Source organism: Microbacterium sp. zg-B185, from assembly GCF_030246885.1.
Classification (GTDB): domain Bacteria; phylum Actinomycetota; class Actinomycetes; order Actinomycetales; family Microbacteriaceae; genus Microbacterium.
This window is the reverse complement of the sequence record NZ_CP126739.1, coordinates 1,193,569-1,306,710: the sequence shown is the minus strand read 5'-3', so window position 1 is coordinate 1,306,710 and position 113,142 is coordinate 1,193,569. Positions and strand designations below refer to the sequence as shown.

111 protein-coding genes and 1 tRNA gene (2 of these 112 cut by a window edge) are annotated in these 113,142 nt (G+C 69.2%); 39 read left to right on the top strand and 73 right to left on the bottom strand.

The window, feature by feature from the left end:
* Positions 1-549: the 5' portion of a non-homologous end joining protein Ku gene (gene ku / locus QNO12_RS06180; RefSeq protein WP_257501882.1), read on the bottom strand. It extends 447 nt beyond the left edge of the window; 549 of the gene's 996 nt are visible here — the first part of the coding sequence; it begins with the start codon at positions 547-549; the stop codon falls past the left edge of the window.
* A gap of 351 nt (positions 550-900) precedes the next feature.
* On the opposite strand from ku, the gene QNO12_RS06175 reads away from it, so the two are divergent.
* Entirely contained in the window at positions 901-3,456 is a 2,556-nt protein-coding gene (locus QNO12_RS06175; RefSeq protein WP_257501881.1) for an ATP-dependent DNA ligase, read from the top strand.
* A 197-nt stretch (positions 3,457-3,653) separates the two neighbouring features.
* Here the strand turns inward: QNO12_RS06175 and QNO12_RS06170 are convergent, their stop codons facing one another.
* From QNO12_RS06170 to murI, 4 genes are all read right to left on the bottom strand, one after another.
* Positions 3,654-4,562, bottom strand: coding sequence for a cation diffusion facilitator family transporter (locus QNO12_RS06170; RefSeq protein ID WP_257501880.1), 909 nt, complete (start codon positions 4,560-4,562; stop codon positions 3,654-3,656).
* A 165-nt stretch (positions 4,563-4,727) separates the two neighbouring features.
* Complete coding sequence (rdgB, locus tag QNO12_RS06165) at positions 4,728-5,345, bottom strand: RdgB/HAM1 family non-canonical purine NTP pyrophosphatase (RefSeq protein ID WP_257501879.1); 618 nt, start codon at positions 5,343-5,345, stop codon at positions 4,728-4,730.
* A gap of 11 nt (positions 5,346-5,356) precedes the next feature.
* Complete coding sequence (gene rph / locus QNO12_RS06160; protein ID WP_257501878.1) at positions 5,357-6,100, bottom strand: ribonuclease PH; 744 nt, start codon at positions 6,098-6,100, stop codon at positions 5,357-5,359.
* A 91-nt stretch (positions 6,101-6,191) separates the two neighbouring features.
* Positions 6,192-7,016 carry a glutamate racemase gene (murI, locus tag QNO12_RS06155; RefSeq protein ID WP_257501877.1) on the bottom strand — a complete coding sequence of 275 codons (825 nt, stop codon included), beginning with the start codon at positions 7,014-7,016 and terminating at the stop codon, positions 6,192-6,194.
* 115 nt (positions 7,017-7,131) lie between these two features.
* Here murI and QNO12_RS06150 point away from each other — a divergent pair, with 115 nt between their 5' ends.
* Positions 7,132-8,472: a nicotinate phosphoribosyltransferase gene (locus QNO12_RS06150; RefSeq protein WP_257501876.1), complete on the top strand. Its 1,341-nt coding sequence runs from the start codon at positions 7,132-7,134 to the stop codon at positions 8,470-8,472.
* Positions 8,473-8,502: 30 nt separating this feature from the next.
* Here the strand turns inward: QNO12_RS06150 and QNO12_RS06145 are convergent, their stop codons facing one another.
* The 3 genes from QNO12_RS06145 to QNO12_RS17015 all read right to left on the bottom strand — a co-directional run bounded on the left by QNO12_RS06145 (position 8,503) and on the right by QNO12_RS17015 (position 12,045).
* A complete protein-coding gene (locus QNO12_RS06145; protein ID WP_257501875.1) occupies positions 8,503-8,769 on the bottom strand; it encodes a DUF3039 domain-containing protein in 267 nt (88 codons plus the stop codon).
* Positions 8,770-8,842: 73 nt separating this feature from the next.
* On the bottom strand, positions 8,843-10,414 hold the full coding sequence (locus QNO12_RS06140; RefSeq protein WP_257501874.1) for a hypothetical protein: 1,572 nt from the start codon (positions 10,412-10,414) through the stop codon (positions 8,843-8,845).
* Positions 10,390-12,045, bottom strand: coding sequence for an ABC transporter ATP-binding protein (locus tag QNO12_RS17015; RefSeq protein WP_308495356.1), 1,656 nt, complete (start codon positions 12,043-12,045; stop codon positions 10,390-10,392). The genes QNO12_RS06140 and QNO12_RS17015 overlap by 25 nt, the downstream gene beginning before the upstream one ends.
* 198 nt (positions 12,046-12,243) lie before the next feature.
* Between QNO12_RS17015 and QNO12_RS06130 the strand changes: the two genes are divergently transcribed.
* The 4 genes from QNO12_RS06130 (at position 12,244) to QNO12_RS06115 (ending at position 14,659) form a co-directional block, all read left to right on the top strand.
* A complete protein-coding gene (locus QNO12_RS06130) occupies positions 12,244-12,936 on the top strand; it encodes a phosphocholine cytidylyltransferase family protein (RefSeq protein ID WP_257501873.1) in 693 nt (230 codons plus the stop codon).
* Between the two features lie 59 nt (positions 12,937-12,995).
* Positions 12,996-13,967 carry a hypothetical protein gene (locus QNO12_RS06125; RefSeq protein WP_257501872.1) on the top strand — a complete coding sequence of 324 codons (972 nt, stop codon included), beginning with the start codon at positions 12,996-12,998 and terminating at the stop codon, positions 13,965-13,967.
* Positions 13,968-14,076: 109 nt separating this feature from the next.
* Positions 14,077-14,376: a hypothetical protein gene (locus QNO12_RS06120; protein WP_257501871.1), complete on the top strand. Its 300-nt coding sequence runs from the start codon at positions 14,077-14,079 to the stop codon at positions 14,374-14,376.
* Between the two features lie 40 nt (positions 14,377-14,416).
* Positions 14,417-14,659, top strand: a complete 243-nt coding sequence (locus QNO12_RS06115) for a hypothetical protein (RefSeq protein ID WP_257501870.1) — start codon at positions 14,417-14,419, stop codon at positions 14,657-14,659.
* Between the two features lie 15 nt (positions 14,660-14,674).
* Here the strand turns inward: QNO12_RS06115 and QNO12_RS06110 are convergent, their stop codons facing one another.
* On the bottom strand, positions 14,675-15,955 hold the full coding sequence (locus QNO12_RS06110) for a CDP-glycerol glycerophosphotransferase family protein (RefSeq protein ID WP_257501869.1): 1,281 nt from the start codon (positions 15,953-15,955) through the stop codon (positions 14,675-14,677).
* A 110-nt stretch (positions 15,956-16,065) separates the two neighbouring features.
* On the opposite strand from QNO12_RS06110, the gene QNO12_RS06105 reads away from it, so the two are divergent.
* Positions 16,066-17,088, top strand: coding sequence for a glycosyltransferase family 2 protein (locus QNO12_RS06105; protein ID WP_306820620.1), 1,023 nt, complete (start codon positions 16,066-16,068; stop codon positions 17,086-17,088).
* 89 nt (positions 17,089-17,177) lie between these two features.
* Positions 17,178-18,233, top strand: coding sequence for a zinc-dependent alcohol dehydrogenase family protein (locus QNO12_RS06100; protein ID WP_257501867.1), 1,056 nt, complete (start codon positions 17,178-17,180; stop codon positions 18,231-18,233).
* A gap of 1 nt (position 18,234) precedes the next feature.
* On the opposite strand, the gene QNO12_RS06095 is transcribed toward QNO12_RS06100, so the two are convergent.
* From QNO12_RS06095 to QNO12_RS06085, 3 genes are read right to left on the bottom strand one after another with little or no spacing between them, the layout of a single operon-like run.
* Entirely contained in the window at positions 18,235-19,692 is a 1,458-nt protein-coding gene (locus QNO12_RS06095) for a CDP-glycerol glycerophosphotransferase family protein (protein WP_257501866.1), read from the bottom strand.
* Entirely contained in the window at positions 19,693-20,970 is a 1,278-nt protein-coding gene (locus QNO12_RS06090; RefSeq protein ID WP_257501865.1) for a CDP-glycerol glycerophosphotransferase family protein, read from the bottom strand.
* 45 nt (positions 20,971-21,015) lie between these two features.
* On the bottom strand, positions 21,016-22,749 hold the full coding sequence (locus tag QNO12_RS06085; RefSeq protein WP_257501864.1) for a S1C family serine protease: 1,734 nt from the start codon (positions 22,747-22,749) through the stop codon (positions 21,016-21,018).
* 97 nt (positions 22,750-22,846) lie between these two features.
* Here QNO12_RS06085 and QNO12_RS06080 point away from each other — a divergent pair, with 97 nt between their 5' ends.
* Positions 22,847-24,049, top strand: coding sequence for an aminotransferase class I/II-fold pyridoxal phosphate-dependent enzyme (locus QNO12_RS06080; protein WP_257501863.1), 1,203 nt, complete (start codon positions 22,847-22,849; stop codon positions 24,047-24,049).
* A gap of 48 nt (positions 24,050-24,097) precedes the next feature.
* Here the strand turns inward: QNO12_RS06080 and QNO12_RS06075 are convergent, their stop codons facing one another.
* Entirely contained in the window at positions 24,098-24,916 is an 819-nt protein-coding gene (locus QNO12_RS06075) for a carbon-nitrogen hydrolase family protein (RefSeq protein WP_257501862.1), read from the bottom strand.
* A complete protein-coding gene (locus tag QNO12_RS06070; protein ID WP_257501861.1) occupies positions 24,913-25,425 on the bottom strand; it encodes a DUF6328 family protein in 513 nt (170 codons plus the stop codon). The genes QNO12_RS06075 and QNO12_RS06070 overlap by 4 nt, the downstream gene beginning before the upstream one ends.
* A gap of 90 nt (positions 25,426-25,515) precedes the next feature.
* Here QNO12_RS06070 and QNO12_RS06065 point away from each other — a divergent pair.
* Positions 25,516-25,589, top strand: a tRNA-Met gene (locus QNO12_RS06065).
* Between the two features lie 81 nt (positions 25,590-25,670).
* Here QNO12_RS06065 and QNO12_RS06060 read toward each other — a convergent pair.
* Positions 25,671-25,955: a hypothetical protein gene (locus tag QNO12_RS06060; RefSeq protein ID WP_257501860.1), complete on the bottom strand. Its 285-nt coding sequence runs from the start codon at positions 25,953-25,955 to the stop codon at positions 25,671-25,673.
* Positions 25,956-26,117: 162 nt separating this feature from the next.
* Between QNO12_RS06060 and QNO12_RS06055 the strand changes: the two genes are divergently transcribed.
* The 3 genes from QNO12_RS06055 to QNO12_RS06045 all read left to right on the top strand — a co-directional run bounded on the left by QNO12_RS06055 (position 26,118) and on the right by QNO12_RS06045 (position 27,740).
* A complete protein-coding gene (locus QNO12_RS06055; protein WP_257501859.1) occupies positions 26,118-26,246 on the top strand; it encodes a GNAT family protein in 129 nt (42 codons plus the stop codon).
* A 538-nt stretch (positions 26,247-26,784) separates the two neighbouring features.
* The gene (locus tag QNO12_RS06050) at positions 26,785-26,988 is read left to right on the top strand and encodes a cold-shock protein (protein WP_056118089.1); all 204 of its coding nucleotides are present in this window, start codon (positions 26,785-26,787) and stop codon (positions 26,986-26,988) included.
* A 203-nt stretch (positions 26,989-27,191) separates the two neighbouring features.
* Entirely contained in the window at positions 27,192-27,740 is a 549-nt protein-coding gene (locus tag QNO12_RS06045) for a hypothetical protein (RefSeq protein WP_257501858.1), read from the top strand.
* 38 nt (positions 27,741-27,778) lie between these two features.
* On the opposite strand, the gene QNO12_RS06040 is transcribed toward QNO12_RS06045, so the two are convergent.
* The 5 genes from QNO12_RS06040 to QNO12_RS06020 form a co-directional block, all read right to left on the bottom strand.
* Positions 27,779-29,473: an ABC1 kinase family protein gene (locus QNO12_RS06040; protein ID WP_257501857.1), complete on the bottom strand. Its 1,695-nt coding sequence runs from the start codon at positions 29,471-29,473 to the stop codon at positions 27,779-27,781.
* Between the two features lie 37 nt (positions 29,474-29,510).
* Positions 29,511-30,104: a PadR family transcriptional regulator gene (locus QNO12_RS06035; RefSeq protein ID WP_257501856.1), complete on the bottom strand. Its 594-nt coding sequence runs from the start codon at positions 30,102-30,104 to the stop codon at positions 29,511-29,513.
* A gap of 282 nt (positions 30,105-30,386) precedes the next feature.
* Positions 30,387-30,797: a DUF3054 domain-containing protein gene (locus QNO12_RS06030; protein ID WP_257501855.1), complete on the bottom strand. Its 411-nt coding sequence runs from the start codon at positions 30,795-30,797 to the stop codon at positions 30,387-30,389.
* A complete protein-coding gene (locus tag QNO12_RS06025; protein WP_257501854.1) occupies positions 30,794-31,534 on the bottom strand; it encodes a sulfurtransferase in 741 nt (246 codons plus the stop codon). The genes QNO12_RS06030 and QNO12_RS06025 overlap by 4 nt, the downstream gene beginning before the upstream one ends.
* Before the next feature lie 71 nt (positions 31,535-31,605).
* Entirely contained in the window at positions 31,606-32,766 is a 1,161-nt protein-coding gene (locus QNO12_RS06020) for an acyl-CoA dehydrogenase family protein (protein ID WP_257501853.1), read from the bottom strand.
* A 124-nt stretch (positions 32,767-32,890) separates the two neighbouring features.
* On the opposite strand from QNO12_RS06020, the gene QNO12_RS06015 reads away from it, so the two are divergent.
* The 3 genes from QNO12_RS06015 to QNO12_RS06005 all read left to right on the top strand — a co-directional run bounded on the left by QNO12_RS06015 (position 32,891) and on the right by QNO12_RS06005 (position 34,553).
* Positions 32,891-33,283: a DUF1801 domain-containing protein gene (locus QNO12_RS06015; RefSeq protein WP_257501852.1), complete on the top strand. Its 393-nt coding sequence runs from the start codon at positions 32,891-32,893 to the stop codon at positions 33,281-33,283.
* Positions 33,280-33,492, top strand: a complete 213-nt coding sequence (locus QNO12_RS06010) for a DUF1653 domain-containing protein (RefSeq protein ID WP_257501851.1) — start codon at positions 33,280-33,282, stop codon at positions 33,490-33,492. Before QNO12_RS06015 ends, QNO12_RS06010 begins: the two co-directional genes overlap by 4 nt.
* A 98-nt stretch (positions 33,493-33,590) precedes the next feature.
* Complete coding sequence (locus QNO12_RS06005; protein WP_257501850.1) at positions 33,591-34,553, top strand: alpha/beta hydrolase; 963 nt, start codon at positions 33,591-33,593, stop codon at positions 34,551-34,553.
* Positions 34,554-34,570: 17 nt separating this feature from the next.
* On the opposite strand, the gene QNO12_RS06000 is transcribed toward QNO12_RS06005, so the two are convergent.
* From QNO12_RS06000 to QNO12_RS05990, 3 genes are read right to left on the bottom strand one after another with little or no spacing between them, the layout of a single operon-like run.
* The gene (locus tag QNO12_RS06000; RefSeq protein WP_257501849.1) at positions 34,571-34,915 is read right to left on the bottom strand and encodes a TraR/DksA family transcriptional regulator; all 345 of its coding nucleotides are present in this window, start codon (positions 34,913-34,915) and stop codon (positions 34,571-34,573) included.
* Positions 34,912-35,553 (bottom strand): NAD(P)H-binding protein, encoded by a 642-nt coding sequence (locus QNO12_RS05995; protein WP_257501848.1) that lies wholly within the window; start codon positions 35,551-35,553, stop codon positions 34,912-34,914. Before QNO12_RS05995 ends, QNO12_RS06000 begins: the two co-directional genes overlap by 4 nt.
* Before the next feature lie 51 nt (positions 35,554-35,604).
* Entirely contained in the window at positions 35,605-37,776 is a 2,172-nt protein-coding gene (locus QNO12_RS05990) for a M66 family metalloprotease (RefSeq protein WP_257501847.1), read from the bottom strand.
* Positions 37,777-37,990: 214 nt separating this feature from the next.
* Here QNO12_RS05990 and QNO12_RS05985 point away from each other — a divergent pair, with 214 nt between their 5' ends.
* Both QNO12_RS05985 and QNO12_RS05980 read left to right on the top strand, forming a co-directional pair.
* Positions 37,991-39,031, top strand: a complete 1,041-nt coding sequence (locus QNO12_RS05985) for a hypothetical protein (RefSeq protein ID WP_257501846.1) — start codon at positions 37,991-37,993, stop codon at positions 39,029-39,031.
* Positions 39,032-39,113: 82 nt separating this feature from the next.
* Entirely contained in the window at positions 39,114-39,869 is a 756-nt protein-coding gene (locus QNO12_RS05980) for an LON peptidase substrate-binding domain-containing protein (RefSeq protein ID WP_306820595.1), read from the top strand.
* A 9-nt stretch (positions 39,870-39,878) separates the two neighbouring features.
* On the opposite strand, the gene QNO12_RS05975 is transcribed toward QNO12_RS05980, so the two are convergent.
* On the bottom strand, positions 39,879-40,376 hold the full coding sequence (locus QNO12_RS05975; RefSeq protein ID WP_257501845.1) for a DUF427 domain-containing protein: 498 nt from the start codon (positions 40,374-40,376) through the stop codon (positions 39,879-39,881).
* 34 nt (positions 40,377-40,410) lie between these two features.
* Positions 40,411-40,836, bottom strand: a complete 426-nt coding sequence (locus tag QNO12_RS05970) for a YchJ family protein (RefSeq protein WP_257501844.1) — start codon at positions 40,834-40,836, stop codon at positions 40,411-40,413.
* Between the two features lie 117 nt (positions 40,837-40,953).
* Here QNO12_RS05970 and QNO12_RS05965 point away from each other — a divergent pair, with 117 nt between their 5' ends.
* Together QNO12_RS05965 and QNO12_RS05960 are read left to right on the top strand one after the other, a co-directional pair.
* Positions 40,954-42,561 carry a sodium-dependent transporter gene (locus QNO12_RS05965; RefSeq protein ID WP_257501843.1) on the top strand — a complete coding sequence of 536 codons (1,608 nt, stop codon included), beginning with the start codon at positions 40,954-40,956 and terminating at the stop codon, positions 42,559-42,561.
* Positions 42,558-42,725, top strand: coding sequence for a methionine/alanine import family NSS transporter small subunit (locus QNO12_RS05960; RefSeq protein WP_257501842.1), 168 nt, complete (start codon positions 42,558-42,560; stop codon positions 42,723-42,725). Before QNO12_RS05965 ends, QNO12_RS05960 begins: the two co-directional genes overlap by 4 nt.
* A gap of 15 nt (positions 42,726-42,740) precedes the next feature.
* On the opposite strand, the gene QNO12_RS05955 is transcribed toward QNO12_RS05960, so the two are convergent.
* Together QNO12_RS05955 and QNO12_RS05950 are read right to left on the bottom strand one after the other, a co-directional pair.
* Positions 42,741-43,835, bottom strand: a complete 1,095-nt coding sequence (locus QNO12_RS05955) for an NAD(P)-binding domain-containing protein (protein WP_257501940.1) — start codon at positions 43,833-43,835, stop codon at positions 42,741-42,743.
* 64 nt (positions 43,836-43,899) lie between these two features.
* On the bottom strand, positions 43,900-44,676 hold the full coding sequence (locus QNO12_RS05950; protein WP_257501841.1) for an isocitrate lyase/PEP mutase family protein: 777 nt from the start codon (positions 44,674-44,676) through the stop codon (positions 43,900-43,902).
* Between the two features lie 74 nt (positions 44,677-44,750).
* On the opposite strand from QNO12_RS05950, the gene QNO12_RS05945 reads away from it, so the two are divergent.
* The gene (locus QNO12_RS05945) at positions 44,751-45,788 is read left to right on the top strand and encodes an FUSC family protein (protein ID WP_257501840.1); all 1,038 of its coding nucleotides are present in this window, start codon (positions 44,751-44,753) and stop codon (positions 45,786-45,788) included.
* Positions 45,789-45,796: 8 nt separating this feature from the next.
* On the opposite strand, the gene QNO12_RS05940 is transcribed toward QNO12_RS05945, so the two are convergent.
* Positions 45,797-46,162, bottom strand: a complete 366-nt coding sequence (locus QNO12_RS05940; protein ID WP_257501839.1) for a hypothetical protein — start codon at positions 46,160-46,162, stop codon at positions 45,797-45,799.
* Positions 46,163-46,295: 133 nt separating this feature from the next.
* Here QNO12_RS05940 and QNO12_RS05935 point away from each other — a divergent pair, with 133 nt between their 5' ends.
* The 6 genes from QNO12_RS05935 to QNO12_RS05910 all read left to right on the top strand — a co-directional run bounded on the left by QNO12_RS05935 (position 46,296) and on the right by QNO12_RS05910 (position 51,161).
* Positions 46,296-46,796, top strand: coding sequence for a hypothetical protein (locus QNO12_RS05935; protein WP_257501938.1), 501 nt, complete (start codon positions 46,296-46,298; stop codon positions 46,794-46,796).
* Between the two features lie 257 nt (positions 46,797-47,053).
* Complete coding sequence (locus tag QNO12_RS05930) at positions 47,054-47,551, top strand: hypothetical protein (RefSeq protein ID WP_257501838.1); 498 nt, start codon at positions 47,054-47,056, stop codon at positions 47,549-47,551.
* A gap of 170 nt (positions 47,552-47,721) precedes the next feature.
* The gene (locus QNO12_RS05925) at positions 47,722-48,666 is read left to right on the top strand and encodes a 5'-3' exonuclease (RefSeq protein WP_257501837.1); all 945 of its coding nucleotides are present in this window, start codon (positions 47,722-47,724) and stop codon (positions 48,664-48,666) included.
* A 177-nt stretch (positions 48,667-48,843) separates the two neighbouring features.
* A complete protein-coding gene (locus QNO12_RS05920) occupies positions 48,844-50,025 on the top strand; it encodes a sensor histidine kinase (protein WP_257501836.1) in 1,182 nt (393 codons plus the stop codon).
* The gene (locus QNO12_RS05915; protein WP_257501835.1) at positions 50,022-50,684 is read left to right on the top strand and encodes a response regulator transcription factor; all 663 of its coding nucleotides are present in this window, start codon (positions 50,022-50,024) and stop codon (positions 50,682-50,684) included. The genes QNO12_RS05920 and QNO12_RS05915 overlap by 4 nt, the downstream gene beginning before the upstream one ends.
* 147 nt (positions 50,685-50,831) lie before the next feature.
* Positions 50,832-51,161: an SHOCT domain-containing protein gene (locus QNO12_RS05910; RefSeq protein WP_257501834.1), complete on the top strand. Its 330-nt coding sequence runs from the start codon at positions 50,832-50,834 to the stop codon at positions 51,159-51,161.
* Positions 51,162-51,214: 53 nt separating this feature from the next.
* Here the strand turns inward: QNO12_RS05910 and QNO12_RS05905 are convergent, their stop codons facing one another.
* The 4 genes from QNO12_RS05905 to trpD form a co-directional block, all read right to left on the bottom strand.
* A complete protein-coding gene (locus QNO12_RS05905) occupies positions 51,215-52,507 on the bottom strand; it encodes an MFS transporter (RefSeq protein WP_257501833.1) in 1,293 nt (430 codons plus the stop codon).
* 64 nt (positions 52,508-52,571) lie between these two features.
* Entirely contained in the window at positions 52,572-53,567 is a 996-nt protein-coding gene (locus QNO12_RS05900; protein WP_257501832.1) for a PHP domain-containing protein, read from the bottom strand.
* A gap of 16 nt (positions 53,568-53,583) precedes the next feature.
* On the bottom strand, positions 53,584-54,090 hold the full coding sequence (locus tag QNO12_RS05895) for an aromatic ring-opening dioxygenase LigA (protein ID WP_257501831.1): 507 nt from the start codon (positions 54,088-54,090) through the stop codon (positions 53,584-53,586).
* 93 nt (positions 54,091-54,183) lie between these two features.
* Complete coding sequence (gene trpD / locus QNO12_RS05890; protein ID WP_257501830.1) at positions 54,184-55,245, bottom strand: anthranilate phosphoribosyltransferase; 1,062 nt, start codon at positions 55,243-55,245, stop codon at positions 54,184-54,186.
* 228 nt (positions 55,246-55,473) lie between these two features.
* On the opposite strand from trpD, the gene ctaE reads away from it, so the two are divergent.
* From ctaE to QNO12_RS05865, 5 genes are all read left to right on the top strand, one after another.
* The gene (gene ctaE / locus QNO12_RS05885; protein ID WP_257501937.1) at positions 55,474-56,073 is read left to right on the top strand and encodes an aa3-type cytochrome oxidase subunit III; all 600 of its coding nucleotides are present in this window, start codon (positions 55,474-55,476) and stop codon (positions 56,071-56,073) included.
* Positions 56,074-56,090: 17 nt separating this feature from the next.
* On the top strand, positions 56,091-56,891 hold the full coding sequence (qcrC, locus tag QNO12_RS05880; protein WP_257501829.1) for a cytochrome bc1 complex diheme cytochrome c subunit: 801 nt from the start codon (positions 56,091-56,093) through the stop codon (positions 56,889-56,891).
* 51 nt (positions 56,892-56,942) lie between these two features.
* A complete protein-coding gene (gene qcrA / locus QNO12_RS05875) occupies positions 56,943-58,001 on the top strand; it encodes a cytochrome bc1 complex Rieske iron-sulfur subunit (protein ID WP_257501828.1) in 1,059 nt (352 codons plus the stop codon).
* Positions 58,002-58,057: 56 nt separating this feature from the next.
* A complete protein-coding gene (gene qcrB, locus QNO12_RS05870; protein ID WP_374761018.1) occupies positions 58,058-59,866 on the top strand; it encodes a cytochrome bc1 complex cytochrome b subunit in 1,809 nt (602 codons plus the stop codon).
* A 269-nt stretch (positions 59,867-60,135) separates the two neighbouring features.
* Positions 60,136-60,555 carry a rhodanese-like domain-containing protein gene (locus tag QNO12_RS05865; protein WP_257501827.1) on the top strand — a complete coding sequence of 140 codons (420 nt, stop codon included), beginning with the start codon at positions 60,136-60,138 and terminating at the stop codon, positions 60,553-60,555.
* Positions 60,556-60,558: 3 nt separating this feature from the next.
* On the opposite strand, the gene QNO12_RS05860 is transcribed toward QNO12_RS05865, so the two are convergent.
* The 6 genes from QNO12_RS05860 to QNO12_RS05835 all read right to left on the bottom strand — a co-directional run bounded on the left by QNO12_RS05860 (position 60,559) and on the right by QNO12_RS05835 (position 66,479).
* Positions 60,559-61,356 carry a PP2C family protein-serine/threonine phosphatase gene (locus tag QNO12_RS05860; RefSeq protein WP_257501826.1) on the bottom strand — a complete coding sequence of 266 codons (798 nt, stop codon included), beginning with the start codon at positions 61,354-61,356 and terminating at the stop codon, positions 60,559-60,561.
* A 10-nt stretch (positions 61,357-61,366) separates the two neighbouring features.
* Positions 61,367-61,801 (bottom strand): cytochrome c oxidase subunit 4, encoded by a 435-nt coding sequence (locus QNO12_RS05855; RefSeq protein ID WP_257501825.1) that lies wholly within the window; start codon positions 61,799-61,801, stop codon positions 61,367-61,369.
* On the bottom strand, positions 61,802-63,565 hold the full coding sequence (gene ctaD / locus QNO12_RS05850) for an aa3-type cytochrome oxidase subunit I (RefSeq protein ID WP_257501824.1): 1,764 nt from the start codon (positions 63,563-63,565) through the stop codon (positions 61,802-61,804).
* A gap of 2 nt (positions 63,566-63,567) precedes the next feature.
* Positions 63,568-64,461: an aa3-type cytochrome oxidase subunit II gene (gene ctaC, locus QNO12_RS05845; protein ID WP_257501823.1), complete on the bottom strand. Its 894-nt coding sequence runs from the start codon at positions 64,459-64,461 to the stop codon at positions 63,568-63,570.
* Positions 64,462-64,614: 153 nt separating this feature from the next.
* On the bottom strand, positions 64,615-64,980 hold the full coding sequence (locus tag QNO12_RS05840) for a HesB/IscA family protein (protein ID WP_257501822.1): 366 nt from the start codon (positions 64,978-64,980) through the stop codon (positions 64,615-64,617).
* A gap of 98 nt (positions 64,981-65,078) precedes the next feature.
* Entirely contained in the window at positions 65,079-66,479 is a 1,401-nt protein-coding gene (locus tag QNO12_RS05835) for a dipeptidase (RefSeq protein WP_257501821.1), read from the bottom strand.
* A 46-nt stretch (positions 66,480-66,525) separates the two neighbouring features.
* On the opposite strand from QNO12_RS05835, the gene QNO12_RS05830 reads away from it, so the two are divergent.
* Positions 66,526-67,092, top strand: coding sequence for a DUF3043 domain-containing protein (locus QNO12_RS05830; protein WP_257501820.1), 567 nt, complete (start codon positions 66,526-66,528; stop codon positions 67,090-67,092).
* Here QNO12_RS05830 and QNO12_RS05825 read toward each other — a convergent pair.
* The 25 genes from QNO12_RS05825 to QNO12_RS05705 all read right to left on the bottom strand — a co-directional run bounded on the left by QNO12_RS05825 (position 67,089) and on the right by QNO12_RS05705 (position 94,040).
* Positions 67,089-68,117 (bottom strand): quinone-dependent dihydroorotate dehydrogenase, encoded by a 1,029-nt coding sequence (locus QNO12_RS05825; protein ID WP_257501819.1) that lies wholly within the window; start codon positions 68,115-68,117, stop codon positions 67,089-67,091. The two genes, QNO12_RS05830 and QNO12_RS05825, sit on opposite strands and share 4 nt — an antisense overlap.
* Before the next feature lie 32 nt (positions 68,118-68,149).
* Positions 68,150-68,629, bottom strand: coding sequence for a transcriptional regulator NrdR (gene nrdR, locus QNO12_RS05820; protein WP_257501818.1), 480 nt, complete (start codon positions 68,627-68,629; stop codon positions 68,150-68,152).
* Between the two features lie 25 nt (positions 68,630-68,654).
* On the bottom strand, positions 68,655-69,968 hold the full coding sequence (gene hisD, locus QNO12_RS05815) for a histidinol dehydrogenase (protein WP_257501817.1): 1,314 nt from the start codon (positions 69,966-69,968) through the stop codon (positions 68,655-68,657).
* 32 nt (positions 69,969-70,000) lie between these two features.
* Positions 70,001-71,062, bottom strand: coding sequence for a hypothetical protein (locus tag QNO12_RS05810; RefSeq protein WP_502883270.1), 1,062 nt, complete (start codon positions 71,060-71,062; stop codon positions 70,001-70,003).
* A 129-nt stretch (positions 71,063-71,191) separates the two neighbouring features.
* A complete protein-coding gene (gene dnaE, locus QNO12_RS05805; protein WP_374761017.1) occupies positions 71,192-74,662 on the bottom strand; it encodes a DNA polymerase III subunit alpha in 3,471 nt (1,156 codons plus the stop codon).
* A gap of 105 nt (positions 74,663-74,767) precedes the next feature.
* Complete coding sequence (locus QNO12_RS05800) at positions 74,768-75,337, bottom strand: GNAT family N-acetyltransferase (protein ID WP_257501814.1); 570 nt, start codon at positions 75,335-75,337, stop codon at positions 74,768-74,770.
* A gap of 79 nt (positions 75,338-75,416) precedes the next feature.
* The gene (locus QNO12_RS05795) at positions 75,417-76,337 is read right to left on the bottom strand and encodes an RluA family pseudouridine synthase (protein WP_257501934.1); all 921 of its coding nucleotides are present in this window, start codon (positions 76,335-76,337) and stop codon (positions 75,417-75,419) included.
* Position 76,338: 1 nt separating this feature from the next.
* Positions 76,339-77,019, bottom strand: a complete 681-nt coding sequence (gene lspA, locus QNO12_RS05790) for a signal peptidase II (protein ID WP_257501813.1) — start codon at positions 77,017-77,019, stop codon at positions 76,339-76,341.
* Positions 77,020-77,028: 9 nt separating this feature from the next.
* Complete coding sequence (locus QNO12_RS05785; RefSeq protein WP_257501812.1) at positions 77,029-77,616, bottom strand: DivIVA domain-containing protein; 588 nt, start codon at positions 77,614-77,616, stop codon at positions 77,029-77,031.
* A gap of 96 nt (positions 77,617-77,712) precedes the next feature.
* Positions 77,713-78,012: a YggT family protein gene (locus tag QNO12_RS05780; RefSeq protein ID WP_257501811.1), complete on the bottom strand. Its 300-nt coding sequence runs from the start codon at positions 78,010-78,012 to the stop codon at positions 77,713-77,715.
* A gap of 25 nt (positions 78,013-78,037) precedes the next feature.
* On the bottom strand, positions 78,038-78,499 hold the full coding sequence (locus QNO12_RS05775; RefSeq protein WP_257501810.1) for a cell division protein SepF: 462 nt from the start codon (positions 78,497-78,499) through the stop codon (positions 78,038-78,040).
* 33 nt (positions 78,500-78,532) lie between these two features.
* Positions 78,533-79,216 carry a YggS family pyridoxal phosphate-dependent enzyme gene (locus QNO12_RS05770; protein ID WP_257501809.1) on the bottom strand — a complete coding sequence of 228 codons (684 nt, stop codon included), beginning with the start codon at positions 79,214-79,216 and terminating at the stop codon, positions 78,533-78,535.
* Between the two features lie 45 nt (positions 79,217-79,261).
* Positions 79,262-80,410 (bottom strand): cell division protein FtsZ, encoded by a 1,149-nt coding sequence (gene ftsZ / locus QNO12_RS05765; protein WP_257501808.1) that lies wholly within the window; start codon positions 80,408-80,410, stop codon positions 79,262-79,264.
* A gap of 174 nt (positions 80,411-80,584) precedes the next feature.
* On the bottom strand, positions 80,585-81,643 hold the full coding sequence (locus tag QNO12_RS05760; protein WP_257501807.1) for a cell division protein FtsQ/DivIB: 1,059 nt from the start codon (positions 81,641-81,643) through the stop codon (positions 80,585-80,587).
* 5 nt (positions 81,644-81,648) lie between these two features.
* A complete protein-coding gene (murC, locus tag QNO12_RS05755; RefSeq protein ID WP_257501806.1) occupies positions 81,649-83,070 on the bottom strand; it encodes a UDP-N-acetylmuramate--L-alanine ligase in 1,422 nt (473 codons plus the stop codon).
* Between the two features lie 100 nt (positions 83,071-83,170).
* A complete protein-coding gene (locus QNO12_RS05750; protein ID WP_257501805.1) occupies positions 83,171-84,250 on the bottom strand; it encodes a UDP-N-acetylglucosamine--N-acetylmuramyl-(pentapeptide) pyrophosphoryl-undecaprenol N-acetylglucosamine transferase in 1,080 nt (359 codons plus the stop codon).
* 38 nt (positions 84,251-84,288) lie between these two features.
* Positions 84,289-85,566: a putative lipid II flippase FtsW gene (gene ftsW / locus QNO12_RS05745; RefSeq protein ID WP_257501804.1), complete on the bottom strand. Its 1,278-nt coding sequence runs from the start codon at positions 85,564-85,566 to the stop codon at positions 84,289-84,291.
* The gene (gene murD / locus QNO12_RS05740) at positions 85,517-87,067 is read right to left on the bottom strand and encodes a UDP-N-acetylmuramoyl-L-alanine--D-glutamate ligase (RefSeq protein WP_257501803.1); all 1,551 of its coding nucleotides are present in this window, start codon (positions 87,065-87,067) and stop codon (positions 85,517-85,519) included. Before murD ends, ftsW begins: the two co-directional genes overlap by 50 nt.
* Complete coding sequence (gene mraY / locus QNO12_RS05735) at positions 87,064-88,164, bottom strand: phospho-N-acetylmuramoyl-pentapeptide-transferase (RefSeq protein ID WP_257501802.1); 1,101 nt, start codon at positions 88,162-88,164, stop codon at positions 87,064-87,066. The genes murD and mraY overlap by 4 nt, the downstream gene beginning before the upstream one ends.
* A complete protein-coding gene (locus QNO12_RS05730) occupies positions 88,161-89,573 on the bottom strand; it encodes a UDP-N-acetylmuramoyl-tripeptide--D-alanyl-D-alanine ligase (protein ID WP_257501801.1) in 1,413 nt (470 codons plus the stop codon). The genes mraY and QNO12_RS05730 overlap by 4 nt, the downstream gene beginning before the upstream one ends.
* Positions 89,574-89,616: 43 nt before the next feature.
* Complete coding sequence (locus tag QNO12_RS05725; RefSeq protein ID WP_257501800.1) at positions 89,617-91,401, bottom strand: peptidoglycan D,D-transpeptidase FtsI family protein; 1,785 nt, start codon at positions 91,399-91,401, stop codon at positions 89,617-89,619.
* A 4-nt stretch (positions 91,402-91,405) separates the two neighbouring features.
* Entirely contained in the window at positions 91,406-91,990 is a 585-nt protein-coding gene (gene ftsL, locus QNO12_RS05720) for a cell division protein FtsL (RefSeq protein ID WP_257501799.1), read from the bottom strand.
* On the bottom strand, positions 91,987-92,940 hold the full coding sequence (gene rsmH, locus QNO12_RS05715) for a 16S rRNA (cytosine(1402)-N(4))-methyltransferase RsmH (protein WP_257501798.1): 954 nt from the start codon (positions 92,938-92,940) through the stop codon (positions 91,987-91,989). The genes ftsL and rsmH overlap by 4 nt, the downstream gene beginning before the upstream one ends.
* A gap of 103 nt (positions 92,941-93,043) precedes the next feature.
* A complete protein-coding gene (gene mraZ, locus QNO12_RS05710) occupies positions 93,044-93,475 on the bottom strand; it encodes a division/cell wall cluster transcriptional repressor MraZ (protein WP_257501797.1) in 432 nt (143 codons plus the stop codon).
* A 193-nt stretch (positions 93,476-93,668) separates the two neighbouring features.
* On the bottom strand, positions 93,669-94,040 hold the full coding sequence (locus tag QNO12_RS05705; protein ID WP_257501796.1) for an SCO2097 family morphological protein: 372 nt from the start codon (positions 94,038-94,040) through the stop codon (positions 93,669-93,671).
* Positions 94,041-94,105: 65 nt separating this feature from the next.
* Here QNO12_RS05705 and QNO12_RS05700 point away from each other — a divergent pair, with 65 nt between their 5' ends.
* A complete protein-coding gene (locus QNO12_RS05700; protein ID WP_257501795.1) occupies positions 94,106-95,200 on the top strand; it encodes a polyprenyl synthetase family protein in 1,095 nt (364 codons plus the stop codon).
* Positions 95,201-95,215: 15 nt separating this feature from the next.
* On the opposite strand, the gene QNO12_RS05695 is transcribed toward QNO12_RS05700, so the two are convergent.
* Entirely contained in the window at positions 95,216-95,566 is a 351-nt protein-coding gene (locus tag QNO12_RS05695; RefSeq protein ID WP_257501794.1) for an Rv2175c family DNA-binding protein, read from the bottom strand.
* Positions 95,567-95,785: 219 nt separating this feature from the next.
* Between QNO12_RS05695 and QNO12_RS05690 the strand changes: the two genes are divergently transcribed.
* A complete protein-coding gene (locus QNO12_RS05690; RefSeq protein WP_257501793.1) occupies positions 95,786-96,967 on the top strand; it encodes a muramidase family protein in 1,182 nt (393 codons plus the stop codon).
* A 93-nt stretch (positions 96,968-97,060) separates the two neighbouring features.
* On the top strand, positions 97,061-99,001 hold the full coding sequence (pknB, locus tag QNO12_RS05685; RefSeq protein ID WP_257501792.1) for a Stk1 family PASTA domain-containing Ser/Thr kinase: 1,941 nt from the start codon (positions 97,061-97,063) through the stop codon (positions 98,999-99,001).
* Positions 99,002-99,182: 181 nt separating this feature from the next.
* On the opposite strand, the gene QNO12_RS05680 is transcribed toward pknB, so the two are convergent.
* The 3 genes from QNO12_RS05680 to QNO12_RS05670 are packed head-to-tail and all read right to left on the bottom strand — an operon-like array spanning position 99,183 to position 102,217.
* Complete coding sequence (locus tag QNO12_RS05680; protein WP_257501791.1) at positions 99,183-100,520, bottom strand: class II 3-deoxy-7-phosphoheptulonate synthase; 1,338 nt, start codon at positions 100,518-100,520, stop codon at positions 99,183-99,185.
* A gap of 53 nt (positions 100,521-100,573) precedes the next feature.
* On the bottom strand, positions 100,574-101,266 hold the full coding sequence (locus QNO12_RS05675) for a lysophospholipid acyltransferase family protein (RefSeq protein WP_257501790.1): 693 nt from the start codon (positions 101,264-101,266) through the stop codon (positions 100,574-100,576).
* 3 nt (positions 101,267-101,269) lie between these two features.
* On the bottom strand, positions 101,270-102,217 hold the full coding sequence (locus QNO12_RS05670; protein ID WP_257501789.1) for an ROK family glucokinase: 948 nt from the start codon (positions 102,215-102,217) through the stop codon (positions 101,270-101,272).
* Positions 102,218-102,407: 190 nt separating this feature from the next.
* Between QNO12_RS05670 and QNO12_RS05665 the strand changes: the two genes are divergently transcribed.
* Complete coding sequence (locus tag QNO12_RS05665) at positions 102,408-104,234, top strand: AMP-dependent synthetase/ligase (protein WP_257501788.1); 1,827 nt, start codon at positions 102,408-102,410, stop codon at positions 104,232-104,234.
* Between the two features lie 122 nt (positions 104,235-104,356).
* On the opposite strand, the gene def is transcribed toward QNO12_RS05665, so the two are convergent.
* The 3 genes from def to QNO12_RS05650 form a co-directional block, all read right to left on the bottom strand.
* The gene (def, locus tag QNO12_RS05660) at positions 104,357-104,848 is read right to left on the bottom strand and encodes a peptide deformylase (RefSeq protein ID WP_257501787.1); all 492 of its coding nucleotides are present in this window, start codon (positions 104,846-104,848) and stop codon (positions 104,357-104,359) included.
* Between the two features lie 4 nt (positions 104,849-104,852).
* Entirely contained in the window at positions 104,853-106,394 is a 1,542-nt protein-coding gene (locus QNO12_RS05655; RefSeq protein WP_306820608.1) for a MinD/ParA family ATP-binding protein, read from the bottom strand.
* A 157-nt stretch (positions 106,395-106,551) separates the two neighbouring features.
* Positions 106,552-109,959 carry a pyruvate carboxylase gene (locus QNO12_RS05650; RefSeq protein WP_257501785.1) on the bottom strand — a complete coding sequence of 1,136 codons (3,408 nt, stop codon included), beginning with the start codon at positions 109,957-109,959 and terminating at the stop codon, positions 106,552-106,554.
* Between the two features lie 73 nt (positions 109,960-110,032).
* Between QNO12_RS05650 and QNO12_RS05645 the strand changes: the two genes are divergently transcribed.
* Entirely contained in the window at positions 110,033-110,839 is an 807-nt protein-coding gene (locus QNO12_RS05645; protein WP_257501784.1) for a ParA family protein, read from the top strand.
* Positions 110,840-110,971: 132 nt separating this feature from the next.
* Here QNO12_RS05645 and QNO12_RS05640 read toward each other — a convergent pair whose 3' ends face one another.
* From QNO12_RS05640 to QNO12_RS05630, 3 genes are all read right to left on the bottom strand, one after another.
* Entirely contained in the window at positions 110,972-111,514 is a 543-nt protein-coding gene (locus tag QNO12_RS05640; RefSeq protein WP_257501783.1) for a MerR family transcriptional regulator, read from the bottom strand.
* A gap of 115 nt (positions 111,515-111,629) precedes the next feature.
* Positions 111,630-112,319: a transcriptional regulator FtsR gene (gene ftsR, locus QNO12_RS05635; RefSeq protein WP_257501782.1), complete on the bottom strand. Its 690-nt coding sequence runs from the start codon at positions 112,317-112,319 to the stop codon at positions 111,630-111,632.
* Positions 112,319-112,828 carry an FHA domain-containing protein gene (locus tag QNO12_RS05630; protein ID WP_257501781.1) on the bottom strand — a complete coding sequence of 170 codons (510 nt, stop codon included), beginning with the start codon at positions 112,826-112,828 and terminating at the stop codon, positions 112,319-112,321. The genes ftsR and QNO12_RS05630 overlap by 1 nt, the downstream gene beginning before the upstream one ends.
* Before the next feature lie 168 nt (positions 112,829-112,996).
* Here QNO12_RS05630 and QNO12_RS05625 point away from each other — a divergent pair, with 168 nt between their 5' ends.
* Positions 112,997-113,142 carry the 5' portion of a hypothetical protein gene (locus tag QNO12_RS05625; RefSeq protein WP_257501780.1) on the top strand. The gene runs 229 nt beyond the window's last position, so the window shows 146 of its 375 coding nt (coding positions 1-146); the start codon lies at positions 112,997-112,999; its stop codon lies beyond the right edge, outside the window.

The following is a 113,142-nucleotide window of genomic DNA, read 5'->3' as shown; positions in this document are numbered from 1 at the left end:
CGAGATCCGCACCGGCTCGTCCAGCGCTGGGAACGCGGCCTCGCGCACCTCGTCCGCCCACAGCAGCGTCTGCAGCACGAGCACGTCCCCGCGGACGCGCAGCGCCGCCAGCCGCGTCTTCTGGCGCAGCGAGAACCGTACGATCGCCGTGCGATCGGTCTGCTCGAGGGTCTTGCGCAGGAGGACGTATGCCTTGGGCGAGGCGGAGTCCGGCTCGAGGTAGTACGCACGATCCAAGGTCAGCAGATCGACCTGCTCGGTCGGCACGAACTCGACCACGTCGATCTCTCGGCTGCGCTCGGCCGGCAGGGAGTCGAGGTCTTCTTTGGTCAGGACCACGGTGCGCTCGCCGTCGTCGTACGCCTTGTCGATGTCCGAGTACGGGACCACTTCGCCGTCGATCTCGCAGATCCGCTGATAGCGGATGCGGCCCCCGTCTTTGTTGTGCACCTGATGCAGCGCCACGTCATGGTCTTCGGTCGCGGAGTACACCTTGACCGGGACATTCACGAGTCCGAACGTCAATGCACCCTTCCAGATCGCTCTCATCGCACCAGTACACACCTGCCACACCCGTCCCGGCTAGTCGAGCTTGTGCGCTTGCGCTCGCCGGGGATCTGTGCGCGGGGCTCGCCACGGCCGGCCGCGCGGTCGTAAAGTCGGCTCGTATCGCCTCCCCCAGCACTGGCCAGGCGCCTCGGGACGGGCGATGCGGTCTTCATCGGTCGGAGCGGTGGTGACCGCGACGGTGGCTCTGGCGGATCTGCGCGGCACTGGTGGCGACCTTGCCGGTCGCGGCCGTGGCGACCGGCGCCGCCGCCGTGCTGGTCGGCGTGATCTATCGGGGCCCTCCGCGTGCGAATCCTGCGGACGCACCCGCGTTGGCGGCAGGATGAAGGCATGGGGGATGCCGCGGCGAAGCGCCGACCGCAGACGCGCGGTGCGAACGACCAGCTCGTGAGCATCGGCGGCCGCCGCCTGCGCATCACGAACCTCGACAAGGTGCTCTACCCCGAGACCGGGACGACCAAGGGCGAGGTGATCGACTACTACACCCGGATCGGCCCGACGATGATCCCGCACGTGATCGGCCGCCCGGTCACCCGCAAACGCTGGCCGGACGGCGTGGGCACCGAGGATCATCCCGGGCAGGCGTTCTTCGCCAAGGACCTGGAGCCGGGCGCGCCGGAGTGGGTGCGCCGTCTGCCGATCCCCCATTCCGGCGGGCCGAAGGACTATCCGCTGGTCAGCGACGTGCCCACCCTGGTCTACCTCGCCCAGGTGGCCAGCCTGGAGCTGCACGTCCCGCAGTGGCGCTTCACTCCGGACGGAGCCCGGGGGGATGCCGATCGCCTCGTCCTTGACCTCGACCCCGGCCCCGGTGTCGGGCTGGCGGAGTGCGCGGAGGTCGCGCGGTGGGCGCGGGAGATCCTCGGCCACATGGGGCTGGAGCCGCTGCCGGTGACCAGCGGCAGTAAAGGGATCCAGCTGTACTCGGCGCTGCCGCCCGGGCAGAGCAGCGAATCCGCGTCCGCGATCGCGCACGAGCTGGCACGCGCGATCGAGGCGGATCATCCGGATCTGGTCGTCAGCAGCATGAAGAAGGCGATCCGCGGCGGCCGGGTGCTGATCGATTGGAGCCAGAACAACGGCGCGAAGACCACGATCGCCCCGTATTCGCTGCGCGGCCGGGCGTGGCCGAACGTGGCCGCCCCGCGCACGTGGGACGAGCTGGACGATCCCGATCTCGCCCAGCTTTCGTTCGAGGAGGTGCTCGAGCGTGTGGAGCGGATCGGCGACCCGCTGTCCGAACTGGGCTATCACGCCGGCGGGCGCACCGTGGACGAGGGGCCGCTGAGCACGTACATCGCCAAGCGGACCGCGGGCAAGACCCCTGAGCCGGTGCCGTCCAGTCCCGCCGCGGAATCGAGCCCACCCGGTGACCTGCCGGTCTTCGTCATCCAGGAGCACCACGCGACGGCGCTGCACTGGGACTTCCGCTTGGAGCGGGACGGGGTGCTGGTCAGCTGGGCGGTCCCGCGCGGGGTGCCGCACTCGTACAAGCGCAACAACCTCGCCATCATGACCGAGGACCATCCCATGGACTACGCGTCCTTCGAGGGCACCATCCCCGCCGGTGAATACGGCGGCGGGAGTGTCACCATCTGGGACGACGGCAGGTACGAGCTGGAGAAGTGGCGCGACGACGAGATCATCGCGACTCTGCAGGGGCGCCCCGGGGGCCCCCTCGGGCGCGTCCGCCTCGCGCTGATCCGCACCGAGGGCGCAGGCGAGAAATCCAGCTGGCTCCTGCACCGGATGAAGACCGATGCCGACGGGCAGCTTCAGCCCGACGGCGTGCCCGTCGAGGCTTCGGCACAGGCGGACGAACCACGGATGCCGCGGCGCCCGGCCACGCGAAGCTCAGCGTCTGCGCAGCCGGACCAGGCCGGCGACGTGCCGCTGGCCTGGCCCCCGGACCCGGAGTCCCTGCGCCCCATGCTGTCGACCGGCGCGACCGCGGAGCGCGCGACCCTCGCGGCGCGTCGGTGGGGCGACCCGGCCTGGGCCGAGGCGAAGTGGGACGGCATCCGGGCCGTCGGAGTGTGGGACGGCAGCCGGCTGACGCTGTTCGCCCGCAGCGGCAACGACATCACGATGAAGTACCCCGAGGTCACCGGTGCGGACGTGGGTCTGGGCGCCGAGCCGGCGATCGTCGACGGTGAGATCGTGGCGATCGACGAACGGGGGCGACCGAGCTTTCCGCTGCTGCAGACGCGGATGAACCTGCAGCGCGCCGGCGACGTCGCGCGGGAGGCGAAGCGGACACCGGTGCAGTACTACCTCTTCGACGTGCTCGGCGCCCACGGCCTGGATGTCACGCCGCGGCCGCTGCGGGAGCGTCGACGGATCCTCGAGGAGCTCGCCGGAGGCGCGTCCGCCCCGCTGGTCGTTCCTCCCGTCTTCGATGACGTGGAGATCGCCCTGGCGACCAGCCGTCGGCTGGACCTGGAGGGCGTGGTGGTCAAGGACCCCGCGTCCACGTACCGGCGCGGCATCCGGAGCGAGTCGTGGCTGAAGGTGAAGCTGACCCGCACGCAGGAGGTCGTGCTGGCCGGCATCCGCCCGGGGCAGGGGGGACGCGCGCACACCTTCGGATCGCTGCTGCTGGGCATCCCCGGGGCGGACGGACTGCAGTATGCGGGACGCGTGGGCACCGGGTTCAGCGACGCGACGCTGCGCTCGCTGATGCGCACGTTCGCGCCGCTGCACACCGACGAGAACCCGCTGGTCGGGGTGCCCGGGCCGGAGGCCCGCGGTGTCCAATGGCTGCGGCCGGAACTGGTCGGCGAGGTCGAGTTCGGCGAGTTCACGCCCGGGGGCATCCTGCGCCACTCCCGGTGGCGCGGCCTTCGGCCGGACAAGTCCCCCGCGGACGTGGTGCGCGAGTCCTAGCCCCCGCGGCTGTCGTCCCGCGCCGCTCGCGTCGCCCCGCTCCCCCGTCACAACACGCCGAGCGCCGCCGCAGAACGCGACAGGCGAATAGGCCGGTCCACCAACCCTCCCCGCTCCCCTGTCACAACACGCCGAGCGCCGCCGCCGAACCCGACAGGCGAACAGGCCGGTGCGGCCGGCCCTGGACGCCGGGGGTGTCAGGCGTGCGCGTCGTGCTCGACGTGGCCGGCGGGCTCCAGCTGGAACGTCGAGTGCTCGACGTCGAAATGCTCGTCCAAGCACGACTGCAGTCGCTGCAGGATCGCGCCCGCGCGGCCGTCCGCGAGCGCCTCGTCGTCCACGACGACGTGCGCCGTGAACACCGGCGCGCCCCTGGTGAGCTGCCACACATGCACGTCGTGGCAGTCCACCACTCCGGGCGTGGCGAGGATGTGGTCGCGGATCTCCGTGACGTGCATCCCCTTCGGAGTGGACTCGCTCAGTACCGAGACCACCTCACGCAGGAGCGACACGGCGCGCGGGATGATCATCGCCGCGATGAACAGCGACGCGATCGCATCGGCTTGGATCCACCCGGTCGTGACGATGAGGATGGCCGCGACGATCACCGCCGCGGATCCGATCAGATCGCCCATCACCTCCAGATAGGCTCCGCGCACGTTGATGCTCGTCCGCTGCGCGGCGCTGAGCAGCCACATCGCCACCGCGTTCGCGACCAGGCCGACGATCGCCACGACGAGCATCAGCCCGCCGGCGACCGCCACGTCGCTCGGGTTCATCAGCCGCTGGACGCCCTCGACGGCCACCCACACCGACAGGACGATGAGGATCACCCCGTTTGCGAGCGCCCCGAACACCTCGGCGCGCTGGAATCCGAAGGTCCGGCGGTCCGTCGCCGGACGCGCCGCCACGATGCTCGCGATGAGCGCGATCACCAGCGCCGCGGCATCCGTGAACATGTGCGCCGCATCCGCCAGCAGCGCCAGCGATCCCGACAGCGCCGCCCCGACGATCTGCACGACCATCACCACGGCGGTGATGGCCAGTGAGATCCCCAGCAGCCGGCGGTTGCCGGTGCCGCGGATGCCGGGAGCGTGGTCGTGCATACCCTCAGGCTACGACCGCCGGGCGGTCACCCGAGCGATTCCGGGCTAGTCGGGAATGAGTCCGGTTCTCGATAGCGACGGACGGCGCCGCGGCCGGCCCGGTGCCTGCGCAGGTCTCGCCGTGACCGGGCGCAGAGCGGGTGCAGACCGGGCTAGACCGGTTCGTCAGAGAGACGACAGCAGCGGTGCGAGCTCGCGGAATGCGCGTGCGCGATGGGATGCCGCGTTCTTCTCCTCTGCGCTCCAATCCGCGACCGTGCGTTCGGTCCCTTCGGGCTGCCCGTCGGGAATGAAGATCGGGTCGTACCCGAAGCCGCCCTCGCCGGACGCCGACTCTGCCAGCCGCCCGGGCCACCGTCCCTCGACGACGTGCACAGCGGCGCCGCCGTCCCCCGGGATCACGAGTGCGATGGTCGAGACGAAGGTGGCCGTGCGATGCGGGTCGCGGATGTCGGAGAGCTGGTCCAGCAGCAGGCTCACGTTGGCCGCAGCATCCTTCGCATGCCCTGCCCAGTACGCCGAGAAGACCCCCGGAGCCCCGCCCAGGACCTCGACGCAGATGCCGGAGTCGTCCGCCACCGCCGGCAGTCCGGTGTGAGCGGCGGCTGCGCGGGCTTTGATCAGCGCGTTCTCGGCGAAGGTCACACCGTCCTCGACCGGCTCAGGTCCGTCGTATCCGATCACGTCGAGGTCCGGGCGGGTCGCGGCGACGATCGCACGGAACTCTTCGACCTTGTGCGCGTTGTGCGTGGCCAGCACGATCGCCCTGCGTGCGGCATCCATGTCCGAGGTCCCTACTCCGCGGCAGCTGCCAGCGCGGCGACCTGCAGGTCACGGAGGTCCGCGCAGCCGGCCAGGCCGAGCTCGAGGAGCGCGTCGAGTTCGCGCTTGTCGAACGGGGCACCCTCGGCGGTCCCCTGCACCTCGACGAACAGCCCGCGGCCGGTCACCACGAGGTTCATGTCGGTCTCGGCGCGGACGTCCTCCACGTAGGCCAGGTCCAGCATCGGCTCGCCATCGATGATCCCGACGGACACCCCCGAGACCGAGTCGACGAGCGGGGTCGCCTTCTGGGCGATGAACTTCTTCGCCCGGCCCCACTCGATCGCGTCGGCCAGGGCGACATAGGCGCCGGTGATCGCAGCCGTGCGGGTTCCGCCGTCGGCCTGCAGCACGTCGCAGTCGATGACGATGGTGTTCTCGCCGAGGGCCTTGGTGTCCACCACCGCGCGCAGAGCGCGGCCGATGAGCCGCGAGATCTCGTGAGTGCGTCCGCCGATGCGGCCCTTCACGCTCTCCCGGTCGTTGCGACTGTTCGTGGCGCGGGGCAGCATCGCGTACTCGGCCGTGACCCATCCCTTGCCCTTGCCGGTGAGCCAGCGCGGCACGCCGTTGGTGAACGACGCGGTGCACAGCACCTTCGTCTCGCCGAACGAGATGAGCGCCGAACCTTCGGCGTGGCTGCTCCAGCCGCGCTCGATCGTGATGGGGCGCAGCTGGTCGACGCTGCGGCCGTCGGCGCGGATGATGTCGGTCATGAGTCTCTCTTCTTCTGTTGGTGTCCCACTCTCACACCGCTGACACGGCGTGTCGGCTGCACGATCGGGACACGGATCGGGGCAAGGCGCCTCAGCGCCCCGCGGGCAGGTCGATGGCACCGGTGTGGACCAGCTGCACTTCGCTGATCTCGCGGCCCATCAGGCGGTGGGCGAGACTGAGGAATTCGTCGGCGGAGTCGCCGGTGGCCTCGTACACGTGGCGGGAGGCGGCATTCGCACCGGAGAGCAGGTCCCGGCTCACGAGCTGGCGGTAGACGTCCTTCGCGGTCTCAGTGTCGCTGGAGACCAGGGACACGTCCGGTCCCATGACGTAGCTGATGGCGCCCTCCAGAAAGGGGTAGTGCGTGCACCCGAGGACGAGCGTGTCGACGCCGGCGTGCCGCAGCGGCGCCAGGTACTCCTCAGCCACCGCGAGCACCTCGGGCGAGTCGGTGATGCCCGCCTCAACGAACTCCACGAAGCGAGGGCACGCCTCCGCGAAGACGGTGAGGCGCTCGTTGACTTCGAGCATGTCCTGATAGGCGCCCGAACTGATGGTGCCGGCGGTGCCGATGACGCCGATGCGGCCGTTGCGGGTCGTGGACATCGCGGTGCGGACAGCGGGGCCGATGACCTCGACCACCGGTACGTCGTAGCGCTCGCGCGCGTCGCGGAGCATCGCTGCGGACGCGGTGTTGCAGGCGATCACGAGCATCTTCACGCCCTGTTCGACCAGCGTGTCGAGGATCTCCAGCGAATAGCGTCGCACGTCGGCGATCGGCTTCGGCCCGTATGGCGAGCGGGCGGTGTCTCCGATGTACAGCAGCGACTCGCGTGGCAGCTGGGCGGAGATCGCCCGCGCCACGGTGAGTCCGCCGACCCCGGAGTCGAAGATGCCGATCGGCGCGTCGTTCACGAGAGCCCAGCCTACCCGCGCTGCAGTCGGCGCGACCTCGTCCGCGCGGTCGCGATCGCCCAGAACGCCGCGGAACCGGCGAATGCGCCGGTTCCGGTCTCAGTAGGCTGAGCGCATGAGCGCGCCCTTCCCGCGGAGCACTGCCCTGCACACCGACCGGTACGAGTTGACGATGCTCGACGCGGCACTCCGCGACGGCACCGCGCAGCGACGCTGCGTCTTCGAGCTGTTCGGCAGGCGCCTGTCTGCGGGACGGCGGTTCGGTGTCGTGGCCGGCACCGGTCGCCTGCTCTCACTGATCCAGGATTTTCGCTTCGGCGACGACGAGCTGCGATTCCTCCGCGACGAACGGGTGGTGGATGCCGCGACGCTCGAATTCCTCGCCGGCTTCCGCTTCCGCGGTTCGATCACGGGCTACCGGGAAGGCGAGCTGTACTTCCCCGGCTCCCCGATCCTCACCATCGAGGGCACGTTCGCCGAGGCGGTCGTGCTGGAGACGCTCGCACTCAGCGTGCTGAACCACGACTCTGCCATCGCGACCGCCGCCGCGCGGATGAGCATCGCCGCCGGGGAGCGTCCTCTGTCGGAGATGGGCTCCCGTCGCGCCGGCGAGGAATCCGCGATCGCCGCGGCTCGCGCCGCGTACATCACCGGGTTCGGCGCAACCAGCAACCTGGAGGCCGGCCGGCGCTGGGGCATCCCGACGATGGGCACCGCCGCACATGCCTGGACGCTCCTGCACGACAGCGAGGAGGACGCGTTCCGCTCTCAGATCGAGGCTCTCGGCGTGGACACCACCGTGCTGATCGACACCTACGACATCCGGCAGGGCGTGGCGGCCGCCGTGCGGGTCGCCGGCACCGGCCTCGGCGGCGTGCGGATCGACTCGGGCGACCTTCCCACCGTCGCCGCTCAGGTCCGGGCGCATCTCGATCAGCTCGGGGCGACAGCCACGAAGATCACCGTCACCAGCGACCTGGACGAATTCGCGATCGCCGCGTTGGCGGCATCCCCCGTCGACTCGTACGGAGTGGGCACCTCCGTGGTCACCGGCTCGGGCACGCCGACCGCCGGCATGGTCTACAAGCTCGTCGCGCGGCAGGCATCCGACGGGTCGTGGGTCGCGGTGGCGAAGTCCTCGGCCGACAAGAGCTCGATGGGCGGCCGCAAGGCGGCGTTCCGCGCACTGCAGGACGGTGTCGCGACCGCCGAGGTCGTGGCGGTCTCGGACGGGTTCGAGCAGGTCGACACGGCGGCCGACCACCCCGGAGCGCGGCCGCTGCAGGTTCAGCTCATGGTGGAGGGGGAACCGGATGCCGCGTACCAGGGCCACCCCGGCGTCGAAGCCGCGCGTGCGCATCACGTCCGCGCACGGCACGAGCTTCCGGTGCGGGGGCTCGCGCTGAGCCGGTCGGATCCGGCGATCCCGACCGTCTTCGTCGACGCCGGCTCGTGAGCTGCCCCGCGGGGGGAACAGGACCGGCGATCAGCCGACGAGCGACTCGTAGATCTCCTTGCACGTCGGGCACACCGGGAACTTCTCCGGATCGCGTCCGGGCGTCCACTTCTTGCCGCACAGCGCGCGGACCGGCTTGCCCGTGATCGCCGATTCGAGGATCTTCTCCTTCTTCACATAATGCGAGAAGCGCTCGTGATCGCCGGGTTCCAGGTTCTCTTCCCGGATGAGCTCTTCGAGTTCTCGATCTAGGGTCGCGGTGCCACCCTGATCCGGGGTGTCGAGGGGGGTGCTCATGGTCAGTCAGTGTATCGCGCTGACAGAACGCGAGGGGCCGGGCGAGGCGCCGGCCGTCCCGGCGGGGGTGTTCTCACACGGATTCCGCGAACTCCATGAGCCGGCCGCCGCGCTGCCGGAAGACAGCGGATCCGATCGCGATGCCGACGATCAGCACGACCGCTCCGATCGCCAGGCCGCCCCACAACGCGAGCGTCGCCGCCTCCGGGTCGCCGTTCAGCGCCAGCCATGCCCACCACAGCGCCGGGGCGCTGAGTACGACTCCGCCCAGCATGACCACCGCCTGCGCGATGGCGCCGCCCGCGCCCACCCGCTGGGGTTGCTGGAACGGGCTCTCTCCGGGCCGTGAGACCGCGTACGGCGCGGCGACCGAGGAGATGCTCGACAGTCCCAGGCCGGTCAGGAACAGAGCGGCACAGACGCCGGCCATCGCCGGCAGCAGAGCCCAGCGACCGTTCAGGGCGACGGCGATCGGGACGCCGATCGCCAGCAGGGGGATGCCGATCAGCAGCACGGGGACCAGCCGCCCCACCCGATCGGATACTCCGCGGATGCCGCTCGCGATGTGCATCCAGATCGCCGTGGAGTCGTAGGCGACGTCATTGTGCGGGAACCAGCCGAGGAACAGCGCGATGATGGGGACCGGTACCAGCGCCACGATCTGCGGAGGGACACCCGCGATCAGCAGCGGGACCGTGGTCAGGACCGCCGCGACCGGGATGACGGCGATGTTCACGACGTAGCGGAGGTCGCGCAGCCAATAGATCAGGCTCCGTGCGGCGATCGCTCCACCGGCGGTTCGGGGAGCGACGGCGAACCAGCCCAGCCCGCCGCGCACGTGCACACTCACCGGCCGGTCCGTGGTGGAAAGCAGTCGTCTGACAAGCAGGAACCAGATCAAGCCGAGGGCGAGAAGGGTGCCCGCAGCGATGAGCACGATCGCGCCGGCCGCGCCGGTCTGCTGCTGCGCGAGCGCCCCGGGCAGGGCCCACGCCGCTCCCAGCGGTGTCAGCGCCAGGATCGAGACGGCCTCCGCCAGCTGCGGCGGGACCTGGCCGCGCCACTCCAGCGAGCCCAGGAACACGGCCACCGGTACGGCGACCACCAGGACGACGAGGGCAAACACTCCGGCCAGTTCACGTGAACGCCGCCCGCGCGAGAACAGGGCCGTCAGCGCCATGCACACCCGCGCGAGCAGCACGCACGTGGCAACACCCAGCACGACGCCGAGGCCCGCGGCCCACCCGGGAACGCCGCGCTCGGCCCACACGACGGCCGCGCACACCGCCACGGCCACCAGGACGAGCGTGGGCACGCTGAGCAACCCGGCGATGCCGAGGACAGCCGCCAGCCTGCCGGCGGGCAGGCCGAGGACCACGAACCGGCGAGGATCCAGCGGATCCGTCGCGCCGGCGATCAGGGGGGCCAGCGCGAACCCGAGTGTGACGGCGGACCCGCCGAGTACCGTGACGGCGAGCAGCTCCTCGGTGCGCGCATCCCGCAGCGTGAGAATCGCCCAGCACACGGTCACCGCGGACATCGCCAGCAGCAGCAGTCCCAGCAGCACCCGGGTCACGAGCGCGGAGTCGCCGCGCAGGGCACCCAGCAGAAGAGCGATCCTCAGTCGGAGAACGTGTGCAGCCACTCCAGGCCCTCCACGTCGCTCAGACCGCCCGCGAGCTCGATGAAGCGCTGTTCGAGCGTGAGCTCGCCGCGCACCTCGTCCACGGTCCCCTCGGCCAGCACCTGGCCGGCGACGATGACCGCCAGTCGGCCGCAGACTCGCTCGACCAGCTCCATCCCATGGCTGGAGAGGATGACCGTTCCGCCGTGTGCGACGTAAGCGGAGAGGATGTCGAGGATGATCGCGCTGGAGACCGGATCCACCGACTCGAACGGCTCATCCAGGACCAGGACCCGCGGAGAGTGGATCAGGGCGCCCGCGAGCATCACCTTCTTGACCATTCCCGCCGAATAGTCCGAGACGGCACGACCGAGGGCGCCGGACAGGTCGAAGGCACGCGCCAGGTCGGCGGTTCTGCTCTCGACGACGGCTGACGGCAGTCCGCGCAGCAGCCCGTAGTAACGCAGCAGCTGCCGCCCGGTGAGACGGTCGAACGTGCGCAGCCGATCGGGCAGCACCCCCATCTGCCGCTTCGCGCCGATCGGGTCGGATGCCGCGTCGATTCCGTTCACGAGGATGCTCCCGCGGTCAGCGCGCAGCAGTCCGGCGATCATCGACAGCGTGGTGGTCTTGCCGGCGCCGTTCGGTCCGACCAGTCCGTAGAAGATTCCGGCGGGAACGGTCAGATCGATGCCGTCCACGGCACGGGTATCGCCGAAGCTCTTGGTGATCCCCTTGACCACCAGCGCAGCGGTGCCCGCATCGACGGATGCCGTCACCGACGCGTCCGGCGCGGCGATGGTCGGCGGGCGGACGTACGCCCGGTCCAGGGCCACGACGATCGGCGCGTCGGCATCCGCGGGCGGCACCTCGGCAGGCAGCCCGGACGGCTCATCCGTACCCGGCGCACCGGGTCCGGCCGGCGGAGCCACCGCAGGATCGGCGGTCGCCTCGGCCAGGGACTCGGTCGTCGTGTCGGCCAGGGACTCGGTCGTCGTGTCGGCCAGGGACTCGGTCGTCTCCGCCGGCGCAGCCACCGCAGCCGCAATCGCCTCAGCCACGGGCTCAGGCTCGGGCTCGGTCGTTGTTTCGGGCGGCACAGCCACCGCAGGCTCGGCCGTCTGAGCCACGGGCTCGGGCGTCGTTTCGGGCGGCACGGCGACTGCTGGCTCGGCGACCGCCTCCGCGGGCTCGGCCGTCTCGGCAACGGACTCCGGCGCCCCGGCACGCTCCGGCGCTTCGAGCTCAGCCTCATCCGGTGTGGTCGGGGGCGGGAGCGGAGGACGCGGCGGGACGATGAAATCCGGCGGCGGCGGCAGATCCGGCGGCGGCGGCAGATCCGGCGGCAGCGGCAGATCCGGCGGCGGCGGCAGATCCGGCGGCAGCGGCAGATCCGGCGGCAGCAACAGATCCTGCGGCAGCGGCGGCGGCGGTCCCGGAGCGGGAGTCGGTTTCCTGCGCGGTGCCTTCTTGGCCGTGGTCCTACCCGATGGTCGTTTCGGGGTGGGCCGGGGTTGGGCCTGCGCCGCCGCGACATCGGCGGGCACGTCGGGTTTGGGCGGAAGCTTTCTGACCTGGCCGCGCGCGCCACCGGGTTCGCCATCCGAGAGGTTCGGATGGGCGTCTTGCGGCAGAGGCAGCGGGGCTGTCACCGATACAACCTACCAAGCGGTCCCGACGCGGCGGCAACGCGTGCCCCTGACCGGGCGAGCGTCTTTTTGTCACAAGTCTGCAACGGCGAGGGCCCTTCATGCCGGTTCCCAGGTGTCATCGCTACCATGAATTTTGGCACAAGGGAGTGTCGCGTCGGTGAACCGACAGTGAAGACACTCATCCCCAGGAGCAGACTTTTGACCCTTCAGACCGTGATTCTCGCAGCCGGAATGGGCTCGCGGCTAGGCCGCAGCCTGCCCAAACCCCTGACCGAGCTCAGCGACGGACGCAGCATCATGCAGCAGCAGCATGAGAACATCCGCGCCGCCTTCGGCACCGACGCGCGCATCACCACCGTCGTGGGATACAAGGCGGAGGCGATCGTGGAGGCCTTCCCCCGCGTCGACTACGTCTACAACGACCGTTACGACCAGACCAACACCTCCAAGAGCCTGCTGCGCGCCCTCACCAAGAGCGGCAAGGGCGGCGTGCTCTGGATGAACGGCGACGTCGTCTTCGATCCTCGGGTGCTGGGGCGGGCGATCGAGCTGATCGAGCGCGATCAGTCCTTCGTCGCGGTCAACACCTCGAAGGTCAGTGACGAAGAGGTCAAGTACACCGTCACCGCCGAAGGTTTCATCAACGAGCTGTCCAAGACCGTCCAGGGCGGCATCGGCGAGGCCGTCGGGATCAACTACATCTCCAGCACCGACAAGCAGGCATTCATCCGCCAGCTGTCCCGCGTGGACGACCAGGATTACTTCGAGCGTGGCCTCGAACTGGCGATCGTCGAGGACCGCGTCCTGCTGGAGCCGATGGACATCTCTGATCTGTACGCCGTCGAGGTCGACTTCGCCGAAGATCTGGAACGCGCCAACCTCTTCGTCTGAGCCCGCTCTGCTTGTCAAGCCCAGGCTTGGCTCGGTGGTGCACGCGTAAGATCGGCCCGATGGCCGAAAAGGTGCACCGAATCCACTCCCTCCCGGAAGACGCTCCGTGGACGGGAGGACTTCCGCCCGCCGGTTCGGACGAGCATCCGCTGATCGTCCGCATGCTGGACCGCGTGCTGGCGATCCAGCGGCCGGTTGTCGTGGCGCACCTGCGCAGCATCCGCCTGCGTCATCCCCAGGCCACTACCAGCGAGATCGTCCGCATCCTGGAACGTCGCTATCTCGCCGCCGTGACCACGGGAGGCGCGGCCGTCGGCGCCACGGCCGTCGTGCCCGGGATCGGCACCGGCGTGACGCTCGCGCTGAGCGGAGTCGAAACCGTCGGGTTCCTCGAAGCGACGACCCTGTTCGCGCAATCGGTGGCCGAGGTGCACGGGATCCCGGTAGCGGACCCCGACCGCGCGCGAGCGCTCGTCCTGGCCCTCATGCTGGGCAAGGAGGGCGTGGATCTGGTCGCGCAGCTGGCCGGTCAGGTCACGGGCAAAGGCCCCGGCCGCGACCGCTACTGGGGCGAGCTGGTCACCAAGACCCTTCCGCGGGCCGCGGTCGGTCCCCTCGTCGACCGTCTGAAGACCGCTTTCGTGCGCTCCTTCGCCGCGCGCGGCGGCGCATCCTTCCTGGGAAAGGCGTTGCCGTTCGGCATCGGCGCGGCGGTCGGCGGCGCCGGCAATCACATCCTCGGCCGGCGAGTGCTGATCGGGTCGCGCCGCGCGTTCGGACTGCCGCCGGTCGAGCTTCCGGTCGACCTGGAGCCCGGACCGGACACGCTGCGGCTGGAGCACGCCGCTACTCGCGGCATCCGTCGCGCCGGTGGAGCGATCGCTGAGGGGGTGACCCGCGGCGTCTCGGCGGTGGGCAGCGCCGGACGCAAAGTCGGTGGTGCGGTCACCCCACGCCGGCGGAAGGCGATCGAGGAACACGGTGCCGCGGCATCCGACCGTTCGATCGACGACGGTCACGCCGAGGGCTGAGACCCACCGCTCCTCCCCAGCGCCGGGTGATCTCCGTCCGCGCACATCAGCGGTCTGATCGGGCAGAATCGACGGCCCGTCGTCGGACGCCGCTTCTAGCGTTCCCGACATGTTGAGAGTCGTCGATCCCGAAGAGTTCCCGTCTGCATACCCTGTGCCGTGGCACGTCGACCACGTCTATGACACGCATCCCCTGATCACGAACGCCGGCAACACTCCCCTGGATTCCGTCCGGGTCTTCGTGGACAGCAGCGCGTTCGCGCCCGAGACCGAGCTCTGGGGGCAAATGCTTCCCGGCGAGACGATCGAGCTGTGCCTGTGCGATCACGACCCGGACGATGTGGTCGTGACGCTGAGCTGGTTCCGCCCGGAAACGGGAATCGAGTACGTGTGGCGATTTCTCGTCTGACACCACGACCCGCGCACGCAGACGCGCGCACAATGGAGGCATGGGTCTGTTCACGCCGCGTCCCGAAGAGCCCGCCGAGTGGGCCGGGCTTCCCTCTGAGCCGCTCGAGCCGGTCCATGCAGTCGACTCGCTGGACCCCGCGACCGGGTACACCGATCCGCTGCGCGTGCTGGGGCCGGCAGTGCAGTCCATCGTCATCCCGGTGGTCGTCCCCGTGGCGGAGCCGGGGCCGCCGGCCGCCGACACCGCTGAGCGGGAAGCCTCCGAACCGACGCCGGAGTGAGCGCCGGCCTGAAGATCAGTCGTCCAGGTCCGCCTCGTCCGACTCGGACTCGTCGTCTTCGTCCTGGTCGGCAGCTCCCCGCGCGTGCCACGTCTCCCAGGCAGCCATCAGCTGCCCCACCGCTGCGTGGAACCGCTGCGTCGCCGCTCCGGGGCGGGTGTCGCCGAAGTAGAAGGTCACCCACTGCTCCAACCGCGCGACGGCATCGGCGTCCTCCAGAACGCGGTCCGTTTCCGCGACGATGGCAGCGGCATCCGACGCCGCGAGCCATTCACAGGCCGACAGGTAGCCGTGCATGTCGATGACGGCCTCCGGGTCCACCGGCCGAGTGACCATCAGCGGACGGTCTGCGGCGAGTCGGTCGTAGACCATCGCCGAGATGTCGACGATGGCGACGTCGGCCGCGGCCAGCTGCCAGCCGAGGTCGGGACCGTCGTCGAAGACGTGGTTCGCGATGCTGTCCGCGGCATTGGCTGACTCGAGCGCGACGATGATGCGGCGGTTCGCCGCGCCGTACTCAGGGTTGACGACGCCGGAGCGCGGATGGGGGCGATAGATGACGCGGTGGCGGCCGGTGGCGAGCAGCGCGGTGATCAGCGTCTCGCCGTGCGTGAGAATCGAGCCGTAGTGCGCGGACGGACGGTCGCCCTCCCAGGTGGGGGCGTACAGGACCACGACGCGCTCATCCGGTGTGTACGGCAGCAGACCGGAGTAGTGGTCCGCCTGCGGGCGCCCGATCTGGATGGTCCGCCGGTCCAGGTCGTAGTCCCACAGCACCCGGCCGAGCCGCTCCCGAGCGGCCTCCCCCGCGATGAATGCGTAGTCATACGCCTTGTACTGGTTCGTGGTCATGTACATCTTGTCGGACTCGCCGTGGTTGATGAACACGTGCCAGCGCCGCCCGTACCGGAACATCTGAAAGTTTCGCGTGTTCTGGTTGACGTAGAGCACAACGCGGATGTCCTGATCCGAGATGAAGTTCTCCACATCGCGGACCGTGGGAACGAAGGCGACCGGAAGCGCACCGTCGGCCAGGAGCGCGCGCGCGCCGGTCGCAACGCGGCTCATCACGACCACCGGCCACGTCTTGCTCAGCTCCGCGAGCGGCTTGTACCACTGCCGCAGCTGGTACATGTTGACCGCACCGTCCGCGAAGTACACCGCGACGCGATAGCGATTCGGCACGTGCGGCGGCATCCGCTCGATCGCCTGCCGGACCTCACGGACGGCGCCGCGGCTGACGACCGCCTTGCGCAGCAGAGCTGCCGCCTTCTTCGCATCCGTCACAAGACCCACGCCTTCAGGATACCGGCGGGGCCGCGTGGCATGATCGACGGGTGCATGTCGACCAACCCGGACGCAAGGATGCGCCGGTCGTCGCCGAAGGCGCCGGAGTGAGCTTCGTCATGCCGGTGCTGAACGAGAGGGTCTACCTGCGCCGCGCCGTCGAGACCGTGCTCGCGCAGGACGTCGGTGGTCCCACCGAGCTGATCCTGGCGCTTGCCCCTTCGACGGACGGCACCACCGAGCTGGCCCGGGAACTCGCCGCCGATGAACGCATCGTGCTGGTCGACAACCCCGATGCCGACATCCCGATCGGACTGAACCGCGCCATTCGCGCCGCCCGGTATCCGACGATCGTGCGGGTCGACGCGCACTCCGAACTGGAGCCGGGGTACACCACGCGCGCCCTGGAGACTCTCGACCGCGTCGGCGCGGCCAATGTCGGCGGCGTGATGAAGGCAGACGGCCGGACGCCATTCCAGCGCGCCGTCGCGCGCGCATACAACTCCCCGATCGGCCTCGGTGGCGGGGCGTACCACGGCGGCACCTCCGAGGGCGAGGCCGAGTCCGCCTATCTCGGCGTCATGCGCCGGGACGTGCTGGACGAGGTCGGGCTCTTCGACGAGAGCATTCGGCGAGGCGAGGACTGGGAGCTGAACCTGCGCATCCGCCGCGCCGGTTACCGGGTGTGGTTCGATCCCGCGCTCTCGGTCACCTACTGGCCCCGCGAAAGCTGGACCCGACTCGTGCGGCAGTTCTCCGCGACGGGGCGGTGGCGGGGAGAGCTCGTCCGCCGCTACGGCCGCGGCAACTCGCTGCGGTTCTTCGCCCCGCCGGCTCTCGTCATCGCGCTGGTACTCAGTGTGGTCGTCGGGCTCCTGCAGCTCACCGGCGTGCTCACCGGATGGTGGGCCGTCGCCGCGTCGGCCGTCTACCTGCCGGTGCTGGCGTATGCACTGCTGGTCCTCGCCATGGCGCTCGGTCGCGGCGGCGGCTCCGGCTGGCGCGACAAGCTGTGGACCCTGGCCGTGCTGCCCAGCATGCATCTCGCGTGGGGCACGGGATTCCTCGTCGGCGTCGTGCGGGGTGCGCACGACACCGTCGATACGTCGCGACTGGGCGACCGCAACACCCCGCTGCCCTGACCTGTCGACACGCCGACCGCCTTTGTGCTCTACCGCTCGGCGGAGCGCTGAGCAAACATAGGCCCTCAGCCAGGTCAGGAGGCCCCGAAGTGAAAGCCCTCGTATACCAAGGAGCAGGCAAGAAGGCGTGGACAGAGGTCCCCGACCCGGAGATCATCCACGCGACCGATGCGATCGTGATAATCGAGGCGACCACCATCTGCGGGACCGATCTGCACATCCTCAAGGGGGACGTCCCCGCCGTCGTCGAAGGGCGCATCCTCGGCCACGAGGGCGTCGGCACGATCACCGAGGTCGGCACCGCGGTGGGCGGGCTGAGCGTGGGCGACCGCGTCATCATCTCGTGCGTGTCCGCGTGCGGCCATTGCTCCTACTGCCGCAGGCAGCTCTACTCGCACTGCCTGGCGCCCGAAGGCCAATCGGGAATCGGCTGGATCCTCGGGCACCTGATCGACGGAACGCAGGCCGAGTACGTGCGCATCCCGTTCGCGGACACCTCGCTGCACAAGGTTCCGGACACTGTGACGGATGCCGAGGCGATCCTGCTCTCGGACATCCTGCCCACCGGACACGAGATCGGCGTGCAGGCCGGGCGGGTCGCCGCCGGCGATGTCGTCGCCGTGATCGGCGCCGGTCCGGTCGGGCTGGCCACGATCGCCACGGCGGGGCTGTACGGACCGTCGCGGGTCATCGCCCTCGATCTGGATTCGAACCGCATCGAGCAGGCGAAGCGGTTCGGCGCGACCGACGGCGTGCTCTCCTCCGATGCGGACTGGAAAGAGCAGGTGCTGGCGCTCACCGACGGGTTGGGGGTGGATGTCGCCATCGAGGCGGTCGGGATTCCGGCCACGTTCGAGGCCGCGCTGGAGATCATCCGGCCGGGCGGTGTCGTCGCGAACGTCGGGGTGCACGGCAAGCCGGTGGAGCTGCCGATCGATCGCCTGTGGATCGCCAACATCGCCATCACGATGGGGCTGGTGAACACCGACACCACCCCGACGCTGCTCAAGCTCGTCGAGCAGCACAAGCTCCCGTCGGCGGCGTTCGTCACCCACGAGTTCCGGCTCGACCAGATGGACGAGGCCTACGACGTCTTCTCCCGCGCGGCGGAGACCGAGGCGCTGAAAGTCCTCATCCGCGCGTGAGTCAGGTCCCCGCGGCCTCGATGAACCGCTGGTCGATGATCCGGTCGACCACGCGCTCGGCAGCATGTCCGTCGTCGCGGGGATTGAACCTGTCTCGCCATTGCGCGTACTTCACCGCGAAATCCGCGGGGTCCCCATCGCGCAGCGCGAGGACCAGCTCCTCCTGGGTCTGCACCACGGGCCCCGGCGCGTGGGAGGCCAGGTCGAAATAGAACCCTCGCAGCTCGCCCCGATAGTGCGCGATGTCCGGAACGAGGAAGTACATCGGCTTGCCGGTCACGCTGAAATCGAACATCACCGACGAGTAGTCCGTGATCAGGGCGTCCGCGGCCAGCAGCAGTCGGGCGGTGTCGGGAAACCCGGTGACATCCAGGACGCGGGGGCCTGCGGCATCCCGTCCGGCCAGCAGCGTCCGGGAGTGACCGCGCACGAGCACGACCGAGTCGGTGGCCGCCGCCAGTGCGGCGGGGTCGATGAAGTCGACGATCTCGGTGCGGTCGTCGCGCCAGGTCGGGGCGTACAGCAGCACGCGCTCGTCCGGGCGGATGCCCAGGGCCTCCCTGGTCGCACCGTTGTCGCCGTTGACGAGAACGTCGTTGCGGGGATAGCCCTCCACCCAGATCGGTCGCGTCAGGAAGGCGTACGCCTTGCCCAGGACGCGGGCCGCGTAGGGGTTCTGCGCGAGCAGCACGTTCCAGCGCCGCGACTCCTTGAAGACGGCGGCCATCCTGCGCAGATCGAATCCGGGGCGATGCAGGGCCAGGCGCTTGAGCGGAGTGCCGTGCCAGGTCTGCACCACGACCTGCCCGGCCCGGCGGGAGAAGGTGCGTCGCAGCCAATCGTTGACCACGAGCAGCCGGGACGAGCCACGGGCCCGCCACCAGTCGGGGCTTCCGTCCACCACCGGGATGGCCCCCTCCGGGACCTGCACGGAAAGGTCCACGACGCTCCAATAGCGGGTCACTTCCGGCGCACGGCGGGCGATTTCGCGATCGATGGCGAGCGGGTTGTCGCTGGCGTTTCGCCCGTAGAAGCTCTCGAAGAAGACGGCGTTCTCCAGGGCAGTGGGTCGTGTCGCGTATCGGCGCTCCAGCGCCGCCTGCCCGTCGCCGGAGTCGTATGCGGGGTCGATCGGCGGCCCGATCGTGAGTGTGCTGCCCTCCAGCGCGGCGCGCAGCGTTCCGAGCTGAGTCAGGGGAAGGGATGCCGGCAGCTCGAGCTCATCGCCATCCGCGACAGCGATGCGCAAGTCGTAGCTGCCCACCGGCAGCGGAAGCTGCCCGCCGCCCCACCGCGAGGAACGCAGTGGAAGCACCGCGCGCCAGGTCTTGCCTCGACCGGTCATCGATCCCACGACCCGGGCGCGGGGCCCGACCAGTTCGACCGATTCCGGACGCGGGCCGGCACCGGAGACGATCAGTGTCGCTCCTGCATCGGTGGAGAAGCGGGCGTCGGTCATCTATTTCCCCTCGTCGTTCACGGCGCCGTCGATCCGCGCATCTGCGCGCACCCTCGCCAGGATCGCACGGTACACCCTGCGCGTGTTCTCTCCGTCGCGGAAGGCGTGCACGCGACGGCTCAGTCGCGCAGACCGCGCGATGCTCTGGTCGCGGACGGACTGCTCGCCCAGCAACGCGTCCAGCTGCGCCGCGGCCTGCGGCCAGTTCACCGCCCAGTCCTCGCCCGCGACATCCGCGTACGACCCGTAGAACCCGCGGGTGCGCGCGTACGCCTCGACGTCCGGCGCCAGGAAGAGGACCGGGAGCGGCACAAGCGCCGCATCGAACACGAGCGACGAGTAGTCGGTGACCAGCGCGTCCAGGCCCGGCAGAAGAGGGGTGACATCGGCGACGAGGTCGCTGCCGAGGCTGCGCACCCGCTCGGTCGCGGCGGGCGGGGCATAGTGGCCGGCCCCGAGTGGATGCGATCGCACCAGCAGGACGGCGTCGTGACGGTTCAGCACCGCGACGATCGCCCGCCACTCCTCCGCGGAGGGCACCGCCGGGTCGGGGGCACCGTCACGCCACGTCGGCGCGTACAGGATCAGCCGCGCACCAGGATCCAGCGTCCCCGTCGCCGCGCCGATCGCCGCCCGGGCAGCGGAGCGGCGCGTGTCCGCAGTGCCGCGCGAGAGGACATCCACTCGCGGTTCGCCGGTGACCGGGACATGCGCGTCCGGCAGTGCGAAGGCCGACTCGAGGCGTCCGCGGACGAGGTGGGAGGCGGCCGGCAGCACGTCTATGCGACGAGTGGCCGCGCGGTACATCGCACCGATCAGCACGGGCAGCAGGCGGGATCGCGGAAGGATGCCGCTGCGCACGGTCTCGGGCGAGTCCAAGCCGATCCGTTTGAGCGGGATGCCGTGCCAGAGCTGCACGATGACCGCACCGGGGACCGCGTAGCGGTTCACGTCTCCGAAGCCGTGCGTGACCACGACGATCCCCGCGCGTGCGGTGAGCCAGAACCCGCGCAGCGACTGCTTGCGCGCGTACGGGATGCCGCGAATGGCGGCATCCCTTTCCTGCTGAGCCGAGCCCACGAGCCAGACCGCGGGATGCCCATGCGCGGCGACCTCGTCCCACAGCGCAAGGGCACCGTCTGCGATGCCGACCGCGCAGCCGAACACCCAGGTACCCCGGCGACGCGGAATCAGAAGCGTGACGAGGCGGCCGAGCACGTAGAGCGGGATGCTCGCGATCTTCCGCGCGTTTCCCGCGCCGAACGAGAAAGACGCCACCCCGCGACTCTATCGCGGGGTGGCGTCTCGGACTCTGACCCGGTGTTACGGCTGCAACTCGCCCAGCGTCACATCGAGCGTCCGGGTCCGGCCGTCACGCACGAAGGACAGGGACGCGTCGCTGCCCGCGGCAGCGGCGCGGACCTGGGCGGTCAGGTCGGTGGCGTTCGTGATGGGCACCCCGTTGAACTCCGTGACCACGTCACCCTCTGCAAGCCCCGCCGCCTGGGCGGCGCCGCCCTCGACGACCTCGGCGATGTACGCCCCGGTGATCGTGGCGTCCTCGACCGCTGAGGCGTCGCGAACGCTCGCGCCCAGCAGACCGTGCGTCGCCGCCCCGTCCTCGATGATCTCGTCCGTCACACGCTTGACGATGTTCGAGGGGATCGAGAAACCGACCCCGATCGAGCCGGACGCACCGCTCGCGCCGCCTGCGGTCGCGATCGCGACGTTGATGCCGATGAGCTTGCCCTCGGCATCCACGAGAGCTCCGCCGGAGTTGCCGGGGTTGATCGCGGCGTCCGTCTGGATGACGGCGATCGAGATGGACTCGGTCGGAAGCTGCGTCGGGTCCTGGCCCTGTCCGAAGTCGAAGAAGAACGGCGGTGCCTCCTCGGAGTCCGGCGCCTGACCGTCCTCGGAGTCCGGGGTGTCGCTCGAGTCCGGAGCAGCCGAGGAGGCGATCTGGATCGAACGATTCAGCGCGCTCACGATGCCCGTGGTCACCGTGTTCTCAAGCCCCAGCGGAGCGCCGACGGCGATGGTCTCGTCGCCGACGTTGAGCTTGGACGAATCCGCGAACTCGATGGGTGTGAGGTCTTCGGCGCCCTCGAGTTTGATGACAGCGAGGTCGTACGTGGGGTCGGTGCCGACCACCTCGGCGTTGAACACGCGGCCATCGGAGGTGCTCACGCGGATGGTCGCGTCGGCGGACGCGCCGTCGAGTGTCACAACGTGGGTGTTGGTGACCACGTAGCCGTCACGGGTCAGGATGACACCGGACCCGGTGCCGGCACCGTTCGTGCCGGCTGCCTGAATGGTGACCACGCTGGGAAGCACCTTCGCGGCGATCGCCGTGGTCTGCGTGACCTCGTCGGGGTTGTTCACCGTCACAGTGGCCGGGCCGGCCTGCGAGCTCGTGGCCGCCGGCGTGAACAGGTTGACGCCGGCATAGGAGCCGCCCAGGCCCGCGGCACCGCCGACGATCGCGGCAGCGACCAGGATGCCGACGACCTTGCCGGCACCGGACTTCTTCTTCGGTTCGGCGTCGCTACGCGGCGTGCCTGCCGAGCCCGGACTCAGCGGCGTGGTCGGCCGGGTCTGGTTGGCATCCGGCCGTCCGGCCGCCGCACCGAAGGCCGACGCATTCTGCGGACCCGCCGTGGGCTGGCCCGCGTAGGACTGCGCGCGCGGGTGACCGTAGGGCGGTGCCTGCTGCGGGTAAGGGGGATAGCCCGCCGGCGATCCTGCCGGGCGTCCACCCTGCGGGGCCTGCCAGGCGGCCGCGCCGGGCTGGGCGGATGCGCCGGGCTGAGCGGGCGCACCGGGCTGGGCGGGGGCGGACGCGGGCGGCTGGGTGGCCGCCGGGGCGACCCGCTCGGGAAGAGGCGGGGCCGCCGGGATGCTGGGCTGCGAAGGCTCCGGCGTCGGCTCGGACGCGGTCACCTCCGGCTCCGTGGTCTCGGGTGTGGAAGTCTCGGGCGCTGTCGACTCGGGCGTAGCGTCGACCGGCGTGCGGGGGGTGGAATCTTCGGGGCGGTTGCCCGTGATGTCGCTCATGGTTGCTCCTTCTGCCGACTAAGACAACTGTGCTCCCGGATTCTGTGGATTTCTTATGCCAAGGATGGGCGTCGACTATGCGAGTAGCGTGAGCCGGATGCGAGAAATTCCAGGAGCCTGGCGCCGAACCGCGATGGGCGCCGGCCTCATCTCTGCCGATGCTTCACCCCGTCCCACCATCTTCGCCGAGATGTCGGCCCTTGCGGCGCGAACCGGCGCGATCAACCTGGGCCAGGGCTTTCCCGACGAGGACGGACCACGCGAAGTGCTGGACGCGGCACGGGAGGCGATCGCCAACGGCGTGAACCAGTATCCGCCCGGCCGTGGCACCCCGGATCTGCTGCTGGCCATCAGCGAGCATCAGCGGCGCTTCTACGGTCTCGATCTGGACCCGCAGCGCAATGTGCTGGTCACCGCCGGCGCGACCGAGGCGCTGGCGGCCGCACTGCTCGCGCTCATCGACGGCCCGGAGGACGAAGTGGTCGTCTTCGAGCCGTATTACGACTCCTACGCAGCGGTCGTCGCGCTCACCGGCGCCCGGCTCGTGACGGTGCCGCTGCGGTGGCCCGACTTCCAGCCCGACCTCGATCAGCTGCGCGCCGCGGTGACCGACCGGACCCGCGTCATCCTGGTCAACGACCCGCACAACCCCACCGGCGCCGTCTTCAGCCGCGAGCTCCAGGACGAAGTGATCCGCCTCGCGGATCGTCACGATGCCTTCATCATCACCGACGAGGTCTACGAGCACCTCGTCTTCGACGGACCCCATGTGCCGATCGCCACGCTGCCGGGGGCGTGGGAACGGACCCTCACCATCTCGTCGTGCGGCAAGACCTTCTCGGTGACCGGGTGGAAGATCGGCTGGATCACCGGGCCAGCCGTCCTGGTCGACGCCGTGCTCGCCGTCAAGCAGTTCCTCACGTACGTCAACGGCGCGCCGTTCCAGCCGGCGATCGCGACCGGACTGCGCATGTCCGATGACTTCTTCCGAGGCATCGCTCGGACGCTCCGCGACAAGCGGGACCTGCTCGGCGCAGGCCTGCGATCGGCAGGCTTCGAGGTCTCGATCGCTGCGGGTTCGTATTTCACGGTCGCGGACGCTGCTCCCCTGGGCGCGACCGATGCCGCCGATTTCTGTCGCGCGCTTCCGGACCGCGTCGGGGTCGTCGCCATTCCGTTGACGGCGTTCGTCACCGCAGGACGGCGTGCGCAGTACGCCACCCTGGTTCGCTTCGCGGCGTGCAAGCGCGTTCGGGTGCTCGAGGACGCGATGCTGCGCCTGGGCGCGCTGACCGCCTGAGCTGCGCGCGGGGGTCAGCGCGGGGAAGCGATGCCCACAGCTGCACGCTCACTCGCGCGGTACGACCCCCATCCGGCGCAGGCGCAGCGCCGGGTTGACCCGGCGCACACGCTGCACCGCGTCCCGGTCGAGGTGGGCGACGACGACGTCGGTCGCCGTGCCGATCGCGGCGACCTCGACGCCCTGCGGGTCCACGATCATCGAGTTGCCCACGCCCAGCGGCGGCGGGTGGTCGGCCGCGGCCACGAAGACCGTGTTCTCGATGGCGCGGGCGTGCACCAGCGTGCGCCAGTGGTGCTCTTTGAGCGGTCCCCGCACCCACTCCGCAGGAACGAGGAACACGTCGGCGCCGGCGTCGACGAGTGTTCGACCGACTTCGGGGAAACGCAGGTCGTAGCAGGTCATGAGCCCGAACCGCAGGCCCCCCAGCGAGAAGGTCTCTGGCGCGACCAGGTCCCCGGCCTGGACCCAGTCGGACTCGCGTTGACCGAACGCGTCGTACAGGTGGAGTTTGCGGTAGACCGCCACGATCCCGGTCGCATCGACCGCGACGACCGTGTTGCGCACATGGCGATCATCCGTCGCCCGCTCGAGGAGACCGGCGACGATGTGCAGCGCGTGTTCGGACGCTAGCCCGATCAGAGCCTGGACGAAGGGGCCGTCCAGGCCCTCGGCATTCTCGGCGAGCGAATCGTCGAACGGGTCGACGAAGTAACTCGAGTACTCGGGGAACACCACCAGCGAGGCGCCCCGATCGGATGCCGCGGCCGCGAGCTGCCCGATGGACGTCAGATTCGCCTCCTTGTCCGCGCTGGGTGCGAACTGAGCGACCGCGATGGCGGTGGTCTGAGCTGCCGGCGCGATCATCGGTCCGCCCCGTTATCGAGCCTCGCCCGGATGATGGCAGGACAAACGAGCCACAGCGCCAGGACGACCGCGGTGAGGGCCGCGATCGCGGTGACCGCGGCGGTGCGGTCGACCACGACATCGAAGACGAACCCGACGACCCCGACGAGCAGGACCGACACCGTCACGAGTGCCGTCAGCAGCGCCGCATGGCCGTATGTGACGACTTTGGCCTTCGCCCGCTGCTGGAAGAGGAACCGGTGGATGGCCACGGGTGCGAGCGCCACGATCGATGTGAGCGCCGAGAGCACGATCAGGACCAGGTAGAAGATCCGCTGGTCGTCGCTCAGGTCGCTGAAGGCGGGCTGGAAGGCCAGGGCCAGCAGGAACCCGGTGAGGATCTGCGTGCCGGTCTGCATCACCCGCAGCTCTTGGAGCACCTCGTTCCAGTTGCGGTCCGCACGTTCCGCGGGTGTTTCATCGCGCCCGTCGTGCAGGTCGTCCTGGTCGATGTCTGTCGGGGCGGTCATGCGCTCATCCTTGCCGTCACCGCCTGCAAACGGCAAGCCGAGCACCGCCGGGCAACCGGCCGGTTTTGCCGTGCTAAGCTTTTCCTGTGCCGCGGGGTGGAGCAGTTCGGTAGCTCGCTGGGCTCATAACCCAGAGGTCGCAGGTTCAAATCCTGTCCCCGCAACGAAAACAAGAAGGCGTCCCTCCGGGGGCGCCTTCTTCTTTTCTTCCGAGCCCGGCGCAGGCAGACGCCGAGCGGCGATCGCTATTCGCGCCAGGGCAGGTTCAGGTCCTCGGCATCGACGTCGACGTCGCCCACGTCGTCGGGACCACCGGTGCCGGGAACAGCGCGGACCGCATCCTCGTCGATGTCGTCGTCGATCGTCTCCGGCAATGCGTCCGCCTGCTTCTGCTGCGTCTCGGTCTCACTGGCCGGACTGTAGGTCATGTCTTTGCGCACCTGATCGGATTCCGTCAACGGCGCCGGTGGCATCGCCTCCGTCTCCCCCGCTGCGAATGCCGGGCCCACATCGTCCTTGTGTCTGCTCACGTCTCACCCTCCGACTCGTAGGTTCGTCACGTTAGCCGCCGGGCTCCGGTTCTGGGACGGGCTTGACATGCCATGCCGTGGCTATCCGGGCGTCGACCTGGGAGGGTGTTCTCGTGCGTTCCGCAAGCCCGGGCGCCGACACCGCGAAGGGAACGCGAGCCCATGCGAGACGACCAGTCCGGACCGGAGCAGGGTGTTCGCATCACGATGCTCTGTCCGGTGGTGCGGGTGTTCATCGCCGAGCACCCCGAATACTCCGATCTCGTGGACCCGGATCCACCGGATTTCTGAGTTGCGACCCGGATCGGCCCGTGGCCGGTCAAGCGACACGGCCGCGGCGTGCTAGGCTGGTGTCTGCCCACTCGGGTCTAGCGTCTTAACCCACTGCCTCACTGTGGAGTAGCAGACAGCATGACGCCGGATCGTCGCATCGACATCCGCCCCCATCACCCTTCGACTTCCGTGTACGAGCGTCTGTATCGCCACACGAATCCTGAAAGCCGCATTGACTACCTGCATCACCGCAACATCGCGACCGCCGCTCGACTGGCGCCCCGCTGACGACGACGTGTTCGTCGCAACAGCCGCCGGCGAGTACGCTGGTTTCGTCGGCATCACCTCCCGCGGATACGAAGCGCACAGCGCTCGAGGCGAAGACCTCGGCGTACACGCGACGCGAGAACAGGCCTCGGCAGTGGTTGCGGCATCGGGCACGCATGCGGCTCCGTCGCAGACGGGCCGTCCCCTGCACCCCATTCGTCCGCTCCGAACACATCGGCGCGGTACAACCGGTCGCTCTCGCGGCCCTAAAAGTAAAAGGAAAGACACGATGGCCACTGGCACCGTGAAATGGTTCAACTCTGAAAAAGGCTTCGGCTTCATCGCTCCCGATGACGGCGGCGCCGACCTGTTCGCGCACTTCAGCGCGATCACTGGCGACGGCTACAAGGAGCTTCGCGAAGACCAGAAGGTCGAATTCGAGGCCGAGCGCGGCCCGAAGGGCATGCAGGCTGCGAACATCCGGCCTCTCTGATTTTCTGTTGGTTGGGGCGGCTTAGCTTCGCCCCGGCCGACCACTCCCTACGCGGTGCGTTTCGGCGCTGAGCGAACGGACAAGAATGCCGTGGACCTCGGGTCCACGGCATTCGCCGTTAACGGTCGGGTCCCAGGCACAGTTGTTCGGGACATCGCCGCGCAGGTCGGCCGTACGCACGCGACCCCGACGTAATATCGAACATGGCGCACGCGATGAACACCGGGACCATCGTCGCAATCGTCGGCGAGCAATCCGAAGAAGCACTGGCCAGCCTCGACGGCATCCGCGGAGTCGAGGTGCTCGAGTTGCGGGACAGCGAGCCCGCGCTCGCGGCACGACGGATCGCCGCGGCCGGCACCCCGTGGATCGTCCACGATGCGGACCCGCTCGAGCACGTCGCAGCCGCGTGGGTGGAGCTGTTCGAGGAGCGATCGACACTGGGCGCACTCGAACTCGAGGTCGAGACCGTCCTGGCCATGTTCGAGGCGGGCTCCGCTTTGATGCCCGACTACTACATCGTGCTCGAGCCGCTGGGCGCGCCGGACACGTGGCGGCACTGGTGGTGCGGAGCGCTCGGACACCACGCCCCTCAGCGCGTGCTCGCCTCGCCCGCGCCGGCGACGGTGACGGATGCCGCCATCCGGCGTCTGCTCAGCCACCTGCCGTCCTCGCGGCCGTGGCCGGACCCGGCATCCTGGCTCCCCCGCCTGCCGTTCGAGATCCCGGACCGGGTGGGTCTGCGCAACTGATGCGGCAGCGGCGCGCCGCGCGCCGGGCACCGTCACCGTCACCGATCGGAGCGTGCGGCGAGCCCGGCGAACAGGGCGTGCAGCAGGGGAAGCACCGATATCGCCATGATCACGGTGCCGAACACGACATCGTCCACGCGGAGCAGGATCCCGCCGATGAACAACGCCGCGAACAGCACGGCCGAGATGACGCGCCGACCGGTGCGCTCGAGGCGTCCCATGCGCCGCTCGAGCCGCGGACTCTGTGCCGTCAGCCGTCCGTCTTCGATCCGCGTGACCACGTCATCCAGCCGCTGAGGCAGCCGCGCGAGCAGACCCGCGACCGACATCGCCTTCTGACCGAACCCCTGCAGGATGTTGCCGCTCTCGTCCCGGATGAGCTGGGCGGCGTACGGCTCGATCGCGTCCCAGATGTTGAATCGGGGGTCCAGCGCGCTGCACATGCCCGAGGTGAGTCCCATCGAGCGGATGATGAGCAGGAAATTCTCGGGCAGCTGGAACGGCAGTGTGCGCACGACGTCGGCGAACTCGACCGCGAACTCGCGGAACTCGCGCGGATCGACCTCCTGCAGCTCGGCGAACCCCATTCCTCCGAACCGTCCGAACAGTTTCGTCATCGCCCGCTCGAGCTCAGCGGTGTCGGCCGACGGCAGCAGCACTCCGACGTGCCGGATGCCGTCGACGAGCCCCTTGCCGTCGCGCGACGCCGCTGCGATGAGCACCTTCTGCAGGCCCCGGCGCAGACCGTCCGGGACCTCGCCCATCATTCCGAAGTCGATGAACGTGAGCTTCCAGGCCCGGCCGCCGGAATCCGCCCCCCCGACCAGCGGGGTGACGAAGATGTTCCCGGGGTGTGGGTCGGCGTGGAAGTACCCATGCTGGAAGAGCTGGTCGAACATCACGGAGGCGAACTGCTGTGCGACCTCCGCAGGGTCGATACCGGCGGCCTGCAACGCGACGATGTCGTTGATCTTGATCGCCGTGACGTCCTCGAGGGTGAGCACCCGCCGGGTGCTGCGCTCCCAGAAGACGCGAGGAACGCCCACCCGGGGGTCGCCGGCGAACATCTCCGCGAATCGCTCGGCGTTGGCGGCCTCGTGCAGATACTCGATCTCCTCCAGGCTGGTCTGGGCGAACTCCTCGACGAGCGAAGGCATGTCGACGCGATCGGCGACGACTTTCACGCGGCTGAGCCAGCCCGCGACGCGACGCAGCGCCCGCAGATCGACGTCGACGACCTTGTCGATCCCCGGCCGCTGGATCTTCACCACGACGTCGGTCATTCCGGCCTCGTGCGCATCGGCATCCGAGAGCCGTGCCCGATGGGCTTGACCCAGGGATGCCGCGGCCAGCGGCGACGGATCCACGAACGCGTATGCGCGCTCGAGCGTTACGCCCAGCTCCGCCTCCGCCAGCGCACGGATCGCGGGGAACGGAACGGGAGGGACCTCGTCCTGCAGTCCCTCGAGCTCCTTGGTGATCTCCGGAGGCAGCACGTCCAGTCGCGAGGACATGAACTGCCCCACCTTGATCATGAGGCCGCCGAGGTCCACCGCGAGCACGTGGAAGCGCTGCGCGATCCGCTGCAATCGGACGGCCCTGCCGCGTGCCGCGACCCGCTCCAGTCCGATCCTGGGCAGGGTGAGCTCGAACCACCACGCCTGCACCAGGTAACGGGCAGCGAACCGCAGGATCCGGCGGTAGCGGGCGCGCATGCTGCCGGCGTCGGTCATCGGATCTCCATGATGCCGACGATCGGCGGGCAACCGGTCAGTCCTGGGCGAGGATGCTGAAGATCCGACGGCGGGCCTCGTCGAGGACCGCGATGGACTCCTTCACCTGCTCGGGCGTACCCGTACGTCCGACCTGAGCGACGGCCTGCGCGAGGTCGATGCCGGCCTTGGGGAGCCCGGCGGTGCGCGGGTTCTCCTTCGCCGCCGACGTCTCCCACGGCACCGACTTGCCGGCTTCGTCGGCGACCTGTCGGCCTTCTTCGGTCAGCGAGTACGTCTTGCGCCCGTTGGACTCTTCCGCACTGATCAGCCCCTCGTCGGCCAGCAGCTGAAGCGTCGGGTACACCGAGCCGGGGCTCGGCTTCCACGAGCCGCCGCTGCGCTCTTCGATCAGCTGAATGATCTGGTAGCCGTGCATCGGCTTCTCGGCCAGAAGCGCCAGGACCGCTGCGCGTACGTCGCCGCGACCCATCCGGGTGCCGCCGCCGACCTTCTGCTCGAACTGCCCGCGCAGCTGCTCCATCGCTTCCCACAGACCGGTCAAGGGCCAGCCCTGGCCCGATCCGCGAGTGCCGCCGGTGCTGCCGGTGGCTCCGCCACCGAACCAGTCGCCCATGTTCGAACCGCTCATGATGACCTCCTTCGCGCCGTCGCCCGGCCGGGCTCAGCGATAGTCAACGATATATCGTTAAGGGTCGGTCGCGGCTGTGAATCTGCACTGACCGGTTCGCAGACGACCGGACGAACCTCGCCGCTCCCCCGTCACGATCTGCGGGCCGCGCCGGCGTGTTGTGACAGGTGAGCGGACGGACACCTCGCCGCTCCCCCGTCACGATCTGCGGGCCGCGCCGACGTGTTGTGACAGGTGAGCGGACGGGGGACGGGGATGGGAGTGGCCGCGACGGGAGTCGGGTCAGCGGCGGCGGGCGACGATCCGCGCGAGCACCCGCCACCCCACCAGCGCCACGAGGAGCGTGACGGCTGCAACGACGATGAACGGCAGCGCCGTTCCCTGGCCGGATGCCGTGCGCAGCAGCATCCCGCCGACCAGCGTCGCCGCCCAGACTCCCAGGCCGGTCCGCACTGGAGCGCTCGGCGCTCGCCACGCGAGTGTGACGAGCCAGCCCAGGGCGAGGCCGGCCAGGAACGGCCACGCGGTCCGCCACAGACCGGCGAACACGTCGGATTCGTGACTGGCCCGACCGAAGGCGGCGAAGGCGACGACGAGGAGAACGTCGCAAGCGAGGGATAGGACGACCGTGCGCGTGCGGGGGGACCGGCGGATCGCGCCGCCGTCGGATCGCCGGTGCGTGTGCGGGCTCATCGCGCGACGTGCCGCGGCTCGAGGTCTGGTCGGAGCGCCTCTCGCTCGTCGAAGACGAAACACTCCCCGGTCCAGTGCTCGGCTCCGACGTGCTCGAAATAGCCGAGGATCCCTCCGTCGAGCTGGTGTGCGTCGATGCCCTCCTCACGCAGATACAGCGCGGCCTTCTCGCAGCGGATGCCGCCCGTGCAGTAGCTGACCACCGTCTTGCCCCACAGCTGGGCGTGGTGGGTGGACGCGGCATCGGGGAACTGCGTGAACCGTTCGATCCCCCAACTCACCGCGCCCCGGAACGCTCCGTACTCGACCTCGAACGCGTTGCGCGTGTCCAGCAGCACGACCTCGCGGCCTTCGTCGTCGCTCCCGCGGTCGAGCCAGCGTCTGAGCGTCGCCGGTGTCACCGCGGGTGCACGGCCGGCGTCGGGGCGGATGGTCGGGTGGTCCATCCGGATGATCTCGGGCTTGACCTTGACCAGCATCCGCTTGAAGGGCTGCGTGTCCGACCAGCTCTCCTTCGTCGTCAGATCTGCGAAACGAGGATCAGCGCGCATGTCGGCCAGAAACGCGCGCACCGCATGCGGGTCGCCGGCCAGGAAGAGGTTGATGCCTTCCTCGGCCAAGAGGATCGTGCCCTTCAGAGCGCGCACGGCAGCACGCTCACGCAGCACCGCGCGCAGGGCCGCGGCGTCCTCGATCCGCGTGAACAGGTATGCCGAGACGTTCAGTACGGATGCCACCCACTCAGCCTACGGACGGATCGCTGCTGTCCGACGCACGATCACGCCGAGCACACCCCGAGCCGGTGCACCTAGCGGAAGGCGGGTATCCCGGTGATGTGCGCACCGAGCACGAGGGTGTGGACTTCGTCGGTCCCCTCGTAGGTGCGGACGGACTCGAGGTTGGCGGCGTGCCGCATCGGCGAGTACTCCGCGGAGATGCCGTTGCCGCCGATGATCGTGCGCGCCTCGCGGGCGATGGCGATCGCCGCCCGGGTGTTGCTGAGTTTCGCGACGGAGATCTGGTGCGACTGCAGCCTGTCGGCATCCTTCAACCGGCCCAGCCGCAGCGCGACCAGCTGGGCCTTCTCGATCTCCACGGCCATGTCGACCAGCTTCTGCTGCGTCAGCTGGAAGCCGGCGATCGGACGATCGAACTGCATCCGCGTCTGCGAGTACGCCAGGGCGGTCGCGTAGCTGTCGCGCGCCGCCCCGATGACACCCCAGCCGATGCCGTACCGGGCCTCGTTGAGGCAGGAGAGCGGGGCACGCAGTCCACGTGCCTGCGGCAGCAGCGTATCGCTGGGAAGCCGGACCTCGGTGAGGGTGATGTCGCACTGGATCGATGCGCGCAGGGACATCTTCGGGCCGATGGGGGTGGCCACGAAACCTGGACTGTCGGTCGGGACCAGGAAACCACGGACGCCGTCGTCGGTCTGCGCCCAGACGACCGCGATCTGCGCGATCGACGCCAGGCCGATCCACCGCTTCGCACCGTCCAGGATCCAGGCGTCGCCCTCCTTGCGGGCGAAGGTGGTCATACCGGCCGGGTCGGATCCGGAATCGGGCTCCGTCAGGCCGAAGCAGCCGATCGCCGCGCCCGCTGCCATGCGCGGCAGCCATCGCTTCTTCTGCGCCTCGCTTCCGTACGTGTGGATCGCGCTCATCGCGAGCGAGCCCTGTACCGAGACGAAGGTGCGCAGACCCGAATCGCCCGCTTCCAGCTCCATCGCCGCCAGGCCGTACTCGACGGCGCTGCGGCCGGGGCATCCGTACCCGTGCAGATGCATCCCGAGCACTCCGAGTTCGGCCAGCTCGGGAACGAGCTCGGTCGGAAAGAGCGCGCGTTCGTACCAGTCCGCGATGAATGGCCGAACGCGCGCGTCGACGAATCCTCGCACCCGGTCGCGGACAGCCCGCTCGTCGTCGGTGAGGAGCTCATCGAAGTCGAGCAGGTCGGGAACAGCGCTCATGTCGGCCTCCGGGGGTGAGAGCGGGCGGTGGTGCCCGGCCACCGTAGCGCGCCGGGCCTCCCGTAGGCTCGGCGAAACCGCGAACGCTCACCGAGGGGCGACGCGACGGCAAGGGCGAGATCGCATGAGCACAGACGAAGTGGACGGCTACCTGCGCACGGTGGCGGAACCGGCGCGCAGCGTGCTGGCGGAGCTGTGCGCACTCATCGTGGGGTGCGACGAGCGCATCCGGGGCGAGATCAAATGGAACGCGCCCAGCTTCGCCATCAGGGATCACTTCGCCACCACCGGGGTCTCCCCCGATGGTGGCGTCCGTCTCGTCCTGCACACCGGCGCGCGACGCAGAGGTGACCCGCGCCGTGTGGTGATCGACGACCCGGGGAACCTGCTCGAGTGGCGCGGAGCCGATCGGGCCGTTGTCAGGTTCGCCGGCGTGAGCGACGTGCAGAGCAACGCGGCGGCGCTGCGCGAGATCGTCGGCGCGTGGATCGACCAGACGCAGGGACGTGCGCGATGAGTGAGGTCGAGCCGGGGATCTACCAGCACTTCAAGGGCCGGCAGTACGAGGTGATCGGCACCGTGCGGCACAGCGAGACCGAAGAGCAGTACGTGCTCTACCGTCCCCGCTACGGCGAGGGCGACCTGTGGATCCGCCCCCTCGAGATGTGGCAGGAGCGGGTCGTGCGGGACGGGTACGACGGACCGCGCTTCGCACGGGTCCGGTGATCGGGCAGTTCCTCCGGACCGCAGCGCGATAGCCTGCGACCACGTTTCTCGCCACCCACGACCCGTAGGGCAGGCGTTTCGTACCGATGGAGGCCCGCATGTCCGCCCACGCCGTTCCGCCGTTCGATCCGGAGCTCGCAGCCGCGCTCGAGGTCGTGTCCGAGACGATGCCGCCGACGCTCACGCCCGAGATGATCCCGCTCATGCGGGAGACGCCGCCTGACCCGGGGCTGGAGGACGTCGTGGCCGGCGTCGGCGCCGTTCACGAACAGCGCGCGATCCCCGGTTTCGACGGCGCGGAGATCGTGGTGTCGATCTACCGTCCGGCCGAACAGAGCACCGCGGGGCCGGGGATCTACCACATTCACGGCGGCGGTATGGTGCTGGGCGATCGGTTCTCGGGCCTGCCGTCGTTCCTGCCTTTCGTCGCCACCCACGGCGCGGTGCTCGTCAGCGTCGAGTACCGGCTGGCTCCCGAATTCCCCGACCCGGTGCCCGTCGAGGACTGCTACGCCGGCCTCGTCTGGACGGCTGCGCACGCCGCCGAGCTGGGCATCGATCCGTCCCGGATCATCGTCGGCGGGGCCAGCGCAGGCGGCGGGCTCTCCGCTGGAGTGACCCTGCTGGCTCGTGATCGTCGGGGTCCGGCGCTGCGGGCATCGCTGCTGATCTATCCGATGCTCGACGACCGCAACGAGACGGTGTCCTCTCACCAGATCCAGGGCATCGGCGTCTGGGACCGGGTCAGCAATCTCACCGGCTGGAACGCGCTGCTCGGAGACCGCCGCGGCACCGACGACGTGTCCATCTATGCCGCACCCGGACGCGCCGAGGACCTCTCCGGCCTGCCTCCGACGTTCATCGACGTGGGAAGCGCAGAGGTGTTCCGGGACGAGGATGTCGCCTACGCGTCACGGATCTGGGCGGCCGGGGGCGTTGCCGAGCTGCACGTCTGGCCCGGCGGGTTCCACGGCTTCGACGGGTTCGTGCCGCTGGCGCGCGTGTCCCGATCCATGATCGAGACGCGCAACCGCTGGCTCGGTCGCATGCTCGAGAACTGAAGCGGAACGAGGCCGGGTCAGACCCGGGACGCGCAGGGCACGCAGAGCGCGGCGGCGGGCAGCAGCCGCAGCCGCTCCAGCGGGATCGGGTTACCGCACGCGGCGCACACGCCGTAAGTCCCCGCGGCGACCCGGTCGGAGGCGGCGTCCAGGTCGGCGAGCTCACGGATGACATCCGTGCGCTGCCCCTCCGCGCGGGACCACTCGGTGGAGAGCGTGGAGCCCTCGGGATCATGCTCGTCGTCGTCGGTCGCGCCGCTGCGGGCGAGCCGGATGGACGCGAGCCGCCCTTCGGCGGCGGTCAGCCTGGCCTCCAGCTCCGCTCGTCGATCCGCGATGAGCCGCGTGAACTCGGCTCTCACCCGAGCGCCTCGGCGATCGGCGTCCGCCCGTTGTTGAAGCGAATCGTCCGACCGATCGTCGCGTCCTCGTGCAGACTCGCCGCGACCACGGCTGCGACATCGGCCCGGGAGACCGATGTGGACTCCGCGGGGTCGACGTCGATCCGGCCGGTGGGCTCGTCGAGCGTCAGCGCGCTGGGACCGAGCACCGTCCACGCGAGGCTGCTGCCGCGAAGGTGCTCGTCCGCGGCGGCTTTGGCCTCGGCGTACGCGAAGAACGGATTCTCGGCCGGAACCCCGTGGTCCGTCCGCGCCCCGAAGTACGACACCATGACGTAGCGATCCACCCCGGCGGATGCCGCGGCATCCATCGACCGGATGGCGGCGTCTCGGTCGACGGCGAAGGTGCGAGCGGCGTCGCCGCCACCGGCTCCGGCCGACCAGACGATCGCATCCTGCCCCGCGAACAGCTCCGCGAGCTCCGAGACGGACAGCGCCTCGACGTCGGCCACCAGCGGTGCCGCGCCGGTGGACGAGACGGCGGCGGCGTGCGCCGGATTGCGAATGAGACCGGTCACCTCATCGCCGCCGGCGACCAGCAGCGGAGCGAGCAGCAGCGCGACCTTGCCATGGCCGCCGATGATCAGGACGCGAGACATGAAGACCTCCAGGGTTCGCTCCCACGCTACGCGTGCTGGGGGACGCCCGGCCTATTGCGTGCCGGCCGCGTCCTCCAGTCGCAGCGCCTGCACCCGCACCCGGGTCGATCCCTCCGGGGCGGCATGGGCCACGAGCGATACGGTGTGCTCACCGGGCTCGAGCGTCAGCGAAACCACGCGGCCGCGGCCGACCGGCTCCCCGTCGACCAGCCACTCGAGTCGTTCCTCCTCGATCGGGGCGCCGGCCTGATCGACCGCGCTGCCGAAGACCTCGATCGGCGTGTCGGCCAGGACAGTCCCGGTGTCGGTCGGGTACAGGATCGCGACCTCGGGGGCGCGCTGCGGAATCTCGACCTCGATGGCGTCGGAGTAGGCGGTGGAGAACCCGTCATGACCGAGCAGCCGCACCAGGACGACCCCCGCGGGCAGGCCGGCCACGCTCAGCTCGTCCCCGTCGGTCAGCCCGATCGCGAGGCCGTGCCAGCTTCGCCCGTCGTCCTGGCTCCACTGCGCCCAGACGTCGGCGACCTCGATCCCACGGTCAAGGGACCAGCTCAGCCGCAGCGAGTCGCCGTCAAGCGCCCCCTCGGCACGGGTGAAGCGTGCCGGACGTTCGGGTGCGAGCCGCTCCCAGGAGCCTTCACCGCGCGGGTCGGTGATCTGCAGCGCCGCTCCGGGCTCGGCATCCGGGATCATCGCGTGGAACGCGAACGGCAATCGGTTCGGGTTGCCCTCGTGCGCGCCAGGCGCGCAGCCGCAGGCCTGCCCGCCATGGTTGTCCACGCGGGTGAGCTGGCCGCGGCTTGCGACCTCGCCCCTGCCGGACACCAGCTGCAGCGACCAGTCCGTCGCAGGTCCGTGCATCGTGGCGCTGGCAGTCACCCGGGCGACCGAGTCCACCCGCACCGCTCCGCGCTCGTCGACGAATCCCCGCACCGAGATCATCGGCCGCAGCTCGTGGATCACCAGCTCCTCCCTCCGCCAGGGCGGATCGGGCCACCACAGGTCGTCCGGATCGTACGGGATGGGCACGTCCTCGAACGGGTTCTTGTCGCGGATCCAGGTCGGGGCCAGGCGCGGGTGGGAGATCAGCCGATTGTGCTGGTAGAGCGACATCCACCGCATCGGACCGTAGCTCATGTAGTCCGTCGACGAAGCCGGCGAGTACACCTGCCCGTTCTGGATGTCGATGCCGTATTCGCCGATGGATGCCGATGGGTGCGGCTCGTAGACCGGATAGTCCGGGTCGGGCGTGCCCACCGACCCGGAGGGCGTGTGCGCGAAGCCGTATCCGTGTCCGATCTCGTGCACGAACGTCACGGTGTCGCCGACGCGCCCCGCGCCCAGCCCGCCCTCGCCGCAGCCCGGGACTCCGACAGGCATTCCGGCCGGCAGCAGCCCGTAGTAGACGACATCGGAACGGTTGCCGTCGTTGTCCCGGATCAGTCGCATCCAGGCCAGCAGCGAGTTCCAGTTGTCCGAGCACCCACCCGCCCCGTTGCGCGGATCGTCGAGCGGCACGAACCAGTTCATCGCACCCGCCGTGGCGAACGATCCGGTCTGCTGCACGGGCATGGCACGGAAGGCGAGCGCCGCCGTGACCTGCGCATCCGCGAGCGAAGGAGCGGGGAGGTCCAGCGCCGTCGCGGCCGTCCCGGCCGGAGGCGATGACGTGCTCGGTCCCTGGTAGTGCACCCCGATGACGCGGACCCGCAACGTCTGCACGAGCGCGGCAACCACCGATACGGTGTGGGTCTGCCCGGTCTCGAGGGTCACCGTCAACCGCAGGGAGCCGACGAAGTCGGATGCCGGTATCCGGAAGTTCAGCGAACGCCACCAGTTGCGCCGTTCGTCGTCGTAGCTGTCGTCCTGCGGCGTGACCGTGTTCGTCCACACCGGCGCATACGTGCCGATCGTGCGATACGGCCCGAAGAATTTCCCGCGCTCGACCAGCAGCTCCCCCGTGACCGGCTCTCCGAGTGTGTCGCCGAGCGGCGGGCGTACGTAGACCCGCACGATGGCCGGCTTGTATGCGACCAGTGTGGCGGCATTGTCCATGCCCCGGTCGGCGGGATCACTGAGGTGCTCGGAGGAGTCGTAGTACTGGATCGCCTGCGTCACCTCGATGCCGGTGATTGCCGGACCGGTGAAGAACGGCGACTCCAGCTCGATGACGTCCCGCAGCCGTTTCAAGCTTTGGACGATGTCGTCGAATTCAGGCATGGCCACCTCCGGTCGTCGGATCTCTGCAGTGGAGAGGACGAGGCCGGGCGCGGTGATACTCACAGCGGCGGAATGACGGCACGGACCCGCACACTCCGCGGGGTTTCGCCGACGAGACGGTCGCGTCGGTGTGGAGCGGGGATCGGCACGGCGAGGTCGGCGATACACTGCGAGTCGTGAGGCGTGCGCGGTCGGTGCACCGAAAGGACGTGCCATGACAGAGGTTCCGACCGGCGACGCGAATCGCGATTCCGCGCCGCCGCCGCCGGCATTCATCCAGCGCTATCCCGGAGCCCCGCCCGAGCCGAATCCAGCGCTTCAGCAGGCGCCTGGTTCGCCGTACGCGCAGACAGCGCCGTATCCCGCGCCGCCGCACGCGCAGACAGCGCAGTATCCCGGCGGGCCGATGCAGTACCCCTATCCGCAGCCGTACGCCGCGGCGCCGGATTCCCGCCCGAAGACGCTCGCCACCGTCGCACTGGCGACCGCCCTCGCGGGTGTGGTCGCGGTGTTGGTCCCGATCATCAGCGTGGTGGCAGGGCTCATCCTGCTCGCCGCGATCGTTCTGGGAATCGTCGCGCTCGCGAGTCGCCGTCAGGGCGGCAAAGGCTTCGGCGTGGCCGCGATCGTCGTCGCAGTGGTGGGCGGGATGACGGCGTGGATCCTGTCCACCGTCGTCTTCGGACTCTTCGGGCTCGCCGATGCCTGGCGCGATGACGCGGTCGTTCCGAGCCCGCTGCCCTCGTCCGAGACCTACGTCCCCCCCGTGGACGCCGAGCCGACGGACGGCAGCGACGGCATGCGCGGGACGATCGACAGCCCGTATGGCTACGGTGAGCTCGTTCCGATCTGGAACGCCGCGACCGGCGATCCCGTCTGGGAGATCTCGGTCGGCACACCGGTGGACCTGACCGGCGAGCTCGCCGCCGAGGACCTGTTCAATCCGACTCCGGAGACGGGTGTGTACAGCGCCGTTCCGGTCACACTGACGTACATCGGCGACGGGACCATCGATCCGTGGCGGGACTATGAATGGGTCGTCGAGACCTCCTGGGTCACCCTGGGCGGCGCGCCGTTGGAGGAGGAGTACCTCCTGCTGCCGGACGGGTATCTCAGCGCGCTGGACCTGGCGACGATGGGGCCCGGCCAAACCGTGACGTTCCATTCCGTGGTCGACGCGCCGCTGGATGCGGTCGGTGGCGTGCGTACCGCCATCGGCTTCGACTACGAGCTCTACTGGGCCGCGCCACAGTAGCCGCACCGCCAGCGGGATCGCCGACCGGCGCGGAATTGCAGTTTTCCGGCCCGGTCTGCCGGAACGCTGATTGACTGGATGCATGGCGAACGTCGCGATGTTCCCACTCGGAACGGTGCTCTTTCCGCACACGCCCCTGGCACTGCGGATCTTCGAAGAGCGCTATCTCATGATGCTCGGCCGACTGCTGGACGACGAGGATCCGCAGTTCGGCGTGGTGCTCATCGAGCGCGGCAGCGAGACCGGCGGCGGCGAACAGCGCGTGCGAGTGGGCACGATGGCACGCATCACCAACGTCATGGCGGGTGAAAGCGATATCCACCTCATCGCCGTGGGCGGTTCGCGCGTCGAGGTCGACGAATGGCGCGATGACCAGCCGTACCCGACGGCCTCGGTGCGGGAGCTGCCGCCGTTGGTCTGGGATGACGCGCTCACCCCGCTGCACACCGAGGCCGAGCGCATCGTTCGTCGGGTTCTCGCGCGCGCAGCGGAGTTCGCCGAGGTGCAGTGGGATCCGAGTGTAGAGCTGTCGGATGACCCGCTCGAGTCGAGTTGGCAGCTTGCGGCCATCGCTCCCCTCGGCCAGCTGGATCAGTTCCGTCTGCTGCGCTCGACCACGGTCGGCGGACTGCTGCGCGAGCTGATCGATCTGACACTGGCCGCGGAGCCGCTTCTGACGGCCCCGCCGCGCGGAGACGATTTCGATGCGGCGCTGATAGACCTCCTCGACAAAGCGCAGGCCGAGGAAGAGGCTCCCGACGACGGCCCGAGCGCCGTGCCGCAGGACGACGACGACCCGGATGCCGCGTCCGAGGACGGGACCCCGCCGGGGCCATGACCTGCGCCGTTACCAGCCGAGGGTTGCCGGGTCGCCCTTGAACGGACCGACGACGTCGGCAGTGACCCAGCCGCCGTAGAACCCGCCGGGCTGCGGCGCGACGACTTCACCGTCGACGGTGCAGACGTCCATCTTGCCGGCGTAGACCGCGACACGGTCGGCCAGGAGTTCGTAACCGCGCGCAGGGGTCGGATAGTTCCATGCCGCGCCCTGGGCCGTCCGATCGCCGCCACGCACGTCGAAATAGCGCGCGTAGCCCTTGAACTCGCAGAACGACGAACCTCGCGCGGGAATCAGCGTCCCCTCGGCGAACGCCGAGATCGGCAGGTAATAGACGGGCGGATGGCTGGTCTCGAGGACGCGCACGACATCCGCCGTGTCCACGATCCGCTGACCACCGATCTCGATCGTGACGCGGCGATCGACGGTCTCGATGCGGGGCGGCCGCGGGTAGTCCCACACGGACTCCTGACCGGCCAGGACGGGATCGGGCGTGGGGTGGGGCATGCCTCCACGGTACGCACGATTCACGAGGTGAGGGTCATCCCAGGACATCTCCGGCGACATACCACCAGCGCCCGGCCTGCCGAACGAACCGGCTGCGCTCGTGCAGCTCACCGCGCGTGCCCCGGTCGGTCCATCTGGCGCGGAACTCCACGACGCCGTCGGCATCCTCGACCCCGCCGCCTTCGATGTCGAGGATCTCCAAGCCGGTCCAGTGCGGGCCGCTCGCGGAGTCGACGGCGTCCGGACGTGTGCGGGCATGCCAGGATCCGGACAGATGGTCATCGTCGCCGAGGACGAATGCCGTATAACGGGAGCGCATCAGACGTTCGGCCGTCGGTGCCGGCGCACCCCGCAGCAGCGGCCCGCAGCATCCGCCGAATGTCGCCGTGCTCCCGCAGGGGCAGGCCGCCGTCGCCTCCACGGCGCGCGCGCGGCGCGAGGCGGCGTTGCCGAATGACATGATTCTTCCCTTCTGGACCGTCCGCAAGCCTAGGCGAGCGCAGACGCAACCAGCCTGGTAGCGTGCCGCGTACCGACGAGCATCGCATCGAAGCGACGGCATACGAGGAGTCCCCCAATGACGGACGTGCAGAACGGAAAGCCGGCCACTCCGGACAAGCCGCGGGAGGAATGGACCGGCCAGGTGGGGTTCATCCTGGCCGCGATCGGGTCCGCGGTAGGCCTGGGCAACATCTGGCGCTTCCCGGGCGTGGCGTACGAGAACGGCGGCGGCGCGTTCCTCATCCCCTATCTGGTGGCCCTGATCACCGCCGGAATCCCCATCCTGTTCCTCGACTACGCCATCGGGCACCGCTTCCGCGGCTCTGCGCCGACCGCGTTCCGACGACTCGGCAGGGGCAAGGTCTGGATGGAGTCGCTCGGGTGGTTCCAGGTGGCGATCGCGTTCGTGATCGGGCTGTACTACACCGCCGTGATCGCCTGGGCGCTCAGCTACTTCGGGTTCTCGTTCGATCTGCGATGGGGCGACGACCCGGCCGGCTTCCTCACCGGCGAATATCTGCAGGTCGGCGATCCCGGCTTCAGCCTGGAGTTCGTCCCCGGTGTGCTCATTCCGCTGCTGATCGTGTGGCTCGCGGTCATCCTCGTGCTCGTCCTGGGCGTGGCCAAGGGGCTGCAGCGGGTGAACGTCATCTTCCTGCCGCTCCTGGTCGTCGCCTTCTCGATCCTCGTCGTCCGCGCGCTGCTCCTGGACGGTGCTGCGGCAGGACTCAACGCACTGTTCACGCCGGACTGGGCGGCCCTGGGTGACCCGAACGTGTGGATCGCCGCGTACAGCCAGATCTTCTTCTCGCTCTCGATCGCGTTCGGGATCATGGTCACCTACGCGTCCTATCGACGGCGCCGCTCAAACCTCACCGGCCCGGGGCTCGTCGTGGCGTTCGCGAACTCGTCCTTCGAGATCCTCGCCGGCATCGGAGTGTTCGCGACCTTGGGATTCTTCGCCTTCCAGCAGGGCATCGAAGTCGGTGAACTCGAAGGTCTCACCGGCGTAGGCCTGTCCTTCATCACGTTCCCGGCGATCGTGTCCCAGATGCCCGGCGGACCGATCTTCGGGGCGCTGTTCTTCGGCTCGCTCGTGATGGCCGGTTTCACCTCCCTCATCTCCGTGCTGCAGGTGGTCTCGGCTGCGGTGCAGGAGAAGTTCGGGATCTCGCGCCGCAGCGCCGCAGTCGGTGTCGGCATCCTCTCCGCGATCCTGTCCGTCCTCCTGTTCGCCACCACGACGGGCCTGCTGGCTCTGGATGTGACCGACCAGTGGGCGAACAACGTCGGGATCGTCGCCTCCGCGGTCATATCGACCATCCTGGTGATCTGGGTGCTGCGGAGCGGCCCCGAACTGCGCTACCACCTGAACGCGGTGTCGACGTTCCGGGTGGGTCGGATCTGGGTTCTGCTGGTCGGACTGCTCGCACCCGTGGTGCTCGGCTACATGCTGATCCAGCGGATCATCACGTTGATCATCGAGGGCTATGAGGGGCTGCCGCCCTGGTATCTGGCGGTCATGGGCTGGGGAACGATCGCGTTCGTCATCGTCGCGGCCATCGTGCTGCCGATGTTCCGTTGGCGGCGGTCGCCGGATGACTTCACGGCCTGGCCCCCCTATCCGCCGGCTGGTCCGGTCGCCGCGTCGAACTCTCCGACGCGGGAAGGAGCATCGTCATGACCCCGATCGCCATCACCTTCCTGATCCTCGCGATCGTGGTCGTCTGGGGCGGGCTGGTGGCGAGCACGCTGTACCTCCGGTCCCGGCCCGAACTGACCGACTATCCGCCCGGCGGCATCGACGATCATCGCGACGATGACGCCCCGATCATCCATGACACCTGAGACCTGATCAGCGCGTCACGCGGGGACAGGCGCCTCGTCGGCGACGATCGCCCCCACCGCGGCGCGGCCGGCGCGGTTGGCGCCGATGGTGGACTGCGACGGTCCGTAGCCGATGAGGAACAGCCGCGGCTCGTCCAGAGCGCGGGTGTCTGCCACGCGGATGCCACCGTCCGGTGTGCGCAGCCGCAGCGGCGCCAGGTGGTCCACGGCCGGCCGGAAGCCGGTTGCCCAGAGGATCGCATCCGCGGGCTCGAAGGAGCCGTCCGGCATGCGGACGCCGTCCTCCTCGATCGCGCTGAACATCGGATGCCGCTCCAGAACGCCTCGCGCCTGGGCAGCCCGAGCCCACGGTGTCCAGTGCATGCCGGTCACCGAGATGACGCTGCCCGGCGGCAGGCCCCGCCGCACGCGATCCTCGACCCCGGCGATGGCGGCCACCCGCGCGGGGATGTCGAACGCCTCCTCGGACCATTCCGGCTCGCGTCGGGTCACCCAGAACGTGTCGGCCACCCGGGATATCTCATCGAGCAGCTGCACCGCCGAGATCCCCGCCCCCACGATCACCACGCGCTGACCGGCGAACTGCTCCGCGGACCCGTAATCGGCGACGTGCAGCTGCCGCCCGCGGAAGCGGCTCTGGCCGGGGTAGTGCGGCCAGAACGGGCGCGTCCATGTGCCGGTCGCGTTGATCACGTAGCGCGCCGCCCAGGCGCCGTCGTCGGTGTCGACCAGCAGCCGGCCCCTCGGGTCCTCGTCGGCACGCCGCACCGCAGTCACCCGCACCGGTCGACGCACGTCGAGCGCGTACTTCGACTCGTATTCGCTGAAGTAGGGCGGCAGCACGTCGCGGCTCGCGGCGTGACCGGGCGCCTCCGGCACCGCATGCCCCGGCAGCTCGTGGATGCCGTTGACCGTCGCCATCTTCAGCGACGCCCACCGATGCTGCCAGGCGCCGCCCGGCCGGTCGTTCGCGTCGAGGACGACGAACGTGCGCTCCCCCTGGGACGCCCGCCCCACGGGCACGAATCCCCGGCGTTGAAGGTGGTATCCCGCGGACAGACCCGCCTGGCCCGCGCCGATCACCACGACGTCGACGGGCGTGTGCTCCATGCTCACGTGAACATCCACGGGGTGACCCCGATTCCCTCGGCCGAGGGAATCGGGGGCGGCGCCGTCAGTTCAGATTCCGCGTGGTGGTCGGGATCACTCCGTCGGCGTAGAGGTCGGCGGCGACATCCTGCAGCGCGGTCAGTGCGACCCGCTGGGTGAGCGGACCGTACGAGATGCGCGCGACACCGAGCGCTTCGTACTCGGCAGCCGACAGCGCGCCGGGAACGCCGATGACACTGATCTTGCGTTCGCCGATCCCGTCGACCAGCCGGCGGGTGGTGTCCGCGTCCAGCTTGCCCGGAACGAACACGAGATCCGCTCCCGCATCGATGTAGGCACGACCCCGGGTGATCGCATCAGCGATGGACTCCGCGATCGGGCGGTCGCCGGCGCGCACGAACGCATCCGTACGGGCGTTCAGCACGAAGGGCACACCCTCCGCCTGCCCCGCGGCGATGATCGCCTCCACGGCGGCGACCGATTCCGCGAGGGGCTTCAGGGCGTCCTCCACGTTGGCGCCCACCACACCAACGCCGATCGCACGACGGACGGTCTCGCCCGGGTTGCCGTAACCGGCGTCGAGGTCCGAGGAGACGGGCAGGTCGACGGCGGCGGCGATCCGGCCGATCATGTCCAGCATCACATCCAGGGGGATCTTCTCGCCGTCGGGGTACCCGAACGTCGCGGCGATCGAGTGGCCCGCGGTGGCGAGCGCCTTGGTCTGCGACATGGCGGCGATGGCCTTGGCAGACACGACGTCCCAGACGTTCACGACGCGGAGGATCTCGGGCGCGGCATGCAGCTGGGCGAGGGTCTGTGCTTTTTCTGGCTGAGTGCTCATCCGTCCACGGTATCGGGGTCGTCGAAGCGGTCGGCTCGCCGCATCCGGCACGGAGCCAGGCATACCCTCGGAGGATGCGAGTCACCGCCGGCATCCGAGCCTCCCACCGCAGCCCACTCCTGCAGGTCGTCAAGTCGGCGATCGCCATCGCGGCGTCGTGGCTGATCGCGGGGTTGCTCATTCCGGGAGAGCCGCCTGTGTTCGCGGCGATCGCCGCCCTGCTGGTGGTCGCGCCGAGCCTGAACCAGTCGCTCACAAAGGCCGTCGAGCGCAGCATCGGAGTCTTCACCGGTGTCGTGATCGCCTCCCTGCTCGGCATCCTCCTCGGCGGCAGCACCTGGGTGATCCTGCTCGCCACGGTGACCGGATTGCTGATCGCGTGGGCGCTGCGCCTGACTCCGGGATCCACGAACCAGGTCGCCATCAGCGCGCTGCTGGTGCTCGCCCTGGGCACGGCCACGCCCGCCTACGCGGTCAACCGCGTGCTGGAGACGCTGATCGGCGCGGTGATCGGCATCCTGGTCAACCTCGCGCTGGTGCCGCCCGTCGCCGTCGCACCCGCACGCAACGCGGTCATGGCGCTCGGCAACGAGCTCGCCAATTCGCTCGAGCGGCTGGCCGGTGCGCTAGAGTCACCGCAGTCCGCGGGTCAGCTGCACGGCCTGCTCGTGGAAGCACGGCTCATGCGGCCGATGAAGGATGCCGCGGACGCGGCCATCGAGGTCGGGACGGAGTCGCTCTCCCTCAATCCGCGGGGGCGCCGGCACCGTGAGGACCTTGCCGCAGTCCAGGCGCTGCTGGACCGTCTGGGCCCCATCGTCACGCAGACCGTCGGCATGACCCGCGCGTTCGCCGACCACTACGACCCGACCATCGCGGACGAGCCCGCCGTCCAGGCGATCGCAGAGCAGCTGCGACGCGCCGCACACGACGTGCGCCTCGAAGTGCGACGAACGGATGCCGCGCCGTTGATCGCGGAGCACCGGGAGGAACCGGCCGCGCTGACCGCGCCGCTCAGGGTGAGCACGCCGTCGAGTGACCACTGGGTGCTGATCGGCTCCATGCTGGAGGACCTGCGCCGGATCCACGAGGCGCTCGAACCTGCCTCGTGACGGAACGGCTACTTGCCGACGTCGACGGTGAAGGTGAGGTTCTGGATGCCGCCGTTCGAATTGGACATGACCACCTGCGTGGAGCCCTCCGCGAGCGCCTTCACCCCGGGGTTGGACGTGGCTCCGCCATCTTCGCGGCCCGCGACGAACTCCGCGACGCTGGTGTCCGCCACTTTGCCGCTGTAGCTGTCGACGGCGAGGTCGCCCGTGTTGATGTTCAGCACCTGACCCACCACGAGGTCCACGGTGGCCCCCTGCAGGTCGTCGGCGTCCATGGTCACGGGCGCGATCACCGGTGTGGGCGCCGCACAGGCGCTGAGGCCGGCCGTCAGCGCGACGACAGCGATGATGCCGTACAGGTTCGAGATCTTCACGCGGTCAGTATGTCAGCGTGCCGGCACGCCGCACCACGCCACGCGGACGCCGGGGTGTGGATAAGTCGGGTGGGCCGGTCCGGATCGCGGATACCTTGGTCGGGTGATCCCCCGAGTCGCCTCCGTGATCCTCATGCTCGCGGTGCTCGCCGGACTGGCGACCGGATGCCAGCCCCAGCCCGAGCCGACTCCGACAGCCTCGGTCTTCGCCAGTGAGGAGGAGGCGTTCGCGGCGGCCGAGGAGACCTATCGCGCCTATGTGGATGCGCTGAACCAGGTGGATCTGAGTGATCCGGAGACCTTCGAGGCCGTGTACGAGTGGACGACGGGTGAGGCAAATGCTGGGGAGAAAAAGTCACTGACGCAGATGCACGCCGACGGCTGGAGCGTTGAGGGCTCGACAATCGTCACCGCTGTAGAGCCCCGCCAGTACCGTGGGCACGCGGATCCCACCGTCACTCTGGAGACTTGCACGGACGTGAGCGCAGTCATGGTTACCGACAGTTCGGGCGCCTCGGTGGTGGATCCCAACCGCCCCGCCGCGCAGCCGAGCCTCGTAAGGCTCGATCACAGTGAGACGACGGCTACCGGGCTGGTGATCTCGTCGATCGACGGAGGGCAGCAGGATTGTTGATCCACGCACTCCTAGTCGCATCCGTCGCGCTCGCTCCGGCGACAACCCCTCAATCAGTCTCCGATTGCTATAGCAACAGCAGTTGGACTGGCGTCTGCCAGGTCTCGAACAACGGCTCTCAGGTGGACATCGGGGCGAGCATCGACGAACCCGCACCTCCGGTCGGCGACTCGCGCGGAGGAGGCTCACCCGCCCCCGGCGAGCCCTCGCCCCCCGCTCCGCGCTGTCCGACGCAGCCGGACCGGTGCGGCTTCATCGTGGTGACTCCGCCCGATGTCACGGCGGCCGATCTGGCCTCCTTCCGGCCGGCCGCGCCGTCGCTGACGGGCGAACCGGCGGGATTCGGCATCGTCGGAGCACCGGCGAACGTCGTGGCTGCGGCATCCGAGCAGGTCATGAGCGGGACGCTGCTGGGCTGGGACGTGACCGTGCAGTTCGTTCCCGCCGGGTTCGTGTTCGACTACGGCGACGGGTCGACGGCGCGATCGATGACGGGCGGCGCGAGCTGGGAGAGCCTCGGGCAGGCGCAGTTCACGCCGACCGCGACGAGTCACGTCTACCGCGAGCGCGGCACGTACCCGGTGAGCGTCACCGTGCAGTACGCCGCCTACGTCGACTTCGGATCCGGGACGTGGCGGCCCGTCACGGGGTATGTCACCGCCACCGATGGCGGCTACGACGTGCGCGTCGTGGAAGCGCGCACCGCGCTGGTGGATCGCACCTGCGCCGAGAACCCCGCCGGCCCCGGCTGCTGATCCCCCGTCCCCCACCCCCGCTCCCCTGTCACAACACGCCGACCCACCGCGCACAACGTGACAGGCGAGCCTCACACGGCGGGGTCGAGCCTCGAACGGCGGGGTCCGGACTCAAACGGCGGGGTCCAGGCCGCGTGCCCGCGTCACACCGTCGTGGCAGGATGACACGCGTGACCGAACGCCTCATGCTGCTGGACTCCGCGTCGCTGTACTTCCGTGCCTTCTACGGCGTGCCCGATACGGTACGAGCGCCTGACGGCACCCCCGTGAACGCGGTGCGCGGCTTCCTCGACATCATCACCAAGCTCGTGACGACCTACGAGCCCACCCATCTGGTCGCGTGCTGGGACGATGACTGGCGTCCGCAGTGGCGCGTCGACCTGATTCCGACGTACAAGACCCACCGGGTCGCCGAGATCACCGCCGTCGGGCCGGACATCGAGGTCGTCCCCGACCCGCTCGAGGTTCAGGTGCCTGTCATCCGCGAGGTCCTGGACGCGCTCGGCATCACGATCGTCGGCGCGGCCGCACACGAAGCCGACGACGTCATCGGCACTCTCGCAACGCGCGCGACTCTGCCCGTCGACGTCGTCACGGGCGACCGGGACCTGTTCCAGCTGGTGGACGACGCCGCACAGGTCCGCGTGATCTACACCGCCCGAGGGATGAGCAACCTCGAGACCGTCACCGACGCCACCGTCGTTGCCAAGTACGGCGTGCTGCCGAGCCAATATGCCGATTTCGCGACCCTGCGCGGCGACGCATCCGACGGGCTGCCGGGCGTGGCGGGCATCGGCGAGAAGACCGCCGCGAGCCTGCTCGCCGCGCACGGCGACCTCGCCGGCATTCTCGCGGCGGCCGAGCGCGGCGAAGGGATGTCGGCGGGGATCCGCAGCAAGGTCCTCTCCTCGCTGCCCTACCTGGCCGTCGCGCCGACGGTCGTCGAAGTCGTCAAGGACCTCGATCTCGACCTCGACGCCCGCGAATGGGTGCTGCAGCCCCTCGACGACGGTGCGCGGGCGGATGCCGCAGCCCTCGCCGACCGCTGGGCGCTGGGCACCGCGATGACGCGCATCATCGGCGCGCTGGACGCCACCGGCGCGCGCAAGGGCTGACTCGGCGGGGCCGGCCCGCCTGGGATACTCCCCCCGGAGTAGCCGGCCACCTTCCGGGCGCCGACGAGACGCACGGTGTCGCGGCGTACGATCGAGCCCATGCCGGGTCAGCACCATCTCGCACCAGCCTCCCTCGAGGGGGGCTGCGCCGGATGAGCCCCGGGTCGCGTGGGTGCCATGTCGGATGAGCGCTGGGACGGTTCCGGCTCCCGCTCGCGCCCGAACCCGGTAGTTCTGCTGGTCGTCCCGGTGGTGCTGGCGCTGCTCATCCAGGTTCCCGGCACGGTGGGCATCTCGCTCTGGCAGCGCGTCCCCTTCGGGTACGCCGCGCTGAGCGTCACGCTGGCTGCGGCATCCGCCCTGGCTCTGCTCGGAGCCCGCCGGTACCCCGGGCCGACGGTCGCTGTGGTGACGGCGCTCACCGTGGCGGATCTGTTCGTGCCACCCGACCTGTCACCCCCGTACGTCGCGCTCGCTTTCGCGATCATCGGAGCGGTGGCTCGACGCGCCCGCCTCTGGGCGCTCATCTCGGTCGGTGCGGCGTGGCTGGTCGCGATCGTCGCTCTGGGGCTGCTGAATCCCGACGGCGTGCACCCGTTCCGCGTCGCGATCACGACACTCGCCCTGGCCGCGTGCTTCGCGATCGGCGAGGGCATCCGGCGACGGATGGACCGCGGCACCGAACGCCGCGCCCAGCTTCAGGAGCGGCGGCGGACGGTCGAGCAGGAGGAGCGCACGCGCATCGCACGCGAACTGCACGACGTCCTCGCGCACTCGCTGAGCCAGATCGCCGTGCAGTCCGGAGTCGGGCTGCACCTGTTCGACAGGGAACCCGAGCGCGCCCGCGAGGCACTCGCGAACATCCGCGCGCTCAGTGCGACCGGACTGGACGAAGTGCGCGGAGTGCTCTCCTTCCTGCGCGGGGACGAAGCCTCCCCGATCACCGCGCCGCTCACCCCTCAGCCGCAGCTGGCCGACCTCGGGATGCTGGCGACGCAGCGCACCGGCCTCGGGCTGGAGGTGACCATCGCTGACCATCTCGGCGAGACACTGCCGCCCAGCTCCGTCCAGACCGCCGCGTTCCGGATCGCTCAGGAGGCGCTCACGAACGTCGTGCGCCACTCGGGTGGCTCTGCCGCGACCATCACCCTCGACCGGGTGCACTCCGCCGATGGGGATCAGCTCGTCCTCACCGTCGAGGACGACGGCACCGGGCGGGGTCCGGCCGCGACCGACGGCGCCGGCATCCGCGGTATGCGCGAGCGTGCGGAGCTGGCCGGCGGCGAGCTGACCATCACGGCCGCCCCTCGCGCCGGCACTGTGGTGACCGCACGCATCCCCTGGGAGGGTGTCGCGTGATCAGGGTCGCGCTGGCCGATGACCACCAGCTCGTGCGCGCGGGATTCCGTGCCCTGCTGGACTCGGAGCCCGACATCGACGTCGTCGTGGAGGCTTCCGGTGGCCAGGCTCTGCTGCGCGCGATCCGCGAGACGCCCGTGGACGTCGCTCTTCTGGACATCCGGATGCCGGATGGCGACGGCCTCTGGACGACAGAGCAGATCGCGACGGACGTCGCTCTGGCCGGCGTCCGCGTCGTGATCGTCACGACCTTCGAGCTGGACGAGTATGTCGCCCGGGCCATCCGGGCGGGCGCCAGCGGCTTCCTGGTGAAGGACACCGAACCGGTCGACCTGATCCGCGCGGTCCGCGTCGTCGCGGGCGGCGACGCGCTCCTCTCCCCCGGTGTCACGCGCCGCCTGCTCGAGCGCGCCGCCGTGGGACTGCGGGATGCCGCGGACCCCGATCGCCTCGGCCCGCTGACCGAGCGCGAGACCGAAGTGCTGCGGCTGGTCGGTCAGGGACTGACCAACGACGAGATCGCCCAGCGGCTGTTCCTGTCTCCACTGACGGCGAAGACGCACGTCTCGCGGATCATGCAGAAGCTGTCCGCCCGGGACCGCGTGCAGCTGGTCGTCACCGCCTACGAGTCCGGTCTGGTCGCGCCCGGCTGGCAGTAGCCCGCGCCCTGCGCGTACTGCGGCGGAAGCATCCGCACTGCCTTCCCCGGCCGGATTCGCGGATGCCGCACCCCGGGTTGGCTCGACTCATGCGATCGCGGCCCTGCCTCTGGCGGGGATGCCGCGGTCCCGACCGAGAGGAAACCCATGTCCACCGCACTCGCCGCCGTCCAGAACGTCACCGCAGCCGCCTCCGCCGCCGAACGGCACTTCGTCGGGTGGGGGCCCGGCTTCGGGTGGTGGTTCCTGCTGATTCCGCTGTTCTGGATCCTGCTGTTCGCCCTGCTGTTCGCGCTGTTCGGCCGGCGCTGGCGGCGCGCGGCGATCGAGAACGGCTACGGACCGCACGGCCGGCTGAGCCCGCTGCGGCAGGCGGAGCTCACCCTCGCCGAGCGCTATGCCAAGGGGGACATCGACGAGGTGGAGTATCGCGCGCGGCTCGAGGTGCTGCGCGCGAACGCCGCACCGAGATCCTGAGTACACCGCAGGAACGACGCGCCGTTCTGCCCCGGGCGGCGGGTCGCGGGACCTCAGCGCCGGCTGGTGCGTGCTGCACGGCCGGCCGCGAGAAGCGCCACGCAGTAGAGCACGGCCAGCACGAGGAGAACCGCCAGTGGGAGCGTCCAGCCGCCGGTCCATTCGTGCAGCGCACCCATCACGGGTGCACCGACCGCCCCGAACGCGTACCCACCGCCCTGGACGAGCGCAGACATCCCCGCAGCTTCACGGTCGCTGCGCGCCACCGTCACGAGCGCGGTGAAGATGACGACGAAGCCGCCGGCGTGGGCGATTGCCCCGACGATCAGCCACAGCCACGTGAGCTGTGGTGCCAGCAGCATCCCCCCGGTCAGGATCAGCCACGACGCGCAGATCGTCAGCGTCGGCACGATCGCGGGGGTGAACCGGGCGAGCAGCGGCACCACGAACGCGCCGGCGATGGCCGCGCCCTGGAACACAGACGCCAAGGCGCCTGCGGCTGTCTGATCCAGCCCCAGTTCGTCGGCAGTCAGCGTCGGCAGCCACGTGGAGAGGGAATAGTAGATCGTGGTCTGCGCTGCGAACGCCGCCAGCAGCAGCCAGGTGACCGGCCGCCGGAGGATGGTGCGCTCCTGACGTCCCCGCGCCGCGACCGGCAGCGGGCCGGTGATCGTGGTCGAATCGATGTCGCGGGCCGCGGGCGCTGCGCCCTCGCTTGGCAGCTCACGCCCGGAGTACCGGTCTTCGTGCCCGTCGCCGGAACGTCGGCTGCGGGAGAGGTGCGCGCCCCACAGGGCGATCCCCGCGATGGTCAGCAGCACCCACGACAGCAGCGCCGCCGGCCAGCCGATCACCGCGGCCAGCGGTGCCGTCAGCAGCGAGGTGACGAGCGAGCCTGCGTTGAGCATCGCCACGTACGCGGCGGTGATCACGCCGACATGCGCCGGTGGCACGTCACGGCGGATGATGACGGGGATCACGATGTTGCCGATGGTCACCGCGGCCCCGATCACGAACATTCCGGCCAGCATCCAGCCGTATCCGGGCAAGGCGCGGATCACCGTGCCCAGCAGCACACCGCCGAGTGAGAGCATCAGCGCCGGCTCGGCGCCCGACCTGCGGATCACCAGCGCGGCGATCGGGGTCAGCAGCGCGAACATGAGCACCGGCGCGGTCGTCAGCAGCCCCGCGGTGGCCGAGCCGATGCCGAAGTCCGCCTCGATGTCGCGCAGCACAGGTGTCGGTGCGACGATGGGCCCCCGCAGGCTGAGCGCCGCGACGAGCAGTCCCGCCACGATGAACCAGGGGATGCCGCGCCTCGCGCGTGCCGCGGGCGTCGGGCTCACGCGGGCTCCAGGGGGCCCGATCCGCAGGAAGGTCACCGCTTGACGCTACCCCTCGAGCGCGGCGTCAGCGGCCGCGCGATGTCCACTCCCGCAGTCGCTCCAGCGGCCAGGTGGTCACGATGCGCTCGGCGGGTACCCCGGCCCGCTCCGCGCGCTCGGCCCCGTAGTCCAGCAGCGACAGCTGACCGGGTGCGTGCGCGTCCGAATCGATCGAGAACAGGCATCCCACCTCGAGGGCGATCGCGATCATCTCGTCGGGGGGGTCTTGCCGCTCGGGGCGCGAGTTGATCTCGACCGCGACGCCGTTGGCCGCGCACGCCTCGAACACCGCGCGCGCATCGAGGGTGGACGGCGGGCGCGTGCCCCGCGAGCCCTCGACCAGGCGTCCGGTCACGTGCCCCAGCACATCCACACGCGGATCGGACACCGCCGCGACCAGTCGGCGGGTCATCGGGCCGCGTTCCATGCGCAGCTTCGAGTGCGCCGAGGCCACCACGACGTCCAATTCGTCCAGCAGCTCCGGTTCCTGGTCCAGGCCGCCGGCTTCGAGAATGTCGACTTCGATCCCGGACAGCAGCGTGAAGCCGTCGCCGCTCATCCCGCGGACGATGTCGAGTTGAGCACGAAGCCGCTCTGGAGACAGGCCGTTAGCCACCCGCAGCCGCGGCGAGTGGTCGGTCAGCGCAAGGTACTCGTGCCCCAGACTCCGAGCCGCCTGGACCATCAGGTCGATGGAGGTCAGTCCGTCCGACCATTCGCTGTGGCTGTGCAGGTCGCCTCGCAGCATCGCGCGCAGGGTCGAGTCCCGCTGCACGCCCGCTCGTTCGCGCAGATCGATGAGGTAGCCGGGAACGCGGCCCTCGAGCGCCTCGGAGATGACCGCGAAGGTGGAATCGCCGATCCCCTTCCGGCGCCGCAGCGCAGCGGTGTCCCGCAGCTCCTCGTCGCTGAGGCCGGCGATCGCGTCTGCGGCCGCGCGGAACGCCTTCGATTTGTATCGCGACGACTGCTCCCGCTCCAGCAGGGTGGCGATCTCGTTCAGCGCGTCGAAGGGGTGCATCGGGAAGCGGGCGCGTTCAGGTCGCGATGCCCTGGGACCGCTTGATCACGACCGGGGCCGTGGCGAGTCGGTGGATGGCCCACCCGAACAGGATGGACAGGATGCCGACGCCGATCGCGAAGACGGCCACGCCGAACGAGACCACAGAGGTGAACAGCGATGCGCGCAGGAACGACGCGGTCATCATGGTCTGGCGCACCGGATCGTCCTGCGCGAGTTCGGCGTACGTCTTGCCGCCGGACGCATCCAGGGCATGGTGCTGGATGATGTCGGCCTGCACGTAGGCGGTGAATGGTCCTGCGACGGTCTGCCCCTGGAACGCCATCGCGTCGTCGGGGATGGTGATGTTCTCGGCCCGCAGCTGCGTGGAGACGGCGATCCAGATCACGATGCCGACCACGATCAGCACGATCCCGCCCAGGATTCCGAGGATCCCGGCGGCCTTGACGAGCCCGAGTTTGCGCGCGGGCGATTCGACCGCGGCGGCCGTGTCGGCGGGGGCGGTGGTCGGGGCATCGGTCATGGCATCCTCCTGCGATTGGGTGGTGCGTGTGTCCTCACGCTAGCCGCGTGCGCGGCAGCACCGTAAGGCCATGTCCGGCGGAGCGGCGGAGCGTCAGCCCGCGTACGAGCGGGTGGCATCGACCCAGGTCTGCAGCTTCCGCGCTGCCGCGCCGCTGTCCACGGCCTCGGCGGCGGCGTCCTTGGCCGCGGCGAGACGCTCCAGGATCGGCCGCTGCACCTGCGCCGCGTCCTGGAACAGCTCGAAGGCGACGATGCCTGCCGCGGCGTTGAGCAGCACGATGTCCCGCACCGGCCCACGCTCGCCGTCGAACACCCGGTGCACGACCTGCGCATTGTGCGCCGGGTCACCGCCGAGCAGATCATTGATGTCCGCGAGGGGAATGCCGAGGTCCCGCGGGTCCAGGTCGTGCTCATGGATATCGCCGCGGCTCACCTCCCACATTCTGCTGTGGCCGGTCGTCGTGAGCTCGTCCAACCCGTCGTCGCCGCGGAAGACCAGCGCTGTGGCGCCGCGCGTGCGGAACACGCCGGTGATCAGCGGCACCCGGTCGAGCTGGGCGACGCCGACCGCATTGGCCTCCGCGCGGGCCGGGTTGCACAACGGCCCGAGGAAGTTGAACACCGTCGGCACACCCAGTTCGAGGCGCGTGGCACCGGCGTGGCGGAACCCGGGGTGGAAGGCGGAGGCGAACGCGAACGTGATCCCCGCGCGCGAGAGCGTCTCCGCGACCTGCTCCGGCGTGATGGCCAGGTCCAGGCCCAGCGCGGCGAGCACGTCGGACGAGCCCGACGCTGAGCTGGCCGCCCGGTTGCCGTGCTTGACCACGGGTATCCCGGATGCCGCGGCCACGACTGCAGCCATGGTCGAGATGTTCACCGTCCCGAAGCGGTCTCCGCCGGTGCCGACGATATCGAGCACGTTCGCGTCCACCGGCAGTGGCAGTGCCGCTTCCAGGATCGCGTCCCGGAACCCGACGATCTCGTCCACTGTTTCGCCCTTGACGCGCAGGGCGACCAGGAACCCGGACAGCTGCGACGGGGTGGCCGAGCCGGACATGATCTGCCGCATCGCCCACGTCGATTCGGCCACGCTGAGGTCGCTCCCGTCGAGGAGGGTGGTGAGGATTCCGGGCCACGTGTACAACTCCGCCATGAGCCAAGAGCCTAGCCGCGCGACACGCCGGACGATCGCCGCGCGGTCCCTCTGCGGCCGCCCGACATTCACTGCGACCTCTGGCGACATTCCCGGCGGACTCTCGGCCCTCTCCGGAGCGCCGTCAAGGTGAGGAAGGGCCGATTCGGTCGCGCGGATGGAAAATACCGCGCCGGAATCGGCCATAATGAAGGGGTGACAACCACGACAGCGACCTACTCTCAGGCCATGCGCTCGGTCAAGCGTCCCGACCCGGTCGCTGTTGGCACCATCGTGTGGCTCGGCAGCGAGGTGATGTTCTTCGCGGGTCTGTTCGCGATCTACTTCACCCTGCGCAGCACGTCCCCTGAGCTCTGGGCCGATCGCACCGCACTGCTGAACGTCCCCTACGCGACCGTGAACACCATCATCCTGGTGCTCTCCTCGGTCACCTGCCAGATGGGCGTCTTCGCCGCCGAGCGCTTCCAGCCGTACTCCACCAAGAAGCGCGGATGGCTCGGCTGGGGCATGGTGGAGTGGTTCTGGTTGACCTTCGCACTCGGCGCGATCTTCGTCTCCGGTCAGGTGTGGGAGTACGCCCAGCTCGTCGCTGAGGGCATGCCGATCTCGTCCGACTCGTACGCATCCGCGTTCTACATCACGACCGGTTTCCACGCCCTGCACGTGACGGGCGGTCTGCTCGCGTTCCTCCTCGTGATCGGCCGGGCGTACGCCGTCAAGAACTTCGGGCGCAAGGAGATGACCACCTCGATCGTGGTGTCGTACTACTGGCACTTCGTCGACGTCGTCTGGATCGCCCTCTTCCTCGTCATCTACTTCCTGAAATAGAGCGGAGCTTTTCCGAAATGGCACGTGAGACCAAGCGCCGCTCGAACGGCCGTCGCAGTCCCTGGGCGGCGGCGGCACTCATCGGCATCGGCCTCCTGATCACAGGCGGCGTGTACGCCGGTGCATCCGCAGCGATGGCAGCGAACACCGACACCGCCGTCTCCTCGGCGCTGACCGTCGAAGACGGGAAGAAGCTCTTCCAGGCGAACTGTGCAACCTGCCACGGTCTTGACCTGCAGGGCTCGAGCACGGGCCCCTCCCTGTACGGGGTGGGCGAACTGTCCGTTGAATTCCAGGTCGCCACCGGGCGCATGCCGCTGCAGGCGCAGGCGCCCCAGGCGCCGCAGAAGCCTGTGCAGTTCACGCACGAGCAGATCCTCGCGATGGCCGCTTACGTGCAGACCACCGCGCCCGGCCCCACCTACCCGGCAGAGGAAGTGCTCGACGGCGAGGGCGACGTCGCACGCGGTGCGGAGCTGTTCCGCATCAACTGCGCGATGTGCCACAACGTGGCCGCCGCCGGCGGCGCGCTCACCGAGGGCAAGTACGCCCCCGCGCTGAGCGGAACCAGCCCGCTGCACATGTATGCCGCCATGGTCACCGGACCGCAGAACATGCCGGTCTTCAACGACTTGAACCTGACGCCCGAAGACAAGCGCGACATCATCTCCTCGCTCCTGTTCATGCAGGAGAACGAGTCGCCCGGCGGATTCTCGCTCGGCTCCCTCGGACCCGTCTCCGAAGGCCTGTTCATCTGGATCTTCGGCATCGGCGGTCTGATCGCCATCACCGTGTGGATCACGGCGAAGTCCAACTGATCGATTTCGATTTCGACCACAGCTACGAACACCGTACGAACGAGGATCACCATGGCACACGAGGACGACCCGCTCGAGCATGAAAGGGCTTCCTGGAAGCCCTCGCCCGGGCTCGCCGTCGCGGTTTCCGACCCGGTGCAGCCCCCTGTGCTCCCGCCTCACCGCGAGAGGATGACCGACAAGGACCCCGCGGCGATGAAGCGTGCGGTCCGCACGGTCTACACGCTGTTCTACCTGTCGGTCGCGGCGAGCATCTGGGCGATCGCCGCCTACATGCTCTTCCCGATCGAGAGCGGGCGGATCGTCGACATCCGCAACAACAACCTCTTCATCGGCCTGGGCATCGGTCTTGCGCTGCTCGCGCTCGGCATCGGCGCGATCCACTGGTCCAAGGCGATCATGTCGGACAAGGAGTTCACCGAGCCTCGTCACGCCACGCGCGGCCGTGACACGACCCGCGCCGCTGCAGTCCAGGTCTTCGCGGACGCGAACGAGGAGTCCGGGTTCGGCAGGCGCGTCCTGATCCGCAACTCGCTGATCGCCGCGGTCGTGGCCTCCGTCGCCCCGGGCATCGTGCTCTTCCGCGGACTGGCTCCCGAGGGCGAAGACCCCGTTGCCCTCCTCGAAGAGACCATGTGGACTGAAGGCATGCGCCTTGCCCACGATCCCGAGGGAACGCCCATCCGTGCCGCCGACGTCACCCTGGGCTCTGCGGTGCACGTGATCCCCCAGGCCCTCGCCGAGCTGGGACACGACGACGGCTATCTCGAGGCGAAGGCCAAGGCCATCGTGCTGCTCATGCGCCTGCTGCCTGAAGACCTCGTCGAGACGCCCGAGCGCGCCGATTGGTCCTACGACGGCATCGTCGCGTACTCGAAGGTGTGCACCCACGTGGGTTGCCCCGTCGCCCTGTACGAGCAGCAGACCCACCACCTGCTGTGCCCCTGCCACCAGTCGCAGTTCGACGTGGCGAACGGCGCCGCTGTCATCTTCGGCCCCGCCGCGCGCCCCCTGCCGCAGCTGCCGATCACCATCGACGATGAGGGATATCTGGTCGCCCGCAGCGACTTCACCGAACCCGTCGGGCCGAGCTTCTGGGAGCGCCATTGAGTACGTCAACTCACCCCACCGAGAACCTCACCCAGGAACCGGCCGTCAAGGAGAACCTGACCACGGTTCCCACCGGTAAGGACGGCAAGCCCCTGGGCGGTCGCTTCATCGGGGCCACCGCGAACTACATCGACGAGCGCACCAGCCTGTCCGGCTTCGTGAAGGAACTCGGCCGCAAGATCTTCCCCGACCACTGGTCGTTCATGCTCGGTGAGATCGCGCTGTGGAGCTTCGTGGTCATCCTGCTGTCCGGGACGTTCCTGACCTTCTTCTTCCAGGCATCGATGGTGCCCACGCACTACACCGGCGCATACCTGCCGATGCGCGGCGTCGAGATGTCCGCGGCGCTGCAGTCGTCGCTGAACATCTCGTTCGATGTCCGCGGTGGTCTGCTGGTCCGGCAGATCCACCACTGGGCCGCGCTCGTCTTCGTCGCCGGCATCGGCGTGCACATGCTGCGCATCTTCTTCACGGGTGCTTTCCGCAAGCCTCGCGAGCTGAACTGGGTGATCGGATTCATCCTGTTCATCCTGGCGCTGGCCGAGGGATTCACCGGTTACTCGCTTCCCGATGACCTGCTCTCCGGAAACGGCCTGCGCATCATCGACGGCATGGTCAAGGGGATCCCCCTGATCGGAACCTGGACATCGTTCCTGCTGTTCGGCGGCGAGTTCCCCGGCGTGGCGATCGTCGGTCGGCTGTACACGCTGCACATCCTGCTGCTGCCCGCGATCCTCGTCGGACTGCTCGTGCTGCACCTCATGCTGATGGTGATCAACAAGCACACGCAGTTCGCCGGCCCGGGGCGCAAGAACAGCAACGTCGTGGGTTACCCGATGATGCCGGTCTACATGTCCAAGATGGGCGGGTTCCTGTTCATCACGTTCGGCGTGATCGTCCTGATCGCCTCGATGTTCACGATCAACCCGATCTGGAACTACGGCCCTTACGACCCGTCGCCGGTCTCGGCCGGTACCCAGCCTGACTGGTACATCGGCTTCGCCGACGGCGCGCTCCGACTCGTGCCGCCGGGGTGGGAGTTCGTCTTCCTGGACCGCACCTGGTCGTTCAACATCCTCGTGCCGCTGGTCATCCTCGGGGTGTTCATCGTCACGGTGCTGCTCTACCCCTTCCTGGAGGCGTGGATCACGGGTGACAAGCGCGAGCACCACATCGCGCAGCGCCCCCGCAACGCGGCAACCCGCACGGCCATCGGCGCTGCCGGAGTCACGTTCTACGCGGTGCTGTGGGCCGCGGCATCCTCGGACATCATCGCCACGCACTTCTACCTCACGATGGAAGGTGTGATCCACGGCCTGCAGGTCCTCCTGTTCCTCGGACCGGTGATCGCCTACTTCGTCACGAAGCGGATCTGCATCGCGTTGCAGAAGAAGGACCGCGAGATCGCACTGCACGGCTACGAGTCCGGTCGCATCGTCCGCCTTCCCGGTGGCGAGTACATCGAGGTGCACCAGCCCGTCGACGAATACGAGCGCTGGAAGCTCGTCGACAACGACAACTACGAGCCCCTCGTCGTTCGGCCCAACGCCAAGGGACGTATCCCCTGGTACGAGAACGTGCGTGCGGTTCTGTCGCGCACACTGTTCGAGGACCGTCTCGCGCCGCTCACGCAGTCCGAGCTCGACGCCGCGGCAGCTCACCAGCACCACGAGCTGGAGCACATCGCCACCGAGGAGGACGCGGAGCTGCAGGGCGCCCACGAGCGCGCAGGAGTTCCGGACGCCCCGCACGTGCCCATCGACGACGGGCACAGCTCGGAGACCGCGGTTCGCCCGTCCAACGTGATCGTCTCCGACGACGGCACGAAGAAGCCGCGCAAGCGCGAGAAGGAGTCCGGCTCCTAATCCGGCCCGACCTGCAGAAGGCCCCGGCACGACACCCACGGTGTCCGCCGGGGCCTTCTGCGTTCCCCGCCAGTCCCCGCTCCCCCGCCAGTCCCCCGCTTTCCAGCCAGTCCCCCGCTCCCCTGTCACAACTCGCCGACGGACCCCGCAGCTTGCGACAGGGGAGCTCCGTCATGCCCGCGAGCCGCGCACGGACACGGCAGGAATCCGGCGGAGGACGGCCGAGTGACGGCATGCCGCGGGCGGGCGCGCGCCATAGCGTGGGCAGCATGACCGACGCTCTGTCCTACTTCTCCGCCAAGCTCGCGCACGAGACGGACGCCTCCGATGTGTATGCCGCTCAGCGCGCCGGAGAGCGGTTCGTCCTCGTGGACGTGCGCAGCGACGAGGCGTGGGCCCAGGGTCGCGTGAGCGGTGCTGTGCACATGCGCCGGCAAGACATCCGCGACCGCGCACCGGCCGAGCTGGACCCCGCTCTTCCCGTCATCGTCTACTGCTGGAGCCCCGGTTGCAACGCGGGCACCAAGGCGGCGCTCGAGTTCGCGGCTCTCGGCTATTCGGTCAAGGAGATGATCGGCGGATACGAGTACTGGCTGCGGGAGGGTCAGCCGACCGAGAACGACAGCGGTGCGCTCCCCCGCCGGTTCGATGACCGCGTGATGGTCGTTCGCGCGCCGGTCCCGGGCTGAGCGCTACGCCGAGGCGAGCTCTTCGCAGAAGCGGTCCGCTGCGGCGCCGTAGAAGGTCGGTCGGCTCCGCGCGGACGAGCCGACGGCCGTCGTGACGTCGCAGACGACGGCGGTGACGTTGTCGCGCGTACCGGCCGCCAGGGCGAGAGAGACGACCCCTGCCGCGGCTGCCTGAGGCGATGGGGCGGTCTGCAGCACTCGCATGAGCTCGGCGTCGGGAAGGTAGTCCGTCACGCCGTCGCTGCACAGGAGCCAGCGATCGCCGATCAGCGGCTCCCGGCTCAGGACGGCGATCGTATCGTCCTCAGCGCCGCCCAGAGACGCCGTGATGATGTTCCGTCGCGGGTGGGATGCCGCGGCCTCCGCTGCGATCAGACCCCGATCCAGCAGGGCCTGCACGTAGGAGTCATCGCGCGTCTCACGCGTGAGTGCACCCCTGCGCAGGAGGTAGGCGCGCGAGTCCCCCGTGTGCGCCAGCAGGAGTCCCCCGCTGTCCGTGACGAAGACCCCGGTGAGAGTGGTCGCCATGCCGCGCAACGAGGCGTCGCGTTCGGTGTGTGCGCGCAGGTCCCAGTTGGCCTCGCGGATCCGGACGGCGAGGTCCTCGGCATCCCGAACAATGAACGTGCCGGCGACGAGTCGGTGCAGCAGGGCCGCCGATGCCAGGTCGCCGGAGGGGCCGCCGCCGACACCGTCGGCAACGGCCGCCCCCCACGGCGCGGTGAATGCTGCGTCCTGATTGACCGCCCGGTGCTTGCCGACGTCCGAGACGGCGCCAGCCGTCAGCCGTACGGCCGACACGCCGGAGCGATCAGTGCGCGAAGTATCCGCGGTAATACTCGTAGACCCAACCGACGATGGCGACCAAGAACACGCCGATACCGATCGGCATCAGCCAGCTGCCGATGGCCAGCCCGAGTATGCCGATCGCCGCCGAGAAGGCGAGCACGATCGGCCACCAGGACCACGGGCTGAACTCGCCGACTTCGGGGTCACCGTCGTCGATGTCGGAGGTGAGGATGTCCTCGGGCAGTTCGCCACCCTGGGCCTTGTGCACGCGCCCGATGTAGAAGGCGATCAGCGCGGCCATCAAGCTGCCGAACAGGAGGGCGATCGTGCCCACCCACTCGACCGCGATGTACCACGGGTTGATGAGGTTCACCAGGATGCTCCACAGCGTGTACGTCACCGCTACGAGCATGAAGAACGCGGAGAGCAACCACCACAGTCCGGTATTGGTACGCATCTACTTGACCTCTCCCTCGGCGAGGTCGACAACCGGGGCGGATGGGGCGTCCTTCGCGGGGCCGACGCCGACGGGTATTCCGGCCTCGGGGTGGTTGAGGTCGAACGCGGGGCGTTCGCTGCGGATCCGCGGGATGGAGGTGAAGTTGTGCCGCGGTGGCGGGCAGGAGGTGGCCCATTCCAGCGATGCGCCATACCCCCACGGGTCGTTCACGGTCACCCTGGGCGCCTTGCGGGCCGTGATCCAGACGTTGAACAGGAACGGGATCATCGACGCGCCGAGGATCATCGCCCCGACCGTGGAGACCTGGTTCTCCCACAGCCAGTCATCGGCCGCGGAGTAGTCCGCGTAGCGGCGCGCCATGCCGTCCACACCCAGCCAGTGCTGGATCAGGAAGGTCATGTGGAAGCCGATGAACAGCATCCAGAAGTGCACGTAGCCGATGCGCTCGTTCAGCATCTTGCCGGTCCACTTCGGCCACCAGAAGTAGAACCCGGCGAACATCGCGAACACCACGGTGCCGAACACGACGTAGTGGAAGTGCGCGACGACGAAGTAGGTGTCCGAGATGTGGAAATCCAGCGGCGGGGAGGCCAGGATCACACCGGTCAGACCACCGAAGACGAACGAGACCAAAAAGCCCAGCGAGAACAGCATCGGCGTTTCGAAGGTGACCGAGCCGCGCCACATCGTGCCGATCCAGTTGAAGATCTTCACCCCGGTGGGCACCGCGATCAGCATCGTCATCAGCGCGAAGAACGGCAGCAGCACCGCCCCGGTGACGTACATGTGGTGCGCCCACACCGCGACGGACAGCGCCGCGATCGCGATGGTGGCGTACACCAGGGTCTTGTACCCGAAGATCGGCTTGCGACTGAACACCGGGAAGATCTCCGAGACGATGCCGAAGAACGGCAGCGCGATGATGTACACCTCGGGATGCCCGAAGAACCAGAACAGGTGCTGCCACAACAGCACACCACCGTTCGCCGGGTCGTAGATGTGCGCCCCCAGGACCCGGTCGGCCGCGGCCGCCAGGATCGCCGCCGCCAGGACGGGGAAGGCCATCAGGATCAGGATGCTGGTGACCAGCGTGTTCCAGGTGAAGATCGGCATCCGCCACATCGTCATCCCGGGCGCGCGCATCGTGATGATCGTGGTGATGAAGTTCACCGCACCCAGGATCGTACCGAAACCGCTCATCCCCAGCCCGAGCATCCAGAGATTGCCGCCCACCCCTGGTGAGAACGTGGCATTCGCGAGCGGTTGATATGCGAACCAGCCGAAGGATGCCGCCCCCTGCGGGGTGAGGAACCCGGACACGGCGATGATCGAGCCGAACAGGAACAGCCAGAACGCGAACGCGTTCAGACGCGGGAACGCCACATCCGGAGCGCCGATCTGCAGCGGCATGATCACGTTCGCGAAACCGGCGAACAGCGGGGTCGCGAACATCAGCAGCATGATCGTGCCGTGCATCGTGAACAGCTGGTTGTACTGCTCCTTGGTCGGCACGATCTGCATGCCCGGCTCGAACAGCTCAGCACGGATGATCAGCGCCATCACGCCGCCCAGCATGAAGAACAGCACCGACGCGATCAGGTACATGTACCCGATCGTCTTGTGATCCGTGGAAGTGATCCACTTGACGACGATGTTGCCCTTCTGCTCCGTGCGCGAGGCGCTCAGCAGGGCAGCCTGACGGGGAGGAAGGGTCGTCGGGCGACCCGGCGTGTTCTCCTGCAATGGAAGTGTCGTCGCCATGATCACTCGTCTCCTTCGGGGCTTGCGCCCGTCCCGGGCTCGTTCTGAAGCCTGTCGTACGCGTCGTTGATGTCGCCGGTCTGGCCGGCCGAGCGCAGGGTGTCGAGGTAGTCCTCGTACTCGCCCTCACTCACCACCTTGACGTTGAAGAGCATGGCGGAGTGGTACTCGCCACACAGTTCGGCGCACTTGCCGGCGTACGTTCCCTCACGCGTCGGCGTGAAGGACCAGTAGTTGTCCCGGCCGATGTACATGTCCTTCTTGTACAGGAAGTCGATCACCCAGAACGAGTGGATGACATCGCGCGACTGCAGAAGGATCTTGACCGACTTGTCGACGGGCAGGTAGAGCGTGGGCAGCTTCGCCTGGTCGACGTCGCCGTTGGCGGCCGGCTGGGCCTGAACGCCCATGGTCCAGACAGCGTCTGCGCTGTCATCGTCCTCGCCGTTGTACTGGAAGTCCCAAGCCCACTGCTTGCCGATCGCGACGATGGACACGTCCGGGTCCTCGGTCTGCGTCTCCAAGATGGTCTGATCACGCGCAGTGAAGGCGAAGAACCCGATCACCAGAATGAGCGGCACGACCGTGTAGAAGATCTCGATCGGCATGTTGTAGCGCAGCTGGACCGGCAGTCCGACCTGCCCCTTGCGGCGCCGGTAGGCGATCGCAGCCCAGCCCATCAGCCCCCAGGTGACGAGGCCGACGACCAGCAGCACGATCCAGGAGTTCACCCACAGGCCCGCCACCATGTCGGTGTGGTTGGTGGCCGGAGTGCCGTCTTCGACGAAACCGGGAAGGTAGCCATGCAGTTCGGTCGGGGTGCACCCGGCGAGGACTGCTGCCGAGGCGATTCCGATGGGAAGACCTGCCCAGCGGAGGCGGCGTTTGGAGGGCACGGTGCACCTTTCCGGGTCGCGATTGTGACGTTGCCAGTCTAGAGCAACCTCACAACTGATTCCGGCCAACCGCCCAGCTTGACCCCGCTGCGCAGGGCGCGAAACAGGCCCGGCGCTCGATGAGCGGCCGGGCCTGAGACGGATGTTTCGGGGTCAGTGGAAGCTGTCACCGCAGGCGCAGCTGCCCGCAGCATTGGGGTTGTCGATCGTGAACCCCTGCTCTGCGATCGTGTCCTTGAAATCGATGCTCGCGCCGTCCAGGTAGGGGACGCTCATGTCGTCGATGATGACCTCGACGCCGTCGAAGTCGACGGTCTTGTCGCCGTCGAGGTAGCGCTCGTCGAAGTACAGCTGGTAGATCAGCCCGCTGCAGCCGCCGGGCTGCACCGCCACGCGCAGGCGCAGGTCGTCGCGCCCTTCCTGGGCGAGGAGACTCTTCACCTTGAGCGCGGCCGCCTCGGTGAGCCCGACGCCGTGGGCGCGGACGGTCTGGTCGGTTGACAGTGCAGTGTCGGTCATGGCACTCCTCCGGACAGGCCGCGGATGCGGCGGGGTGTTCTTCGATTCTACGCCCGCCGACTCCCACGGGTCTCGAACCCCATGTGAGCAGTCCGCATTCAGGGCGACGTCGTGCGCGCGTCCAGCTTCTCGAGCAGGAGCGCCTCGGCGATGACGGCGTTGCGGAAGGTCTCCAGGTGCAGCGACTCATTGGGGCTGTGCGCGCGCGAGTGCGGATCCTCGACGCCCGTGACCAGGATCTGAGCTTCCGGGAATTCGCGGATCAGGTCGGCGATGAAGGGAATCGAGCCGCCGACGCCGATCTGCACCGGCTCGACCCCGTAGGCCTCGTGCAGCGCCTCCAGGGCAATCCCGACCGCCCACCCGCTCGTGTCGACGAGGAACGCGTCACCGTAGTCCTGGTCGGTGAAGCTCAGCTGCGCCCCGAACGGCGCATGCGCACGCAGGTGCGCCTCGATGGCCGCATAGGCCTCGCGCGCCGGCTGACCCGGAGCAACGCGGGCGCTGAGGACGACCGAGAGCGCCGGGCTCAGCGTGTTCGAGGCGTTCGCCACGCTCGGCGCGTCGATGCCGGTGACCGTGATCGACGGCTTGTTCCAGATGCGGCTGAGGATCTGGCCACGCCCGATCGGACTGACCCCGGCCGGCAGACCCGCCTCGTCGCGCAGCGTCTCCTCGCTGTACGCCGGCGTTTCGGCATCCCGTTCGGTCAGTCCCTGCACTGCCACGGCGCCGTCCTCATCCCACAGCGTGGCGAGCAGCTTCACGGTGGCCATCATCGCGTCCGGAACCGCTCCCCCGAACATGCCGGAGTGGGACGCGTGATCGAGCGTGCGCACCGTGAGTGTGAAGCGGGTGTTGCCGCGCAGCGACACCGTCAACGCCGGCGTGCGCGCATCCCAGTTGCCCGAGTCCGCCACGACGATCACATCGGCGCGGAGCGCCGCGGCGTTGTCCGAGAGGAACTGGGCGAAGGAACGCGACCCGGCCTCCTCTTCGCCTTCGATGAACAGCGCCACACCCAGATCGAAATCCGCGCCGAGGGCTTCCTTGAGCGCGCGCAGCGATGCGACGTGGGCCATCACGCCGGCTTTGTCATCGGCCGCGCCACGACCGTACAGGCGACCGTCGCGGACGGTGGGGGTGAACGGGGCGGACTCCCACAGGGACTCCTCCCCCACCGGCTGGACGTCGTGGTGCGCGTAGAGCAGGATCGTCGGCCGCCCGTTGCGCGCAGCCCGCGTCGCCAGCACCGCCGGGTTGCCGATCTCATCCGTGCCGGGGATGGCGGCGCGCTGGATCTCGACGCTTTCGAACAGACCGAGATCCTGGACCAGCGCGGCAACGGCCTCCGCGCTGCGCTGCACCTCAGCGCCGTCGAAACCGGGGAACGCGATCGACGGGATGCGCACGAGGGCTCCGAGGTCGGCGAGGGCGGCGGGGATGCCGGATGCCGCGGCATCGCGCACAGCATCCTGTCGGGTCAGCTCAGTGGTCATGCGGGTAATCTTAAGGCGCATCCCTATCGAGACTCCGAGGTTCCACGTGGCCAAGACACCCGCAGCCCCCGTCCCCGCTGACGCGTCGGCCGACATGACCACCGGCAAGGGACGGCCGACGCCCACCCGCGCTGAGCGCGAGGCGGCCCGCAGGCGCCCGCTGGTGGCCGACACCAAGGAGGCGAAAGCCCGCGCGAAGGCGGAGATGGCTGCGCAGCGCGAGAAGGCACGCGTGGGGATGGCCGCGGGCGATGACAAGTATCTGCCCGTTCGGGACAAGGGTCCGCAGCGCCGGTTCGTCCGCGATTACATCGACTCCGGCTGGCACATCGGCGAAGGGGTCATGCCCGCGATGGTGCTCGTGATCCTCGCGACCTTCATCCCGGTCCCGGCGATCCAGTACTACTCGTTCATCGGGCTGTGGATCTTCATCCTGTTCGTGATCGGCGACATGATCATCACGTCCATCCGGGTCAAGCAGGCGGCGCGTCAGAAGTTCGGCGCCGACCGGATCGAGAAGGGCCTCGGCTGGTACGGGGCGATGCGCATCATCCAGATGCGGTTCATGCGTCTGCCCAAGCCGCAGGCCAAACGCGGCCAGAAGCCGGCTTAGCGGCCGAGCCGGGCCAGCCCGCGGTTGATCTGGCGCGCCCAGAGCGGACCGCGGTAAAGGAAAGCCGTGTAGCCCTGTACCAGAGTGGCACCGGCATCCAGGCGTTCGCGCACGTCCGCGGCGGTCTCGACACCGCCGGCGGAGATCACGACGAACTCCGGCGGCACGGTCGCCCGGACCAGACGCAGCACCTCGACCGCGCGGCGCTTCAGCGGCGCGCCGGACAGACCGCCCTCCCCGGCGGCGGCGACGATCGTCGGGTCTGTGCGCAGACCGTCGCGTGAGATCGTGGTGTTCGTCGCGATCAGGCCGGACAGGCCGAGGTCCACCGCAAGACGCGCGATCGCCTCGACCTCGTCATCGGGCAGGTCGGGTGCGATCTTCACGAGCAGGGGCGTCTGACCGGCCGCGTCGCGCACCGCCTGCAGGAGCGGACGGAGCGTTTGGACCGATTGCAGGCCGCGAAGGCCTGGCGTGTTGGGCGAGGACACGTTGACGACCAGGTAGTCCGCGAGCGGCGCCAGCAGCGTCGCGCTTCGCACATAGTCCGCGGCGGCGTCGGCGACATCGACGACCCGGCTCTTGCCGATGTTCACGCCGAGCACGGCGCGCCGGGAACGGCGGCGCAGCTTCGCCAGGCGCACGGCGGCAGCCTCGGCACCCCGGTTGTTGAACCCCATGCGGTTGATCACGGCCCGGTCGGGGATCAGCCGGAACAGCCGCGGCCGGGGGTTCCCGTCCTGCGCTACCGCGGTGACGGTGCCGACCTCGACATGCCCGAAGCCGAGGGCATGCAGCCCCTGGGCCGCTGCCACATCCTTGTCGAACCCGGCGGCCACACCGAACGGGGAGTCGAAGCTCAGGCCGAGCGCTGTCGTTCTCAGCGCAGGCGCGGGCCGTGTGAGAGCGCGCGCCACCCAGGAGAAGGGCGGAATGCCGAGCACCCGGATGACGATCACCGCGGCGTGGTGGGCCGATTCGGGATCCATGCGCGCGAGGACGGACCGGAAGAGGAGGGGATACATCGCCCCCCAGGCTATCGGCTTGCGACGGTCGTTCAGGATTCCGCGGGCGCGGCGGTCTCGACGCGGGCGTGGTCGTCCCGGAGCTGTCCGATCGCGGACTCGAAGTCCTCGAGCGAATCGAAGGCCTGGTACACGCTGGCGAAACGCAGGTAGGCGACCTCGTCGAGCTCCCGCAGCGGCCCGAGGATCGCCAGACCGATCTCGTTCGTGTCGACCTGGGAGGACCCGGTCTGGCGGACGGCCTCTTCGACCTTCTGTGCCAGCACGGCCAGGTCTCCCTCGGTGACCGGTCGCCCCTGGCAGGCCTTGCGGACACCGGACATGACCTTCTCGCGACTGAACGGCTCGATCACGCCCGACCTTTTGATGACGTTCAGGCTCGCCGTCTCGATCGTGGAGAATCGCCCGCCGCACTCGGGGCACTGCCGGCGGCGGCGGATGCTGAGACCATCGTCGCTGGTGCGCGAATCGATGACCCGGGAGTCGGGGTGACGGCAGAACGGGCAATGCATGGCCTGGACAGACTACGCCAAACCGCTACGCGGAGGGCGGCGTCTCGAACCGCGCCTGGACGGCCTCGCCGTGCGCGGGGAGGTCTTCGGCCTCGGCGAGCGTGACCACCCCCTCGCGAACCTGCGCCAGGGCGGCGCGATCGTACTCGATGACCTGCTGCGGGCGCAGGAAGGTCGCCGCCGACAGGCCGGCAGCGTAGCGCGCCTGTCCCCCGGTGGGCAGCACGTGGTTGCTTCCCGCCAGGTAGTCACCGAGACTCACCGGGGAGTCAGGCCCGACGAACACCGCACCGGCGTGCACGAACGCGGCCGGGTCGGGGTCGGCCACGTGCAGTTCCAGATGCTCCGGCGCGTAGGCGTTGCTGAACGCGGTCGCGGCGGACAGGTCGTCCACGAGCACGATCGCCGACTGCGGACCCGAGAGCGCGGCCCGCACGCGCTCAGCGTGGCGGGTCCGGGCGGCGCGGGGCGTGATCTCGAGCGCGACCGCCGCAGCGACCGGCTCGGATGCCGTCACCAGCACCGCCGAGGCCTGCTCGTCGTGCTCGGCCTGGCTGATCAGGTCGGCGGCCACCAGGCGAGGATCGGCAGAGTCATCGGCGACGATCAGGATCTCGGTCGCACCGGCCTCGGCATCCGTGCCCACCACACCGGCGACGGCACGTTTCGCTGCCGCGACGAAGTTGTTCCCCGGCCCGGTGACCACGTCGACCGGATCCAGTCCCAGGCTCGCCACGCCATACGCGAATGCGCCGATCGCGCCGGCGCCACCCATTGCGTACACCTCGTCGACTCCGAGGAGCCGGGCCGCGGCGAGGATCACCGGATGCACGCGCCCGTCGTGCGCCCGCTGCGGGGGCGAAGCGAGGGCGATCTCTGCCACGCCGGCGACCTGCGCGGGAACCACGTTCATGACGACGCTGGAGGGGTACGCCGCCTTGCCACCCGGCACGTAGAGTCCGACCCGGCGGACCGGCTGCCAGCGCTGCAGCACGCGCGCACCCGGGCCCAGCTCGGTGACCGTCGCGGGCGGGACCTGCGCGGCGGACGCGGTACGCACACGCACGATCGCCTCCTCCAGTGCGGCACGGACGGACGGATCCAGTCCCGCCAGGGCCTCCTCGAGGTGGGCGGCCGGAACGCGGATGTCGTGGCCGCGGGCGGCGTCGAACCGGTCAGCCTGTTCGCGCAGCGCGGCTTCGCCGCGCGCGGCGACATCGGCGACGAGGGTCGTGGCGGTGGCGAGGGCTTCCTCACGGGCGGCGGTGGCGCGCGGGACGGCGGCGAGGAATTCGGCCGGCGAGAGGGCGCGACCGCGGAGGTCGATCGTGCGGAGCATTCCTTTACGGTATCGCGATCGGCGGTGGCTGCTCAGCCGCGCATCACGCCGGACACGTCGTGCAGGTACCCGACCCGCCCGTCCTCGTGCCGGACGACGAAGACCTCGCCGCGGTCTTCGAGCACGAGCGCCCACGCCGTCGGCCCGACCCGGAAGATCGGCACGCCGCGCTCGTCCAGCACGTCGCGCTCATCAGGAGCCAACGCCCAGAACGCCTGATGACTGGGGTGCGGCTCGTACTCGGTGACCTCGGACACCTCTTCGACAGGTTCGAACGTGTCGCGGGCCTGAGCCGGCGCCCACCCGTCCGCGTCGGCGAAGATCTGCTCGGCCACGCTCTGCGAACCGTCGCCGTCCTCGGTGTCCAACGGCTCCGTGTAGGAATCGGGGTAGGACGAGTCGGTGTACGGCGAGCCGGGAACGCGCGTGTCGCCGTATTCGGTCTGCGCACCGGCTCCCGCTGCCCCGGCGAGACCCGCGGAGTCCGCGGCGGGCGCCTGGCGCTCGCGCGGCGGGCGGGCCACCACCGGACGGATCGGCCGCGCATTCCGGTGCGCCACGACCTCGCGGCGCCCCGCGAAGTCTTCGGACAGCGGCGGAATCAGCGGGGCGAAAACGGTGAGCACGACTCCAGCGAGCATCAGGAAGAACTCGACCCAGACCACCCAGCCGTAGATCCAGACGCTCGACTCCACCGCCACGGCGACGTTCCGCCACAGCAGGGTCAGCCAGACGACCGCGGACACCGAGAAGGCCACCGACGCGAACTGGTCGATCCCAAGGGAGCCCACCCGTCGGATCCCGTCGGGTGAGAATCGCCGCAGGACGATCAGGAACACCGCGACGGTGGGCAGAGCGATCGTGAGGACCCAGTCCAGACCGTTGGTCCACACCGAACCGCCGAAGAGGAGCTGCGCCATCGCCTGCTGACTGGCGATGGAGAAGAACGACACGACGAATGCCACGAGCCAGACTCCGACGAGCGCGACCTCACGCACCGAAAAAGGCCCGACGCCGTACTGCGGCTGCCCGCCGGGCGCCGTGTCGACGTTCTCGGGTGCAGTGCTCTCGCCCACTTGGTCGTCAGTCACGATGAATCCTTTCCGGCCGCTTTCGCGGAGCGCGTCGAGCCGATCCTACCGGCGGCTCCTCGGATGGCAATGAGACTCGGACGGCTCGGCGAGGCATCGGCCCGCGTCGGGCGGATCGCCGGTGCGGGCGACTCAGCCCAGGCACTGCGGACCGAGCAGGCCCTTCAGCTCGCCGTACAGATCCGCGGTCACCCGCACCGGGTGCGGCACGTCGAACACCTTCGCCGCGTTGCCCCGATGGAGGCGCAGCGTCACCTCGGTGGAGCCGCGATGACGGTGCAGGACCTGGGCCAGTTCGATGACCAGCCCCTCGGTCGCTCGGTGCTCCGGGATCGCCAGCACCAGCGGACCGGACGCGTCCACCGCACCGAGATCCGGCGATACCGCCGACACTGCGTGCAGGTTGAGGCCGTCGTCACGGCGGGAGATGCGGCCGCGGACGACGAGGATGGAATCGGCCTGCAGCATGGACTGGAACTCGGTGTAGGTCTTGCCCATGAACATGACCGTCACCTCACCGTCGAAGTCCTCGACGGTGATCAGCCCGTACGGATTGCCGCTGGATTTCGCCACGCGATGCTGAACACTGGTCACCAGACCGGCCACGGTGACCTGCTCGCCATCGGGGAGGTCCTCCGAAGCGAGAAGATCGTGGATGCTGATGGAGGCGTGTTTGGCGAGGGCGATCTCGAGCCCGGCCAGCGGGTGGTCGGACACGTACAGGCCCAGCATCTCGCGCTCGAAGGCGAGCTTGTCCTTCTTCGTCCACTCCGGACGATCGGGGACCTTGGCCGGCAAGGGCTCCTCGGTCTGGTCGTAGAGGCTGTCGAAGTCGAATCCGATCGCCCCGGTCGCGGCCTTGCGCTTGACTTCGACGGCCGCTTCGGCGGCGTCCTCGTGGATCTCCATCAGGGCCCGTCGCGTCGCCCCGAGCGAGTCGAACGCGCCGGCCTTGATCAGCGACTCCACCGTGCGCTTGTTCGCCACGTGGATGGGCACCTTGGCGAGGAAGTCGTGGAACGAGGCGAACGGCTCCGCCTGGCGGGAGGCCACGATCGCATCCACCACGTTGGTGCCGACGTTACGGACCGCTCCGAGGCCGAAGCGGATGTCCTCGCCCACGGCGGCGAAGTACCGGATGGACTGACCGACATCCGGCGGAAGCACCTTGATGCCCATCCGGCGGCACTCGTTCAGATACACGGCGAGCTTGTCCTTGGCGTCGCCCACGCTGGTCAGCAGCGCCGCCATGTACTCGGCGGGATAGTGCGCCTTCAGATACGCCGTCCAGTACGCGATCAGGCCGTACGCGGCCGAGTGCGCCTTGTTGAACGCGTAGTCCGAGAACGGCAGCAGGATGTCCCAGAGCGTCTTGACGGCGGCATCCGAGTACCCGTTCTCGCGCATGCCCGCGTGGAAGCCCTCGTACTGCTTGTCCAACTCCGATTTCTTCTTCTTGCCCATGGCGCGGCGGAGGATGTCCGCCTGCCCCAGGCTGAACCCGGCGACCCGCTGGGCGATGGCCATCACCTGCTCTTGATAGATGATCAGGCCGTAGCTGGTGTCGAGGATATTGCCGAGGGGTTCTTCGAGTTCGGGGTGGATCGGCGTGATCGGCTGCTGGCCGGTCTTGCGCAGCGCGTAGTTGATGTGCGAGTTCGCACCCATCGGCCCGGGCCGGTACAGGGCGATGACTGCGGAGATGTCTTCGAAGTTGTCCGGCTTCATCAGGCGCAGCAGGCTGCGCATCGGGCCGCCGTCGAGCTGGAACACGCCGAGCGTGTCGCCACGTGAGAGCAGCTCGTACGAGTCCGCGTCATCCAGGGCGAGATCCTCGAGTACCAGCGTCTCGCCGCGGTTGGCGGCGATGTTGTCCAGCGCATCGTCGATGATCGTGAGGTTGCGCAGCCCGAGGAAGTCCATCTTGATCAGCCCGAGGGCCTCGCAGGCGGGGTAGTCGAACTGGGTGACGATCTGGCCGTCCTGCTCCCGCTTCATGATCGGGATGATGTCGATCAGCGGCTCGCTGGACATGATGACGCCGGCCGCGTGCACGCCCCACTGCCGCTTCAGGTTCTCCAGCCCCACCGCGGCGTCGAAGACGGTCTTCGCCTCACTGTCGGTCTCGATCAGAGCGCGGAATTCGGAGGCCTCTTTGAAACGGGGGTGTTTGGTGTCGAACATCCCCTCGAGGGGCATGTCCTTGCCCATCACCGCGGGCGGCATCGCCTTGGTCAGTCGCTCGCCCATGCTGAACGGGAAGCCGAGCACGCGTCCGGCGTCCTTGAGCGCCTGCTTGGCCTTGATGGTGCCGTACGTGACGATCTGCGCGACGCGCTCGTCGCCGTACTTCTGAGTGACGTACTGGATCACCTCACCACGACGGCGGTCGTCGAAGTCGATGTCGAAGTCGGGCATCGAGACGCGGTCGGGGTTCAGGAAGCGCTCGAAGAGCAGCCCGTGCTGCAGCGGGTCCAGGTCGGTGATGCGCATCGCGTAGGCGGCCATCGAACCGGCGCCGGACCCACGGCCGGGACCCACCCGGATGCGGTTCTCTTTGGCCCAGTTGATGAAGTCCGCGACGACGAGGAAGTAGCCGGGGAAGCCCATCTGGACGATGACGTCGGTCTCGAAGTCGGCCCGCGCGCGCACCTCGGCCGGGATGCCGGCGGGATAGCGGACATGCAGTCCTCGTTCGACCTCCTTCACGAACCAGCTCTGCTCGGTCTCGCCCGCGGGGACCGGGTAGCGCGGCATGTAGTTTGCGCTGGTGTCGAAGCGGACATCGACGCGCTCCGCGATCGCCAGCGTGTTGTCGCACGCCTCGGGGTTGTCCCGGAAGATGTGGCGCATCTGCGCCGGTGTCTTGAGGTAGAACTCCTCGCCCTCGAACTTGAACCGCTTGGGGTCATCCAGGGTCGAGCCGGACTGCACGCACAGCAGCGCCGCGTGGCTCTTGGCATCGTGCTGATGCGTGTAGTGGAGGTCGTTGGTCGCCACGAGGGGCAGGTCCAGTTCCTTGGCCAGACGCATCAGGTCGTTCATCGTGCGCCGCTCGATGTCGATCCCGTGGTCCATCACCTCGGCATAGAAGTTGTCCTTGCCGAAGATGTCGCGGAACTCCGCCGCGGCCGCCTTGGCCGCGTCATACTGGCCGAGCCGCAGCCGGGTCTGCACTTCGCCGCCGACGCAGCCGGTCGTCGCGATGACGCCCTTGGCGTAGGTCTGGAGCAGTTCGCGGTCCAGCCGCGGTTTGAAGTAGTAGCCCTCGAGGGATGCGTAGGAGGACATCCGGAAGAGGTTGTGCAGTCCCTCGTTGCTCTCGGCGAGCAGCGTCATGTGCGTGTAGGCGCCGGACCCCGACACGTCATCGTCGTTCTGGTCGGGGCTGCCCCACCGCACACGGGCCTTGTCGGCTCGATGCGTCCCAGGTGTGACGTACGCCTCCATGCCGATGATCGGCTTGATCCCGCCCTCGGTGGCGGTCTTGTAGAACTCGAACGCGCCGAAGGTGTTGCCGTGGTCGGTGACGGCGATCGCCGGCATCCCCTGTTTTGCGGCTTCATCGATCAGCGGTTTGACGCGTGCTGCGCCGTCGAGCATCGAGTATTCACTGTGCACGTGAAGGTGAACGAAGGAGTCGGCTGCCACGGATCGAGACTACCTTCGGGCACCGACGCCGAGGCCCACCGCGCCCGGGCTGTCGCCTCAGCGCAGGTCGAGGCGCATGAGCACGCGCGGGAACCCGTTGAGCACCGAGTCGGTATCGGCGGCCTTCGTGAATCCTGCCTTCTCGAACAGGCGGCGGGTGCCGACGTAGGCCATCGTCAGGTCGACTTTCGCACCCCGGTTGTCGACCGGATACGCCTCGACCGCGGGCGCACCGGACGTGCGGGCGAAGGCGACCGCTCCCGCGACCAGCGCGTGCGAGATGCCTTCTCCCCGGTGCCCCGGGCGGACGCGGACGCACCACAGTGACCACACGTCCAGGTCGTCGACGTGCGGGATCTTGCGGCTGGTCGCGAACGACGTGTCTGCGCGCGGATGGATCGCCGCCCACCCGACGACCTCGTCGTCCCGGTAGGCGAGCACGCCCGGCGGTCCCGCCTCCAGCAGCGCCGCCGTCTTCGCCGCCCGCGCGGGTCCGCGCAGCTCCCGATTCTCCTTCGCACCGAGGCGATAGCTCAAGCACCAGCAGACATCCGCGTCGGACCGTTTCGGCCCGAGCATCGTCTGCAGGTCGGCGAACCGCGCCGCCGGCCGGACTTCGATTCCCATGCGGCCATCGTTCCACCAGCCGCCGACGGCGCGCGTCTCCGATCCGAACGCGGACCGTGCACGTCCCCGGCGCCCGGGATCACTCGCCGCGCAGCACCTCCAGGGCGTGCGCGAGGTCGGCCGGGTACTCGGAGGTGAAGGTCGCCCAGTCCCCCGTCGCCGGGTGCGTGAAGGACAGTTCCCGCGCGTGCAGCCACTGGCGGGTCAGACCCAGCCGGGCTGCCAGCGTCGGGTCGCTCCCGTAGAGCGGATCGCCGACGCACGGATGCCGGTGCGCTGCCATGTGCACGCGGATCTGGTGCGTCCTGCCGGTTTCCAGGTGGATCTCCAGCAGCGCGGCTCGCGGAAACGCCTCCAGCGTCTCGTAGTGCGTGACCGAGTCCTTGCCGTCGGGTGTGACGGCGAACTTCCACGAATGCGAGGGATGCCGCCCGATGGGCGCGTCGATGGTGCCGGTGAGCGGGTCCGGATGCCCCTGGACCACGGCGTGATAGATCTTCTCGACCTCGCGCTCCTTGAAAGCGCGCTTCAGCGCGATGTATGCGTGCTCCGTCTTCGCCACGACCATCAGTCCGCTGGTGCCCACGTCCAGCCGGTGGACGATGCCCTGCCGCTCCGCGGCTCCGGTCGTGGCGGTGCGGATGCCGCCGGCTGCGAGGGCCCCGAGCACGGTCGGGCCGTCCCAGCCGAGCGAGGGGTGCGCGGCGACTCCGCTGGGTTTGTCTACCACCACGATGTCGTCGTCGTCATACACGATGCCCAGGTCCGGCACCGCCAGTGGGATCACGCGCGGCTCTTCCTTGGGCGTCCAGGACACCTCCAGCCACGAGCCCGCGCGCAGCCGGTCGGACTTCGTCAGTCCGCGACCGTCCATCGCGACGCCGCCCGCGTCGGCGACCTCGGCAGCGAAGGTGCGCGAGAAGCCGAGCATCTTCGCAAGTGCCGCGTCCACCCGCGTGCCCTCGAGGCCGTCCGGTACGGGAAGACTCCGGGATTCCATCTCAGCCGTCCGCGTCACGCCGGGGTTCGCGGTTCCGGGGGATCCCGGCATCCGGGTTCCCGGCCGGGAACTGATCGCCTTCGACGGCGACCGCACCGCCGCCGGCGACGACATCGTCGCCATCGCGTGGCGGGATGCTGTCCGCGGCGTGCCGGCGGGCATCACGGGTGCCGTCCAGGTGCAGGCCGAGCAGCACCAGCAGAGCGACGCTGATCATCATCGTCACGATGAAGATGTCGGCGACGTTGTAGATCGCCGGATTGGTCCAGAACCACATCCACGGCGTGTTTATGAAGTCGACCACGTGCCCGACGGCGAAGCCCGGTTCGCGGAACGCGCGATCCGCGAGATTGCCCAGGACGCCGCCCAGGAGCAGTCCCAGCACGACGGCCCACAGGCGGGAGCGCACGCGGGTGGCGGCGAGCCACACGATCACCCCGGCCACCACGGCCAGTGCGATGGTGAAGATCCAGGTGACGCCCTCGCCGAGCGAGAATGCCGCGCCCGGATTGCGCACCAGATAGAAGCTCAGGAAGTCGCCGAGCACCTGCACCGTCTGCTGAGGCGGGAGGTTCTGGATTGCGAGGTACTTCGAGAACTGGTCAGCGGCCAGCACCAGCACCGCGAGAACCGCGATGATGGTGCCGGCCGCCGCCTTGTGAAGGGGGGCTCGGCCTGTCAAAAGGCCGGCTTAGAGGCCGATGGCAGACACCGGGGTGGAACCCGACGTCGTGCCCGTGGTCTCGAGGTCGCGCAGCTTGCCCTCGATGTAGCCGCGCAGCTGAGCTCGGTAATCCCGCTCGAAGTTGCGCAGTTCGGTGATGCGGTTCTCGAGGATCGAGCGCTCCTTGTCGAGGCGCGCGATCTCTTCGCGACCCTTGGTCTCGGCCTCCGAGACGATGGTCGCCGCCTGCGCCTGAGCGTCGGCGATCAGCTTGTCGCGCTGCGCGATGCCCTCGGCGACGTGCTCGTCGTGCAGGCGCTGTGCCAGTTCGATGATGCCTGCGCTGGCAGCGGCGGGAGCGGTGCCGCTCTGAGCCGCCTCGGCAGCCGGAGCGGGCGCAGGCGCCTGCTCGATGACCGCGGGGGTCGAGGGTGCCTCGGCACCGGACTCGTAGGCGGCGAGCTTGGCCCTCAGCTCGTCGGCCTCTGCGATGGACTTGCGCCACTCCACGACGATCTCGTCGAGGAAGTCGTCCACCTCATCGGGGTCGAAACCCTCCTTGAAACGGACGTGCTGAAACTGCTTGGTGACGACGTCATCGGGGGTCAATGCCATGGTGATTCCTCTTTCGAGCGTCTGGTCGCGAGCCGATGTCGGGGGCCGCTCCGCCGATTTCCGGCGTTCGTACAGGCAAGCATAGCCGCGCGGGAATTACCCCGCGAGCGTCCGCGTCACCGCGAGCAGAACGAAGCACAGCAGCATCGTCAGGGTGAAACCGAAGTCGATGCCGATTCCGCCCACGCGCAGTGGCGGAATGAAACGACGGAAGAGTTTGATCGGAGGGTCCGTCACCGTGTACACCAGCTCCGCAGCCACGAGGCCGGCGCCTTTGGGACGCCACTCACGGTTGAAGAAGGGTACCCAGTCGAGCACGAGCCGCACCAGCAGCACGAGCACATAGAGCAGGAGGACGCTGTTGAGGATCGTGGCGATCGCGCCAACGATATTCACAAGACGACTGTATCAGCGCCGCGACCTATTGCTGAGCGAACGGGACCGATTCCGGGTCCGCCTGCGCGACCGCGCCGTCACCGGACACGGCGACGTTCTCCGGGGAGAGCAGGAAGACCTTGCTCGTGACCCGCTCGATGCGGCCGTAGAGCCCCAGCGACAGGCCGCTCGCGAAGTCGATCAGACGCCGGGCGTCGGCGTCGCTCATCTGCGAGAGGTTGATGATGACCGGAATGCCCTCGCGGAAATTCTCGGCGATGACCTGCGCGTCCCGGTACTGCTTCGGGTGCACCGTGAGGATCTCGCTGATCGCCGCGGGAGCCACCTGACGCACGACCGTCGGGCGATGCAGCGGCGTCACCGGCGCGGTCTTCTCGACTGCGGTGACGGACTTGCGGCCCGTCGGCTGTGGATCGGGCTCGTCATAGACTTCTTCCTCGTCAGCAAGGCCCAGGTACACCATTGTCTTCTTCAGGGGGTTCGACATCGCATCCTCCGTGTGTGCTCGTCTGTTCCGAGGTTAACCGTGCACGGGCCTCGGGCCCGTGATTGCCGACCCGATCCGCAGGTGTGTCGCGCCTGCGGCGATCGCATCGGCGTAATCCGCCGTCATTCCGGCCGAGATCCATGTGGCTTCGGGCATGATCGCCCGCACCCGATCCGCGTAGCCGGCCAGGCGGGCGAACGCGCGCGCCGGCTCCTCGTCGAGCGGAGCCACGGCCATCACCCCGCGCAAGCGCAGGCTCCGGCATCCGCCCACGTGCTCGGCCAGGCGCTCCAGATCGGCTGGGGCGACTCCCCCACGCGCCGGGTCGTCCGTGAGGTTGACCTGCAGCAGCACCTCGAGCACCGCGGCGTCGCTGTCGGCGGCGGAATCCAGGGCGTTCGCGATCTTCGCACGGTCCACCGAATGCACCACGGATGCGGCAGCGCGGATCGCCCTGGCCTTGTTCGTCTGCGCCTGCCCGATGAAATGCCACCGCAGGTCGTCGAGATCGCCGGCGCTGTGCACCTTCTCGGTGAGCTCCTGCTGGCGGTTCTCGCCCACGTCACGCACGCCGAGCGCGTAAAGCTCCTCGACCACTGAGACGGGGTGGAATTTCGTCACCACGATGCGCGTGATCGAGCCGGGATCGCGGCCGGCCGCGCGGGCGGCGTCGGCGATCCCGGCATCGACGCGCGCGAGCCGTTCGGCAAGAGTCAAGGGTCCTCGGACTGTCGACGGTGGATCTGATGGAGTCCCGGAGGACTACTTCAGGAAATCGGGGATGTCCAGGTCGTCGTCGCCGAAGGCCGAGTCGTAGCTCGTGTCGGGGACGGCGGCGCCGACCGGAACGGGCTCACTCTCGCGCACCGGCTCCTTGGCCGCATCCACGGCGGGGGTCGCCGGGATGACCGGGGCTGCCGGCAGGACGCGCGAGGAGGTGACCGGGTCGAGCCGGAGGGTGGGCTCGCCGTTGTCGAAGCCGGCGGCGATCACGGTGACGCGGACCTCGTCGCCCAGCGTGTCGTCGATGACCGTTCCGAAGATGATGTTCGCCTCGGGGTGCGCGGCTTCCTTGACCAGCTGCGCGGCATCGTTGATCTCGAAGATGCCGAGGTTGGATCCGCCCTGGATGGAGAGCAGAACCCCGTGGGCGCCTTCGATGCTCGCCTCCAGCAGCGGGGATTCGACGGCGAGTTCGGCGGCCTTGATGGCCCGATCCGCGCCCCGCGCCGATCCGATTCCCATGAGCGCGGAGCCTGCACCCTGCATGACCGACTTGACGTCGGCGAAGTCGAGGTTGATCAGTCCGGGTGTGGTGATCAAGTCGGTGATTCCCTGCACACCGGCCAGGAGCACCTGGTCGGCGGTCGCGAAGGCCTCGATCATCGAGATGCCGCGGTCGCTGATCTCCAGCAGCCGATCGTTCGGCACGACGATGAGGGTGTCGACCTCTTCTTTCAGCTTGGCGACACCGGTCTCGGCCTGGCTCTGGCGCCGACGGCCTTCGAACGAGAAGGGCTTGGTGACGACACCGATCGTCAGCGCGCCGATGGACTTGGCGATCTTGGCCACGACCGGAGCCCCACCGGTGCCCGTGCCGCCGCCCTCGCCCGCGGTGACGAAGACCATGTCGGCGCCCCGCAGCGCCTCCTCGATCTCCTCCGCGTGGTCTTCGGCCGCACGCCGGCCCACCTCGGGGTCGGCACCGGCGCCGAGTCCCCTGGTCAGCTCGCGTCCGACGTCGAGCTTGACGTCCGCATCGCTCATCAGCAGCGCCTGCGCGTCCGTGTTTATCGCGATGAACTCGACGCCCCGCAGACCGAGATCGATCATGCGGTTGACCGCGTTCACGCCGCCGCCGCCGACGCCGACGACCTTGATCACCGCGAGGTAGTTCTGGTTCTGGCTCATGCCGGCCTCCGTCTGTCCTGCACCTGAATGGAAAACCCTCAACCTCAAGTAGAGGTATAAAGAATTGCCCGGTATGCAATTCCCTTGGTCTGAAAGTATGCGGCTGCCACCACACGACCGGGAGCGTCGCGGGCGTGTCGCGTTATCCCGTGCCCAAGCCGGTGAGAAAGGGGTTCAGCGCACCACGATCGCGCTGGGCGAGGAGATGTCGTAGACGCTGACGTCGGCCGGCGGGCGGGCCGCCATCGTCGTCTCCAGGACCAGCGCCTTCAGCGCGGAGTCCTCGGCGCTGCCCCAGACCACCTGAGCGTTGGACGCGCCCAGAGTGAGCGTGACATCGTCCGGGGTGGTGGCCGAGACGGCGGTCACCTGCACCAGGATCGACTCCGGCAGCGACCGCATCACCTTGCCGAGCGCGGCGAACGCCGGGGAGTCGGTGCCGCCCTCCACGGTGACCAGTGGTCGTCCCGGGGCGGGGGTGGTCGAGGTCGACAGCGCCACGCCGGCGGCATCGACCAGCGTGTAGCCCGCTCGCGTCTGAATGAGACCGATCGGCGTGCGTTCGACGATGCGCACGATCAGTTCGTGCGGCGGTCGGGCCTCCAGCGTGTACGACTCCACGAGCGGGAACCCGACGAGGGCGGCCTTGACCTCGCTCTCGTCCACCAGCGGCAGCGGCGTGCCGATCTGCTCGGACAGCGCGGCCTCGACCGCCGGCGCGTCCAGCTGCTGCGCTCCCACGACGCGGATCTGCTCGACGGCGAACAGCGGGCTGTACGCGGCACCCAGAGTCGCCAGGACCAGCAGGACCACTGCTGCCGCGCCGCCGAGCCACAGCGCTCGCTTGCGCCGCTGCCGACCGGTGAATCGGCGCACCTCCGCGCGAAGCGCCTTCCTGCGCGCGCGAGCAGCCGACCAGACGTCTCTGATCCGCACCGGTGCGCCGTCTTCGCCGGTCGTCGGTTCGGCGTCCGCGATGACGGTGGTCGGGATCGCAGCAGGGCGCTGCATCGATGGCGGCGCCGCCAACGGGATGATCGGCGCGATGGCCGGCTCTGCGTGGGCCGGCTCTGCGTGGGCCGGCTCTGCGTGGGACGGCTCCTCCGGCGGTGCCGCATCAGCGGGGCTCGCAGACGGCGCCGACGGTTCCTCGGCGTCCCGGCGCGCCGCCGTGCGGCGGACGATCTCGGTCGATCCATCCGCCGGGGGCGGGAGCGGCGTCGGCCGGCGCACGTCTGCTACTCCGCCGGACCGGCGGCTGCGACGGCCGGAGTCTGCGAGAGCGCGTCCAGCACCTGCGGGATGATCTGATAGACGTTTCCGCAGCCCAGCGTGATGACGTAGTCGCCGGCTCGCGCCACGGTGGCCGTGTACTGGGCCGCCTGCTGCCAGTCGGCGACGTAGTGCACGTTGTCGGGGTCGGCGAACGCCGCCGACACCAGTTCGCCGGTCACTCCGGGGATCGGATCCTCCCGTGCACCGAACACGTCCAGCATCACGGTGTGGTCGGCGTACTGCTCCAGCACCTCGGCGAACTCGCGGTACATCTGCTGCGTGCGCGAGTACGTGTGCGGCTGCTGGATGGCGATGAGCCGCCCGTCCCCGACGACCGATCGCGCGGCGACGAGCGCCGCAGCCACCTCGGTCGGGTGATGCGCGTAGTCGTCGAAGACGCTGACGCCGCGGGCGACGCCGTGCAGTTCGAAACGGCGCACTGTTCCTTCGAATCCCTCGACGGCACGGACGGCGGCCGTGAGGTCGTGCCCGAGCGTCAGCAGCACGGCCACCGCGCCTGCCGCGTTGATGGCGTTGTGCGCGCCCGGGATCGCCAGACGGGCCCGGGCGGATGCCGGACCGTGACTGATCGTGAAGGACACCGGCCCGTCGGTGCGCAGGTCGGTGACGCGGACGCCGGCGGTGCGCGACGTGCCGAAGGTGAGGAGGTTCGGGTGGGTGAGGCGCCCGGTCACGTCACGTGCTCCGGGGTCGTCCGCGGAGATCACCACCGCTTCGCCCGCGCGGTTCGCGAAGTTCGCGAACGCATCGACGAACGCATCATCCGAGCCGTAGTGGTCGAGGTGGTCGGGGTCCACGTTGGTGATCAGCGCGATCGAGGTGTCGTAGAGCAGGAAGGTGCCGTCGGATTCGTCCGCCTCGATGACGAAGAGGTCATCCGATCCGGTGGCGCTGGAAGCGCCGAGCTGGGCGATGACGCCGCCGTTGACGAACGTCGGCTGCTCCCCCAGCGCCTGCAGGGCCGTGACGAGCATTCCGGTGGAGGTGGTCTTGCCGTGGGCGCCCGCCACCGAGACGAGCCGGCGTCCGCCGATCAGCCAGTGCAGCGCCTGCGAGCGGTGGATGACCGGCATCCCGCGCTCCTTCGCCGTGACGAACTCCGGGTTCTCCGGCCAGATGGCACCGGTGTGGATGACGGTGTCGGCGTCGCCGAGATTGGCCGCATCGTGCCCCACGTGCACGGTGGCGCCGAGCTCGGCGAGGTCGCGCAGCGCCTGGCTGTCGGCGCGGTCCGAGCCGGACACGCGGATGCCGCGCTCGAGGAACATGCGGGCGAGCCCCGACATGCCCGACCCGCCGATGCCGATGAAATGAGCGGCTTCGATGCGCTCGGGAAGGGGAAGGCTGAGGTCGGGTCTGATCATGACTCGTTCATCCTAAGTTGGCTGCCTGAGGGGTTGCCTCCGGCGCGCTGGGCTCTCCGGTCCCCGCCGCGGCAGTCACTCGCGCCGGCCGGATCGCGGACTACGGACGCCGTCCGAGCGCTTCGTCGATCAGGGCCACGACGTTCTCGGCGCCGGTCCGGCTGCCGACGGATGCCGCGGCATCCGTCATCGCCGCCCGCCGCGCCGAATCGTTCAGGAGGGGAATCACCTGCGCCCGGATCCGGTCCGCGGTGAAGTCTGCGTCCGGGATCAGGACAGCCGCTCCGGCGCGCACCGCGGATGCGGCGTTCAGCGCCTGCTCCCCGTTGCCGACCGCGTAGGGCACGTAGGCGGCCGGGATTCCGAGTGCACTGATCTCGCTCACGGTCGCGGCGCCCGCGCGGGCGACGATCAGATCGCACACGGCGAACGCGAGGTCCATCCGATCGACGTACCGCCGGACCGCGTAGCCGGCGGCGCCGGGGTCGGGCAGGTCCGAACGCTCCCCCGTCACGTGGAGCAGTTGCCAGCCGGCTTCCAGCACATCGCGCCAGGCGCCGGCGAACGCCTCGTTGAGGCGCTGGGCGCCGAGGGACCCCCCGAACGCGAGGAGGGTCGGTCGGGCAGGATCCAGACCGAAGTGCGCTGCCGCTTGCGGGCGCAGCGCGGCACGGTCAAGCTCCACGATCTCGCGCCGTAGCGGCATCCCCACCACCCGGCCGCCTTTCAGCCGGGTGCCCGCGAAGGCGACTCCCACCGCGGCGGCGCGCCGAGCGCCGAGGAGGTTGGCCATGCCCGGCTTCGCGTTCGCCTCGTGGACGACGACCGGCACGCGCGCATTGCGCGCTGCCACGTATGCGGGTGCGGACGCGTAGCCCCCGAAGCCCACGACCACATCGACGCCGTGTTCGCGGATGTGCGAGCGCACCTGCGCGATGGCCTGCCGGAAGCGCAGCGGGAAGGTGGCTGCGGCTCGGTCGGGGCGGCGCGGGAAGGGCACCTTGTCCACCAGCAGCAGCTCGTAGCCGCGCTCGGGAACCAGGCGAGCCTCCAGCCCCTCACGGGTGCCCAGGACGAGGATGCGGTCCTCGGCGTTGCGTGCCCGCAGGGTGTCGGCCACGGCCAGCAGCGGGTTGACGTGCCCGGCGGTGCCGCCACCGGCAAGAAGGTACGTCGTCACCGGGCAAGTTTACCGACCGGCACGCCTCCGCACCCCCGTCACCTCGTGGGCGCGGAACCTGCGGCGCGCTGGCGTCGGGCGGCGGCGCGCTGAATGGCGGCCTGACGTCGCGCCTCCGCGGCCGGCAGCGTGCGCGCGAACGACAGCAGCACCCCCGCGGCCAGCAGTACCGATACGAGTGACGTGCCACCCTGCGACATGAACGGCAGCGGCACGCCCAGCACCGGGAACAGGCGCAGCACGACGCCGATGTTGATCAGGGCCTGGCCGACGATCCACACCGTGATCGCACCGGACACGATCCGCACGAACGGGTCGTCCGTCTTGCGGATGACGTGGAAGGCGCCGACGGCGAACAGCGCGAACAGGCTCAGCACGACCGCGCAGCCGATGAGTCCGAGCTCTTCGCCGACGATCGCGAAGACGTAGTCGTTGGCCGCGGCGGGCAGCCAGTACTTCGCCTTGGAGTTGCCCAGGCCCAGGCCGAAGACCCCGCCACCGGCGAGCCCCCAGATGCCGTGCAGCGGCTGGTAGCAGCTGTTGAAGTAGTCCGCCAGGCAGTTGGTGTCCAGGAAGCTCATGATCCGTCGCATGCGGTCGGGGCTGGTGACGGCGAGGGCGGCGACGGCCGCGACGGAGGCGATCAGCGGCAGGATGAAGATCCGCAGCTTGACGCCGGAGAAGAACAGGGCGCCGAGCAGGATGAGCACGAGGATCATCGCCGTGCCCAGGTCGCTTCCGGCCAGGACGGTCGCGATCACGAGCGCCCCGACCGGTACGACCGGGATGAAGACGTGCCGCCACAGCCCGAGCAGGGTCTGTTTGCGGAACAGCACGTAGCCCATCCACAGCGCCAGGCCCAGTTTGAGGAACTCGGCGGGCTGGAACTGGAACCCGCCGATCAGGATCCAGTTGCGGTTTCCGTTCGCCTCGACGCCGAGACCGGGAACGAAGACCAGCAGCTGGAACAGCACCGAGCCGATCAGCGCCGGCCACGCGATGCGCTTCCAGAAGGCGATCGGCAGGCGGCTCGCGACGAACATCAGCGGGATGCCGATCACCGCGAAGACCACCTGCTTGATGACCTCCTCGTAGGGCGGGTCGCCGGCGGCCGTCGCGGTGGCCGAGGTGGCCGACAGCACCATCACCAGGCCGAATCCGGTCAGCAGCAGTGCGGTGGACGCCAGGAGCAGGAACTCACTCGGCACCGGTGCGAACACGCGACCGAGGGACACCCGAGCGGCGAGGCCGCGGCGCGCCTGCGGATCAGGCTCGGTCGGCGGAAGGGGGGTCGGTCTGGGAGTCGTGGTGGTCACCGTTCTCCCTTCCGATCAGCTCTCTGACCGCAGCGGCGAACCGCCGGCCGCGGTCGGCGTAGGAGGTGAACTGGTCGAAGGATGCTGCGGCGGGGGCGAGCAGTACGACGTCCCCGGCACGTGCGATCCCGGCTGCCAGTTCGACAACCCGCGCCATGATCTGTTCAGTCTCATCGGCGTCCACCTCGAACAGCGGCACCGCGGGCGCGTGTCGCGAGAACGCCGCGACCACCGCCGTCCGGTCGGCACCGATCACGATCGCCGCCTTCGCGCCGGCGCCCCGTCCGGCGACGAGCTCGGAGATGTCCACGCCTTTGAGCATTCCCCCGACGACCCAGACCGACCCCGGGTAGGCGGCCAGGGAGGATGCCGCAGCGTGCGGATTCGTCGCCTTGGAGTCATCGACCCAGGTCACCCCGTCCGCCGTCTCGACGATCTGGATGCGGTGCGGGTCGAGGCTGAAATCCTGCAGTGCGCCGCGGATCGCAGCGGGCGGGACATCCAGCGACCGGGCCAGCGCGCCGGCGGCCAGGACGTTGGCGACGATGTGCGGGGCGGCCAGTCCGTGCGCATCGAGTTCGGCGACAGTGGTCAGCTCCAGCGCGCTGGTGCGCCGGTCTTCCAGGAACGCCCGGTCCACGAGGATCCCGTCCACCACACCGAGATCGCTCGGCCCGGGCACGCCCAGATCGAACCCGATGGCGCGCGCACCCTCGACCACCTCGGCGTCCTCGACCATGCGGCGCGTCTCGGCATCCGCCTTGTTGTACACGCACGCCACGCGCGTGTGGTCGTAGACGTGCGCCTTGGCGTCGCGGTACGCCTGGGCGGAGCCGTGCCATTCGAGGTGGTCGTCGGCCAGGTTCAGGCAGACGCTGGCGTAGGGCGAGACGGGAGCGGGACCGGTCTGCAGCCCGAGGTACCAGAGCTGGTGGCTGGAGAGCTCCACAACCAGCACGTCGAAGCCCGCCGGATCGCGCACGGCGTCGAGCACGGGCGTTCCGATGTTGCCCACCGGGGCCGCCCGCAACCCGCCCTCGAGCAACATGGTCGCGGCCAGCCGTGTCGTGGTCGTCTTCCCGTTCGTCCCGGTGATCAGGACCCACTCGGCCGGGCTGCCGTCCGGCCGCGGGACCTTGTCGCGCACGCGCCAGGCCAGCTCGATGTCGCCCCACAGTGCGATGCCGGACGCGCGCGCCCATTCGATGACGGGGTGACGAGGCGCGAACCCCGGTGAGGCGACGATCACCTCGGGAGCGAACGCGACGAGCTGGTCGGGGACGCTCGCGAGCGGACCGAACCAGGACCGGACGCCGATGACGGGCAGCAGCCGCTCGTACTCCGGGTCGGCGGACTCGGAGACCACGAGCACGTCGGCTCCGAGCTCGGCGAGGGTGTCCGCGGCCGAGAACCCCGTGACCGACAGGCCGAGCACCGCGACGCGCAGGCCTGCCCAGTCGGCGCGCCAGCTGTTCAGGGAATCAAGTCGAGGCGTGTTCATGCGCGCGAGAGCCATTCGACGTAGAACAGTCCGACCGCTGAGATCGCGAGCATCCCGGAGATGATCCACATGCGGACCACGATCGTGATCTCGGGCCACCCGCGCATCTCGAGGTGATGGTGGAACGGACTCATCAGGAACAGACGTTTGCCGCGGGTGAGTTTGAAGTACAGCCGTTGGGCGATGACCGAGCCCGAGGCCAGCGCGTATGCCCCGGCGACCAGGACCAGCAGGATCTCGGTGCGGGTGAGGATGGCCATGGCCGCGATGACTCCGCCGATACCCATCGACCCGACGTCTCCCATGAAGATGCTGGCCTTGGGTGCGTTCCACCAGAGGAACCCGATCAGCGAGCCGGCGAAGGCGGCCGAGACGATCGCGAGGTCCAGCGGATCTCGGGTCGGATAGCAGGCGCTGAGGAATTCCGGGCCGCCGGTGCACACCTGCTGGAACTGCCAGAAGGCGATGAGGCTGTACGCGCCGACCATGAAGATGCCGGCGCCGGCGGCGAGTCCGTCCAGCCCGTCCGCCACGTTGGCGCTGTTGGATGCCGCCACGCCGATGAGGGAGATCCAGGCCAGGTAGAGCAGCCATCCCAGGATCGGGCCGAGTGCCATGAAGGACAGCACCTGCACGTCGCGGAACACCGACACGTAGGCCGCGGCCGGCGTCTGCCCGACCTTGTTGGGGAAGTTCAGCGCGATGATCGCGAACGGCACGAGCACGATCACCTGTCCGACGATCTTGCGCCAGCCGCTCAGCCCGAGACTGCGCTGGCGGTGCACCTTCATGTAGTCGTCGATGAAGCCGACCGCGCCGAGGCCGACCATGAGCCACAGCACCAGGAGCCCGGACACGGTGGGCGGGTTGTTGCCCGTCCACGTGCCCACGAAATAGCCGACGATGGTGCCGACGATGAAGATGGTGCCGCCCATGGTGGGCGTGCCGCGCTTTTCACCGTGGCTGGGATTGTGGATGTTCTCGGGGGTGCGGATCACCTGACCCCAGCCCCATTTGCGGAACAGCCGGATGAAGACCGGCGTCAGGAAGAGACTGAATGCCAGGGAGATCGCCGCCGCCGTCAGAAGTGATCTCACGAGAACGATTCTCCCAGACGATCGCCGAGGAACCGCAGGCCCGCCGCGTTCGACGACTTCACCAGCACCCGGTCCCCGTCCCGCAACTCTCCGAGGAGATACTCGTACGCTTCGTCCGCGGTGGCGAAGAAGACGGCCTCGGCGTCCCACGAGCCCTGCGCGATCGCCTCGAGGTACATGCGGCGCGCGTCGGTGCCGACCACGACGATCCGCTGGATGCCGAGACGCACCGCCAGCAGTCCGACGCGATCGTGTTCCTCGTCGGCGTATTCGCCCAGCTCGCTCATCGCGCCCAGCACCGCGACGGTGCGCTCGCCCGGACCAGTGATCTGCGCGAGGGTGCGCAGCGCCGCAGACATGGAATCGGGACTGGCGTTGTAGGCGTCGTTGATGATGCGCACACGCTCGGACCCGAGCGGCTGCATGCGCCATCGCTCGGCCAGCTGCACCGTCTCCAGACGCGTGATGCACTCCGCGAGCGGCACGCCCAGCGCGGTGGCCGTGGCGATGGCGGCGAGGGCGTTCATGATGTGGTGCTCACCGAGGACACGCAGGTGCAGCGGGGCGGACACGCCGTCCGCGGTGACGACACAGCGGGTGCCGTCGCCCCCGACGACGACATCGTCCGCCCGGACGTCCGCACCGGGACCACGACCGAACCAGCGGACGCCGGCGGACTGCTCCGCGGCGATCGGCGCCATCGCGGCCACCCGCGGGTCATCGGCGTTGAGCACCGTCAAACCGCCGGGACGAATCGCCCGAACCAGCTCGGACTTGGCCGCGAACGTCGCTTCCATGCCGCCGAATCCACCGGCGTGCGCCATCCCCACCATGAGCACGACGGCGACGTCGGGCTCGACGAGCCCGGCCAGCCGCGCGATCTCCCCCGGGCCACTGGCGCCGAACTCGCTGACGAGGAACCGGGTGGAGGGGGTGACGCGGAGCATCGTCAGCGGCGCGCCCACCTCGTTGTTGAAAGAGGCCCGGGGTGCGACGGTCTCGCCCTCGTCCTCGAGGATGCGGGCGAGCAGGTTCTTCGTCGTGGTCTTGCCGTTGGAGCCGGTGATCCCCACGATGCGCAGGTCGCCGGCCTTCCGGACCTCTGCGACGACATGGCGGGCCAGGTCGGCGAGGGCCGCGATGGCGTCGGCGACCACCACCTGGGTGACGGATGCCGCCACCACACGCTCCACGATCGCCACGGCGGCGCCGCGTTCGACGGCGGCGTCGACGAACAGGTGTCCGTCGGTGACCTCACCGGGCTTGGCGACGAAGATGCCGCCCGGTCGGATCAGTCGCGAGTCGGTGTCGACGTCCCCGGACACGACCGCCTCCGGTGCGACGCCGGGGGCGAGTTGGAGCCGTCCGTTCAGGACGTGGGCAAGCTGAGCAAGAGTGAGCGCGATCATCGATTCTCCGGCCGGAAGGGATGCTGCTCGTGCGCCGGCAACGTCAGCCGAACTTCGGAAGCAGCGTCGGCGCCGTCGTTGCGGGCATCACCCGGTAGGTCTTCAGGACCTGGGTCATGGCCTTCTGGAACGCGGGCGCGTTGGCCGCAGACGATGTTACCTTGGTCGGCTCGTCCAGGGTGACGACGACGATGTACTTGGGGTCCTCCGCCGGCGCGAACCCGATCATGGTGGTGAAGTACGCCCCCGCCTTGTAGCCGCCGTTGCCGTCGGATTTCTCACCTGTGCCGGTCTTGACGGCCAGGCGGTAGCCGGGCACCTCGATCTGCTCCGCGTAATTTGCCTGGATCGCGACGTTCTCGAGGATCTCCCGCGTCTGCGCGGCGGCCTGTTCGCTGACCACCCGCGTCGGCTCGGGCAGGGTCGGCTCCACCACCGTGCCGTCGGGCTTCAGGCACGACTCCACGAGCGAGAGCGGCATCCGGACCCCATCGTTGGCGATCGCGTCGTACGCGCCGACCAGCTCGGGCACGGTCGTGGTCAGCCCCTGCCCGAACGAGGTGTTGTACGTCGTCTGGTTGTCCCATTCGCTCGCGGGGCGCAGCCATCCGCTCTGCTCCCCCTCGAATCGCACCGCGCTGCCTGCGCCGATGCCGAATCTCTTCAGGTAGTCGAAGCGCGTGGCGGAGTCGACCCGCTCGCTGAACTTCGAGATGCCGGCGTTCGAGGAATCGATCAGCACACCCGCGAGGGTGTACTCGTACGCCTCGTGATTGAACGCATCGCTGACTCGCGCGCCGTTGGCGAAGGTCTCTCGGCTCGAGGCGACGACCGTCGAGGTCGGGGTCTGGCCACCCGCGTCGAGGACCGTCGCGGCGGTCAGTGCCTTGAACGTCGATCCGGGCTCGAAGAAGTTGCGGAACAGACGGCTTCCGCGGTCGGCGTCCCCGGACGCATCGACGTTGTTGGGGTCGACGGTGGGGTACTCCGCGACCGCCCGGATCTTGCCGGTTTCGGCTTCGACGACCATGATCGAGCCACTCTGGGCGACCATGTCCTGCACCTGTTCGGCGATCAGCTGCTGCAGATACCACTGCAGGTCGCGGTTGATGGTCAGCTGCAGCGTCCCGCCGTTGATCGCCGGCTGCTGTCGTTCCGTGCCGGGGATGACGACGCCGTCCTTGCCCTTCTGGAACGCCAGCGCGCCGTTGGTGGCCAGCAGGCAGTCGTTCTGGCTCTTCTCGATGCCGGCGAGCGGCGCGGCGTCGATGCCCATGAATCCGACGAGGTTGCCCCCGACCGCGCCGTCCGGGTAGGTGCGCGCCGGGTGCGCGTCGAAGGTGAGGAAGGGGGCGCCGATGTCCACCAGCGCGCGGTACTGCTCGGTGGTCAGTCCGCGCCGAAGGTACGCGAACTGAGAGTTCGGATCGTCGGCGCGTGCGTCGGCGACGATCTTCTGCACCTCCTCGGCCGTCTGCCCGGTGATCGCAGCGATCTCGCCGGCGACCTGACTCCACGGCACTTCGACCCGCTCGCCATCGTCGTTGCGCCGGGTGAGCGGTCCGACGTTCTTCGGATCCAGCACGCCGTCGTACAGCAGGATGCTGCCGGCGAGGGTCTGCCCGGTCTCATCCACGATCTCGCCCCTGGTGCCGTACAGGGTCCGGGAGGCACCCAACGCGACTTTCATCGAGTCGGTGATGTGCGAATCGGCGTTGACCACCTGGATGTCCACCAGCCGGACGATGAAGCCGGAGAGGACTGCCAGCACGACCGCCAGCGCGATCACCGTGCGACGCCGAGGGCTTCGGGTGCTTCTCGTGGTCATGAGATCAGTGTGTGCTCGGGGTGGGCAGTCCGTCGGTCAGTGGCGGCGGAGTGTTCGAGACTCCGTCGTCGGTGACCACGACCTCCGGCGCCACGGGCGCACCCTCGATGGTGGCGCCCGGGGCCGTCACGAGCGGCGTGTCCGTGATGAGCGCGTTGGGGACCGCTGCGCGGCCGATGGCGTCCACCGAGGAGGTGCCGAGTGAAACCTGCCCGGCACCCAGAAGTGCGCCATCGCTCAGCCGGAGATAGCTCGGCGACTCGTTGATGACCATCCCGAGAGCGGACGCGTTGGCCGCGAGATACTGCGGCGAGCCGAGCCCGGCGACCTCGTCGTAGAGGATCTGCTTCTTCCAGGTCAGCTCGCGGGACTCCTGCGTCAGAGCGGACAGCTCGTAGGAGCTCTGCATGGTGAGGATCGACAGGCCCATCTGGGCGGCGCCGATGGTCAGCGCCCCGACCAGCGCGACGACGCCGTAGATCAGCTTCGGGCGGCGCCGGCGCGAGGGCTCTTCGACGACCCGCAACCGGCGGTTCGGGACCTCGATCGGTGTGGGGGCGGCGACCGCGGCCTGCTGGAGGGCGTTCACGCGGCATCCCTCACTCGCTCGGCAGCACGCAGCCGCACGGGCGTTGCCCGCGGGTTGCGCTCGCGCTCCGCCTCGGAGGCGAGCTCAGCGCCTCTGACCAGAAGCCGGAAGCGCGGTGCGTGCTCGGGCAGCTCGACGGGCAGCCCGGCAGGCGAGGTCGAGGCCGCCGCCGCCGTGAGGGCGCGCTTGACCAGACGGTCCTCGAGCGACTGGTAGGACAGCACGACGATGCGGCCACCGACCGGCAGGGTGTCCAGGGCGGCGGGAATGGCGCGCTCCAGGACGGCGAGTTCGCCGTTGACCTCGATGCGCAGAGCCTGGAACACGCGCTTGGCCGGGTGACCGGTGCGCTGTGCCGCGTAGGGGGTGGCGGCGATCAGAATCTCCACCAGCTGCCCAGACCGTTCGATCGGGGCGGTCTCCCGCGCCCGGATGATGGCGCGGGCGTACCGGCCGGAGAGCTTCTCTTCGCCGTATCTCTCGAAGATGCGGCGCAGCTCGCCTTCGCTGTAGGTGGCCAGGACGTAGGACGCCATCGGACCGGTGGTCTGATCCATCCGCATGTCCAGCGGTGCGTCCTTCGAGTATGCGAAGCCGCGATCGGCCTCGTCCAGCTGCAGGGACGAGACGCCCAGGTCGAACAGGATGCCGTCTGCCGCGTCGAATCCGGCGGATTCGACGGCCGCCGCGATGCCGTCGTAGACGGTGTGCACCAAAGTGATCCGGTCGGCGAAGCGCGCGAGACGCTCCCCCGCGATGCGCAGGGCATCCTGGTCGCGGTCCAGCCCGATCAGATGGATGCCGGGGAACCGCTCCAGGAACGCCTCTGAGTGTCCGCCCATGCCGAGTGTGGCGTCGACGAACACCGCGCCGTCCCGCTGCAGGGCGGGGGCGAGCAGCTCGACGCATCGGTCGAGCATCACCGGGGTGTGGATATCGCGCAGGTCCATGGTCTTCGAGGCCCTGTTCCCCAGATCCTGATCCCCATCCGCTCTGACCTGACACCGGGGAAGTGTGTCAGGGCGTGAGCGGCTGGGAGTCAGGGTCGGGGGCTCAGAACAGGCCCGGGATCACCTCCTGCTCGAGTTCGGCGTAGCTGGATTCGTTGCCTTCGGCGTACGCGTTCCAGGAGTCGGCGTTCCAGATCTCCGCGTGCGCGCCCACGCCGGTGACGACGAGGTCCTTCTCGAGCCCGGCGTAGGCGCGCAGCGAAGGGGGGATCGTGATGCGGTTCTGCCCGTCGGGCTTCTCGGCGCTCGCACCGGAGAGGAACATGCGCAGGAAGTCGCGGGCCTGCTTGTTCGACAGCGGGGTCTCCCGGATGCGCTCGTGGATCCGCTCGAATTCGTCAGAGCTGAAGACGTAGAGGCACCGTTCCTGGCCACGGGTGATGACGATGCCGTCGCCCAGGTCGTCGCGGAATTTGGCCGGAAGGATGACGCGGCCCTTGTCGTCGAGCTTGGGAGTGTGCGTGCCCAAAAGCATCGGTACACCACCCCCTTCGTCCGGCCCCCGCGAGGTTGGTCACCACTTTACTCCACTTCCCTCCACTTTGTCACTCAATCGGCGGCCCGGCAGCCCTTCCCCTCCCCTGCGCGGGATCGGCGCTCGTCTGGGGGACAAAGCAAAAGCACCGACCCACGGGTCGGTGCTTGGCGTTTCGTCATCGAGCGACGGCTCAGGGCCCCCCTTGGCGGCGATCCCACCGATCGTTCATGCGATCCATGAACGAGGAGTTGGCCCGCGGCTTGGACGTCGGCCGCGCCGTCGCATCCATCGGAGCGCGCGCGAGACCGCGAGTCGGAGTGACGGCCAGGACAACGCCGGCCAGCATCACCACGAAACCGATGACACCGACGACGATCAGCTGCGTCGAGACCCCCACCACGAGTGCCCCAAGACCGACGAGAACGAGAATCGTCCCGTACACGATGTTGCGGTAACTCAAGGTGCGGCCGTCGCGAGGCGCGCTGACCACATCGGCGTCATTACGCATGAGATGGCGTTCCATCTCGTCGAGCAGACGCTGCTCCTGTTCGGAGAGTGGCATGCATCCCCCTCTAGTTGCTCGGTCGCGTCGATTCTACGCGACCCCTCGATCACTAGGCTAGGCCCGTGTCACCCTCCCCGGATGCCGTTGAAGCGGTTTCCCAGCGTCTGAACATCTTCCAATCGGCCCAGGCCAGAAGTGCCGTCGAACTCGGCCCGGAAGCCGAGCTCGTCGTGCGCGCGGGAGCCACCGCGGTCGACGGCGGCAAGCGTCTGCGCGGACGGTTCTGCATCGCCGGGTGGAGGGCAGTGGAGGAAGCCTCTCACGCCCCCTGCGCACCGCCCTCCGAGGTGGTCGCGGCCGCCGCCGCGCTGGAGGTGTTCCATGCCGCCGCGCTGGTGCACGACGACGTCATCGACAACTCCGACACGCGGCGAGGCCGCCCCGCCGCGCATCGTGCGCTCGAGGCTTCGCACCGCGCACAGGGATGGGTGGGGGATGCCGCCGCCTTCGGTCGCTCCGGCGCCATCCTGCTCGGGGACCTCCTGGTCGCCTGGAGCGATGATCTCTTCGAGGAAGGGCTGCTCGACGCAGCGCCCGATCGCGCGAACGCCGCCCGACGCGAGTACGCGAAGATGCGCCGAGAGGTGACCATCGGCCAGTTCCTGGACATCGCCGAGGAGTCCGCGTACGCGACCGAGCCGGATGAGCGTCATGCGCAGCGGGCGCTGCGGGTCGCCTCCCTCAAGTCGGCCCGCTACAGCATCCAGCAGCCCCTGCTGATCGGTGCGGCGCTGGCGGGTGCCGATGAAGCGCAGCAAGCGGCACTCGCCGCGTTCGGGCATCCGGTGGGGATGGCCTTCCAGCTGCGCGATGACGTGCTGGGTGTCTTCGGCGATCAGGCGGCCACGGGCAAGCCGTCCGGCGACGACCTGCGAGAGGGCAAGCGGACCGTGCTGGTCGCGTTCGCCCGCGAGCGCCTCGCTCCCCCTGCGCGGCGCATCATGGACGAGCTCATCGGGGATCCGGACCTGGATGCCGCACAGATCGCGTCCCTGCAGCGCACGATTCTGGAGACCGGCGCGCTCGATCGGGTCGAGGATCTCATCGCCGACTATTCGCGGCAGGCGGAGCGGGCACTGTCCGGAGCGCGGCTCGGCAATGCCGCGGTCGATGAGCTGAGGGACCTGGCGCGCGCCGCGACGGTGCGCACGAGGTGACGGCGCAGCCCTCGCTCAGCCGAGCGACTGGGCGACGCGACGTACTTCGCTCTTGCGCCCTGCGCGCAGCGCTTCGATCGGGGGGATGCCGATCGACTCCTCCGAGGTGAGGAGCCAGTCGATGGCCTCGTCGTCGGTGAAGCCCGCGTCGTGCAGCACGAAGAGCGTGCCGCGGAGCGAGCCGATCGGTTCGCCGTCCTGAATGAACACGGCAGGCACCTGAAGCGGTCCGTGGCGACGGGAGCCGACCAGGTGCAGCTCATCCAGCAGCCTGCGCACCCGGCCCAGGGGTTCCCCGAGCACCTCGGTCAGGTCGGCGAGGGTCAGCCAGTCGGTTTCGATCTTGGGCGTGGCGTCTGCTGTCACTCAGCAACTATCTCATCCCGCCCGCGGTCCTCGGCAAGCCCTGCCCGAGTCGGGGTCCGAATCACTTCAGTCACGTCAGTCACGCGTGCATCTTCTATAACTCCGGTTGACACCAATTCACTTCCGTGACACGGTTTTTGGAATCCACAGAGGGGGGTTCGCTTGCGACCCGACCACCGCTCAGCCCGAGCCCATGCCCTACGCACGGCGTCAACCGGCGTGCCGGCCGCTGTCGCGGGCTCCCTCGCGCTTCTTCTCGGAGCGACGCCGGCGCACGCCGGTGAGCCGGTCCGCGGCGAGGCGCCGTCACATCGCATGCTCGGCGCACTCGACCGCTCGGCGGCGGTCGCGCCCGCCTCGGCGCGGGTGCAAGCCGCGCCCGTGCCGGCGACGTGCATCGTGCAGCCCGGCGACACCGTGACGGCGATCGCCACCCGTCACGGACTCCGCACCGTCGACGTCCTGGCTCTGAACGGCTTGGACTGGTCCTCGGTGATCCACCCGGGACAGGAGCTCGCACTGGGGGCGGCTCCGGTCGCGGCGGCGCCGAACCCGGCCGACCCCGGCGGGCCTGCGCCGTCTTCGGGGTCGTACGTGGTGGCCGGCGGCGACACGATCAGCTCCATCGCAGACCGGCATGGCGTCTCGGTCCAGGACGTGTTCGCCGCCAACGGCCTCGGCTGGGCGTCGATCATCTACCCCGGCCAGACGCTTGCCATCCCCGGCGCCGCGCCGGCCGCTCCGGTCGAGGTCGCCGTACCGGTCGCGCCCGCACCGACACCGGTCGCACCCTCCGCGGCTTCCCATGTCGTCGTCGCCGGCGACACCGTCAGTGCGATCGCGGCGCGTCACGGCGTGAGCGTTGCGTCGGTGCTGGCGGCCAACGGCCTCACTCCGGCATCGATCATCTACCCGGGTCAGACGATCGCGATCCCGGTCGCGATCTCCCCGGAGCTGGTTGCGGACGTCACGCCGATCGCATCCCCGGCGAGCGGACTGGATGCCGAGCAGGCTGCCAACGCGCAGATCATCATCAGCGTCGGACGGGAGCTGGGTGTTCCCGACCGCGGCATCGCCATCGCCCTCGGCACCGCGATGCAGGAGTCGTGGCTGCGCAACCTGGACTGGGGCGACCGCGACTCGCTCGGCCTGTTCCAGCAGCGTCCGAGCACGGGATGGGGCACGCCCGACGAGGTGCGCGACCCGGTCCGTGCCGCGCGAGCGTTCTACGGCGGCCCTTCGGACCCGAACGGATTCGTCACCCGCGGCCTGCTGGACATCGACGGCTGGCAGAGCCTGTCGTTCGCGGACGCCGCGCAGGCGGTGCAGATCTCGGCGTACCCGGATCGTTACGCACAGTGGGAGCAGCCCGCGTCGGTGTGGCTCGCCGTCCACGGCTGATGCTCCGCGCATGCGCCTCGGCGCGCCTTCGCGCCGGCAGCCCGGGGTGAGGCGCTCCGCGGCCTGGCAGGCACGCGTCCGTAGACTCAGATCGTGAGCACGAGTCAGCAGGCAGACCCGCTGATCGGACGTCTGGTCGACGGCCGATACCGGGTGCGCGCGCGCATCGCGCGCGGCGGCATGGCGACCGTGTACGTGGCGACCGACCTGCGCCTGGAGCGGCGCATAGCGCTCAAGGTCATGCACGGGCACCTCAGCGATGACACGGTGTTCCAGAGCCGGTTCATCCAGGAGGCCCGCGCGGCCGCACGGCTTGCCGACCCGCACGTGGTCAACGTGTTCGATCAGGGCCAGGACGGCGACATGGCGTATCTGGTCATGGAGTATCTGCCGGGCATCACGCTGCGCGAGCTGATGCGCGAGCAGCGTCGGCTGACCGTGCCGCAGACCGTCACCATCATGGATGCCATCCTGTCCGGCCTCGCGGCGGCACACCGAGCCGGCATCGTGCATCGGGACGTCAAGCCGGAGAACGTGCTGCTGGCCGAGGACGGGCGCATCAAGATCGGCGACTTCGGACTCGCGCGCGCCACCACCGCGAACACCGCCACCGGCGCTCAGCTGCTCGGCACGATCGCCTACCTCGCGCCCGAGCTGGTCACGCGCGGAATGGCGGACGCGCGCAGCGACATCTACTCCCTCGGCATCATGCTCTACGAGATGCTCGTCGGCGAGCAGCCCTACAAGGGCGAGCAGCCGATGCAGATCGCCTTCCAGCACGCGACCGACTCGGTGCCCCGTCCCAGCGTGAAGAACCCCGGCGTTCCGGAGCAGCTCGATGAGCTCGTCCTGTGGGCGACCGAGAAGTCGCCGGATGACCGGCCCAACGACGCGAAAGAGATGCTGGACCGACTGCGTGCGATCGAGCACGAGCTGGGCATCGCGCCGCAGGTCGCCCGCACGATCTCGGCGGGCATCATCCGCGACGAGAGCAGCGGCACCGGCGAACTGACCCAGGTGCTGCCGGCCGCGCTGACCGGACCGACCACCGCAGTGGAGGATGTCGACAACTCCACGCGCCTGCGCGCCGCGACGAAGCGGCGCGCGGTCAGGGGCGGGTGGCTCTTCGCCCTCGTCATCCTCCTCGCCGCGCTCGCGGGGGGTGTGGGCTGGTGGTTCGGGTCCGGTCCCGGCTCGCAGATCGCCGTTCCCGATGTGACCGATCGCACCTTCGCGGAGGCTCAGCAGATCTTGGCGGAACAATCGTTCCAGGCCGTGCAGAAGGACGTCTTCGACCTCGAGATCGCCCCCGGCATCGTGGTCGCCACGGATCCGCCCGCCGGCTCCCGCCTGGACAAGGACTCGACCGTCGAGGTGCTGGTCTCGCAGGGTCCACAGCCTCGTGAGATCCAGTCGCTCGCCGGATCAAGCGCGAACGATGCCCGCGGCATCCTGGTCGGGCTGAATCTGCAGGTTGCGGAGCCGGACGAGGAGTTCTTCACCGACGCGGCAGAGGGGACGGTCATCGGGGTGTCGGTCACGCCGCGCGCCGGCGGCGATGCCGTGGACTGCTCCCAGGGCTGCACCGCGCTGGAGGGCGACACCGTCACCCTCTCGGTGTCGGTCGGCCCGGTACCGGACGTCACCGGCCAGAGCGTGGAGTCCGCCTCGGCCGCCCTCAGCGAGCGGGGCCTGTCTGTGGGAGGCACGGTCGAGGAGACCAGCGACGAGTTCGACCGCGGTCAGGTGATGTACATCGCCGACCGCGACGGTGGCGGCAGCTGGCGTCCCGGCGAGTCCGTCACACTCGTGGTCTCGGCCGGTCCCCCGCTGTTCCCGGTGCCGAACATCGTCGGCATGACCCGCGACCAGGCCAAGGCCGCGCTCACCGGCGCCGGCTTCGACTACGAGTACGCGACGCTGTGGAATGCCGTCCTCGACGAGATCACCAAGGTCGAGTCGCAACTGCCCGGCGCCGGAACGCAGCACCCCAAGGGGACCGTGGTCTCGTTCCGGATCCAGGGCGCGTTCTAACGCCCCGAGGGCTCGGGGCTCGGGGCTCGAGGGCTCGGGGCTCGAGGGCTCGGGGCTCGAGGGCTCGGGGCTTGAGGGCTCGGGGCTCGGGGAAAGGTCTCGATACGCCGCCTGCGGCGGCAACTCGACCTTGACGCGGATCGCATCAACGCGTGCTGCGCACGTATTGATGCGATCCGTGTCAACGCTTGTCGAGCTCCTCGGCCACCAGGAAGGCGAGCTCCAGGCTCTGCATGTGGTTCAGGCGCGGATCGCACAGGCTCTCGTACCGCGTGGCCAGCGTCGCCTCGTCGATCATCTCGGATCCGCCGAGGCACTCGGTGACATCGTCGCCGGTCAGTTCGACGTGGATGCCGCCGGGATGCGTGCCGACCGCGCGATGCGCGTCGAAGAACCCGCGCACCTCGTCCACGACGTCGTCGAACCGGCGGGTCTTGTAGCCGGTCGGCGTCGTGATGCCGTTGCCGTGCATCGGGTCGGTGACCCACAGCGGAGTCGCGCCCGAGTCCCGGACGGCCTCCAGCAGCGGCGGCAGCGCGTCGCGGATCTTCCCCGAGCCCATGCGCGTGATGAACGTGAGCCGACCCGGCTCCCGCTCGGGGTCGAGCTTGTCGATGAGGTCCAGCACCGTCGACGGCGTCGTGGACGGCCCGAGCTTCACGCCGATCGGGTTGCGGATCTTGGAGAAGTAGTCCACGTGCGCACCGTCGAGGTCGCGCGTGCGCTCGCCGATCCACAGGAAGTGCGCGGACGTGTTGTAGGGCGTTCCGGTGCGCGAGTCGATCCGCGTCATGGGGCGCTCGTAGTCCATCAGCAGGCCCTCATGCCCGGTGTAGAACTCGACACGGCGCAGCTCGTCGAAGTTCGCGCCGGCGGCCTCCATGAACTTGATGGCCCGATCGATCTCGTGCGCGAGGCCCTCGTAGCGCTGGTTGGCGGGGTTCTCGGCGAACCCCTTGTTCCAGCTGTGCACCTCGCGCAGGTCCGCGAATCCCCCCTGGGTGAAGGCCCGGATGAGGTTCAGCGTCGACGCGGCCGTGTGGTACCCCTTCAGCAGCCGGGCGGGGTCGGCGCGGCGGGAGCCTTCGGTGAAGTCGAACCCGTTGACGATGTCGCCGCGGTACGCCGGAAGCGTGACGTCCCCGCGCGTCTCGGTGTCGCTGGAGCGCGGCTTGGCGAACTGCCCTGCCATGCGCCCCATCTTCACGATCGGCATCGATGCGCCGTACGTGAGGACGACCGCCATCTGCAGCACCGTCTTGATGCGGTTGCGGATCTGCTCCGCCGTGGCACCGGCGAACGTCTCGGCGCAGTCGCCGCCCTGCAGCAGGAATGCCCGACCGGATGCCGCACGCGCCAACTGGTCCCGGAGGTTGTCCACCTCGCCCGCGAAGACCAGCGGCGGCAGCGTCGCGATCTCCGCGGAGACCGCTGCGACCGCATCCGCGTCATACCACGTAGGTTGCTGTTTGATCGGCAGAGTCCGCCAGTGATCGAGTGCATCGAGCTGTTGAAGCATCGGGCCAGTCTATCCGCGCGCGCGTGCCGCCCGACGCCGCCCCGCGCCCGCCGTCAGCGGCCGCTCAACGCCGGCGCGCGGTCCTTCACCGTCGAGGCGTAGACGTCGTCGTAGGCCTGCTCGCCGAGGCGCTGCAGCGCCACCATGATCTCGTCGGTCACCGACCGGAGGATGTACCGGTCACCCTCCATGCCGATGAAGCGCGAGAAATCCAGCGGCTCGCCGATCACCACCCCCACCCGGCCCACTCGGGGGATGCTGCGGCCGATGGGCATGATCGCGTCGGTGTCGACCATGACCACGGGGATGACGGGGACGCGCGCCTCCAGCGCCATCCGCGCGATGCCGGTGCGCCCGCGGTACAGACGGCCGTCCGGGCTGCGCGTTCCCTCCGGATAGATCCCCAGCAGATCACCGCGACCCAGCACGGCCAGCCCGGTGTTCAGGGATGCTTCGGACGCCTTCCCGCCGGAGCGGTCGATCGGAATCTGACCGGTGGCCTTCATGAACATCCTGGTCGCCCAGCCGCGGAGGCCTTTCCCGGTGAAGTAGTCGCTCTTGGCGAGGAAGGACATCGGGCGATCGATCATCAGCGGCAGGAACACCGAATCCGACACGGACAGGTGGTTGCTCGCCAGGATCGCGGCGCCCTCGACGGGCACGTTGCGGCGCCCGACGATCCAGGGCCGGAAGATCGCCTTGACCAGCGGCCCGATCACGATGTACTTCATCAGCCAGTAGAACATCGCCTACACGCTCGCGATCGGATCGGCGATCGCCAGGTCGGCCGCACCGATCAGTCCGGCATCGTTGCCGAGCTGGGCGATCGCGAACGCAGCCACCGGGCGGTCGCCGTAGCCCGGGAGCGATGTCTCGTACGCGATCCGCACCGGGGTCAGCAGCTGATCCCCCAGCTGCGCGACACCACCGCCGATGACGAACAGCTCGGGATCGAGCACGGCCTGAAAGCCGCCGCACGCCTCGCCCAGCGCGGTCGCGACCCGCCGCAGCGCCTCCACGGCACCGGGATCGCCGGCCATGACCAGTCGGGAGATCGCCGCTCCTTCCAGCGTGCCCTGGCCGGCGCGGACGGCGGCCAGGCCGGCGCCCATTCCCCCGGCATCCGCTATGGCGTTCGCTTCGCGCTGGAGTGCCCGGCCGGACGCATACTGCTCGAGGCATCCCTGCTGTCCACAGCCGCAGAGGAGCCCATCGCGGCTGAAGCGGGTGTGTCCGAGCTCCGCGGCGATGCCGTGGCCGCCGCGGAAGAGCGCCCCGTCCAGGACGACCGCACCACCCACGCCGGTGCCCATGGTGAGCATCACCATGTTGTCCACGTTCCGGCCGGCGCCGAACCTGAACTCCGCCCAGCCTGCCGCGTTCGCATCGTTCTCGATCGTGACGGGAAGATCGATCCGGGCCTCGAGGACGGCTTTGAGCGGCTCGTTGCGCCAGGCGATGTTCGGCGCGTGGATCACGGACGCACGGTCGCGGTCGACGAACCCGGCCGCCGCGACACCTACGGCCTCGACATCGTGCGACTCACGGAGGCTGCGCACCATGGCGATCACGGCATCGGCCAGGGCGCGGGTGTCCACCGGCGTATCGACACGGAGCTGCTCGAGGATGCGGCCGGACGCGTCGACGACTCCCCCGGCGATCTTCGTCCCGCCGATGTCGATCCCGACCTTGAGCACGGCACTTCCTCTCCGGCCGGCGCTGCGGCGGCGGCGCCTTGCAGTCTACTGGCGCTCGTCCGTGAGGCGGGAGTTCGGCCGAGCCCCGTCGCAAAGCACCACACTGGACGTCGCGGGTGTGGGGCGCACCCCTCCGATAGACTCGGGGAGCGATCTACCCGAGCACGTGTCCGGTACCGAAGGAGTTGCCGTGGTTGAATTCGAAGTCCCTGCGATCGTCCCAGCTGACCCGCAGGCCAACATCACCGACCTCCTGGTCGACCGAGTGAAGGCGACGCCGCAACTGGCCCTGTTCGCCGTCCCGGACGGCGCAGGCTGGCGCGACATCACCGCGGCGGAATTCCACCGCCAGGTCATCGCTTTGGCGAAGGGGCTGGCCGCGTCGGGCATCGAGCCCGGCGACAAGGTCGGGTTCATCGCCCGAACGACATATGACTGGACCCTGGTCGATTTCGCGCTGTTCTTCGCGGGCGCGGTGATGGTCCCGATCTACGAGACCAGCTCCCCCGCGCAGATCGCATGGAACCTCACCGACTCGGGCGCCGTGGCCTGCATCGTCGAATCCACCGACCACTCCGCACGACTCGATGAGGTCCGCGCCGACGTACCGCTGGTGCGCTCGGTGTGGGAGATGCATCGCGGGGACCTGGACAAGCTGGTCGAGCGGGGCGCGGCGGTGCCCGACGAAGAGATCGAGCGCCGCAGGAACATCGCCACCGGCGCCGACATCGCCACGCTGATCTACACCTCCGGCTCCACCGGCCGGCCCAAGGGATGCGTGCTCACGCACAGCAACTTCGTGGAGCTGATCCGCAACTCGTCCAAGGCGCTGAGCGAGGTCGTGGAGACCCCCGGCGCCTCGACGCTGCTGTTCATCACGACGGCGCACATCTTCGCGCGGTTCATCTCGATCCTCGACATCCATGCCGGCGTCAAGACCGGACACCAGCCGGACACCAAGCAGCTGCTGCCCGCTCTGGGATCGTTCAAGCCGACGTTCCTGCTGGCCGTGCCCCGTGTCTTCGAGAAGGTCTACAACTCCGCCGAGCAGAAGGCCGAAGCCGGCGGCAAGGGCAAGATCTTCCGCGCCGCGGCGCACACGGCGGTGGAGCACTCCACGCTGCAGCAGGAGGGCAAGAAGATCCCGTTCGGGATGAAGATCAAGTTCGCGCTGTTCGACCGGCTCGTCTACAGCAAGCTGCGCGCGGCGATGGGCGGCAATGTGGTCTACGCCGTGTCCGGCTCCGCGCCGCTCGGCCCGCGCCTGGGGCACTTCTTCCACAGCCTCGGCGTCGTCATCCTCGAGGGCTACGGCCTCACCGAGACCACCGCACCGGCGACGGTGAACCTGGCGACCAAGTCCAAGATCGGCACGGTGGGTCCGGCATTGCCGGGCGTGGGCGTCCGCCTCGACGACGACGGCGAGATCCAGGTCCGCGGCATCAACGTGTTCAAGGAGTACTGGCGCAATCCCGAGGCGACCGCCGCATCGTTCGACGGGGACTGGTTCAAGACGGGCGACATCGGCGCGTTCGACTCTGAGGGCTTCCTGACCATCACGGGCCGCAAGAAGGAGATCATCGTGACCGCAGCGGGCAAGAACGTCGCCCCCGCGACGCTCGAAGACCCCATCCGGGCGAACCCGATCGTCGGTCAGGTCGTGGTGGTCGGCGACCAGAAGCCGTTCATCTCGGCCCTGGTCACCCTGGACAGCGAGATGCTGCCGACCTGGCTGGGCAACAACAACCTGCCGGCTGACATGTCACTGGCGGATGCCGCGAACAACGGCGCTGTCCGCGCCGAGATCCAGCGTGCCATCGACGGGGCGAACACCCACGTCTCGCGCGCCGAATCGATCCGCAAGTTCACGATCCTGTCCGAGGAGTGGACCGAGGCCAGCGGTCACCTGACCCCGAAGATGAGCATCAAGCGGAACATCATCATGGAGGACTTCGCCGAGGAGATCACCGCGCTGTACGTCGTGCCGGTGAACACCTCGAACGTCTCGCTCAGCTGAGAGCACGACAAACGCCCCAGTCTCTCGGGACTGGGGCGTTTTCGCGTGTGTACCTGCGCTCGCTACTCGATCTTGACACGCAGCAGACTCAACGCTGCTGCGCAGCATTGAGTCTGCTCGTGTCAAAACCAGTCGCTCTCGCGGATCTCGCGCATCGCGATGCGCCGGGTCTCCGAGGGCAGGCGATCCAGGTAGAGCTTGCCGTCGAGGTGGTCCGTCTCGTGCTGCAGCGCTTGCGCGAGGAGTCCCTCGCCCTCGAGCCTGATCTGGTTCCCGTCCAGATCGGTACCGGTCACGGTCGCATGCGGGTGACGCAGCGCGTCGTGCCACAGACCCGGGACGGACAGGCAGCCCTCGCCGACCAGTTCCGGCTCACCGGAGACCTCGACCAGCACCGGGTTCAAGACGTACCCGATATCGCCGTCGATGTTGTAGCTGAACGCGCGCAGCCCCACACCGATCTGCGGCGCGGCGACTCCGGCGCGGCCGGGAAGTTCGACCGTGTCGACGAGATCCTTGACCAGCGCGCGCACACCGTCGTCGATCTCGTCGATCGGGGCGCTGGGCGCCCGCAGGACGGGGTCGCCGAAGACGCGGATGGGTCGGACGGCCATGGCCCTACGCTGCCGGGGTCAGGGCGCGCAGACCCTCGACGACGGCGGCGGCCAGGTCGCGCGCCGCGAGACGGGTCGCCGGCTGCAGCTCGCGGAACGAGATCGCGCTGCCGGCGGCGATGTGCGGGTCGTAAGGGATGCGCACCACCGAGCGCACGCGGGTCCGGAAGTGCGCTTCCAGCTCATCGATCTGCACGAGCGGCGCACCGGGACGTGCGGTGTTCAGCACGACGATGGTGTTGCGCACCTGCTCCGCGTATCCGTTCGTCTCGAGCCAGGTCAGCGTCTCGGAGGCCAGACGGGCCTCGTCCACGCTCAGCCCGGCGACCACGACGAGCTGGTCGGCGAGGTCGAGCGTGGCGCCCATCACCGAGTGCACGATGCCGGTGCCGGTGTCGGTGAGGATGATCGAGTAGTAATGGGCTGCGATGCTGGCCACATCGTGGTAATCGCGATCGTTCAGCGCCTCGGACACGCGCGGGTCGGCATCCGATGCCAGCACGTCCAGCCGCGTCTCGTCGCGCGCGACGACGTTCGAGATGTCGTTGTAGCCGGTCACTTCGGCGCGCACCTTGACCAGGTCGCGCACCGTCTTGCCGCTCGTGCGCGAGATGCGCTCGGCGAGCGTCCCGCGATCGGGGTTGGCGTCCACTGCGATGACGCGGTCGTCGCGGGCATCGGCCAATGCCATCCCGAGGAGCGTCGTGACCGTGGTCTTGCCCACGCCGCCCTTGCGCGAGAGCACCGGCACGAACCGGGCCCCGCCGGTCAACGGGGCCGCGATGCGGCGATCCAGCTCCTTGCGGGCGCGGGCGCGCTTGCCGTCGCCGAGGTTGATCCGGTGCCGCGTGAGCGAGTACACGAAGTGCTGCCAGGCGCCCTCGGGCTCGGGACGGACAACCTGGTGCGGGTCGAGCAGACGATCCGCGGTCAGCAGGTCGGCGGTCTCGCGTCCGGCCTCGAACTCGCCCAGCCGCTTGGAGGTCATCGTCACGTCGGCGCGCGGAATGACCCGCTCGACGGCGTGTGCACGCTGCGGCCGCGGTTCGACCTCGGGATGCTGTGCCTCGCGGCGGGTGGCCGGGATGGAACCGGTGGACGTCGGGCTCGAGGAAGCCCCGACCGTCTGTCCCACGGTGCCTGCCGTGCCGGACGTCGACGCCGCCGACTGCGGAGTCGGGTCACTGGGCTGGGTGGAGCGGGTCGCGGGTGTCGGGCCGGTGATCGACATCGCCCCGCCGTCCCGCGAACCGTCGACCGATGCGGTGCTCTGGTCCTCCGCCGCGATGACCGCCGGCGCGGCGGCATGGTCGTCGCCGGCCTCCTCGATGACGGCATCCTCGATGTTGCCGACGTCGTCCCGGGCACCCTCGCCGTCGCTCAGTTCCTCGAGCTCGCCGGTCTCGACGTTCTCCTCGTCGAAACCGGGGGATTGCTGGGTGGTCTCGTACTCCAGCTCGTCGTCCACGACGCCGTCGTCCACGAGGTCGTCGTCGGTCGCGGACGGCAGCTGCACGCTGATCTGTTCGGTCTGACCGCCCAGCATGCCGAAGCCCGACGTCGCGAGATTCCCCGCGTCGGAGAGCACGCCGTGCTGCTCCGGATCAGCGTCGTCGGAATGCGTCTGGTCGGTGCGATCGGGCGTCACTGCGGTACTCCAAGAGGGTCAAATGTGGTGCGCACGAAATGTCGCACCCTCCAGGCTACTGCGCGGGGCGGATCACGACCAAAAGGTCACCGGCGTCCACCTGCTGGGTTTCCGCGATGGCGAGCCGCTCGACGACGCCGTCGACGGGCGCGGTGATCGCCGCTTCCATCTTCATCGCCTCGATGGATGCGATCGGCGAACCGGCCGTGACGGTGTCTCCGACCGATGTCTTGAGGGTGACCACGCCCGAGAACGGAGCCGCGACCTGCCCCGGCTTGGTGGTGTCGGCCCGCTCGGCCTGCCGGGTGTCGACGACGATGCTGCGGTCGCGCACGTAGACCGGCCGCAGCTGTCCGTTGAGCGTCGTCATGACGGTTCGCATGCCCTTGGCGTCCGCTTCGCCGATCGCCTCGAGCCCGACGTACAGCTGCACGCCCGGGTCGATCTCGGCCACATGCTCCTCGCCCGGCTTCAGCCCGTAGAGGTAGTCGGGCGTTCCGAGCGATGACAGGTCGCCGTACGTCTCGCGGTTGGACTCGAAATCCTTGGCGGGTCCGGGGAAGAGCAGGCGGTTCAGGGTCCGGCGTCGCGTGGCCGCGTCACCGGACAGTCCGTCCCGCTCTTCGTCGGTCAGCGGGGGGACGTCGATCGAGATCTGCCGGCCCGCAAGGACTTTCGTCCGGAACGGCTCCGGCCAGCCTCCGGGCAGGTCCCCCAGCTCGCCCGCCATGAACCCGACCACCGAATCCGGGATGTCGTAGTTCTGCGGGTTCTCGGCGAAATCGGCGGGATCGGCCTTGGCCGCCACAAGGGCCAGGGCCAGATCGCCCACCACTTTGGAGGATGGCGTGACCTTCGGGATGCGCCCCAGGATCCGGTCGGCCGCGGCGTACATGTCCTCGATCAGCTCGAAGTCGTCGGCCATTCCGAGCGCGATCGCCTGCTGGCGCAGGTTGGAGAGCTGTCCGCCGGGGATCTCGTGGTGGTACACGCGCCCGGTGGGTCCAGGGAGACCCGATTCGAACGGAGCGTAGAGGTGGCGCACGCCCTCCCAGTACGGCTCGAGGTCGCTGACCGCAGACAGGTCGATGCCGGTGTCGCGCTCGGTGTGCGCGAGCGCGGCCACGAGCGCGGACAGCGACGGCTGGCTGGTGGTGCCCGACAGCGGCGCGGCCGCGGCATCCACTGCGTCCACGCCCGCCGCACTGGCGGCGAGGAGCGTGGCGAGCTGTCCGCCTGCGGTGTCATGAGTGTGCAGGTGCACCGGGAGATCGAAGCGTTCACGGAGCGCGGTCACGAGCTTCGCGGCTGCTGCCGGTCGGAGCAGCCCTGCCATGTCCTTGATCGCGAGGATGTGCGCACCGGACTCGACGATCTGGTCGGCCAGACGCAGGTAGTAGTCGAGGGTGTACAGCGTCTCGCTGGGATCGAGCAGGTCTGCGGTGTAGCAGACGGCGACCTCGGCCAGCGCGGTGCCGGTCTCCAGGACGGCGTCGATGGCGGGCCGCATCTGGCTCACGTCGTTCAGCGCATCGAAGATCCGGAACACGTCGACACCGGTGGAGGCGGCTTCGCGCACGAACGCCTGTGCGACCTCGACCGGTCGGGGCGTGTAGCCGACGGTGTTGCGCCCTCGCAGCAGCATCTGGATCGGGATGTTCGGAATGGCCTCCCGCACGGCGGCGAGGCGCTCCCAGGGGTCCTCGGCGAGGAAGCGCAGCGCGACGTCGTACGTCGCGCCGCCCCACGCCTCCACCGACAGCAGCTGGGGCGTCATCCGGGCCACATGCGGTCCGACCCGCACCAGGTCCCGCGTGCGGACCCGAGTGGCCAGCAGCGACTGATGCGCGTCGCGATACGTCGTCTCGGTGACCGCGAGCGGCACCTGCTCGCGAAGCGCACGGGCGAACCCCGCCGGACCGAGGGCGCGCAGCCTGTCCAGCGTGCCGGACGGCGGCGGGGTCGAAAGGTCCAGCTCCGGCAGTTTGCTGCCCGGTGAGATGGAGATGGGCTTCTCGCCGTACGGGCGATTGACCGTGACGTCGGCGAGCCAGTTGATCAGTTTGGTGGCACGGTCGCGCGACGGGTGGCTGGTCAGCAGCCCCGGACGCTCCTCGATGAACGCGGTGCTCAGGTCGCCGGCGACGAACGCGGGATCGTCCAGCACCGCCCGCAGGAAGGGGATGTTCGTCGATACGCCACGGATGCGGAACTCGGCCAGACCGCGCTTGGCGCGTGCCACCGCGGCGGGGAAATCGCGTCCGCGGCACGTCATCTTGGCGAGCATCGAGTCGAAATGCGGGCTGATCTGCGAGCCGGCGGCGGTCGTTCCACCGTCCAGCCGGATGCCTGCGCCGCCGGGCGAGCGGTACGTCGTGATCCGGCCCGTATCGGGCCGGAAACCCTGCGCGGGGTCCTCGGTCGTGATGCGGCACTGCAGAGCAGCACCGCGCAGCACGATGTTGTCCTGGTTGAGCCCGAGGTCATCCAGGGTCTCTCCGGCGGCGATGCGGATCTGCGACTGCACGAGGTCGACATCGGTCACCTCTTCGGTGACCGTGTGCTCCACCTGGATGCGAGGGTTCATCTCGATGAAGACATGTTCGCCCGCGCGCTCCCCCGCGGTGTCCACGAGGAACTCGACGGTGCCCGCGTTGACGTAGCCGATGGACTTGGCGAACGCGACCGCGTCGCGGTGCAGCGCCGCGCGCAGCTCGTCGGAGATGTTCGGCGCCGGTGCGATCTCGATGACCTTCTGGTGACGGCGCTGCACGGAGCAGTCCCGCTCGAAGAGGTGGACGGTGTGTCCGGTCGCGTCCGCGAGGATCTGCACCTCGATGTGACGGGGACGCACGACGGCCTGCTCGAGGAACACGCGCGCATCGCCGAACGCCGCCCCGGCCTCGCGCATCGCCTCGGCGATCGCAGGGGGAAGCGCTTCGGGGCTTTCGACACGGCGCATGCCGCGCCCGCCGCCGCCGGCGACGGCCTTGACGAAGATGGGGAAGCCGATGTCGGCCGCCTGCGCCACCAGCTCGTCGACGTCCTCCGAAGCCTCGGTGGAGCGCAGCACCGGGACCCCGGCGGCGATCGCGTGGTGCTTGGCGGTGACCTTGTTGCCGGCCATCTCGAGGGCCGTCGACGGCGGCCCGATGAAGGTGATGCCGTTCTCGGCGGCGCGGGCAGCCAGTTCCGGGTTCTCGGACAGGAATCCGTAGCCGGGGTAGATCGCGTCCGCGCCGGACGCGAGGGCGACCCGGATGATCTCCTCGACGTCGAGGTAGGCGCGCACAGGATGGCCCGGCTCCCCGATGACGTAGGACTCGTCGGCCTTCTGCCGATGGAGTGAGCCGCGGTCCTCGTACGGGAAGACCGCGACCGTGCGGGCCCCCAGTTCGTACGCGGCGCGGAACGCTCGGATGGCGATCTCTCCGCGGTTGGCGACCAGGATCTTTCGGAACATTCGCACCTCGCTGGGCTGCCGACGAATCGGGCTGAGTGTGCTCTCAGCCTAGGGGACTGTAACGTAGTCGCTTGTGCACGTACTCTCCGTCAGCTCGCTCAAGGGCGGGGTCGGCAAGACAACCGTGACTCTAGGACTCGCCTCCGCGGCATTTGCGCGGGGAGTTCGGACTCTCGTGGTAGATCTCGACCCGCAGTCCGACGTCTCGACCGGCATGGACATCCAAGTCGCCGGTCGACTCAACGTCGCCGATGTCCTCGCCAACCCCAAGGAGAAGGTGGTCCGCCAGGCGATCACGTCGAGCGGATGGGCGAAAGTGCACCCGGGCACCATCGATGTGATGATCGGCAGCCCATCCGCGATCAACTTCGACGGCCCGCACCCCAGCGTGCGGGACGTGTGGAAGATGGAAGAGGCGCTGGCCACCATCGAGGGTGACTACGACCTGGTCCTGATCGACTGCGCGCCGTCGCTGAATGCCCTCACCCGCACCGCCTGGGCCGCATCCGATCGCGTGATCGTCGTCACCGAACCCGGCCTGTTCTCCGTCGCGGCCGCCGACCGGGCGCTGCGCGCGATCGAAGAGATCCGCCGCGGCCTCTCCCCTCGGCTCCAGCCGCTCGGCATCGTCGTGAACCGTGTGCGTCCCCAGTCGATCGAGCACCAGTTCCGCATCAAAGAGCTGCGTGACATGTTCGGTCCGCTGGTGCTGTCTCCGCAGCTGCCCGAGCGCACCTCGCTGCAGCAGGCGCAGGGCGCGGCCAAGCCGCTGCATATCTGGCCCGGCGATTCGGCGCAGGAGCTGGCAGCCGACTTCGACGCGCTCCTGGACCGCGTCATGCGGACCGGGCGCATCCCCACGGCGAGCAACCCGGTCTAGCCGTGCGCGCGGGTCGGCGACGACCCGTCGGCCCTGTACGCGGGCAGCGTGTGTCCTGGCGGCAGATCCAGGCACCCGCCCGCTGCGCGCTACGACCGGCGCTTTGCGGTGCGTGCTGCGATGCGTGCGACGCTACGCGGTGCGTGCTGCGCGGCGCGCGGACAGTTCGTCCACGACCTCGGGGGCCTGTGCGTCGAAGTCGATCAGCGTGGTCTCCACCTCGCGCAGCACCTTGCCCACCGCGATGCCGAAGACTCCTTGGCCGCGGCTGACCAGGTCGATGACCTCGTCGTTCGAGGTGCACAGGTAGACCGAGGCGCCATCGCTCATGAGGGTGGTTCCGGCCAGATCACGGATGCCGGCAGCGCGGAGCTGATCCACGGCGATGCGGATCTGCTGCAGTGAGATGCCCGTGTCCAGCAGCCGCTTGACCAGCTTCAGCACGAGGATGTCGCGGAAGCCGTACAGCCGCTGTGAACCGGAGCCGTTGGCCCCGCGAACGGTCGGCTCGACCAGTTCGGTGCGCGCCCAGTAGTCAAGCTGGCGGTAGGTGATCCCCGCCGCGCGAGCGGCGACCGCTCCGCGGTAGCCGACTTCGTCGTCCATCTCGGGGAGCCCGTCGGTGAACAGGAGGTCTGCGACGAACTTGGGTTCGTCCGCGTCGTGAGCGTTCATACGCTTCCTCCTTGATGATCGGACATGTCAACGCTAGATGAGCCCCGGCCCCCGGGCAACGACATCCGCCTTCCCGGGTGCGGCGTGTCGCGAGAGATCCGCGGATTCGCGCTGTTCAGGACAGCATGCGGTCTAGGGCCGCGCGCGCGAAGATCGCGCGCACCTCGTCGAGGCGCTTGGCGAGCTCCGGCGCGAGTTCGCTGGCGCGGGCCCGGGATGCGGCATCCGTTCGTCGCAGCAGGGGCGAAAGAGCGGACTCGATCAACGCGACATCGCGTTCGGCACTCTGTCTGAGGGTGCGCACGTGTCGGGGCTCGATCCCGTGTCGGTCCAGCGCCACCAGGGCACGCAGGATCGCCACCGCCTGATCGTTGTACCCGTCGGTTCCGGTGATCACTCCGGTGCTGATCGCGTCGTTCAGCAGCTGCGGGGCTGCGCCGGATGCGGCCAGCAGCTCCTCGCGACGATATCGACGCGGTGCGGCCACGATCGAGGGTGGCGCGGCGGTCGGCTGCGCGGGGTCGCGGCCCGCATCGATGTCGGCGAGGTACTCGCGGATGACCACCAGGGGCAGGTAGTGGTCCCGTTGCAGGGTCAGCGCGAGCCGCAGCCGTTCCAGGTCGTCCTGCGAGAACTTGCGGTAGCCGGACTCGGTGCGGGTAGGGGTGACGATCCCCTGCACTTCGAGGAATCTCAGCTTGCTCGAGGTCAGGTTGGGGAACTCGGGGCTCAGCCTCGCCAAGACCTGACCGATGCTGAGAAGCCCCGCGGACGATGAACGTTCGCGGGCTGTCTGTGCCCCCATCAGCCGTCCGTCGAGGGCGGCAGGTCAGAGGGCGAGACGAAGAAGTTGAGCCGGAACTTGCCCACGCGCACCTCTGAGCCGTTCGTCAGAACGGCGCGATCGACTCGCTCTCCGTTGACGTAGGTGCCGTTGAGGGAGCGCTGATCGACCAGTTCGAAGGACGTGCCGCTCCGGGTGATCTCGGCATGCCGACGCGAGACCGTGACGTCGTCGAAGAAGATGTCGGCTTCGGGATGCCGACCAACGGTGGTCACATCGGTGTCCAGCAGATATCGCGCACCGGCGGTGGGTCCGGACCGCACGATGAACAGGGCGGACCGCGTGGGCAGCGCCTCGATCGCGTCGAGCTCGGCGTCGCTCAGGTCGCTGCCGAACGGCACGAAGGAGAGGTCGGAGTCGTGCCCGAAGGTCTGAGTCGTATCGGCCGGGCCGTGCGAGTCACCCGCGTCGGCGCCCGCTCCTGACGCCCTCCGGATCTCGTCCGGTTCGGGTCGGCGGTTGTCCTGCACGGTGTTCCTCCTCTGAACTCCAGCGTAACGGATCGACCGCGTCCCGAAAGGTTCGGTAAGGGCCGGGTGCGGCGCTGCGCAATGTTTCGCCTTGTGTCACCTGGCGTGATCGCCGGGGGCGTGATGCCTAGCCTGGCGAGTACCGAACCTACTTCGAAGGAGACTCTCGTGTCGACCCCGCATCGCCATCTTCCGCCCGCATCGGTGCGCGAGCGTGCGGCGTGCATGTGCGTCCACGGGGACTCCTGCTCGACTTTCGCACCCGGACACGCCCTTCACCTGATCCAGGCGCGGCTCGCATCCGCGACACCGTC

Excerpts from the sequence above, each read along its gene's own strand:
- murC (WP_257501806.1), bottom strand. The coding sequence starts at position 83,070 with ATGATCAGACCCGACCTCAGCCTTCCCCTTCCCGAGCGCATCGAAGCC.
- QNO12_RS05650 (WP_257501785.1), bottom strand. The coding sequence starts at position 109,959 with ATGTTCCGAAAGATCCTGGTCGCCAACCGCGGAGAGATCGCCATCCGA.
- rph (WP_257501878.1), bottom strand. The coding sequence starts at position 6,100 with ATGACCGACATCATCCGCGCCGACGGCCGCAGCGTCGACCAGCTGCGC.
- QNO12_RS05840 (WP_257501822.1), bottom strand. The coding sequence starts at position 64,980 with ATGACCGACACTGCACTGTCAACCGACCAGACCGTCCGCGCCCACGGC.
- QNO12_RS05920 (WP_257501836.1), top strand. The coding sequence starts at position 48,844 with ATGTCGGATGAGCGCTGGGACGGTTCCGGCTCCCGCTCGCGCCCGAAC.
- QNO12_RS05655 (WP_306820608.1), bottom strand. The coding sequence starts at position 106,394 with ATGCTGGGCGGTCAGACCGAACAGATCAGCGTGCAGCTGCCGTCCGCG.
- QNO12_RS05800 (WP_257501814.1), bottom strand. The coding sequence starts at position 75,337 with ATGGGAATCGAAGTCCGGCCGGCGGCGCGGTTCGCCGACCTGCAGACG.
- QNO12_RS06010 (WP_257501851.1), top strand. The coding sequence starts at position 33,280 with ATGAGTGAGGTCGAGCCGGGGATCTACCAGCACTTCAAGGGCCGGCAG.
- QNO12_RS06115 (WP_257501870.1), top strand. The coding sequence starts at position 14,417 with ATGGGTCTGTTCACGCCGCGTCCCGAAGAGCCCGCCGAGTGGGCCGGG.
- QNO12_RS05785 (WP_257501812.1), bottom strand. The coding sequence starts at position 77,616 with ATGGCATTGACCCCCGATGACGTCGTCACCAAGCAGTTTCAGCACGTC.
- hisD (WP_257501817.1), bottom strand. The coding sequence starts at position 69,968 with ATGCTCCGCACGATCGACCTCCGCGGTCGCGCCCTCTCGCCGGCCGAA.
- ctaE (WP_257501937.1), top strand. The coding sequence starts at position 55,474 with ATGCGCTCGGTCAAGCGTCCCGACCCGGTCGCTGTTGGCACCATCGTG.
- QNO12_RS05825 (WP_257501819.1), bottom strand. The coding sequence starts at position 68,117 with ATGTATCCCCTCCTCTTCCGGTCCGTCCTCGCGCGCATGGATCCCGAA.
- QNO12_RS06105 (WP_306820620.1), top strand. The coding sequence starts at position 16,066 with ATGCCGGTGCTGAACGAGAGGGTCTACCTGCGCCGCGCCGTCGAGACC.
- QNO12_RS06095 (WP_257501866.1), bottom strand. The coding sequence starts at position 19,692 with ATGACCGACGCCCGCTTCTCCACCGATGCAGGAGCGACACTGATCGTC.
- QNO12_RS05935 (WP_257501938.1), top strand. The coding sequence starts at position 46,296 with ATGCTCGCGGTGCTCGCCGGACTGGCGACCGGATGCCAGCCCCAGCCC.
- nrdR (WP_257501818.1), bottom strand. The coding sequence starts at position 68,629 with ATGCATTGCCCGTTCTGCCGTCACCCCGACTCCCGGGTCATCGATTCG.
- QNO12_RS05995 (WP_257501848.1), bottom strand. The coding sequence starts at position 35,553 with ATGTCTCGCGTCCTGATCATCGGCGGCCATGGCAAGGTCGCGCTGCTG.
- QNO12_RS05705 (WP_257501796.1), bottom strand. The coding sequence starts at position 94,040 with ATGCCACTCTCCGAACAGGAGCAGCGTCTGCTCGACGAGATGGAACGC.
- QNO12_RS05970 (WP_257501844.1), bottom strand. The coding sequence starts at position 40,836 with ATGTCATTCGGCAACGCCGCCTCGCGCCGCGCGCGCGCCGTGGAGGCG.
- QNO12_RS05675 (WP_257501790.1), bottom strand. The coding sequence starts at position 101,266 with ATGTTCTACTGGCTGATGAAGTACATCGTGATCGGGCCGCTGGTCAAG.
- ftsR (WP_257501782.1), bottom strand. The coding sequence starts at position 112,319 with ATGGGGGCACAGACAGCCCGCGAACGTTCATCGTCCGCGGGGCTTCTC.
- QNO12_RS06030 (WP_257501855.1), bottom strand. The coding sequence starts at position 30,797 with ATGAGCCCGCACACGCACCGGCGATCCGACGGCGGCGCGATCCGCCGG.
- QNO12_RS06070 (WP_257501861.1), bottom strand. The coding sequence starts at position 25,425 with ATGACCGCCCCGACAGACATCGACCAGGACGACCTGCACGACGGGCGC.
- QNO12_RS06125 (WP_257501872.1), top strand. The coding sequence starts at position 12,996 with ATGGCCGAAAAGGTGCACCGAATCCACTCCCTCCCGGAAGACGCTCCG.
- QNO12_RS05725 (WP_257501800.1), bottom strand. The coding sequence starts at position 91,401 with ATGACCACGAGAAGCACCCGAAGCCCTCGGCGTCGCACGGTGATCGCG.
- QNO12_RS06020 (WP_257501853.1), bottom strand. The coding sequence starts at position 32,766 with ATGAGCGCTGTTCCCGACCTGCTCGACTTCGATGAGCTCCTCACCGAC.
- QNO12_RS06170 (WP_257501880.1), bottom strand. The coding sequence starts at position 4,562 with ATGCACGACCACGCTCCCGGCATCCGCGGCACCGGCAACCGCCGGCTG.
- QNO12_RS06150 (WP_257501876.1), top strand. The coding sequence starts at position 7,132 with ATGAGCGCGCCCTTCCCGCGGAGCACTGCCCTGCACACCGACCGGTAC.
- QNO12_RS06005 (WP_257501850.1), top strand. The coding sequence starts at position 33,591 with ATGTCCGCCCACGCCGTTCCGCCGTTCGATCCGGAGCTCGCAGCCGCG.
- QNO12_RS05900 (WP_257501832.1), bottom strand. The coding sequence starts at position 53,567 with ATGCACCCCTTCGACGCGCTGAACGAGATCGCCACCCTGCTGGAGCGG.
- QNO12_RS05965 (WP_257501843.1), top strand. The coding sequence starts at position 40,954 with ATGACGGACGTGCAGAACGGAAAGCCGGCCACTCCGGACAAGCCGCGG.
- ctaD (WP_257501824.1), bottom strand. The coding sequence starts at position 63,565 with ATGGCGACGACACTTCCATTGCAGGAGAACACGCCGGGTCGCCCGACG.
- QNO12_RS05990 (WP_257501847.1), bottom strand. The coding sequence starts at position 37,776 with ATGCCTGAATTCGACGACATCGTCCAAAGCTTGAAACGGCTGCGGGAC.
- QNO12_RS06080 (WP_257501863.1), top strand. The coding sequence starts at position 22,847 with ATGCGAGAAATTCCAGGAGCCTGGCGCCGAACCGCGATGGGCGCCGGC.
- QNO12_RS05985 (WP_257501846.1), top strand. The coding sequence starts at position 37,991 with ATGACAGAGGTTCCGACCGGCGACGCGAATCGCGATTCCGCGCCGCCG.
- rdgB (WP_257501879.1), bottom strand. The coding sequence starts at position 5,345 with ATGGATGCCGCACGCAGGGCGATCGTGCTGGCCACGCACAACGCGCAC.
- QNO12_RS05945 (WP_257501840.1), top strand. The coding sequence starts at position 44,751 with ATGCGAGTCACCGCCGGCATCCGAGCCTCCCACCGCAGCCCACTCCTG.
- QNO12_RS05865 (WP_257501827.1), top strand. The coding sequence starts at position 60,136 with ATGACCGACGCTCTGTCCTACTTCTCCGCCAAGCTCGCGCACGAGACG.
- QNO12_RS05960 (WP_257501842.1), top strand. The coding sequence starts at position 42,558 with ATGACCCCGATCGCCATCACCTTCCTGATCCTCGCGATCGTGGTCGTC.
- QNO12_RS06145 (WP_257501875.1), bottom strand. The coding sequence starts at position 8,769 with ATGAGCACCCCCCTCGACACCCCGGATCAGGGTGGCACCGCGACCCTA.
- QNO12_RS05795 (WP_257501934.1), bottom strand. The coding sequence starts at position 76,337 with ATGGAATCCCGGAGTCTTCCCGTACCGGACGGCCTCGAGGGCACGCGG.
- QNO12_RS05910 (WP_257501834.1), top strand. The coding sequence starts at position 50,832 with ATGTCCACCGCACTCGCCGCCGTCCAGAACGTCACCGCAGCCGCCTCC.
- QNO12_RS06120 (WP_257501871.1), top strand. The coding sequence starts at position 14,077 with ATGTTGAGAGTCGTCGATCCCGAAGAGTTCCCGTCTGCATACCCTGTG.
- QNO12_RS06075 (WP_257501862.1), bottom strand. The coding sequence starts at position 24,916 with ATGATCGCGCCGGCAGCTCAGACCACCGCCATCGCGGTCGCTCAGTTC.
- QNO12_RS06045 (WP_257501858.1), top strand. The coding sequence starts at position 27,192 with ATGGCGCACGCGATGAACACCGGGACCATCGTCGCAATCGTCGGCGAG.
- QNO12_RS05775 (WP_257501810.1), bottom strand. The coding sequence starts at position 78,499 with ATGTCGAACCCCCTGAAGAAGACAATGGTGTACCTGGGCCTTGCTGAC.
- QNO12_RS06085 (WP_257501864.1), bottom strand. The coding sequence starts at position 22,749 with ATGAGCGACATCACGGGCAACCGCCCCGAAGATTCCACCCCCCGCACG.
- QNO12_RS05950 (WP_257501841.1), bottom strand. The coding sequence starts at position 44,676 with ATGAGCACTCAGCCAGAAAAAGCACAGACCCTCGCCCAGCTGCATGCC.
- dnaE (WP_374761017.1), bottom strand. The coding sequence starts at position 74,662 with ATGCTCGACGGCGCAGCACGCGTCAAACCGCTGATCGATGAAGCCGCA.
- QNO12_RS06040 (WP_257501857.1), bottom strand. The coding sequence starts at position 29,473 with ATGACCGACGCCGGCAGCATGCGCGCCCGCTACCGCCGGATCCTGCGG.
- QNO12_RS05640 (WP_257501783.1), bottom strand. The coding sequence starts at position 111,514 with ATGAACGCTCACGACGCGGACGAACCCAAGTTCGTCGCAGACCTCCTG.
- murD (WP_257501803.1), bottom strand. The coding sequence starts at position 87,067 with ATGAACACGCCTCGACTTGATTCCCTGAACAGCTGGCGCGCCGACTGG.
- QNO12_RS05730 (WP_257501801.1), bottom strand. The coding sequence starts at position 89,573 with ATGATCGCGCTCACTCTTGCTCAGCTTGCCCACGTCCTGAACGGACGG.
- qcrC (WP_257501829.1), top strand. The coding sequence starts at position 56,091 with ATGGCACGTGAGACCAAGCGCCGCTCGAACGGCCGTCGCAGTCCCTGG.
- QNO12_RS06035 (WP_257501856.1), bottom strand. The coding sequence starts at position 30,104 with ATGAGCGGTTCGAACATGGGCGACTGGTTCGGTGGCGGAGCCACCGGC.
- QNO12_RS05980 (WP_306820595.1), top strand. The coding sequence starts at position 39,114 with ATGGCGAACGTCGCGATGTTCCCACTCGGAACGGTGCTCTTTCCGCAC.
- QNO12_RS05975 (WP_257501845.1), bottom strand. The coding sequence starts at position 40,376 with ATGCCCCACCCCACGCCCGATCCCGTCCTGGCCGGTCAGGAGTCCGTG.
- QNO12_RS05855 (WP_257501825.1), bottom strand. The coding sequence starts at position 61,801 with ATGCGTACCAATACCGGACTGTGGTGGTTGCTCTCCGCGTTCTTCATG.
- QNO12_RS05955 (WP_257501940.1), bottom strand. The coding sequence starts at position 43,835 with ATGGAGCACACGCCCGTCGACGTCGTGGTGATCGGCGCGGGCCAGGCG.
- QNO12_RS05680 (WP_257501791.1), bottom strand. The coding sequence starts at position 100,520 with ATGCTTCAACAGCTCGATGCACTCGATCACTGGCGGACTCTGCCGATC.
- mraZ (WP_257501797.1), bottom strand. The coding sequence starts at position 93,475 with ATGCTTTTGGGCACGCACACTCCCAAGCTCGACGACAAGGGCCGCGTC.
- QNO12_RS06175 (WP_257501881.1), top strand. The coding sequence starts at position 901 with ATGGGGGATGCCGCGGCGAAGCGCCGACCGCAGACGCGCGGTGCGAAC.
- QNO12_RS05895 (WP_257501831.1), bottom strand. The coding sequence starts at position 54,090 with ATGACCGATGCCCCGACCACCGCCCCCGCCGACACGGCCGCCGCGGTC.
- rsmH (WP_257501798.1), bottom strand. The coding sequence starts at position 92,940 with ATGGACCTGCGCGATATCCACACCCCGGTGATGCTCGACCGATGCGTC.
- qcrA (WP_257501828.1), top strand. The coding sequence starts at position 56,943 with ATGGCACACGAGGACGACCCGCTCGAGCATGAAAGGGCTTCCTGGAAG.
- QNO12_RS06015 (WP_257501852.1), top strand. The coding sequence starts at position 32,891 with ATGAGCACAGACGAAGTGGACGGCTACCTGCGCACGGTGGCGGAACCG.
- ftsZ (WP_257501808.1), bottom strand. The coding sequence starts at position 80,410 with ATGAGCCAGAACCAGAACTACCTCGCGGTGATCAAGGTCGTCGGCGTC.
- QNO12_RS05835 (WP_257501821.1), bottom strand. The coding sequence starts at position 66,479 with ATGACCACTGAGCTGACCCGACAGGATGCTGTGCGCGATGCCGCGGCA.
- QNO12_RS06055 (WP_257501859.1), top strand. The coding sequence starts at position 26,118 with ATGCGAGACGACCAGTCCGGACCGGAGCAGGGTGTTCGCATCACGATG.
- def (WP_257501787.1), bottom strand. The coding sequence starts at position 104,848 with ATGGCCGTCCGACCCATCCGCGTCTTCGGCGACCCCGTCCTGCGGGCG.
- QNO12_RS06050 (WP_056118089.1), top strand. The coding sequence starts at position 26,785 with ATGGCCACTGGCACCGTGAAATGGTTCAACTCTGAAAAAGGCTTCGGC.
- trpD (WP_257501830.1), bottom strand. The coding sequence starts at position 55,245 with ATGGCGGAGTTGTACACGTGGCCCGGAATCCTCACCACCCTCCTCGAC.